The organism is Escherichia sp. WS1152 (assembly GCF_046487665.1).
Lineage (GTDB): Bacteria > Pseudomonadota > Gammaproteobacteria > Enterobacterales > Enterobacteriaceae > Escherichia > Escherichia coli.
Map to the genome: position 1 here is coordinate 57672 of NZ_JBJQJA010000001.1, position 115343 is coordinate 173014.

Annotated in this window: 107 protein-coding genes and 1 riboswitch; of the genes, 53 read left to right on the forward strand and 54 right to left on the reverse strand. The window is 50.8% G+C overall.

The window, feature by feature from the left end:
• The first annotated feature begins 263 nt into the window (after positions 1 to 263).
• Positions 264 to 1307 (forward strand): quinolinate synthase NadA, encoded by a 1044-nt coding sequence (gene nadA, locus ACJHW7_RS00300; protein ID WP_000115280.1) that lies wholly within the window; start codon positions 264 to 266, stop codon positions 1305 to 1307.
• Positions 1308 to 1344: 37 nt separating this feature from the next.
• Positions 1345 to 2064, forward strand: coding sequence for a nicotinamide riboside transporter PnuC (pnuC, locus tag ACJHW7_RS00305; RefSeq protein WP_000345410.1), 720 nt, complete (start codon positions 1345 to 1347; stop codon positions 2062 to 2064).
• Here the strand turns inward: pnuC and zitB are convergent.
• Together zitB and ACJHW7_RS00315 are read right to left on the reverse strand one after the other, a co-directional pair.
• Entirely contained in the window at positions 2061 to 3002 is a 942-nt protein-coding gene (gene zitB, locus ACJHW7_RS00310) for a CDF family zinc transporter ZitB (protein ID WP_000951276.1), read from the reverse strand. The genes pnuC and zitB overlap by 4 nt on opposite strands.
• Positions 3003 to 3115: 113 nt before the next feature.
• Positions 3116 to 3496 (reverse strand): YbgS-like family protein, encoded by a 381-nt coding sequence (locus ACJHW7_RS00315; protein WP_000784348.1) that lies wholly within the window; start codon positions 3494 to 3496, stop codon positions 3116 to 3118.
• A gap of 315 nt (positions 3497 to 3811) precedes the next feature.
• Here ACJHW7_RS00315 and aroG point away from each other — a divergent pair, with 315 nt between their 5' ends.
• Entirely contained in the window at positions 3812 to 4864 is a 1053-nt protein-coding gene (gene aroG / locus ACJHW7_RS00320; protein WP_001109194.1) for a 3-deoxy-7-phosphoheptulonate synthase AroG, read from the forward strand.
• Between the two features lie 158 nt (positions 4865 to 5022).
• On the opposite strand, the gene gpmA is transcribed toward aroG, so the two are convergent.
• The 7 genes from gpmA to modE form a co-directional block, all read right to left on the reverse strand.
• Positions 5023 to 5775, reverse strand: a complete 753-nt coding sequence (gene gpmA / locus ACJHW7_RS00325; protein WP_001295305.1) for a 2,3-diphosphoglycerate-dependent phosphoglycerate mutase — start codon at positions 5773 to 5775, stop codon at positions 5023 to 5025.
• Positions 5776 to 5976: 201 nt separating this feature from the next.
• Positions 5977 to 7017 carry a galactose-1-epimerase gene (gene galM, locus ACJHW7_RS00330; protein WP_021556607.1) on the reverse strand — a complete coding sequence of 347 codons (1041 nt, stop codon included), beginning with the start codon at positions 7015 to 7017 and terminating at the stop codon, positions 5977 to 5979.
• Positions 7011 to 8159: a galactokinase gene (gene galK / locus ACJHW7_RS00335; protein WP_021556608.1), complete on the reverse strand. Its 1149-nt coding sequence runs from the start codon at positions 8157 to 8159 to the stop codon at positions 7011 to 7013. The genes galM and galK overlap by 7 nt, the downstream gene beginning before the upstream one ends.
• Before the next feature lie 3 nt (positions 8160 to 8162).
• The gene (galT, locus tag ACJHW7_RS00340; RefSeq protein ID WP_000191517.1) at positions 8163 to 9209 is read right to left on the reverse strand and encodes a galactose-1-phosphate uridylyltransferase; all 1047 of its coding nucleotides are present in this window, start codon (positions 9207 to 9209) and stop codon (positions 8163 to 8165) included.
• Between the two features lie 9 nt (positions 9210 to 9218).
• Complete coding sequence (galE, locus tag ACJHW7_RS00345; RefSeq protein ID WP_001265443.1) at positions 9219 to 10235, reverse strand: UDP-glucose 4-epimerase GalE; 1017 nt, start codon at positions 10233 to 10235, stop codon at positions 9219 to 9221.
• 261 nt (positions 10236 to 10496) lie between these two features.
• Positions 10497 to 11969, reverse strand: coding sequence for a molybdate ABC transporter ATP-binding protein ModF (modF, locus tag ACJHW7_RS00350; RefSeq protein WP_021556609.1), 1473 nt, complete (start codon positions 11967 to 11969; stop codon positions 10497 to 10499).
• Between the two features lie 67 nt (positions 11970 to 12036).
• The gene (gene modE, locus ACJHW7_RS00355) at positions 12037 to 12825 is read right to left on the reverse strand and encodes a molybdenum-dependent transcriptional regulator (RefSeq protein WP_001147439.1); all 789 of its coding nucleotides are present in this window, start codon (positions 12823 to 12825) and stop codon (positions 12037 to 12039) included.
• Positions 12826 to 12953: 128 nt separating this feature from the next.
• On the opposite strand from modE, the gene acrZ reads away from it, so the two are divergent.
• From acrZ to modC, 4 genes are all read left to right on the forward strand, one after another.
• Positions 12954 to 13103: a multidrug efflux pump accessory protein AcrZ gene (gene acrZ / locus ACJHW7_RS00360; RefSeq protein ID WP_000891515.1), complete on the forward strand. Its 150-nt coding sequence runs from the start codon at positions 12954 to 12956 to the stop codon at positions 13101 to 13103.
• Between the two features lie 166 nt (positions 13104 to 13269).
• The gene (gene modA, locus ACJHW7_RS00365) at positions 13270 to 14043 is read left to right on the forward strand and encodes a molybdate ABC transporter substrate-binding protein (RefSeq protein WP_000101990.1); all 774 of its coding nucleotides are present in this window, start codon (positions 13270 to 13272) and stop codon (positions 14041 to 14043) included.
• Complete coding sequence (gene modB / locus ACJHW7_RS00370) at positions 14043 to 14732, forward strand: molybdate ABC transporter permease subunit (RefSeq protein ID WP_000604034.1); 690 nt, start codon at positions 14043 to 14045, stop codon at positions 14730 to 14732. Before modA ends, modB begins: the two co-directional genes overlap by 1 nt.
• 2 nt (positions 14733 to 14734) lie before the next feature.
• On the forward strand, positions 14735 to 15793 hold the full coding sequence (gene modC / locus ACJHW7_RS00375) for a molybdenum ABC transporter ATP-binding protein ModC (RefSeq protein ID WP_000891683.1): 1059 nt from the start codon (positions 14735 to 14737) through the stop codon (positions 15791 to 15793).
• On the opposite strand, the gene ybhA is transcribed toward modC, so the two are convergent.
• Positions 15794 to 16612 carry a bifunctional pyridoxal phosphate/fructose-1,6-bisphosphate phosphatase gene (ybhA, locus tag ACJHW7_RS00380; protein ID WP_000213425.1) on the reverse strand — a complete coding sequence of 273 codons (819 nt, stop codon included), beginning with the start codon at positions 16610 to 16612 and terminating at the stop codon, positions 15794 to 15796. It lies immediately after the preceding gene.
• Positions 16613 to 16766: 154 nt separating this feature from the next.
• On the opposite strand from ybhA, the gene pgl reads away from it, so the two are divergent.
• Positions 16767 to 17762, forward strand: coding sequence for a 6-phosphogluconolactonase (gene pgl / locus ACJHW7_RS00385; RefSeq protein WP_000815433.1), 996 nt, complete (start codon positions 16767 to 16769; stop codon positions 17760 to 17762).
• A gap of 40 nt (positions 17763 to 17802) precedes the next feature.
• On the opposite strand, the gene ACJHW7_RS00390 is transcribed toward pgl, so the two are convergent.
• Positions 17803 to 18756, reverse strand: a complete 954-nt coding sequence (locus ACJHW7_RS00390; RefSeq protein WP_001312682.1) for a LysR family transcriptional regulator — start codon at positions 18754 to 18756, stop codon at positions 17803 to 17805.
• A gap of 183 nt (positions 18757 to 18939) precedes the next feature.
• On the opposite strand from ACJHW7_RS00390, the gene ACJHW7_RS00395 reads away from it, so the two are divergent.
• The 3 genes from ACJHW7_RS00395 (at position 18940) to ACJHW7_RS00405 (ending at position 23945) form a co-directional block, all read left to right on the forward strand.
• On the forward strand, positions 18940 to 19992 hold the full coding sequence (locus ACJHW7_RS00395) for a 4-oxalomesaconate tautomerase (protein WP_000723649.1): 1053 nt from the start codon (positions 18940 to 18942) through the stop codon (positions 19990 to 19992).
• Between the two features lie 75 nt (positions 19993 to 20067).
• Positions 20068 to 21501, forward strand: coding sequence for an anion permease (locus tag ACJHW7_RS00400; RefSeq protein ID WP_001036475.1), 1434 nt, complete (start codon positions 20068 to 20070; stop codon positions 21499 to 21501).
• 182 nt (positions 21502 to 21683) lie between these two features.
• Positions 21684 to 23945: a hydratase gene (locus ACJHW7_RS00405; RefSeq protein ID WP_040234616.1), complete on the forward strand. Its 2262-nt coding sequence runs from the start codon at positions 21684 to 21686 to the stop codon at positions 23943 to 23945.
• A 140-nt stretch (positions 23946 to 24085) separates the two neighbouring features.
• Here ACJHW7_RS00405 and ACJHW7_RS00410 read toward each other — a convergent pair whose 3' ends face one another.
• The 3 genes from ACJHW7_RS00410 to bioA all read right to left on the reverse strand — a co-directional run bounded on the left by ACJHW7_RS00410 (position 24086) and on the right by bioA (position 27345).
• Positions 24086 to 25369, reverse strand: coding sequence for a putative acyl-CoA thioester hydrolase (locus ACJHW7_RS00410; RefSeq protein WP_001091577.1), 1284 nt, complete (start codon positions 25367 to 25369; stop codon positions 24086 to 24088).
• A gap of 151 nt (positions 25370 to 25520) precedes the next feature.
• Complete coding sequence (locus ACJHW7_RS00415; RefSeq protein WP_000767391.1) at positions 25521 to 25997, reverse strand: kinase inhibitor; 477 nt, start codon at positions 25995 to 25997, stop codon at positions 25521 to 25523.
• A gap of 58 nt (positions 25998 to 26055) precedes the next feature.
• Positions 26056 to 27345, reverse strand: a complete 1290-nt coding sequence (bioA, locus tag ACJHW7_RS00420; protein WP_021556611.1) for an adenosylmethionine--8-amino-7-oxononanoate transaminase — start codon at positions 27343 to 27345, stop codon at positions 26056 to 26058.
• Positions 27346 to 27431: 86 nt separating this feature from the next.
• Here bioA and bioB point away from each other — a divergent pair, with 86 nt between their 5' ends.
• The 5 genes from bioB (at position 27432) to uvrB (ending at position 33635) form a co-directional block, all read left to right on the forward strand.
• Positions 27432 to 28472 (forward strand): biotin synthase BioB, encoded by a 1041-nt coding sequence (gene bioB, locus ACJHW7_RS00425; RefSeq protein ID WP_000951213.1) that lies wholly within the window; start codon positions 27432 to 27434, stop codon positions 28470 to 28472.
• Positions 28469 to 29623 carry an 8-amino-7-oxononanoate synthase gene (bioF, locus tag ACJHW7_RS00430; protein ID WP_000118812.1) on the forward strand — a complete coding sequence of 385 codons (1155 nt, stop codon included), beginning with the start codon at positions 28469 to 28471 and terminating at the stop codon, positions 29621 to 29623. The genes bioB and bioF overlap by 4 nt, the downstream gene beginning before the upstream one ends.
• Positions 29610 to 30365, forward strand: a complete 756-nt coding sequence (bioC, locus tag ACJHW7_RS00435; protein WP_000246794.1) for a malonyl-ACP O-methyltransferase BioC — start codon at positions 29610 to 29612, stop codon at positions 30363 to 30365. The genes bioF and bioC overlap by 14 nt, the downstream gene beginning before the upstream one ends.
• Positions 30358 to 31035, forward strand: a complete 678-nt coding sequence (gene bioD / locus ACJHW7_RS00440; protein ID WP_021556612.1) for a dethiobiotin synthase — start codon at positions 30358 to 30360, stop codon at positions 31033 to 31035. Before bioC ends, bioD begins: the two co-directional genes overlap by 8 nt.
• Before the next feature lie 578 nt (positions 31036 to 31613).
• Positions 31614 to 33635 (forward strand): excinuclease ABC subunit UvrB, encoded by a 2022-nt coding sequence (uvrB, locus tag ACJHW7_RS00445; RefSeq protein ID WP_000042533.1) that lies wholly within the window; start codon positions 31614 to 31616, stop codon positions 33633 to 33635.
• A 190-nt stretch (positions 33636 to 33825) separates the two neighbouring features.
• On the opposite strand, the gene yvcK is transcribed toward uvrB, so the two are convergent.
• Positions 33826 to 34734 carry a uridine diphosphate-N-acetylglucosamine-binding protein YvcK gene (yvcK, locus tag ACJHW7_RS00450; protein WP_001301716.1) on the reverse strand — a complete coding sequence of 303 codons (909 nt, stop codon included), beginning with the start codon at positions 34732 to 34734 and terminating at the stop codon, positions 33826 to 33828.
• A 264-nt stretch (positions 34735 to 34998) separates the two neighbouring features.
• A riboswitch (molybdenum cofactor riboswitch) is annotated at positions 34999 to 35143 on the forward strand.
• Here yvcK and moaA point away from each other — a divergent pair.
• The 7 genes from moaA (at position 35131) to ACJHW7_RS00485 (ending at position 39595) form a co-directional block, all read left to right on the forward strand.
• Positions 35131 to 36120: a GTP 3',8-cyclase MoaA gene (gene moaA, locus ACJHW7_RS00455; RefSeq protein WP_021556613.1), complete on the forward strand. Its 990-nt coding sequence runs from the start codon at positions 35131 to 35133 to the stop codon at positions 36118 to 36120. (Overlaps the previous riboswitch by 13 nt.)
• 21 nt (positions 36121 to 36141) lie before the next feature.
• Entirely contained in the window at positions 36142 to 36654 is a 513-nt protein-coding gene (gene moaB / locus ACJHW7_RS00460; RefSeq protein ID WP_000084639.1) for a molybdenum cofactor biosynthesis protein B, read from the forward strand.
• A gap of 2 nt (positions 36655 to 36656) precedes the next feature.
• Positions 36657 to 37142 (forward strand): cyclic pyranopterin monophosphate synthase MoaC, encoded by a 486-nt coding sequence (gene moaC / locus ACJHW7_RS00465; protein WP_000080885.1) that lies wholly within the window; start codon positions 36657 to 36659, stop codon positions 37140 to 37142.
• Positions 37135 to 37380 (forward strand): molybdopterin synthase sulfur carrier subunit, encoded by a 246-nt coding sequence (gene moaD / locus ACJHW7_RS00470; protein ID WP_000598612.1) that lies wholly within the window; start codon positions 37135 to 37137, stop codon positions 37378 to 37380. The genes moaC and moaD overlap by 8 nt, the downstream gene beginning before the upstream one ends.
• Position 37381: 1 nt before the next feature.
• Positions 37382 to 37834 carry a molybdopterin synthase catalytic subunit MoaE gene (moaE, locus tag ACJHW7_RS00475; protein WP_000852287.1) on the forward strand — a complete coding sequence of 151 codons (453 nt, stop codon included), beginning with the start codon at positions 37382 to 37384 and terminating at the stop codon, positions 37832 to 37834.
• A gap of 135 nt (positions 37835 to 37969) precedes the next feature.
• Positions 37970 to 38674 carry a Bax inhibitor-1/YccA family protein gene (locus ACJHW7_RS00480; RefSeq protein ID WP_021556614.1) on the forward strand — a complete coding sequence of 235 codons (705 nt, stop codon included), beginning with the start codon at positions 37970 to 37972 and terminating at the stop codon, positions 38672 to 38674.
• Positions 38675 to 38881: 207 nt separating this feature from the next.
• Positions 38882 to 39595 (forward strand): Bax inhibitor-1/YccA family protein, encoded by a 714-nt coding sequence (locus ACJHW7_RS00485; protein ID WP_021556615.1) that lies wholly within the window; start codon positions 38882 to 38884, stop codon positions 39593 to 39595.
• 35 nt (positions 39596 to 39630) lie between these two features.
• Here the strand turns inward: ACJHW7_RS00485 and ACJHW7_RS00490 are convergent, their stop codons facing one another.
• From ACJHW7_RS00490 to ACJHW7_RS00500, 3 genes are read right to left on the reverse strand one after another with little or no spacing between them, the layout of a single operon-like run.
• Positions 39631 to 40587 (reverse strand): YbhN family protein, encoded by a 957-nt coding sequence (locus tag ACJHW7_RS00490; protein ID WP_021556616.1) that lies wholly within the window; start codon positions 40585 to 40587, stop codon positions 39631 to 39633.
• Positions 40587 to 41828, reverse strand: coding sequence for a cardiolipin synthase ClsB (clsB, locus tag ACJHW7_RS00495; RefSeq protein WP_000650339.1), 1242 nt, complete (start codon positions 41826 to 41828; stop codon positions 40587 to 40589). The genes ACJHW7_RS00490 and clsB overlap by 1 nt, the downstream gene beginning before the upstream one ends.
• Positions 41825 to 42586: an endonuclease/exonuclease/phosphatase family protein gene (locus tag ACJHW7_RS00500; RefSeq protein WP_001113348.1), complete on the reverse strand. Its 762-nt coding sequence runs from the start codon at positions 42584 to 42586 to the stop codon at positions 41825 to 41827. The genes clsB and ACJHW7_RS00500 overlap by 4 nt, the downstream gene beginning before the upstream one ends.
• 132 nt (positions 42587 to 42718) lie before the next feature.
• On the opposite strand from ACJHW7_RS00500, the gene ACJHW7_RS00505 reads away from it, so the two are divergent.
• Positions 42719 to 43129: a YbhQ family protein gene (locus ACJHW7_RS00505; RefSeq protein ID WP_000871981.1), complete on the forward strand. Its 411-nt coding sequence runs from the start codon at positions 42719 to 42721 to the stop codon at positions 43127 to 43129.
• Here ACJHW7_RS00505 and ACJHW7_RS00510 read toward each other — a convergent pair.
• From ACJHW7_RS00510 to cecR, 5 genes are read right to left on the reverse strand one after another with little or no spacing between them, the layout of a single operon-like run.
• On the reverse strand, positions 43091 to 44197 hold the full coding sequence (locus ACJHW7_RS00510; RefSeq protein ID WP_000469031.1) for an ABC transporter permease: 1107 nt from the start codon (positions 44195 to 44197) through the stop codon (positions 43091 to 43093). The two genes, ACJHW7_RS00505 and ACJHW7_RS00510, sit on opposite strands and share 39 nt — an antisense overlap.
• Before the next feature lie 10 nt (positions 44198 to 44207).
• Positions 44208 to 45341, reverse strand: a complete 1134-nt coding sequence (locus ACJHW7_RS00515) for an ABC transporter permease (protein ID WP_000070131.1) — start codon at positions 45339 to 45341, stop codon at positions 44208 to 44210.
• On the reverse strand, positions 45334 to 47070 hold the full coding sequence (locus ACJHW7_RS00520; protein ID WP_040234621.1) for an ATP-binding cassette domain-containing protein: 1737 nt from the start codon (positions 47068 to 47070) through the stop codon (positions 45334 to 45336). Before ACJHW7_RS00520 ends, ACJHW7_RS00515 begins: the two co-directional genes overlap by 8 nt.
• A complete protein-coding gene (gene hlyD / locus ACJHW7_RS00525; protein WP_000743444.1) occupies positions 47063 to 48058 on the reverse strand; it encodes a secretion protein HlyD in 996 nt (331 codons plus the stop codon). The genes ACJHW7_RS00520 and hlyD overlap by 8 nt, the downstream gene beginning before the upstream one ends.
• A gap of 2 nt (positions 48059 to 48060) precedes the next feature.
• Positions 48061 to 48732, reverse strand: a complete 672-nt coding sequence (gene cecR / locus ACJHW7_RS00530) for a DNA-binding transcriptional regulator CecR (protein WP_001296991.1) — start codon at positions 48730 to 48732, stop codon at positions 48061 to 48063.
• Positions 48733 to 48960: 228 nt separating this feature from the next.
• On the opposite strand from cecR, the gene rhlE reads away from it, so the two are divergent.
• Positions 48961 to 50325 (forward strand): ATP-dependent RNA helicase RhlE, encoded by a 1365-nt coding sequence (gene rhlE, locus ACJHW7_RS00535; protein ID WP_001717923.1) that lies wholly within the window; start codon positions 48961 to 48963, stop codon positions 50323 to 50325.
• 104 nt (positions 50326 to 50429) lie between these two features.
• Here the strand turns inward: rhlE and ACJHW7_RS00540 are convergent, their stop codons facing one another.
• Positions 50430 to 52115: a hypothetical protein gene (locus ACJHW7_RS00540; RefSeq protein ID WP_021556618.1), complete on the reverse strand. Its 1686-nt coding sequence runs from the start codon at positions 52113 to 52115 to the stop codon at positions 50430 to 50432.
• Between the two features lie 304 nt (positions 52116 to 52419).
• On the opposite strand from ACJHW7_RS00540, the gene espX2 reads away from it, so the two are divergent.
• The 5 genes from espX2 to ybiE all read left to right on the forward strand — a co-directional run bounded on the left by espX2 (position 52420) and on the right by ybiE (position 59208).
• Positions 52420 to 54432 carry a type III secretion system effector EspX2 gene (espX2, locus tag ACJHW7_RS00545; RefSeq protein ID WP_021556619.1) on the forward strand — a complete coding sequence of 671 codons (2013 nt, stop codon included), beginning with the start codon at positions 52420 to 52422 and terminating at the stop codon, positions 54430 to 54432.
• Between the two features lie 283 nt (positions 54433 to 54715).
• Entirely contained in the window at positions 54716 to 56866 is a 2151-nt protein-coding gene (gene dinG, locus ACJHW7_RS00550) for an ATP-dependent DNA helicase DinG (RefSeq protein ID WP_021556620.1), read from the forward strand.
• A gap of 27 nt (positions 56867 to 56893) precedes the next feature.
• Entirely contained in the window at positions 56894 to 57856 is a 963-nt protein-coding gene (gene ybiB, locus ACJHW7_RS00555; protein WP_000386551.1) for a DNA-binding protein YbiB, read from the forward strand.
• A 140-nt stretch (positions 57857 to 57996) separates the two neighbouring features.
• Positions 57997 to 59082 carry a hydroxycarboxylate dehydrogenase HcXB gene (hcxB, locus tag ACJHW7_RS00560; protein ID WP_021556621.1) on the forward strand — a complete coding sequence of 362 codons (1086 nt, stop codon included), beginning with the start codon at positions 57997 to 57999 and terminating at the stop codon, positions 59080 to 59082.
• A gap of 66 nt (positions 59083 to 59148) precedes the next feature.
• Positions 59149 to 59208 (forward strand): protein YbiE, encoded by a 60-nt coding sequence (gene ybiE / locus ACJHW7_RS00565; RefSeq protein WP_211180490.1) that lies wholly within the window; start codon positions 59149 to 59151, stop codon positions 59206 to 59208.
• Positions 59209 to 59310: 102 nt separating this feature from the next.
• Here ybiE and ybiJ read toward each other — a convergent pair whose 3' ends face one another.
• The 5 genes from ybiJ to mcbA form a co-directional block, all read right to left on the reverse strand.
• Entirely contained in the window at positions 59311 to 59571 is a 261-nt protein-coding gene (gene ybiJ / locus ACJHW7_RS00570; protein ID WP_000849301.1) for a DUF1471 family protein YbiJ, read from the reverse strand.
• A 265-nt stretch (positions 59572 to 59836) separates the two neighbouring features.
• Entirely contained in the window at positions 59837 to 60103 is a 267-nt protein-coding gene (gene ybiI / locus ACJHW7_RS00575; protein ID WP_000146357.1) for a C4-type zinc finger protein YbiI, read from the reverse strand.
• 73 nt (positions 60104 to 60176) lie between these two features.
• Positions 60177 to 60854, reverse strand: coding sequence for a PKHD-type hydroxylase YbiX (gene ybiX, locus ACJHW7_RS00580; RefSeq protein ID WP_000990177.1), 678 nt, complete (start codon positions 60852 to 60854; stop codon positions 60177 to 60179).
• 41 nt (positions 60855 to 60895) lie between these two features.
• Positions 60896 to 63178, reverse strand: coding sequence for a catecholate siderophore receptor Fiu (locus ACJHW7_RS00585; protein WP_040234623.1), 2283 nt, complete (start codon positions 63176 to 63178; stop codon positions 60896 to 60898).
• 264 nt (positions 63179 to 63442) lie between these two features.
• Positions 63443 to 63703 carry a DUF1471 family periplasmic protein McbA gene (gene mcbA, locus ACJHW7_RS00590; RefSeq protein WP_000710619.1) on the reverse strand — a complete coding sequence of 87 codons (261 nt, stop codon included), beginning with the start codon at positions 63701 to 63703 and terminating at the stop codon, positions 63443 to 63445.
• A gap of 275 nt (positions 63704 to 63978) precedes the next feature.
• Between mcbA and rlmF the strand changes: the two genes are divergently transcribed.
• Positions 63979 to 64905, forward strand: coding sequence for a 23S rRNA (adenine(1618)-N(6))-methyltransferase RlmF (gene rlmF / locus ACJHW7_RS00595; RefSeq protein WP_021556623.1), 927 nt, complete (start codon positions 63979 to 63981; stop codon positions 64903 to 64905).
• Here rlmF and ybiO read toward each other — a convergent pair.
• The 6 genes from ybiO to rhtA all read right to left on the reverse strand — a co-directional run bounded on the left by ybiO (position 64902) and on the right by rhtA (position 71744).
• Positions 64902 to 67127: a mechanosensitive channel protein gene (gene ybiO, locus ACJHW7_RS00600; RefSeq protein WP_001267253.1), complete on the reverse strand. Its 2226-nt coding sequence runs from the start codon at positions 67125 to 67127 to the stop codon at positions 64902 to 64904. The two genes, rlmF and ybiO, sit on opposite strands and share 4 nt — an antisense overlap.
• Before the next feature lie 260 nt (positions 67128 to 67387).
• Entirely contained in the window at positions 67388 to 68110 is a 723-nt protein-coding gene (glnQ, locus tag ACJHW7_RS00605; protein WP_000569080.1) for a glutamine ABC transporter ATP-binding protein GlnQ, read from the reverse strand.
• Positions 68107 to 68766, reverse strand: a complete 660-nt coding sequence (gene glnP / locus ACJHW7_RS00610; RefSeq protein WP_001159065.1) for a glutamine ABC transporter permease GlnP — start codon at positions 68764 to 68766, stop codon at positions 68107 to 68109. Before glnP ends, glnQ begins: the two co-directional genes overlap by 4 nt.
• 138 nt (positions 68767 to 68904) lie before the next feature.
• On the reverse strand, positions 68905 to 69651 hold the full coding sequence (glnH, locus tag ACJHW7_RS00615; protein ID WP_000843866.1) for a glutamine ABC transporter substrate-binding protein GlnH: 747 nt from the start codon (positions 69649 to 69651) through the stop codon (positions 68905 to 68907).
• Between the two features lie 403 nt (positions 69652 to 70054).
• Positions 70055 to 70558, reverse strand: a complete 504-nt coding sequence (gene dps / locus ACJHW7_RS00620; RefSeq protein ID WP_000100800.1) for a DNA starvation/stationary phase protection protein Dps — start codon at positions 70556 to 70558, stop codon at positions 70055 to 70057.
• 298 nt (positions 70559 to 70856) lie between these two features.
• Complete coding sequence (gene rhtA, locus ACJHW7_RS00625) at positions 70857 to 71744, reverse strand: threonine/homoserine exporter RhtA (RefSeq protein WP_072847792.1); 888 nt, start codon at positions 71742 to 71744, stop codon at positions 70857 to 70859.
• Positions 71745 to 71978: 234 nt separating this feature from the next.
• Here rhtA and ACJHW7_RS00630 point away from each other — a divergent pair, with 234 nt between their 5' ends.
• On the forward strand, positions 71979 to 72044 hold the full coding sequence (locus ACJHW7_RS00630; protein ID WP_120795379.1) for a protein YliM: 66 nt from the start codon (positions 71979 to 71981) through the stop codon (positions 72042 to 72044).
• A 52-nt stretch (positions 72045 to 72096) separates the two neighbouring features.
• Positions 72097 to 72612, forward strand: coding sequence for an outer membrane protein OmpX (gene ompX, locus ACJHW7_RS00635; protein ID WP_001295296.1), 516 nt, complete (start codon positions 72097 to 72099; stop codon positions 72610 to 72612).
• Positions 72613 to 72661: 49 nt separating this feature from the next.
• Here ompX and opgE read toward each other — a convergent pair whose 3' ends face one another.
• Together opgE and mntS are read right to left on the reverse strand one after the other, a co-directional pair.
• Entirely contained in the window at positions 72662 to 74245 is a 1584-nt protein-coding gene (gene opgE, locus ACJHW7_RS00640) for a phosphoethanolamine transferase (RefSeq protein WP_021556624.1), read from the reverse strand.
• Positions 74246 to 74516: 271 nt separating this feature from the next.
• The gene (gene mntS / locus ACJHW7_RS00645; RefSeq protein WP_001001761.1) at positions 74517 to 74645 is read right to left on the reverse strand and encodes a manganase accumulation protein MntS; all 129 of its coding nucleotides are present in this window, start codon (positions 74643 to 74645) and stop codon (positions 74517 to 74519) included.
• Between the two features lie 185 nt (positions 74646 to 74830).
• Here mntS and mntR point away from each other — a divergent pair, with 185 nt between their 5' ends.
• On the forward strand, positions 74831 to 75298 hold the full coding sequence (gene mntR, locus ACJHW7_RS00650; RefSeq protein WP_000091016.1) for a manganese-binding transcriptional regulator MntR: 468 nt from the start codon (positions 74831 to 74833) through the stop codon (positions 75296 to 75298).
• Positions 75295 to 76413 (forward strand): anion transporter, encoded by a 1119-nt coding sequence (locus ACJHW7_RS00655; RefSeq protein ID WP_021556625.1) that lies wholly within the window; start codon positions 75295 to 75297, stop codon positions 76411 to 76413. The genes mntR and ACJHW7_RS00655 overlap by 4 nt, the downstream gene beginning before the upstream one ends.
• 57 nt (positions 76414 to 76470) lie before the next feature.
• Here ACJHW7_RS00655 and ldtB read toward each other — a convergent pair whose 3' ends face one another.
• Entirely contained in the window at positions 76471 to 77391 is a 921-nt protein-coding gene (ldtB, locus tag ACJHW7_RS00660; protein WP_001056384.1) for a L,D-transpeptidase, read from the reverse strand.
• A 218-nt stretch (positions 77392 to 77609) separates the two neighbouring features.
• On the opposite strand from ldtB, the gene ACJHW7_RS00665 reads away from it, so the two are divergent.
• Positions 77610 to 79202 (forward strand): ABC-F family ATPase, encoded by a 1593-nt coding sequence (locus ACJHW7_RS00665; protein WP_000961458.1) that lies wholly within the window; start codon positions 77610 to 77612, stop codon positions 79200 to 79202.
• Between the two features lie 240 nt (positions 79203 to 79442).
• On the opposite strand, the gene ACJHW7_RS00670 is transcribed toward ACJHW7_RS00665, so the two are convergent.
• The 4 genes from ACJHW7_RS00670 to ACJHW7_RS00685 all read right to left on the reverse strand — a co-directional run bounded on the left by ACJHW7_RS00670 (position 79443) and on the right by ACJHW7_RS00685 (position 85158).
• Positions 79443 to 80708, reverse strand: coding sequence for a DUF1479 domain-containing protein (locus tag ACJHW7_RS00670; RefSeq protein ID WP_021556626.1), 1266 nt, complete (start codon positions 80706 to 80708; stop codon positions 79443 to 79445).
• Positions 80709 to 80859: 151 nt separating this feature from the next.
• Positions 80860 to 81675, reverse strand: a complete 816-nt coding sequence (gene ybiV / locus ACJHW7_RS00675; protein WP_000114248.1) for a sugar-phosphatase YbiV — start codon at positions 81673 to 81675, stop codon at positions 80860 to 80862.
• A gap of 145 nt (positions 81676 to 81820) precedes the next feature.
• Positions 81821 to 84253, reverse strand: coding sequence for a glycyl radical protein (locus ACJHW7_RS00680; protein ID WP_021556627.1), 2433 nt, complete (start codon positions 84251 to 84253; stop codon positions 81821 to 81823).
• 5 nt (positions 84254 to 84258) lie between these two features.
• Positions 84259 to 85158: a glycyl-radical enzyme activating protein gene (locus ACJHW7_RS00685; protein WP_040234627.1), complete on the reverse strand. Its 900-nt coding sequence runs from the start codon at positions 85156 to 85158 to the stop codon at positions 84259 to 84261.
• 130 nt (positions 85159 to 85288) lie between these two features.
• On the opposite strand from ACJHW7_RS00685, the gene fsa reads away from it, so the two are divergent.
• Positions 85289 to 85951, forward strand: a complete 663-nt coding sequence (gene fsa, locus ACJHW7_RS00690; protein ID WP_001307688.1) for a fructose-6-phosphate aldolase — start codon at positions 85289 to 85291, stop codon at positions 85949 to 85951.
• Between the two features lie 75 nt (positions 85952 to 86026).
• On the opposite strand, the gene moeB is transcribed toward fsa, so the two are convergent.
• Both moeB and moeA read right to left on the reverse strand, forming a co-directional pair.
• Entirely contained in the window at positions 86027 to 86776 is a 750-nt protein-coding gene (gene moeB / locus ACJHW7_RS00695; protein ID WP_021556628.1) for a molybdopterin-synthase adenylyltransferase MoeB, read from the reverse strand.
• On the reverse strand, positions 86776 to 88011 hold the full coding sequence (gene moeA, locus ACJHW7_RS00700; protein WP_000397362.1) for a molybdopterin molybdotransferase MoeA: 1236 nt from the start codon (positions 88009 to 88011) through the stop codon (positions 86776 to 86778). The genes moeB and moeA overlap by 1 nt, the downstream gene beginning before the upstream one ends.
• Positions 88012 to 88214: 203 nt before the next feature.
• Between moeA and iaaA the strand changes: the two genes are divergently transcribed.
• The 7 genes from iaaA (at position 88215) to ACJHW7_RS00735 (ending at position 98309) form a co-directional block, all read left to right on the forward strand.
• On the forward strand, positions 88215 to 89180 hold the full coding sequence (gene iaaA, locus ACJHW7_RS00705; protein ID WP_001624953.1) for a beta-aspartyl-peptidase: 966 nt from the start codon (positions 88215 to 88217) through the stop codon (positions 89178 to 89180).
• Entirely contained in the window at positions 89167 to 91038 is a 1872-nt protein-coding gene (gene gsiA, locus ACJHW7_RS00710; RefSeq protein ID WP_001624956.1) for a glutathione ABC transporter ATP-binding protein GsiA, read from the forward strand. Before iaaA ends, gsiA begins: the two co-directional genes overlap by 14 nt.
• A gap of 19 nt (positions 91039 to 91057) precedes the next feature.
• Complete coding sequence (gene gsiB / locus ACJHW7_RS00715; protein WP_000090132.1) at positions 91058 to 92596, forward strand: glutathione ABC transporter substrate-binding protein GsiB; 1539 nt, start codon at positions 91058 to 91060, stop codon at positions 92594 to 92596.
• 17 nt (positions 92597 to 92613) lie between these two features.
• Entirely contained in the window at positions 92614 to 93534 is a 921-nt protein-coding gene (gene gsiC / locus ACJHW7_RS00720) for a glutathione ABC transporter permease GsiC (RefSeq protein WP_000936043.1), read from the forward strand.
• A gap of 2 nt (positions 93535 to 93536) precedes the next feature.
• Entirely contained in the window at positions 93537 to 94448 is a 912-nt protein-coding gene (gsiD, locus tag ACJHW7_RS00725; protein WP_001236035.1) for a glutathione ABC transporter permease GsiD, read from the forward strand.
• 176 nt (positions 94449 to 94624) lie between these two features.
• On the forward strand, positions 94625 to 96973 hold the full coding sequence (locus ACJHW7_RS00730; RefSeq protein WP_000950335.1) for an EAL domain-containing protein: 2349 nt from the start codon (positions 94625 to 94627) through the stop codon (positions 96971 to 96973).
• A 7-nt stretch (positions 96974 to 96980) separates the two neighbouring features.
• On the forward strand, positions 96981 to 98309 hold the full coding sequence (locus ACJHW7_RS00735) for a GGDEF domain-containing protein (protein WP_000086912.1): 1329 nt from the start codon (positions 96981 to 96983) through the stop codon (positions 98307 to 98309).
• A 46-nt stretch (positions 98310 to 98355) separates the two neighbouring features.
• Here ACJHW7_RS00735 and rimO read toward each other — a convergent pair whose 3' ends face one another.
• Positions 98356 to 99681, reverse strand: a complete 1326-nt coding sequence (rimO, locus tag ACJHW7_RS00740) for a 30S ribosomal protein S12 methylthiotransferase RimO (protein ID WP_021556629.1) — start codon at positions 99679 to 99681, stop codon at positions 98356 to 98358.
• Between the two features lie 212 nt (positions 99682 to 99893).
• On the opposite strand from rimO, the gene bssR reads away from it, so the two are divergent.
• A complete protein-coding gene (gene bssR, locus ACJHW7_RS00745) occupies positions 99894 to 100277 on the forward strand; it encodes a biofilm formation regulator BssR (protein ID WP_000497137.1) in 384 nt (127 codons plus the stop codon).
• A gap of 110 nt (positions 100278 to 100387) precedes the next feature.
• On the forward strand, positions 100388 to 101503 hold the full coding sequence (yliI, locus tag ACJHW7_RS00750) for an aldose sugar dehydrogenase YliI (protein WP_021556630.1): 1116 nt from the start codon (positions 100388 to 100390) through the stop codon (positions 101501 to 101503).
• On the opposite strand, the gene gstB is transcribed toward yliI, so the two are convergent.
• Positions 101500 to 102126, reverse strand: coding sequence for a glutathione S-transferase GstB (gene gstB / locus ACJHW7_RS00755; protein ID WP_001295292.1), 627 nt, complete (start codon positions 102124 to 102126; stop codon positions 101500 to 101502). The genes yliI and gstB overlap by 4 nt on opposite strands.
• 246 nt (positions 102127 to 102372) lie before the next feature.
• Between gstB and dacC the strand changes: the two genes are divergently transcribed.
• Positions 102373 to 103575, forward strand: coding sequence for a serine-type D-Ala-D-Ala carboxypeptidase (dacC, locus tag ACJHW7_RS00760; protein WP_000195961.1), 1203 nt, complete (start codon positions 102373 to 102375; stop codon positions 103573 to 103575).
• Between the two features lie 46 nt (positions 103576 to 103621).
• On the opposite strand, the gene deoR is transcribed toward dacC, so the two are convergent.
• Positions 103622 to 104380 carry a DNA-binding transcriptional repressor DeoR gene (deoR, locus tag ACJHW7_RS00765; RefSeq protein ID WP_000450121.1) on the reverse strand — a complete coding sequence of 253 codons (759 nt, stop codon included), beginning with the start codon at positions 104378 to 104380 and terminating at the stop codon, positions 103622 to 103624.
• A 57-nt stretch (positions 104381 to 104437) separates the two neighbouring features.
• Positions 104438 to 105034: an undecaprenyl-diphosphate phosphatase gene (gene ybjG, locus ACJHW7_RS00770; RefSeq protein WP_001612704.1), complete on the reverse strand. Its 597-nt coding sequence runs from the start codon at positions 105032 to 105034 to the stop codon at positions 104438 to 104440.
• A 284-nt stretch (positions 105035 to 105318) separates the two neighbouring features.
• Between ybjG and mdfA the strand changes: the two genes are divergently transcribed.
• Entirely contained in the window at positions 105319 to 106551 is a 1233-nt protein-coding gene (gene mdfA, locus ACJHW7_RS00775; protein WP_021556631.1) for a multidrug efflux MFS transporter MdfA, read from the forward strand.
• 40 nt (positions 106552 to 106591) lie between these two features.
• Here the strand turns inward: mdfA and ybjH are convergent, their stop codons facing one another.
• The 3 genes from ybjH to ACJHW7_RS00790 all read right to left on the reverse strand — a co-directional run bounded on the left by ybjH (position 106592) and on the right by ACJHW7_RS00790 (position 108984).
• Entirely contained in the window at positions 106592 to 106876 is a 285-nt protein-coding gene (gene ybjH, locus ACJHW7_RS00780; protein ID WP_000480892.1) for a protein YbjH, read from the reverse strand.
• Between the two features lie 87 nt (positions 106877 to 106963).
• Positions 106964 to 107776: a 5-amino-6-(5-phospho-D-ribitylamino)uracil phosphatase gene (ybjI, locus tag ACJHW7_RS00785; RefSeq protein ID WP_021556632.1), complete on the reverse strand. Its 813-nt coding sequence runs from the start codon at positions 107774 to 107776 to the stop codon at positions 106964 to 106966.
• The gene (locus ACJHW7_RS00790; RefSeq protein ID WP_000217879.1) at positions 107776 to 108984 is read right to left on the reverse strand and encodes an MFS transporter; all 1209 of its coding nucleotides are present in this window, start codon (positions 108982 to 108984) and stop codon (positions 107776 to 107778) included. The genes ybjI and ACJHW7_RS00790 overlap by 1 nt, the downstream gene beginning before the upstream one ends.
• Before the next feature lie 83 nt (positions 108985 to 109067).
• Here ACJHW7_RS00790 and rcdA point away from each other — a divergent pair, with 83 nt between their 5' ends.
• The gene (gene rcdA, locus ACJHW7_RS00795) at positions 109068 to 109604 is read left to right on the forward strand and encodes a DNA-binding transcriptional regulator RcdA (protein WP_001297003.1); all 537 of its coding nucleotides are present in this window, start codon (positions 109068 to 109070) and stop codon (positions 109602 to 109604) included.
• A 59-nt stretch (positions 109605 to 109663) separates the two neighbouring features.
• Here rcdA and ACJHW7_RS00800 read toward each other — a convergent pair whose 3' ends face one another.
• Entirely contained in the window at positions 109664 to 110215 is a 552-nt protein-coding gene (locus ACJHW7_RS00800) for a serine acetyltransferase (RefSeq protein ID WP_000353913.1), read from the reverse strand.
• A 332-nt stretch (positions 110216 to 110547) separates the two neighbouring features.
• Positions 110548 to 112233: an aspartate:alanine antiporter gene (locus ACJHW7_RS00805; protein WP_001024876.1), complete on the reverse strand. Its 1686-nt coding sequence runs from the start codon at positions 112231 to 112233 to the stop codon at positions 110548 to 110550.
• 269 nt (positions 112234 to 112502) lie between these two features.
• Here ACJHW7_RS00805 and ACJHW7_RS00810 point away from each other — a divergent pair, with 269 nt between their 5' ends.
• Complete coding sequence (locus tag ACJHW7_RS00810) at positions 112503 to 112880, forward strand: inner membrane protein YbjM (RefSeq protein WP_000681108.1); 378 nt, start codon at positions 112503 to 112505, stop codon at positions 112878 to 112880.
• A 29-nt stretch (positions 112881 to 112909) separates the two neighbouring features.
• On the opposite strand, the gene grxA is transcribed toward ACJHW7_RS00810, so the two are convergent.
• The gene (grxA, locus tag ACJHW7_RS00815; RefSeq protein WP_001195231.1) at positions 112910 to 113167 is read right to left on the reverse strand and encodes a glutaredoxin 1; all 258 of its coding nucleotides are present in this window, start codon (positions 113165 to 113167) and stop codon (positions 112910 to 112912) included.
• Between the two features lie 159 nt (positions 113168 to 113326).
• On the opposite strand from grxA, the gene ACJHW7_RS00820 reads away from it, so the two are divergent.
• Genes ACJHW7_RS00820 through rimK form a run of 3 tightly spaced genes read left to right on the forward strand, consistent with a single transcriptional unit; the run spans position 113327 to position 115265 of the window.
• Positions 113327 to 113596 (forward strand): YbjC family protein, encoded by a 270-nt coding sequence (locus ACJHW7_RS00820; protein ID WP_040234630.1) that lies wholly within the window; start codon positions 113327 to 113329, stop codon positions 113594 to 113596.
• Positions 113580 to 114302, forward strand: coding sequence for a nitroreductase NfsA (nfsA, locus tag ACJHW7_RS00825; RefSeq protein ID WP_000189169.1), 723 nt, complete (start codon positions 113580 to 113582; stop codon positions 114300 to 114302). The genes ACJHW7_RS00820 and nfsA overlap by 17 nt, the downstream gene beginning before the upstream one ends.
• Positions 114303 to 114362: 60 nt before the next feature.
• Positions 114363 to 115265: a 30S ribosomal protein S6--L-glutamate ligase gene (gene rimK / locus ACJHW7_RS00830; RefSeq protein ID WP_000684321.1), complete on the forward strand. Its 903-nt coding sequence runs from the start codon at positions 114363 to 114365 to the stop codon at positions 115263 to 115265.
• Positions 115266 to 115343 lie beyond the last annotated feature (78 nt).

Here is a 115343-nt window from a genome sequence, read left to right on the forward strand (position 1 = left end):
CCTAAAGGCGCTTTTTTGCTATTCAGGCATCTCTCAATTTCAATTCTTGACCCTGATGACATACTCCGCGCTTGCTGCGTAAACAACTTTACGTCGGAGGAATAAGACGCAAAGTGTGGCATTCGGCATCTCATACGTAATTCGAGTGACTTTTCCCTACCATTCGACTATCTTGTTTAGCATATAAAACAAATTACACCGATAACAGCGAATATCACGCTAATGTCGGTTTTAACGTTAAGCCTGTAAAACGAGATGGTAAGATGAGCGTGATGTTTGATCCAGACACGGCGATTTATCCTTTCCCCCCGAAGCCGACGCCGTTAAGCATTGATGAAAAAGCGTATTACCGCGAGAAGATAAAACGTCTGCTAAAAGAACGTAATGCGGTGATGGTTGCCCACTACTATACCGATCCCGAAATTCAACAACTGGCAGAAGAAACCGGTGGCTGTATTTCTGATTCTTTGGAAATGGCGCGCTTCGGTGCAAAGCATCCCGCTTCTACGTTGTTAGTCGCTGGGGTGAGATTTATGGGAGAAACCGCCAAAATTCTCAGTCCGGAAAAAACAATTCTGATGCCGACACTTCAGGCTGAGTGTTCACTGGATCTCGGCTGCCCTGTTGAAGAATTTAACGCATTTTGCGATGCCCATCCCGATCGTACTGTCGTCGTCTACGCCAACACTTCTGCTGCGGTAAAAGCGCGGGCAGATTGGGTGGTAACTTCAAGCATTGCCGTCGAACTTATTGATCATCTTGATAGTTTGGGTGAAAAAATCATCTGGGCACCCGACAAACATCTGGGGCGTTACGTGCAAAAACAGACGGGCGCAGACATTTTATGCTGGCAGGGTGCTTGCATTGTGCATGATGAATTTAAGACTCAGGCGTTAACCCGCTTGCAAGAAGAATACCCGGATGCTGCCATACTGGTGCATCCAGAATCACCACAAGCTATTGTCGATATGGCGGATGCGGTCGGTTCCACCAGTCAACTGATCGCTGCTGCGAAAACATTGCCACATCAGCGGCTTATCGTGGCAACCGATCGGGGTATTTTCTACAAAATGCAGCAGGCGGTGCCAGATAAAGAGTTACTGGAAGCACCAACCGCGGGTGAGGGCGCAACCTGCCGCAGCTGCGCGCATTGTCCGTGGATGGCCATGAATGGCCTCCAGGCCATCGCTGAGGCATTAGAACAGGAAGGAAGCAATCACGAGGTTCATGTTGATGAAAGGCTGCGAGAGAGGGCGCTGGTGCCGCTCAATCGTATGCTGGATTTTGCGGCTACACTACGTGGATAACGAATAATAAGGCGTAACGTTACGCTTTGGGGGAAAGATGGATTTTTTTAGTGTGCAGAATATCCTGGTACATATACCAATAGGAGCAGGCGGTTATGATCTCTCATGGATCGAAGCGGTAGGCACAATCGCCGGGTTGCTGTGTATTGGCCTTGCCAGTCTGGAGAAGATCAGCAACTACTTCTTTGGCCTGATCAACGTCACCTTATTTGGCATTATTTTCTTTCAGATTCAGCTGTATGCCAGCCTGCTATTACAGGTGTTTTTCTTTGCCGCGAATATTTACGGCTGGTATGCGTGGTCGCGACAAACCAGTCAGAACGAGGCGGAGTTGAAAATTCGCTGGTTGCCATTGCCGAAGGCACTCAGCTGGTTGGCGGTTTGCGTTGTTTCGATTGGTCTGATGACGGTATTTATCAATCCGGTGTTTGCATTTTTGACCCGCGTGGCAGTCATGATCATGCAAGCATTAGGATTACAGGTTGTGATGCCTGAACTGCAACCGGACGCTTTCCCGTTTTGGGATTCCTGCATGATGGTGTTATCTATCGTGGCAATGATTCTGATGACGCGTAAGTATGTGGAAAACTGGCTGTTGTGGGTGATTATTAACGTGATTAGCGTCGTTATTTTTGCACTTCAGGGCGTTTACGCCATGTCTCTAGAGTACATCATCCTGACCTTTATTGCGCTCAACGGCAGCCGGATGTGGATCAACAGCGCACGTGAAAGAGGCTCACGCGCGCTGTCCCATTAATGGTGATGATGTGAATGGCCAGACACCCCTTCATTCAGGTGGCAGTCTGGCCCATGACAAGGTTGATATTCCATCTGAATGGTGGCGTGCTCAATCTGATAGTGATCCATCAGGTAGTGTTGGATCTGATCCAACAAGGCATCGTGATCGTGTGGCGGGATCACCTGCACATGCAACGTCATCACCGGCTTCTCGCCTACCATCCATACATGCACATGGTGCACATTGCGGACTTCCGGGATTTCCCGGCACATACGACGCTTCAGTTCAGCGATATCCAGCGATACCGGTGCACCCTCAAGTAATTCATTCACGCTATCTTTCAACAGTCGCCACGCGCTACGCAGAACCAGAAGCGACACCAGTATCGAGAGAATGGGGTCAGCAGGTGTCCAGCCGGTCCAGATAATAATCAACGCGGCAATAATAGCCCCAACCGAACCCAGCAGGTCCCCGAGCACATGCAGTGCCGCTGCTCGTACGTTGAGGTTTTTCTCTTCGCTGCCGTGATGAAGTAACCAGAAAGAAAGTATATTTGCCAGCAACCCAGCCACGGCAATTGCCATCATCATGCCGCCCTCTACCGGACGCGGCGTGCGGAAGCGTTCTATCGCCTCCCAGACAATCAAAATGGTAATTACCACGAGGGCGATGGCATTCACAAACGCCGCGAGCGTGGTCAGTCTTAGCCAACCGAAAGTATGGCGAATGGTGGGAGGACGACGTGAAAATTGCACGGCGAGTAGGGCGAAAAGCAGGGCGGCAGTATCGGTCAACATATGACCCGCATCGGCCAGCAAAGCCAGAGAACCAGAAAGAAAACCACCAATGACTTCTACCAGCATAAACCCGGCAGTCACGCCGAAAGCATACAACAAGCGACGAGCATTATTATCTTCTGGCAGGTGTGAGGACGTGTGTGAGTGTGAGTGCGCCATGACGAGTCATCCCTTAATTATTCTCACTTAACTTTATGACATCATACTGCTTTTAGAAGTGAAAAATTAAAAGGGAGAGACTCCGCTCTCCCATTATTGGCTATTTTGCAGGGTTACTGCGTGGTACCGTCGGTTTTGGTATCGACATCATTATTGATGCCATCACCGGTTTGTACCTTTTTATTGATATCCGGGCAGCGACCATCTTTGCACATGGTGTTCTTGTGCTCTTCATCTTTGGTCATGCCGTCATTGTTCATTGAAGAACCATCCGGATGCAGCATAGTGCCGCCAGAACCGGTATTTACCCCGTTATTGTCGACGTTATTTGGCGCGACATTTTCACGGGCGTCAGGGGCTACCTGGCCCGCATCAGCTGCGGCGTTTGCCTGGCCGTTATTGGTTTGCGCTCCGCTATCGGCAGCCAGTGCGGCACCGCTGGCAAGGCTTAGAGTGGCAGTCAGAAATAGTGTGGCCAGTTTTGTCATTTTCATAGGATGCTCCTGTTATGGTCGTTATGTCGGATAACCTCTTCCAACAGTGCATTTGCAGGTGAATATAAGGCATTGGTTTAAGATTTCAGCCAGGCAAAGAAATCCAGCAGAGAATCTTGAAATAATTAACAAACAAAGGAGTTACAGTTAGAAATTGTAGGAGAGATCTCGTTTTTCGCGACAATCTGGCGTTTTTCTTGCTAATTCCAGGATTAATCCGTTCATAGTGTAAAACCCCGTTTACACATTCTGACGGAAGATATAGATTGGAGGTATTGCATTCACTAAGATAAGTATGGCAACACTGGAACAGACATGAATTATCAGAACGACGATTTACGCATCAAAGAAATCAAAGAGTTACTTCCTCCTGTCGCATTGCTGGAAAAATTCCCCGCTACTGAAAATGCCGCTAATACGGTTGCCCATGCCCGAAAAGCGATCCATAAAATCCTGAAAGGGAATGATGATCGCCTGTTAGTGGTGATTGGTCCGTGCTCAATTCATGATCCTGTAGCGGCTAAAGAGTACGCAACTCGCTTGTTGGCGCTGCGTGAAGAGCTGAAAGATGAGCTGGAAATCGTAATGCGCGTCTATTTTGAAAAGCCGCGCACCACGGTGGGCTGGAAAGGGCTGATTAACGATCCGCATATGGACAATAGCTTCCAGATCAACGACGGTTTGCGTATTGCCCGTAAATTGCTGCTCGATATTAACGACAGCGGTCTGCCAGCTGCGGGTGAATTCCTCGATATGATCACTCCTCAGTATCTCGCTGACCTGATGAGCTGGGGCGCAATTGGTGCACGTACCACGGAATCGCAGGTGCACCGCGAACTGGCGTCTGGTCTTTCTTGTCCGGTAGGTTTTAAAAATGGCACAGACGGTACGATTAAAGTGGCTATCGATGCCATTAATGCCGCCGGTGCGCCGCACTGCTTCCTGTCCGTAACTAAATGGGGGCATTCGGCGATTGTGAATACCAGCGGTAACGGCGATTGCCATATCATTCTGCGCGGCGGTAAAGAGCCTAACTACAGCGCGAAGCACGTTGCTGAAGTGAAAGAAGGGCTGAACAAAGCAGGCCTGCCAGCACAGGTGATGATCGATTTCAGCCATGCTAACTCGTCAAAACAATTCAAAAAGCAGATGGATGTTTGTGCTGACGTTTGCCAGCAGATTGCCGGTGGCGAAAAGGCCATTATTGGCGTGATGGTGGAAAGCCATCTGGTGGAAGGCAATCAGAGCCTCGAGAGCGGGGAGCCGCTGGCCTACGGTAAGAGCATCACCGATGCCTGCATTGGCTGGGATGATACCGATGCTCTGTTACGTCAACTGGCGAATGCAGTAAAAGCGCGTCGCGGGTAAGGTTTAATTGTCGGATGCACCGCAAGAGTGGCGTATCCGATGAATCACCATAGGCCTGATAAGACGCGCAGCGTCGCATCAGGCAATGTGCTCCATTGTTAGCAACAAAAAAGCCGACTCACTTGCAGTCGGCTTTCTCATTTTTAAACGAATGACATTTACTTCGCTTTACCCTGGTTAGCAACCGCCGCTGCTTTCGCTGCGATCTCGTCAGCATTACCCAGATAATAGCGTTTCAGCGGTTTGAAATTCTCGTCGAACTCATACACCAGCGGCACGCCAGTCGGGATATTCAGCTCAAGAATCTCTTCTTCGCTCATGTTATCAAGATATTTCACCAGCGCACGCAGGGAGTTACCGTGTGCGGCGATGATTACGCGCTCACCGCTCTTCATACGCGGTAGAATAGTTTCATTCCAGTAAGGGATCACGCGGTCAATGGTCAGCGCCAGGCTTTCCGTCAGCGGCAGTTCTTTCTCGCTCAGTTTCGCGTAACGCGGATCGTGACCCGGATAACGCTCATCATCTTTAGTCAGTTCCGGCGGAGTCACTGCAAAACCACGACGCCACTGTTTCACCTGCTCGTCGCCATACTTTTCAGCAGTTTCCGCTTTGTTCAGACCCTGCAACGCACCGTAGTGACGTTCGTTCAGTTTCCAGGATTTCTCAACGGGCAGCCATGCCTGATCCAGTTCGTCCAGCACATTCCACAGGGTATGGATAGCGCGTTTCAGCACAGAGGTGTAAGCAAAGTCAAAGCTGTAACCTTCCTCTTTCAGCAGCTTACCTGCTGCTTTTGCTTCGCTTACGCCTTTCTCAGACAGATCCACGTCGTACCAACCGGTGAAACGGTTTTCTTTGTTCCACTGACTTTCGCCATGACGAACCAGAACCAGCTTAGTTACAGCCATATACTTACTCCTCAAATCATCTTTTAATGATAATAATTCTCATTATATTGCCGTGACGAAGCAACAGCAATGCTTACGCATAACCATAGCGAAAATAGTGGCGCAGTGTAAGGTTGTTGTGAATATTGAGTTGCAAATATGTCGGTGTTTGCTGGTGATTTGAACAATATGAGATAAAGCCCTCATGACGAGGGCTTAACATTACTCAGCAATAAACTGATATTCCGTCAGGCTGGAATACTCTTCGCCAGGACGCAGGAAGCAGTCCGGTTGCGGCCATTCAGGGTGGTTCGGGCTGTCCGGCAGAAACTCGCTTTCCAGAGCCAGCCCTTGCCAGTCGGCGTAAGGTTCGGTTCCCCGCGACGGTGTGCCGCCGAGGAAGTTGCCGGAGTAGAATTGCAGAGCCGGAGCGGTGGTGTAGACCTTCAGCTGCAATTTTTCATCTGCTGACCAGACATGCGCCGCCACTTTCTTGCCATCGCCTTTGGCCTGTAACAAGAATGCGTGATCGTAACCTTTCACTTTGCGCTGATCTTCGTCGGCAAGAAACTCACTGGCGATGATTTTGGCGCTGCGGAAATCAAAAGACGTTCCGGCGACAGATTTCAGGCCGTCGAGCGGAATGCCGCCTTCATCAACCGGCAGATATTCGTCCGCCAGAATCTGCAACTTGTGATTGCGCACGTCAGACTGCTCGCCGTCAAGATTGAAATAGACGTGATTAGTCATATTCACCGGGCAAGGTTTATCAACTGTGGCGCGATAAGTAATGGAGATACGGTTATCGTCGGTCAGACGATATTGCACCGTCGCGCCGAGATTACCCGGGAAGCCCTGATCGCCATCATCTGAACTCAGGGCAAACAGCACCTGACGATCGTTCTGGTTCACAATCTGCCAGCGACGTTTGTCGAACCCTTCCGGGCCGCCGTGCAGCTGGTTAACGCCCTGACTTGGCGAAAGCGTCACGGTTTTACCGTCAAAGGTATAACGGCTATTGGCGATGCGGTTGGCATAACGACCAATAGAGGCCCCCAGAAACGCGGCCTGATCCTGATAGCATTCCGGGCTGGCACAGCCGAGCAGCGCCTCGCGGACGCTGCCATCGGAAAGCGGAATACGGGCTGAAAGTAAAGTCGCACCCCAGTCCATCAGCGTGACTACCATCCCTGCGTTGTTACGCAAAGTTAACAGTCGGTACGGCTGACCATCGGGTGCCAGTGCGGGAGTTTCGTTCAGCACTGTCCTGCTCCTTGTGATGGTTTACAAACGTAAAAAGTCTCTTTAATACCTGTTTTTGCTTCATATTGTTCAGCGACAGCTTGCTGTACGGCAGGCACCAGCTCTTCCGGAATAAGCGCGACGATACAGCCGCCAAATCCGCCGCCGGTCATGCGTACGCCACCTTTGTCGCCAATCACAGCTTTGACGATTTCTACCAGAGTGTCAATTTGCGGCACGGTGATTTCGAAATCATCGCGCATAGAGGCATGAGACTCCGCCATCAACTCGCCCATACGTTTCAGGTCGCCTTGCTCCAGCGCGCTGGCAGCTTCAACGGTGCGGGCGTTTTCAGTCAGGATATGACGCACGCGTTTCGCCACGATTGGGTCCAGCTCATGTGCAACAGCGTTGAACGCTTCAATGGTGACATCGCGCAGAGCTGGCTGCTGGAAGAAACGCGCACCGGTTTCGCACTGTTCACGACGGGTGTTGTATTCGCTGCCAACCAGGGTACGTTTGAAGTTACTGTTGATGATGACGACAGCCACACCTTTCGGCATGGAAACTGCTTTGGTCCCCAGTGAGCGACAGTCAATCAGCAAGGCATGATCTTTCTTGCCGAGTGCGGAAATTAGCTGATCCATGATCCCGCAGTTACAGCCAACAAACTGGTTTTCTGCTTCCTGACCGTTAAGCGCGATTTGTGCGCCGTCCAGCGGCAGATGATAAAGCTGCTGCAATACGGTTCCGACCGCGACTTCCAGTGAAGCGGAAGAACTTAACCCGGCACCCTGCGGCACATTGCCGCTGATCACCATGTCCACACCGCCGAAGCTGTTGTTACGCAGTTGCAGATGTTTCACCACGCCACGAACGTAGTTCGCCCATTGATAGTTTTCATGCGCGACAATGGGCGCATCGAGGGAAAACTCGTCGAGCTGATTTTCATAATCGGCTGCCATTACGCGAACTTTACGGTCATCGCGTGGCGCACAACTGATCACGGTTTGATAATCAATCGCGCAGGGCAGAACGAAACCGTCGTTGTAGTCGGTGTGTTCACCAATCAAATTCACGCGGCCAGGCGCCTGAATGGTGTGAGTGGCAGGGTAGCCAAATGCGTTGGCAAACAGAGATTGCGTTTTTTCTTTCAGACTCATTTCTTACACTCCGGATTCGCGAAAATGGATATCGCTGACTGCGCGCAAACGCTCTGCTGCCTGTTCTGCGGTCAGGTCTCGCTGGGTCTCTGCCAGCATTTCATAACCAACCATAAATTTACGTACGGTGGCGGAGCGCAACAGAGGCGGATAAAAGTGCGCGTGCAGCTGCCAGTGTTGATTCTCTTCGCCATTAAATGGCGCGCCGTGCCAGCCCATAGAGTAGGGGAAGGAGCACTGGAAGAGGTTGTCATAACGACTGGTCAGCTTTTTCAACGCCAGCGCCAGATCGCTGCGCTGGGCGTCGGTCAAATCGGTGATCCGTAAAACGTGGGCTTTGGGCAGCAGTAGCGTTTCGAACGGCCAGGCAGCCCAGTAAGGCACTACGGCTAACCAGTGTTCGGTTTCAACAACGGTACGGCTACCGTCTGCCAGCTCGCGCTGAACATAATCCACCAGCATTGGTGATTTCTGCTCGGCAAAATATTCTTTTTGCAGGCGGTCTTCGCGCTCAGCTTCGTTAGGCAGGAAGCTATTTGCCCAAACCTGTCCGTGCGGATGCGGGTTAGAGCAGCCCATCGCCGCGCCTTTGTTTTCAAAGACCTGCACCCATGGGTACGTTTTCCCCAGTTCTGCGGTTTGCTCCTGCCAGGTTTTGACGATTTCCGTCAATGCCGCAACACTGAGCTCTGGCAGCGTTTTACTGTGATCCGGTGAAAAGCAGATCACCCGGCTGGTACCGCGCGCGCTCTGGCAACGCATCAAAGGATCGTTGCTTTCTGGCGCATCTGGCGTGTCAGACATCAAGGCCGCAAAGTCATTAGTGAAAACGTAAGTCCCGGTGTAATCGGGGTTTTTATCGCCTGTCACCCGCACATTACCTGCGCAGAGGAAGCAATCTGGATCGTGCGCAGGTAACACCTGTTTGGCTGGCGTTTCCTGCGCCCCCTGCCAGGGGCGCTTAGCGCGGTGCGGTGAAACCAGAATCCATTGCCCGGTGAGCGGGTTGTAGCGGCGATGTGGATGATCAACGGGATTAAATTGCGTCATGGTCGTTCCTTAATCGGGATATCCCTGTGGATGGCGTGACTGCCAGTGCCAGGTGTCCTGCGCCATTTCATCGAGTGTGCGCGTTACGCGCCAGTTCAGTTCACGGTCGGCTTTGCTGGCGTCCGCCCAGTAGGCCGGAAGGTCGCCCTCGCGACGCGGTGCAAAATGATAGTTAACCGGTTTGCCGCAGGCTTTGCTGAAGGCATTAACCACGTCCAGCACGCTGCTGCCTACGCCAGCACCGAGGTTGTAGATGTGTACGCCTGGCTTGTTCGCCAGTTTTTCCATCGCCACGACGTGACCGTCCGCCAGATCCATTACGTGGATGTAATCGCGTACGCCAGTACCGTCTTCGGTCGGATAATCGTTACCAAAAATCGCCAGCGAGTCGCGACGGCCTACAGCAACCTGGGCGATGTATGGCATCAGGTTATTCGGAATGCCTTGCGGATCTTCGCCCATATCGCCCGACGGATGCGCGCCAACCGGGTTGAAATAGCGCAGCAGGGCAATGCTCCAGTCCGGCTGGGCTTTTTGCAGATCGGTGAGGATCTGTTCCACCATCAGCTTGCTTTTGCCGTAAGGGCTTTGCGGTGTGCCGGTCGGGAAGCTTTCAACGTATGGAATTTTGGGCTGATCGCCATAAACGGTGGCGGAGGAGCTAAAAATAAAGTTTTTGACGTTAGCGGCGCGCATGGCGCTAATCAGGCGCAGAGTACCGTTGACATTGTTGTCGTAATATTCCAGCGGTTTTTGTACCGATTCGCCAACGGCTTTCAGCCCGGCGAAGTGGATCACGGTGTCGATAGCGTGATCGTGCAGGATCTCGGTCATCAACGCTTCGTTACGGATATCGCCTTCAACAAACGTTGGATGTTTGCCGCCTAAACGCTCGATAACAGGCAGTACGCTGCGCTTACTGTTACAGAGGTTATCAAGAATGATGACATCATGACCGTTTTGCAGTAGTTGCACGCAGGTATGACTTCCAATGTAACCGCTACCACCGGTAACCAGAACTCTCATAATTCGCTCCATTAGGCTTATGGTATGAAATAACCATAGCATAACAAAGATGCGAAAAGTGTGACATGGAATAAATTAGTGGAATCGTTTACACAAGAGTTTAGCCATTTTTTATGTGCGATTAAGTGATTATAAAACAGAGGGTTTATGAATGATTGCGCTTTTTATCTGAAAAAAAGACGCGGTTTCATGCCTGCATGCGTCGAACCGTTGGCCGGAGAGGGCGCTTAGGCCGCCTCCGGCAAGGTCAGCACTACCGACTCAATATATTTTTGTCAGCACATAGCGATAGAGTCCACCGTCCGGCACGAACTCAAGACGATGGGTAATACAGGCAGGTGCATCTTCAGCGTGGTGCGAAACAAACAACAATTGCGTTTCACCTTCGCTAATCAGCACATCAACAAAACGGCGGATAAGCTGGCGATTGAGCGGATCAAGCCCCTGTAGTGGTTCATCGAGAATAAGCAACGTCGGATGTTTCACCAGCGCGCGGACGATCAGCGCCAGACGCTGCTGTCCCCAGGAAAGACTATGGAAAGGAGCGTCAGCGGTGCGTTTATCAATGCCGAGAATATCCAGCCACTGCTGCACCAGTTTTTGCTGGCGATCCGAAACGGCCTGATAAATGCCAATCGAATCAAAATACCCCGAAAGAATAACGTTACGCACGGTAGTACTGACACGGTAATCCAGATGCAAACTACTGCTGACGTAACCAATATGTTTTTTGATGTCCCAGATGGTTTCACCGCTGCCCCGACGCCGTCCGAAAAGCGTTAAATCGTTGCTGTATCCCTGCGGATGATCGCCAGTGATAAGGCTCAATAACGTCGATTTTCCCGCGCCATTTGGCCCGACAATTTGCCAGTGCTCGCCAGGATTCACCTGCCAGCTAAGGTTATTAAGAATGGGGCGATCGTTATAAAAAACCACGCCATTATTCAGCACAATGCGCGGTTCGTTGGTGGGTAAGGCGTGACGTGCTGAAGGTTCATCCGGCTCCGGCAGTTGCACACCTTCAAGCTGTTCGCTATGCGCCAGTTGCGCGACGAGTGCTTGTTGGAGCAGTTCCTCTTTAGCGCCAGTTTCCGCTAACGTGCAATCCGCCAGCACGCCAGCAAACTGGACAAATTCCGGGATCTCATCGAAGCGATTGAGCACCAGTACCAGAGTAATACCGGACTGATGTAACGAGGCGAGTCGCTCAGCCAACTGCTGACGTGAGGCAACATCCAGGCCATCGAACGGCTCATCAAGAATCAACAAGTCAGGCTCCGACATCAGCGCCTGACACAGCAGGGTTTTTCGCGTCTCGCCAGTGGAAAGGTATTTAAAGCGTCGGTCGAGGAGGGCGGTAATACCGAACTGCTGTGCCAGTTGCATGCAGCGCGGTGCATCCTTTACTTCATCCTGAATAATCTCAGCCGTAGTGCGTCCGGTGTCATCTTCGCCAGGGCCGAGCATATCGGTGTTATTCCGCTGCCATTCGTCGCTGACGAGCTTTTGCAATTGCTCGAAGGAGAGACGAGTGATGTGGGAAAACTGGCTTTGCCGTTCACCTTTCAAAAGCGGAAGTTCCCCCGCCAGCGCGCGGGCCAGCGCCGATTTCCCGCTTCCATTCGAACCGACAAACGCCCAACTATCACCCGCGTTTAACGTTAGCTGAGGCAATTGCAGCGTTTTTGTGTCGCCAAGACGAAACGTGCCTTGCAAAATTTGCAACGATGACATTTTATATCCCATTTTGTGCAGCGATTACTGACAGGGATACGTGTTTCATAACAAATTGTCAACACGCTTAGCACAGCGTGGCGATAATCACGCTGTCGGCATTAAAGTAGGCCGTGACATTCTGTCCTTGCTGAAGAGAAGTCGCTTCATTTACCGGCACTGTGGCGCACAGTGTTTGCCCGTCCGGTAGCGCCATTAATACTTCGCACTGCTCTGCGCCGCGCTCAATATGACTAATAATACCCGGTAATTGGTTGTCAGCGTTTTGCGCGACCGCTTCGTCCTGAGTAATGCCTACCCACGGCGCTTTTAGCAATATCAACACTTCTTTGCCTTCATCCAGCCCCAGACGCGCGCCGCTTTGTGCGGTAATTGCGACTTTCAGGCGTGTTTTTCCATCAGCCAGTAAGACATCAACATGCTGTTGAACGTCATCATGATCGCGGGCGGTGATGGTACCGAACCACTGGTTACGGGCGCTGGTTTGCAGTGAAAAACGTGAGATCGCGGCCAGCAGGCTGTTCAGCGGCAGGGCGTCATCGTCACTTAACACATCAAAGGCTTTTTGCTGGATTTGCGCCAGTAAGTCATAGAGCTGAATCAGTCGCTGACCATAGCGGGTCAGTACTGCGCCGCCGCCACCTTTACCGCCTGTTGCACGCTCGACCAGAATATGCTCACTTAACTGATTCATCTCGTTAATGGCATCCCAGGCGCTTTTATAGCTGATACCGGCATCTTTCGCTCCCTGGCTAATGGAACCGGAAAGCGCAATGTGTTTTAGTAGCGAAATGCGGCGCGGGTCGGCGAATAATTTTTGTTGGAGCTTAAGGGTGAGAAGGATTTCGGCCTGCATAACAATGTCCTGGCAAAAGTCTTATTGTGACGGAAAACGAACGCCACGCAAAGCTGACCGCACAAAAGGGGAGTGCTTTTCTGTGCTTAGCGGTTAGAATAGTCTCATGACTATATCTGGAGTTGACCATGTTAGAGTTATTAAAAAGTCTGGTATTCGCCGTAATCATGGTACCTGTCGTGATGGCCATCATCCTGGGTCTGATTTACGGTCTTGGTGAAGTATTCAACATCTTTTCTGGTGTTGGTAAAAAAGACCAGCCCGGACAAAATCATTGATTCCCTGAATGCCCGCTTAGTCGGGCATTTTCTTTTTCTCAACTTCCTGCTTTTCCTGCCGATATTTTTTCTTATCTACCTCACAAAGGTTAGCAATAACTGCTGGGAAAATTCCGAGTTAGTCGTTATATTGTCGCCTACATAACGTTACATTAAGGGGTTACCAATGGCTCGTAAATGGTTGAACTTGTTTGCTGGGGCGGCACTCTCTTTCGCTGTTGCTGGCAATGCACTGGCAGATGAAGGGAAAATCACGGTGTTCGCCGCCGCATCACTGACTAACGCAATGCAGGACATTGCTACGCAGTATAAAAAAGAGAAAGGCGTGGATGTGGTTTCTTCTTTCGCTTCGTCATCTACTCTCGCCCGTCAGATTGAAGCGGGTGCGCCTGCGGATCTGTTTATTTCTGCCGATCAGAAATGGATGGATTATGCGGTTGATAAAAAAGCGATCGATACAGCTACGCGTCAGACACTGCTCGGCAATAGCCTGGTCGTTGTAGCACCGAAAGCCAGCGAGCAGAAAGATTTCATCATCGACAGCAAAACCAACTGGACTTCGCTGCTGAATGGCGGTCGCCTGGCGGTTGGCGATCCGGAACATGTTCCCGCTGGCATTTATGCAAAAGAAGCACTGCAAAAACTGGGCGCATGGGATACGCTCTCTCCGAAACTGGCCCCAGCGGAAGATGTTCGTGGGGCGCTGGCGCTGGTCGAACGTAACGAAGCGCCTCTGGGCATTGTCTACGGTTCTGATGCAGTTGCCAGCAAAGGGGTAAAAGTGGTTGCCACCTTCCCGGAAGATTCACATAAAAAAGTGGAATATCCGGTTGCTGTTGTGGAAGGGCATAACAATGCGACAGTGAAAGCATTTTATGATTATCTGAAAGGGCCGCAGGCTGCGGAAATCTTTAAACGTTACGGATTTACAACCAAGTAATGATACTGACCGATCCAGAATGGCAGGCAGTTTTATTAAGCCTGAAAGTTTCTTCCCTGGCTGTGCTGTTTAGCCTGCCGTTTGGGATCTTTTTTGCCTGGTTACTGGTGCGTTGCACGTTTCCGGGCAAAGCTCTGCTCGACAGCGTACTGCATCTACCGCTGGTGTTACCGCCCGTGGTCGTCGGTTACTTATTATTAGTTTCGATGGGACGGCGCGGATTTATCGGTGAACGTCTGTATGACTGGTTTGGCATTACCTTCGCCTTTAGCTGGCGCGGCGCGGTTCTCGCTGCCGCCGTCATGTCGTTTCCGCTGATGGTGCGGGCAATTCGTCTGGCGCTGGAAGGAGTTGATGTCAAACTGGAACAGGCCGCAAGAACACTGGGTGCCGGGCGCTGGCGCGTTTTCTTTACTATCACGTTACCGCTGACCTTACCGGGAATTATTGTTGGTACGGTACTGGCTTTTGCTCGTTCTCTCGGTGAATTTGGCGCAACCATCACCTTTGTGTCGAACATTCCTGGTGAAACGCGAACCATTCCTTCTGCCATGTATACCCTGATTCAGACCCCCGGCGGGGAAAGTGGCGCAGCGAGACTGTGCATTATTTCTATTGCGCTGGCGATGATCTCCCTGTTGATTTCAGAATGGCTGGCCAGAATCAGCCGTGAACGGGCGGGGCGCTAATCATGCTGGAACTGAATTTTTCCCAGACGTTGGGCAACCATTGCCTGACCATTAATGAAACGCTGCCCGCCAATGGCATCACTGCTATCTTTGGCGTCTCCGGTGCCGGAAAAACTTCGCTGATTAACGCCATCAGTGGACTGACGCGCCCGCAAAAAGGGCGGATTGTCCTCAATGGGCGGGTACTAAATGATGCCGAAAAAGGTATCTGCCTGACGCCGGAAAAGCGTCGCGTTGGCTATGTTTTTCAGGATGCGCGGCTGTTTCCGCATTACAAAGTGCGTGGCAATCTGCGCTACGGCATGGCGAAAAGCATGGTCGATCAGTTCGATAAGCTGGTGGCGCTTTTAGGCATTGAACCGTTGCTTGACCGTTTACCAGGCAGCCTGTCCGGAGGCGAAAAACAGCGCGTAGCGATTGGGCGGGCTTTGCTGACGGCACCAGAATTGCTGTTGCTGGATGAACCGCTGGCGTCACTGGATATTCCGCGTAAACGCGAACTGTTGCCTTATCTGCAACGTCTGACGCGGGAAATCAACATCCCGATGTTGTATGTCAGCCATTCGCTGGATGAGATCCTCCATCTGGCAGACAGAGTGATGGTACTGGAAAACGGTCAGGTGAAAGCCTTTGGCGCGCTGGAAGAAGTCTGGGGTAGTAGCGTGATGAATCCGTGGCTGCCGAAAGAGCAACAAAGTAGCATTCTGAAAGTGACGGTACTTGAGCATCATCCGCATTACGCGATGACTGCGCTGGCGCTGGGCGATCAGCATTTGTGGGTCAATAAGCTGGACGAACCGCTGCAAGCTGCGCTACGTATCCGCATTCAGGCTTCCGATGTTTCTCTGGTTTTACAACCGCCGCAGCAAACCAGCATTCGTAACGTATTGCGGGCAAAAGTTGTTAATAGTTATGACGACAACGGCCAGGTGGAAGTGGAACTGGAAGTCGGCGGTAAAACGCTGTGGGCGCGTATCAGCCCGTGGGCCAGGGATGAACTGGCGATCAAACCTGGCCTGTGGCTGTACGCGCAAATTAAAAGTGTGTCGATAACCGCCTGATTAAATCAGGTGGCTATAAATGAACTGGGCAATGCTGTCGGTGGTGTTATCACCAATCACAATGTTGGCGCGCGCTTTTACCGCGTCATCGGCGTTGCCCATCGCCACGCCTGTACCAGCGGCCTCCAGCATACTGATATCATTAAAGTTATCGCCGAACGCCACGACGTTTTCCATCGACCAGCCTTGCGCCTCAACCCATTTCGTCAAACGTTTACCTTTGCTGTTGCCGCCGCGTGCAATATCAACCTGATCGTGCCAGGACCATTCACACTCCAGTCCCAGTTCATGTTCGACATGCTTACCAAAATGCTGCAATTGCGGCAGGTCATCGTGCGTCAGGGCGAACTTCCATACGGCGTTAACTTGTTGCGCCGTTTCAGCCAGAGAAGCGACTTGTGTGAAAGTCGGACGCTGTTCCGGCGGCAGGGTTTGCGCCCAGTTAGACGTGCGAATGACATGCCCGGTCGGGTGCTCATAGACCATTGCATCATCGACATACATCAGACCGTGAATGTGGTGTTCATTCAGCATCTCAATGAGTTGCAGGGCTTTATTAACGGGCATTGGGTCCGCTTCCAGCACGGTTTTTGCATGATAATCATACAAATAGGTGCCATTACAGCAAATAGCAGGTGTATCCAGCGCCAGCGCCTGATAAAAAGGATGAATAGCGACGTGATGGCGACCTGTGACGATGATTAATTGATAGCCTGCTTCGCGAGCGCGGGCCAGGGCTTCTATCGATGATGGAAGCAAGGTCTTTTTCGGGGTCAATAAGGTGCCGTCTAAGTCGAGAGCAATCACGCGTGTGGTCATGGCGTATTCCAGATTAAGGTTAAGAATTTACTTCTGCGCGAATGGTACACCGATACCACTATCGGACAAAATTCTGCGTTTTAATTCAGCATTCACCGCCAAAAGCGACTAATTTTAGCTGTTACAGTCAGTTGCTAAATGCAAAGGAGCATTCATGAAGCAAACAGTTTATATCGCCAGCCCTGAGAGCCAGCAAATTCACGTCTGGAACCTGAATCATGAAGGCGCACTGACGCTGACACAGGTTGTCGATGTGCCGGGGCAGGTGCAACCGATGGTGGTCAGCCCGGACAAACGTTATCTCTATGTTGGTGTTCGCCCTGAGTTTCGCGTCCTGGCGTATCGTATCGCCCCGGACGATGGCGCACTGACCTTTGCCGCAGAGTCTGCGCTGCCGGGTAGTCCGACGCATATTTCCACCGATCACCAGGGGCAGTTTGTCTTTGTAGGTTCTTACAATGCGGGTAACGTGAGCGTAACGCGTCTGGAAGATGGCCTGCCAGTGGGCGTCGTCGATGTGGTCGAGGGGCTGGACGGTTGCCATTCCGCCAATATCTCACCGGACAACCGTACGCTGTGGGTTCCGGCATTAAAGCAGGATCGCATTTGCCTGTTTACGGTCAGCGATGATGGTCATCTGGTGGCGCAGGACCCTGCGGAAGTGACTACCGTTGAAGGGGCCGGCCCGCGTCATATGGTATTCCATCCAAACGAACAATATGCGTATTGCGTCAATGAGTTAAACAGCTCAGTGGATGTCTGGGAACTGAAAGATCCGCACGGCAATATCGAATGTGTCCAGACGCTGGATATGATGCCGGAAAACTTCTCCGACACCCGTTGGGCGGCTGATATTCATATTACCCCGGATGGTCGTCACTTATATGCCTGTGACCGTACCGCCAGCCTGATTACTGTCTTCAGCGTTTCGGAAGATGGCAGCGTGTTGAGTAAAGAGGGCTTCCAGCCAACTGAAACCCAGCCGCGCGGCTTTAATATCGATCACCGTGGTAAGTATCTGATTGCCGCCGGGCAAAAATCTCACCATATCTCGGTATACGAAATTGTTGGTGAGCAGGGGCTACTGCATGAAAAAGGCCGCTATGCGGTCGGGCAGGGACCGATGTGGGTGGTGGTTAACGCACACTAACCGCTGATTTACCCGGCGCAGTCTCTCCTGCGCCGGTGTATTAACCTATCTCCTGTAACGCATGTCTCTGGCGTTCGACGATATTGGTCCACAAATTGTCTTTATCGTCAGTCCACAAATTAATCAGCAAGGCAAAAAAGCGTTCAGCTGCCGGAGAAAGCACGGCATCTTTGCGGCGAATAATCCCCAATGTCCGACGTATAACGGGTTCCACCAGTGGGATACCAATAATCGAAGAATAGGGCGCATGGGGCATTGCCAGACCAGGAAGCGCTGAAATCCCCAGTCCTGCCTCCACCAGTCCTAATGACGTCGAAAGATGACGCACTTCGTAAAACCAGTCCAGCTTCCAGGGCTTGTCGGCTAGCTGTTGTTCTATCAACAGTCGGTTGCCGCTGGAGGAGCGTACGCCAATCATTTTGTAACCCACTAACTCCTGCCATTCTACAAGCTGCTTTTTGGCCAATGGATGGTCACGCCGACAGGCCAGCACGAACGGCTCGTTGACCAGTGGGCTAAAATCAATGGATGAATTTGTGACGTTGTTCATGTTTATGCCAAAGTCTGATTCGTTACATAGCACCGATTCCATGCAATTATTCGTGCCTTGTTCCAGAATCCGCACTTTAATATTGGGATACAGCTCATTAAATTTACCGATTGCCAGCGGTAAAAAATAAAATACTGCGGTCGGAATACACGCTAACGTCACCATACCACGATGATAAGCATTCATATCACGAATATTAAAAAGCGTTTCATCGAATTTCTTTATTAATTCCCGCGCCTCCGGGAGCAACCTTTTTCCTGCTTTTGTTAACGTAACCTTGCGAGTTGTACGCTCAAATAGTTGAATATGTAAATCTTCCTCCATCTTTTTTATTCTTCGCGTTAATGCAGGTTGCGTAATGTTGAGTAATTTAGCGGCATTGTTAAATGAACTGGACTCTGCCAGTATGACAAATGCCTTCATACTTGATAATTCATGCTTCATTATTACTCCGGAAAATGGAAGCGTTGATTTTGGGTGGCTGGCCGTTAAAAATTTTAACTGCATTTAGCCAACTTAAATTAATGAAAAAATGTTATTAATCGTTGAGCTAAAGTCATTAGAGATGCTTTGCCCTTAATGTAACCATATCGCAATAAGTTATGTTTTTAAATTGAGGGCATTATTATGAAAAAAATACCCTGCGTGATGATGCGAGGTGGAACCTCGAGGGGCGCGTTCCTGTTAGCGGAACATTTACCCGAAGATCAAACGCAGCGCGATAAAATATTGATGGCAATTATGGGTTCCGGTAACGATCTGGAAATTGACGGTATTGGCGGCGGTAATCCACTGACCAGTAAAGTCGCCATTATAAGCCGTTCCAGCGATCCGCGTGCTGATGTTGATTATCTGTTTGCTCAAGTTATCGTCCATGAGCAACGTGTCGATACCACGCCTAACTGCGGCAATATGCTGTCTGGCGTTGGGGCATTCGCCATTGAAAATGGTTTGATTGCAGCGACTTCGCCAGTTACCCGCGTACGTATCCGCAACGTCAATACGGGTACGTTCATCGAAGCTGATGTGCAAACGCCAAATGGTGTTGTCGAGTACGAGGGTAGTGCCAGAATTGACGGCGTACCGGGTACTGCCGCACCGGTTGCGCTCACTTTCCTGAATGCCGCTGGAACCAAAACCGGAAAAGTTTTCCCGACTGATAATCAGATTGATTATTTTGACGATGTCCCGGTGACCTGTATCGATATGGCGATGCCAGTCGTCATTATTCCGGCTGAATATCTGGGAAAAACAGGCTATGAATTACCGGCGGAACTGGATGCCGACAAAGCATTATTAGCCCGCATTGAATCTATCCGTCTACAAGCGGGTAAAGCAATGGGCTTAGGTGATGTCAGTAATATGGTTATCCCTAAACCTGTGCTTATTTCTCCAGCGCAGAAAGGCGGGGCAATTAATGTGCGTTATTTTATGCCGCATTCTTGCCATCGCGCGTTGGCGATAACCGGTGCTATTGCTATTTCCAGTAGTTGTGCATTGGAAGGCACCGTCACCCGACAAATCATCCCTTCTGTAGGATATGGCAATATCAATATTGAACACCCCAGTGGTGCGCTCGACGTTCATTTAAGTAATGAAGGTCAGGATGCCACGACGTTACGCGCATCTGTTATTCGGACGACCAGAAAAATATTTTCCGGTGAAGTTTATCTTCCCTGAAAAGATTCGTTGTCAGGATAAGGACAATCAATAAAGGACTTCTGTATGAGTCATACAGAAAGAACAGGATTTTAAATGAATAAGAAATCGTTATGGAAGCTAATTCTGATATTAGCGATCCCATGTATTATTGGCTTTATGCCAGCTCCGGCAGGATTAAGCGAACTGGCGTGGGTGCTTTTTGGTATTTACCTGGCGGCCATTGTGGGGCTGGTTATCAAGCCTTTCCCGGAACCTGTCGTACTGTTAATTGCCGTTGCTGCCTCCATGGTGGTGGTCGGTAACTTATCCGACGGTGCGTTTAAAACCACCGCCGTATTAAGCGGTTACTCTTCAGGTACTACCTGGCTGGTGTTCTCGGCGTTTACCTTAAGCGCCGCATTTGTGACCACCGGTTTAGGTAAACGTATTGCCTATCTGCTGATTGGTAAAATCGGTAACACCACGCTGGGTCTGGGTTACGTTACGGTTTTCCTCGATCTGGTACTGGCTCCGGCAACACCGTCTAACACCGCGCGTGCGGGCGGCATTGTGTTACCGATCATCAACAGCGTGGCGGTGGCTTTGGGGTCCGAACCGGAAAAAAGTCCGCGTCGTGTCGGACATTACCTGATGATGTCCATTTACATGGTCACCAAAACCACCAGCTATATGTTCTTTACCGCAATGGCGGGGAACATTCTGGCGCTGAAAATGATCAACGACATTCTGCACCTGCAAATTAGCTGGGGTGGATGGGCGCTGGCCGCCGGATTGCCGGGCATCATTATGCTGCTGGTCACCCCGCTGGTGATTTACACCATGTATCCACCAGAAATTAAGAAGGTGGATAACAAAACCATCGCTAAAGCGGGCCTTGCCGAACTGGGACCGATGAAAATCCGCGAAAAAATGCTGCTCGGTGTCTTTGTGCTGGCGCTGCTGGGCTGGATTTTCAGTAAGTCTCTGGGGGTTGATGAATCCACCGTGGCAATCGTTGTTATGGCGACTATGCTGCTGCTGGGTATCGTTACCTGGGAAGACGTGGTTAAAAATAAAGGCGGCTGGAATACCTTAATCTGGTACGGCGGTATTATCGGCTTAAGCTCCTTATTATCGAAAGTTAAATTTTTCGAATGGTTAGCTGAAGTCTTTAAAAATAACCTGGCATTTGATGGTCACGGTAACGTTGCTTTCTTCGTTATTATTTTCCTCAGCATCATCGTGCGTTATTTCTTCGCTTCCGGTAGTGCCTATATCGTTGCTATGTTACCGGTATTTGCCATGCTGGCGAACGTCTCCGGCGCACCGTTAATGTTAACCGCGCTGGCACTGTTGTTCTCCAACTCCTATGGCGGCATGGTTACTCACTATGGCGGCGCGGCAGGTCCGGTCATCTTTGGCGTGGGTTACAACGATATTAAATCCTGGTGGTTGGTCGGTGCGGTACTGACGATATTAACCTTCCTGGTGCATATCACCCTCGGAGTGTGGTGGTGGAATATGCTGATCGGCTGGAACATGCTGTAAATATACTCGTCATACTTCAAGTTGCATGTGCTGCGTCTGCGTTCGCTCACCCCAGTCACTTACTTATGTAAGCTCCTGGGGATTCACTCGCTTGTCGCCTTCCTGCAACTCGAATTATTTAGAGTATATCCATTTATTTTCTTGCTGCGCACTTCACGGTGCGCAGATGTCTGGAGCATTTGATGATCAAGTTATCTGAAAAAGGCGTGTTTCTCGCCAGTAATAACGAAATAATTGCCGAAGAACATTTCACCGGCGAAATTAAAAAAGAAGAAGCCAAAAAAGGCACTATTGCCTGGTCTATTCTCTATTCTCATAATACGTCCGGAAATATGGATAAACTTAAAATTAAGTTTGATTCATTAGCCTCTCACGATATTACCTTTGTTGGTATTGTACAGACCGCTAAAGCGTCCGGAATGGAACGTTTCCCGCTGCCGTATGTGCTGACCAACTGCCATAACTCACTCTGCGCCGTCGGCGGCACCATTAACGGTGATGACCATGTTTTTGGTTTATCGGCAGCTCAGCGTTATGGCGGTATTTTTGTGCCTCCGCATATTGCGGTCATCCATCAATATATGCGTGAGATGATGGCAGGCGGGGGCAAAATGATCCTCGGGTCAGACAGCCACACCCGTTACGGTGCATTAGGGACAATGGCAGTCGGTGAGGGCGGCGGTGAGTTGGTAAAACAGCTGCTTAATGACACCTGGGATATCGACTATCCGGGAGTTGTTGCGGTGCATCTGACCGGAAAACCAGCGCCGTATGTGGGGCCGCAGGATGTGGCGCTGGCTATCATCGGTGCCGTGTTCAAAAACGGCTACGTCAAAAACAAAGTGATGGAATTCGTAGGTCCCGGTGTTGCTGCGCTCTCTACCGATTTCCGTAACAGCGTTGACGTTATGACCACTGAAACGACCTGTTTAAGTTCTGTCTGGCAAACCGATGAAGAAGTCCATAACTGGCTGACGCTGCACGGTCGCGGCCAGGATTACTGCCAGCTTAACCCTCAACCGATGGCGTACTACGATGGCTGCATCAGCGTTGATTTAAGTGCCATCAAACCAATGATTGCGCTGCCGTTCCACCCGAGCAACGTGTATGAAATCGACACACTGAACCAGAACCTGACCGACATTCTGCGTGAGATTGAAATTGAGTCCGAACGCGTGGCGCACGGTAAGGCCAAACTCTCGCTGCTGGATAAAGTGGAAAATGGTCGCCTGAAAGTGCAGCAGGGGATTATCGCGGGCTGTTCTGGCGGTAACTACGAAAACGTCATCGCGGCGGCGAATGCACTGCGCGGTCAATCCTGTGGCAATGACACCTTCTCGCTGGCGGTTTACCCGTCATCACAGCCGGTGTTTATGGATTTAGCCAAAAAAGGTGTGGTAGCAGATTTGATTGGCGCAGGCGCAATTATCAGAACCGCGTTCTGTGGCCCATGCTTTGGCGCGGGCGATACGCCAATCAACAACGGTTTGAGTATTCGCCACACCACGCGTAACTTCCCGAACCGCGAAGGCTCTAAGCCAGCTAATGGGCAGATGTCAGCGGTGGCGTTGATGGACGCTCGTTCTATCGCTGCGACTGCGGCAAACGGTGGCTATTTAACCTCTGCCAGCGAACTTGATTGCTGGGACAACGTGCCGGAGTACGCCTTCGATGTAACGCCGTATAAAAACCGTGTTTATCAGGGCATTGTGAAAGGGGCAACTCAGCAACCGCTGATTTACGGACCGAACATTAAAGACTGGCCGGAATTGGGGGCGCTGACTGACAATATCGTCCTCAAAGTGTGCTCGAAGATCCTCGACGAAGTGACCACCACCGACGAACTGATTCCTTCCGGTGAAACCTCTTCTTATCGTTCAAATCCGATTGGTCTGGCGGAGTTTACCCTGTCACGCCGCGATCCAGGTTATGTTGGCAGAAGTAAAGCGACTGCTGAGCTGGAAAATCAGCGTCTGGCGGGGAATGTCAGCGAGCTGACAGAGGTGTTTGCGCGCATTAAGCAGATTGCTGGTCAGGAGCATATTGATCCGCTGCAAACTGAAATTGGCAGCATGGTCTATGCGGTGAAACCAGGCGATGGTTCTGCGCGTGAACAGGCGGCGAGTTGTCAGCGTGTGATTGGCGGTCTGGCGAATATTGCCGAGGAGTACGCGACTAAACGCTACCGTTCTAACGTCATCAACTGGGGGATGTTACCTCTGCAGATGGCGGAAGTGCCAACCTTTGAAGTGGGGGATTACATTTACATCCCTGGCATTAAAGCGGCGCTGGATAATCCGGGTACGACGTTTAAAGGTTATGTGATCCATGAAGATGCGCCGGTAACGGAAATTACGCTCTATATGGAAAGTCTGACTGCTGAAGAGCGCGAGATTATCAAGGCGGGTAGTTTGATTAACTTCAATAAAAACCGTCAGATGTAAAAAGCGCCATGTGAATGTAGGTCGCATTCGGCACTTATTGTCGGATGCGATGCTGGCGCATCTTATCCGACCTACAAATCGCATCGAACCGTAGGCCGGATAAGGCGTTTACGCCGCATCCGGCAAATAGTTAATAGCTCTTACTTCTTCGCCTCTGCAACCACTTTGCTACCCACGCCGCGGTTATTGTATTCCCACATGCGGTTGTAGTTAGTGTCATTCAGATTGCGCTGTATTTCGTCGCTATCGTCAACGCTGCCGGTGTTACCCGCAAACGGACGATTAGAGATCACCGCATCGCCCCACGGTTTAGCCGTATTAAAACCTTCGTTGATGGCGCTATCACGGATCACCACCTGACCGTTGGTATTGGCATCAACATCCAGCGAGCGGCCCAGTTGTGCCACGCCATCACCGGAAGCATTGAAACGGCTGTTTACGGCGAGGAAACCGTAGTAAATGTTGGACAGCGTAGCCGGTGCAAACACATACGCTTCTTGCTGAGTACGTGAGTTCACCACGCGGAATTCGGTGTTATCGAACACCACTGCGCCGCGACCAGAAACGATATCCACATCCCCTTCAATGTAGCTGTTGGTCACCAGCGTACGCGGCTGACGATTCGTTTCCAGACGGTTCTGCACACCGCTGTTGGTGACAAAGAAGGTGTTCTGACGACCGAGAATGTTAACGTTGTTAATCTGTACCTGGTCACCGTCAGTACGCAGTGCCACCGCCGGATGGTTACCCGCATCTACGCTATCACCCAGCGTGTTTTCGATGGTCAGGTTTTGCAGTTGCAGGCCATTGTTTTGTGACCAGAAGACCGCAGAACACAGAACACCGATACTGTCGCTGCGTTTGCTCTGGCAGCTATCGTACATATACCACGCTGGTTTACCTGGCATATATTTGCCGCGCGGGTTGACGTCGTGACGCCAGTCGGCAGGGCTCATGCCCCCATCAAGGGAAAGCCCAATCTTCACATCAATCGGTTTTTCACCTGTACCGTACAGAGTAATTCCACCTGGAGCAGCAGGGACATACACCGTTCCCTGATACTCACCAGGCATCACGGCAATATACTGGCGCTTGTTGGTGCGCTTGATAATTGCCGCATCTACCGCCGCCTGAATCGTGGTATGCGTTACACCTTGAGTACCCGCCGGGCCGACAACAAAGTCAGGTTGCGCAGGCAGGGTTATCGGGGACGGATTCCACGCTGCAGCACCTGGTGTCAGGGATGCAAAATAGTGTTGAGCATCGAAATTCTGCGCTTCTTTTGCCGACAGAATCGGGCGAGAAGAGGTACCAGGCGCAGTTTGATCAGAAGGACGTTGATCGGGTGGTGTTGAGCTACAGGCGGTCAGCGTCACGCCAAAAGCCAATGCCAGCGCCAGACGGGAAACTGAAAATGTGTTCACAGGTTGCTCCGGGCTATGAAATAGAAAAATGAATCCGTTGAAGCCTGCTTTTTTATACTAACTTGAGCGAAACGGGAAGGTAAAAAGACAAAAAGTTGTTTTTAATACCTTTAAGTGATACCAGATAGCATTGCGCCATCTGGCAGAGTGATTAACTAAACATCGCGGTAATCGATGCGCTTGCCAGAGAGTGGAAATGAACGTTAAACCCGACCATCGCGCCGCTGGCTCCTTCATCGACATCAATACGCTCTACATCCAGCGCGTGAACGGTAAAAATGTAGCGATGGGTTTCGCCTTTCGGTGGCGCTGCGCCATCGTATCCGGTTTTACCAAAATCGGTACGCGTCTGCAAAACGCCGTCTGGCATTGCTACCAGACCAGAGCCAAACCCTTGCGGTAATACGCGGGTATCAGCGGGTAAATTAACAACTACCCAGTGCCACCAGCCGGAGCCGGTTGGCGCATCCGGGTCGTAGCATGTGACAACAAAACTTTTCGTTCCCGCAGGAACATCATCCCACGCCAGATGCGGTGAAATATTATCGCCATCGTAACCCATGCCGTTAAAGACATGACGATGCGGCAACTTATCGCCATCGCGCAGATCGTTACTGATGAGTTTCATAAACCCTCCTTTCTAGTTTGCAGAAAGTGTAGCCAGAAACCCTCACGCTGACTTCCCGTTATTGGCAAAAAAATGTTTCATCCTGTACCGCGCGGTTAACCGCTGCGGTCAGACGCTGCAACTGTTGCGGGAGAATAATATAGGGCGGCATCAGGTAAATCAGTTTGCCAAAAGGCCGGATCCAGACACCCTGTTCGACAAAGAATTTTTGCAGCGCCGCCATATTCACCGGACGAGTGGTTTCGACCACACCGATTGCCCCCAGTACGCGCACATCGGCAACCATTTCGGCATCACGGGCTGGTGCCAGTTGCTCGCGCAGCTGTACTTCAATAGCCGCCACCTGCTGCTGCCAGTCGCCAGATTCGAGAATCGCCAGGCTGGCGTTTGCTGCTGCGCAGGCCAGCGGATTGCCCATAAAAGTTGGCCCGTGCATAAAGCAGCCGGCTTCGCCGTTACTGATGGTTTCCGCAACCTCGCGCGTGGTGAGTGTGGCGGAAAGGGTCATTGTGCCGCCGGTTAAGGCTTTACCGAGGCACAAAATGTCCGGCGCGATTTCTGCATGTTCACAGGCAAACAGTTTGCCAGTACGACCAAATCCGGTGGCGATCTCGTCGGCAATCAGCAAGATACCTTCGCGATCGCACATTTTGCGGATTCGTTTTAACCATTCCGGATGGTACATGCGCATCCCGCCTGCGCCCTGGACAATCGGTTCAATGATCACCGCCGCGATTTCATGACGATGCGCCGCCATCAGGCGGGCAAAGCCCACCATATCGCGCTCATCCCATTCACCATCCATGCGGCTTTGCGGGGCGGGAGCAAACAAGTTTTCTGGCAGATAGCCTTTCCACAGGCTGTGCATTGAGTTGTCCGGATCGCACACCGACATCGCGCCAAAGGTATCGCCATGATAACCATTGCGGAAGGTCAGAAAACGCTGGCGCGCTTCGCCTTTGGCCTGCCAGTACTGCAACGCCATTTTCATCGCCACTTCCACCGCTACGGAGCCGGAGTCCGCGAGAAAAACGCACTCCAGCGGTTGCGGCGTCATCGCCACCAGTTTGCGGCACAGCTCAATGGCTGGCGCATGAGTGATACCGCCAAACATCACATGCGACATGGCATCAATTTGCGTCTTCATCGCCGCATTAAGCTGCGGGTGATTGTAGCCGTGGATCGCCGCCCACCAGGACGACATACCGTCAACCAGGCGTCTGCCATCAGACAAAATTAGCTCGCAACCTTCGGCGCTTGCCACCGGATAAACCGGTAACGGGGAGGTCATGGATGTGTATGGGTGCCAGATATGGCGTTGGTCAAAGGCAAGATCGTCCGTTGTCATAATCGACTTGTAAACCAAATTGAAAAGATTTAGGTTTACAAGTCTACACCGAATTAACAACAAAAAACACGTTTTGGAGAAGCCCCATGGCTCACCGCCCACGCTGGACATTGTCGCAAGTCACAGAATTATTTGAAAAACCGTTGCTGGATCTGCTGTTTGAAGCGCAGCAGGTCCATCGCCAGCATTTCGATCCTCGTCAGGTGCAGGTCAGCACGTTGCTGTCGATTAAGACCGGAGCTTGTCCGGAAGATTGCAAATACTGCCCGCAAAGCTCGCGCTACAAAACCGGGCTGGAAGCCGAGAGGTTGATGGAAGTTGAACAGGTGCTGGAGTCGGCGCGCAAAGCGAAAGCGGCAGGATCGACGCGTTTCTGTATGGGCGCGGCGTGGAAGAATCCCCACGAACGCGATATGCCGTACCTGGAACAAATGGTGCAGGGGGTAAAAGCGATGGGGCTGGAGGCGTGTATGACGCTGGGCACGTTGAGTGAATCTCAGGCGCAGCGCCTTGCGAACGCCGGGCTGGATTACTACAACCACAACCTCGACACCTCGCCGGAGTTTTACGGCAATATCATCACCACACGCACTTATCAGGAACGCCTCGATACGCTGGAAAAAGTGCGCGATGCCGGGATCAAAGTCTGCTCAGGTGGGATTGTGGGCTTAGGCGAAACGGTAAAAGATCGCGCCGGATTATTGCTGCAACTGGCAAACCTGCCGACGCCGCCGGAAAGCGTACCAATCAACATGCTGGTGAAGGTGAAAGGCACGCCGCTGGCGGATAACGATGATGTCGATGCCTTTGATTTTATTCGCACCATTGCCGTAGCGCGGATCATGATGCCGACCTCTTACGTACGCCTTTCTGCCGGACGCGAGCAGATGAACGAACAGACTCAGGCAATGTGCTTTATGGCTGGCGCAAACTCGATTTTCTACGGTTGTAAACTGCTAACCACGCCGAATCCGGAAGAAGATAAAGACCTGCAACTGTTCCGCAAACTGGGGCTAAATCCGCAGCAAACTGCCGTGCTGGCGGGCGATAACGAACAACAGCAGCGTCTGGAACAGGCACTGATGACCCCGGACACTGACGAATATTACAACGCGGCAGCACTATGAGCTGGCAGGAGAAAATCAACGCGGCGCTCGATGCGCGGCGTGCTGCCGATGCCCTGCGTCGCCGTTATCCAGTGGCGCAAGGAGCCGGACGCTGGCTGGTGGCGGACGATCGCCAGTATCTGAACTTTTCCAGTAACGATTATTTAGGTTTAAGCCATCATCCGCAAATTATCCGTGCCTGGAAGCAGGGGGCGGAGCAATTTGGCGTCGGTAGCGGCGGCTCCGGTCACGTCAGCGGTTATAGCGTGGCACATCAGGCGCTGGAAGAAGAACTGGCCGAGTGGCTGGGCTATTCGCGGGCACTGCTGTTTATCTCTGGTTTTGCCGCTAATCAGGCGGTCATTGCCGCGATGATGGCAAAAGAGGACCGCATTGTCGCTGACCGGCTAAGCCATGCCTCATTGCTGGAGGCTGCCAGTTTAAGCCCGTCGCAGCTTCGCCGTTTTTTTCATAACGATGTCACTCATCTGGCGCGACTGCTTGCTTCCCCCTGTCCGGGGCAGCAACTGGTGGTGACAGAAGGCGTGTTCAGCATGGACGGCGATAGTGCGCCACTGGCGGAAATCCAGCAGGTAACGCAACAGCACAATGGCTGGTTGATGGTCGATGATGCCCACGGCACGGGCGTTATCGGGGAGCAGGGGCGCGGCACCTGCTGGTTGAAAAAGGTAAAACCAGAATTGCTGGTAGTGACTTTTGGCAAAGGATTTGGCGTCAGCGGGGCTGCGGTGCTTTGCTCCAGTACGGTGGCGGATTATCTGCTGCAATTCGCCCGCCATCTTATCTACAGCACCAGTATGCCGCCCGCTCAGGCGCAGGCATTACGTGCGTCACTGGCGGTAATTCGCAGTGATGAGGGTGATGCACGGCGCGAAAAACTGGCGGCACTCATTACGCGTTTTCGTGCCGGAGTACAGGATTTGCCGTTTACGCTTGCTGATTCATGCAGCGCCATCCAGCCATTGATCGTCGGTGATAACAGCCGTGCGTTACAACTGGCAGAAAAACTGCGCCAGCAAGGCTGCCGGGTCACGGCGATTCGCCCGCCAACCGTACCCTCTGGTACTGCGCGACTGCGCTTAACGCTAACCGCAGCGCATGAAATGCAGGATATCGACCGTCTGCTGGAGGTGCTGCATGGCAACGGTTAATAAACAAGCCATTGCAGCGGCATTTGGTCGGGCAGCCGCGCACTATGAGCAACACGCAGAGTTACAGCGCCAGAGTGCTGATGTCTTACTGGCAATGCTCCCACAGCGTAAATACACCCACGTACTGGACGCGGGGTGTGGGCCTGGCTGGATGAGCCGCCACTGGCGAGAGCGTCACGCGCAGGTGACGGCGTTAGATCTCTCGCCGCCAATGCTTGCGCAAGCCCGCCAGAAAGATGCTGCAGACCATTATCTGGCGGGAGATATCGAATCCCTGCCGTTAGCGACTGCGACGTTCGATCTTGCATGGAGCAATCTCGCGGTGCAGTGGTGCGGTAATTTATCAACGGCACTCCGCGAGCTGTATCGGGTGGTGCGCCCCGGAGGCGTGGTCGCGTTTACCACGCTGGTGCAGGGATCGTTACCCGAACTGCATCAGGCGTGGCAGGCGGTGGACGAGCGCCCGCATGCTAATCGCTTTTTACCGCCAGATGAAATCGAACAGTCACTGAACGGCGTGCATTATCGACATCATATTCAGCCCATCACGCTGTGGTTTGATGATGCGCTCAGTGCCATGCGTTCGCTGAAAGGCATCGGTGCCACGCATCTTCATGAAGGGCGCGACCAGCGAATATTAACGCGTTCACAGTTGCAGCGATTGCAACTGGCCTGGCCGCAACAACAGGGGCGATATCCTCTGACGTATCATCTTTTTTTGGGAGTGATTGTTCGTGAGTAAACGTTATTTTGTCACCGGAACGGATACCGAAGTGGGGAAAACTGTCGCCAGTTGTGCACTTTTACAAGCCGCAAAGGCAGTAGGTTATCGGACGGCAGGTTATAAACCGGTCGCCTCTGGCAGCGAAAAGACCCCGGAGGGTTTACGTAATAGTGACGCGTTGGCGTTACAGCGCAACAGCAGCCTTCTGCTGGATTACGCAACGGTAAATCCTTACACCTTCGCAGAACCCACCTCACCGCACATCATCAGCGCGCAAGAGGGCAGGCCGATAGAATCATCGGTAATGAGCGCCGGATTACGCGCGCTTGAACAACAGGCTGACTGGGTGTTAGTGGAAGGCGCTGGCGGCTGGTTTACGCCCCTTTCCGACACTTTCACTTTTGCGGATTGGGTAACACAGGAACAACTGCCGGTAATACTGGTGGTTGGCGTGAAACTCGGCTGTATTAATCACGCGATGTTGACTGCACAGGCAATACAACACGCCGGACTGACGCTGGCGGGTTGGGTGGCGAATGATGTCACGCCTCCGGGAAAACGTCACGCTGAATATATGACCACGCTCACCCGCATGATTCCCGCGCCGCTGCTGGGAGAGATCCCCTGGCTTGCAGAAAATCCAGAAAATGCGGCAACCGGAAAGTACATAAACCTTGCCTTGTTGTAGCCATCCTGTATTTGGTTAAATTGCGAGCGAGATCGCGTCTTCGATTGACTGCAATTTAACCAATTAAATTCTAAAATAATCATGAAAAAAATTTTACTTCCGCATCATGCGGCGAATGTGGGAATTGCCCAGGCGGCGGGGGATAGGGGCTGCAGACAGTTATCCACTATTCCTGTGGATAACCATGTGTATTAGAGTTAGAAAACACGAGGCAAGCGAGAGAATACGCGGCTTGCACGCGAATTGGCGTTAAAGACGGCTCAAAGAAATATCTTTTATTTTTTAACTGGTTAGATAATTGCAATGGCAGTCACTGAACAGGCATCTCTTGCCATAAAACTGACATCACTCATCTTGACAAATGTTAAAAAAGCCGTTGCTTTGGGGATAACCCGGTAAGGTCCGAGTTTTATCTCGCCACAGAGTAAATTTTGCTCATGATTGACAGCGGAGTTTACGCTGTAACAGAAATATTATGGTGATGAACTGTTTTTTTATCCAGTATAATTTGTTGGCATAATTAAGTACGACGAGTAAAATTACATACCTGCCCGCCCAACTCCTTCAGGTAGCGACTCATGAGTAAACCGTTCAAACTGAATTCCGCTTTTAAACCTTCTGGCGATCAGCCAGAGGCGATTCGACGTCTCGAAGAGGGGCTGGAAGATGGCCTGGCGCACCAGACGTTACTTGGTGTGACTGGTTCCGGGAAAACCTTCACCATTGCCAATGTCATTGCTGACCTTCAGCGCCCTACCATGGTACTTGCGCCCAACAAAACGCTGGCGGCCCAGCTGTATGGCGAAATGAAAGAGTTCTTCCCGGAAAACGCGGTGGAATATTTCGTCTCCTACTACGACTACTATCAGCCAGAAGCCTATGTACCGAGTTCCGACACCTTCATTGAGAAAGATGCCTCGGTAAACGAACATATCGAACAGATGCGTTTGTCCGCCACCAAAGCGATGCTGGAGCGGCGTGATGTGGTTGTGGTCGCGTCTGTTTCCGCGATTTATGGTCTGGGCGATCCTGATTTATATCTCAAGATGATGCTCCATCTCACGGTCGGTATGATTATCGATCAGCGCGCGATTCTGCGCCGACTGGCGGAGCTGCAATACGCTCGTAATGATCAGGCATTCCAGCGCGGTACTTTCCGCGTTCGTGGCGAGGTGATTGATATATTCCCGGCAGAATCGGATGACATTGCACTTCGCGTGGAACTGTTTGACGAGGAAGTGGAACGATTGTCGTTATTTGACCCGCTGACCGGGCAGATTGTTTCCACTATTCCACGTTTTACCATCTACCCGAAAACGCACTACGTCACACCGCGCGAGCGCATCGTACAGGCGATGGAGGAGATCAAAGAAGAGCTGGCCGCCAGACGCAAAGTGCTGTTGGAAAACAACAAACTGCTGGAAGAGCAGCGGCTGACCCAGCGTACCCAGTTTGATCTGGAGATGATGAACGAGCTGGGCTACTGTTCGGGGATTGAAAACTACTCGCGCTTCCTCTCTGGTCGTGGACCGGGTGAGCCACCGCCGACGCTGTTTGATTACCTGCCTGCCGATGGGCTGCTGGTGGTCGATGAATCTCACGTCACCATTCCACAAATTGGCGGCATGTATCGCGGTGACCGGGCGCGTAAAGAGACACTGGTGGAGTACGGCTTCCGCCTGCCATCAGCGCTGGATAACCGTCCGCTGAAATTTGAAGAGTTCGAAGCATTAGCGCCGCAAACCATCTATGTTTCGGCGACGCCAGGTAATTATGAGCTGGAAAAATCCGGCGGCGATGTGGTGGATCAGGTGGTGCGTCCAACCGGATTGCTTGATCCGATTATCGAAGTGCGGCCAGTGGCGACACAGGTTGATGATCTTCTTTCGGAGATTCGTCAGCGAGCGGCAATTAACGAACGCGTACTGGTCACCACACTCACCAAGCGGATGGCGGAAGATCTCACCGAATATCTCGAAGAACATGGCGAGCGCGTGCGTTATCTTCACTCGGATATCGACACCGTCGAACGTATGGAGATTATCCGCGACTTGCGTCTGGGTGAGTTCGACGTGCTGGTGGGGATCAACTTACTGCGCGAAGGTCTGGATATGCCGGAGGTTTCGCTGGTGGCGATCCTCGACGCTGACAAAGAAGGCTTCCTGCGTTCCGAACGTTCGTTGATCCAGACCATTGGTCGTGCGGCACGTAACGTTAACGGTAAAGCGATTCTCTACGGCGATAAGATCACCCCATCAATGGCGAAAGCGATTGGCGAAACCGAACGTCGCCGCGAGAAACAGCAGAAGTACAACGAGGAACACGGCATTACGCCGCAAGGCTTGAACAAGAAAGTGGTCGATATCCTGGCGTTGGGGCAGAACATTGCTAAAACCAAAGCGAAGGGCAGAGGAAAATCGCGACCGATTGTTGAGCCGGATAATGTGCCGATGGATATGTCGCCTAAAGCGTTGCAACAGAAAATCCATGAGCTGGAAGGGTTAATGATGCAACACGCGCAGAATCTGGAGTTCGAAGAAGCGGCACAAATTCGTGACCAGTTGCATCAGCTGCGTGAATTGTTTATCGCGGCTTCGTGACAGGATAACGAAGAAGACAGATGACAAAAGCAAAATTGCCTGATGTGCTACGCTTATCAGGCCTACATGATTCTGCAATACATTGAATTAGCGCGGTTTGTAGGCCGGATAAGGCGTTCACGCCGCATCCGGCATAAACAACGCGCACTTTGTCTTCAACAGGAAGCCGGAGTTTTCCTTCGGATTTCCGTTAACCTAAAGCCTGTAACGCCTTTTCCAGTGCGCTATGTAACAACTGGCGGTCATGACGATACGGAATATCGCTGGCCTCCAGCACCTCCTGAATCACAATCCGCTCTTTCACCGCCGAGACATCCACTTTTGGCCCGACGATGACCGCATCAATGACCTTTTTACCAACATACTGCTCCATAATTGCCAGCTTGCTTTCCAGTTTCAAATTGGCCGCAGGTAAACTCAACTCACGCCCCAGATTGCCGATATAGACCATCGGCGCTGGCGTGCGGCGTAATGCCTGCGCGATTTCCTTCAGCAGCAGAATGGGCATCAGGCTGGTATAAAAACTGCCAGGCCCAATAATGATGAGATCCGCTTCATTGATAGCGTGAACCGCCTCACGCGTTGCGGGTACATTAGGCGTTAACAATAACTCTTGAATCGGCGTAGTTAACTGGTCGATATTGACCTCGCCGTAAACTTCATGCCCCTGATCGTCAATCGCCATCAGATCAACAGGATGCTCCGACATCGGAATCAAATGTGCGTCCACTTTCAGCAGATTTCGAATCAGATTGATCGCTTCAAGAGGTCGCACGCTAAGGTGATCCAGTGCCTTCAACATCAGGTTTCCAAGGTTGTGCCCGGAAAGTTCGCCATTACCGCCGAAACGATATTCAAACATTGCGGAAGCGACGCTGGGTTCAGTTATCAGCTGGTTAAGGCAGTTGCGCATATCGCCCCAGGCAATGCCGCCTTCTGAACGGCGAATACGCCCCGTCGAGCCACCATTATCCGTGGTGGTGACGATACCCGTTAAACGAGAACCCAAAGACGAAAGTGATGAGAGAACGCGTCCCAGTCCATGCCCTCCGCCGAGAGCAACGACACGATCAAGATCAGCCAGCGTACGATTGCGCATATAGTTTCCTGGAGTCAGATTATCCGCGCTACAGTAGCGCAAATTGCGGGGAAACAGCAATTAACCTGCCAATATTGAGGATACAAACTATTTTCTTCTACCTCTAAAGGACGATGCACGCTATGCCTCCCTGATGATGTATATCAAAGTAAAACCGCCATTTTCCCTTATTCTGTAGCGAAATAGCACGATCATGACGCTATATACATGATTACATAGCGAAAGTGTGGATGGTAAAAATCTCATTTACACGCTAGTATCGGCTTAACCACTAAACACTCTAGCCTCTGCACCTGGGTCAACTGATATGGTGCTTTGGCCGTGACAATGCTCGTAAAGATTGCCACCAGGGCGAAGGAAGAAATGACTTCGCCTCCCGTATCTGGAAAGGTGTACATGGCTTCACAACTGACTGATGCATTTGCGCGTAAGTTTTACTACTTGCGCCTGTCGATTACCGATGTGTGTAACTTTCGTTGCACCTACTGCCTGCCGGATGGCTACAAACCGAGCGGCGTCACCAATAAAGGCTTTCTGACCGTCGATGAAATTCGCCGGGTTACGCGCGCCTTCGCCAGTCTGGGCACCGAAAAAGTGCGCCTGACAGGCGGTGAGCCGTCTTTACGCCGCGACTTTACCGATATCATCGCCGCTGTGCGAGAAAACGACGCTATTCGCCAGATAGCGGTCACCACCAATGGTTACCGTCTGGAACGCGATGTGGCGAACTGGCGCGATGCTGGACTTACTGGCATCAACGTCAGCGTTGATAGTCTGGACGCCCGCCAGTTTCACGCTATTACCGGGCAGGATAAATTCAACCAGGTCATGGCAGGGATTGATGCTGCATTTGAGGCCGGTTTTGAGAAGGTCAAAGTCAATACCGTGCTGATGCGTGATGTTAATCATCACCAGCTCGACACCTTTCTGAACTGGATCCAGCATCGCCCTATCCAGCTGCGTTTCATCGAACTGATGGAAACGGGCGAGGGCAGCGAGCTCTTCCGTAAGCATCACATCTCTGGTCAGGTTCTGCGTGACGAGCTACTGCGTCGCGGCTGGATCCACCAATTACGTCAACGCAGCGACGGTCCCGCGCAAGTCTTTTGTCATCCGGATTACGCCGGAGAGATTGGCCTTATCATGCCGTATGAAAAAGACTTCTGCGCCACTTGCAACCGTCTGCGCGTTTCCTCCATTGGTAAACTCCATCTCTGCCTGTTTGGTGAAGGCGGCGTTAACCTGCGCGATCTGCTGGAAGACGATACCCAGCAACAGGTGCTGGAAGCGCGTATTTCAGCGGCGCTGCGGGAGAAGAAACAGACCCATTTCCTGCATCAAAACAACACCGGTATTACGCAAAACTTATCGTACATTGGCGGCTAAAACGTCAAAAGGAGAGATCAGATGAGTCAGGTAAGCACTGAATTTATCCCGACCCGTATTGCTATTCTTACGGTTTCTAATCGTCGCGGTGAAGAAGACGATACCTCCGGTCACTATTTGCGCGATTCGGCGCAAGAAGCGGGCCATCACGTTGTCGATAAAGCCATTGTGAAAGAAAACCGCTACGCTATTCGCGCTCAGGTATCTGCGTGGATCGCCAGCGACGATGTACAAGTGGTGTTGATTACGGGGGGGACTGGCCTGACGGAAGGTGATCAGGCTCCCGAAGCATTGCTGCCGTTGTTCGACCGTGAAGTTGAAGGTTTTGGTGAAGTGTTCCGTATGTTGTCGTTTGAAGAGATTGGCACTTCCACGTTGCAATCTCGTGCGGTAGCGGGCGTCGCTAACAAAACGCTGATTTTCGCCATGCCGGGTTCGACCAAAGCGTGCCGTACCGCATGGGAAAATATCATCGCGCCGCAGCTGGATGCCCGTACGCGTCCGTGTAATTTCCATCCACATTTGAAGAAATAAGTATGTCGCAACTGACCCATATCAACGCCGCTGGCGAAGCGCACATGGTGGATGTCTCCGCCAAAGCGGAAACCGTGCGTGAAGCGCGGGCGGAAGCCTTTGTCACCATGCGCAGCGAGACGCTGGCGATGATTATTGATGGTCGCCACCACAAAGGCGACGTATTTGCCACTGCGCGTATTGCCGGTATTCAGGCGGCAAAACGCACCTGGGATCTGATCCCGCTGTGTCATCCGCTGATGCTCAGCAAAGTTGAAGTCAATTTACAGGCCGAGCCGGAGCACAATCGGGTGCGTATAGAAACCTTATGCCGCCTGACCGGGAAAACCGGTGTCGAAATGGAAGCGTTAACCGCGGCCTCCGTGGCGGCGCTGACCATTTATGACATGTGCAAAGCGGTGCAAAAAGATATGGTGATTGGTCCGGTACGTTTGCTGGCGAAGAGCGGCGGCAAGTCGGGTGACTTTAAGGTGGAAGCGGATGATTAAAGTTCTTTTTTTCGCCCAGGTGCGCGAGTTGGTAGGAACAGATGCAACCGAAGTGGCTGCGGATTTCCCAACCGTTGAAGCGTTACGCCAGCACCTGGCTGCGCAGAGCGATCGCTGGGCGCTGGCGCTGGAAGATGGCAAATTACTGGCTGCCGTCAACCAGACGCTGGTGAGTTTTGACCATCCGCTGACTGACGGCGACGAAGTAGCTTTCTTCCCGCCGGTAACCGGAGGTTAAGATGGCAGAAACCAAAATTGTTGTTGGTCCGCAGCCGTTCAGCGTAGGAGAAGAGTACCCGTGGCTGGCGGAGCGTGACGAAGACGGTGCGGTAGTCACCTTTACCGGTAAGGTGCGCAACCATAACCTGGGCGACAGCGTCAAAGCATTAACCCTCGAACACTATCCGGGGATGACTGAAAAAGCACTGGCAGAAATTGTCGATGAAGCGCGTAACCGCTGGCCGCTGGGGCGCGTCACGGTGATTCACCGCATCGGGGAATTATGGCCGGGCGATGAAATCGTTTTTGTCGGTGTCACCAGTGCGCATCGCAGCAGTGCGTTTGAAGCCGGGCAGTTTATTATGGATTATCTCAAAACCCGCGCACCGTTCTGGAAGCGCGAAGCCACGCCGGAGGGCGACCGCTGGGTCGAAGCTCGGGAGAGCGATCAGCAGGCGGCAAAACGCTGGTAGTTTTTGTTAGCCGGATAAGGCACCGCTGCGTCCGGCAATTTCACCGCTCAGTACATGCGTTTACGCTGCGTCGATGCACAGCCTCATCATTTTGCAGTATCCTTAAGATATTCCTTATATCTTCAGGAGATCGTCATGGACAGATTCCCACGTTCTGATTCAATTGTACAACCCCGGGCTGGCTTGCAGACTTATATGGCGCAAGTCTATGGCTGGATGACCGTTGGCTTGTTGCTGACCGCATTTGTTGCCTGGTATGCGGCTAATTCCGCGGCCGTGATGGAGCTGTTGTTCACTAACCGTGTCTTTTTAATCGGTCTGATCATCGCGCAATTAGCATTGGTTATTGTGTTATCAGCGATGATTCAAAAGCTGAGCGCAGGTGTAACGACGATGCTCTTTATGCTTTATTCGGCGCTGACGGGTCTTACGCTTTCCAGTATTTTCATTGTTTATACCGCTGCTTCTATCGCCAGTACCTTCGTCGTTACTGCCGGGATGTTCGGCGCAATGAGCCTGTACGGTTACACCACGAAGCGCGATTTAAGTGGCTTTGGCAATATGCTGTTTATGGCGTTAATCGGCATTGTGCTGGCATCGCTGGTCAACTTCTGGCTGAAAAGCGAAGCGTTGATGTGGGCAGTCACCTATATCGGCGTGATTGTCTTTGTCGGATTGACGGCGTATGACACCCAGAAACTGAAAAATATGGGTGAGCAGATAGATACCCGCGACGCGTCGAACCTGCGCAAATATTCCATTCTTGGCGCGTTAACCTTGTATCTGGACTTCATCAACCTGTTCCTGATGTTGCTGCGAATTTTTGGCAACCGCCGTTAATTCTTTTTTCACCATCAATATCCCGGCCATGTGTCGGGATTTTTTTTCTTACTAAAAACGACACTTAACAAGTACCAGGTATAAAATATGCCTTATGGCCGAGCGGAAGCGTTTTCCGTATCCATAAATACAAAAGTATTTTGTATGCGTGGGTTTAAATTTATTCATGATGAATATTAATATTTTTCTATAAGGACAACTAAAAGAATGGAATCATACTTGCAAAACAGCAATAAATTAGATTTTCAGCACGAGACCAGGATATTAAACGGTATATGGCTCATTACCGCTTTAGGTTTGGTGGCAACCGCAGGGCTGGCCTGGGGTGCTAAGTATCTCGAAATTACGGCAACCAAATATGATTCACCACCAATGTATGTCGCCATAGGGTTATTATTACTTTGTATGTATGGCTTAAGTAAGGATATCAACAAGATAAATGCCGCCATCGCAGGCGTAATATATCTGTTTTTACTCTCTTTGGTGGCGATTGTCGTTGCTAGTTTAGCTCCTGTACCTGCCATTATCGTCGTGTTCAGCACTGCGGGCGCGATGTTTTTAATCAGTATGCTGGCCGGTTTATTATTTAATATTGATCCTGGTTCTCACCGTTTTATGATTATGATGACGTTGACAGGGTTGGCCCTGGTAATCATCGTGAATGCCGCATTAATGAGTGAACGGCCCATTTGGGTAATAAGTTGCTTAATGATTGTGTTATGGTCAGGCATTATCTCGCATGGACGAAATAAGCTCCTTGAATTGGCGGGGAAATGCCATAGTGAAGAGTTGTGGAGTCCGGTTCGTTGCGCTTTTACAGGTGCATTAACACTCTATTACTATTTTATCGGCTTCTTTGGGATACTTGCCGCGATAGCTATAACGCTTGTCTGGCAAAGGCATACGCGTTTTTTTCATTAGTCGTAAATGCACATACTAAAGAACTTAACTGAACTTCACATCGCCGCTTCATTTTTCGCCCGTAGCTTCTTCGCCTGGCTTTCCAGCAACAGGTAACAGATCAGCGCCAGCAGCAGCGGGATAAAGTAATACAGCACACGGTAAGCGAGCAGGGCGGCGATAATTGTGCCTTTGGATGTATGCTCCCCTGCCAGTAATGCGATAAATACCGCTTCCAGCACACCAATCCCCGCCGGAATATGCACGATGACGCCGGCAATACTACTAACCAGCAACACGCCCAGTACAAAGAAATAGTTCACGCTTTGACCAAGTAACAGCCAGATAATCGCTCCCATGACCATCCAGTTAACGCTGGAAATCAGCATCTGGGCGAGGGCGAATTTCCATGAGGGCAGCACCAACTTTTGCCCTTTGATGGTCATATGGCGGTGCTTCGCGAAAGCGCAAAACCACAAATAAACCGCGATAATCATCAGTAAGCCAATGCCGAGAATGCGCAGCGTGGTTTGATCGACATACCAGTGGTCCGGCAACTCCACCACGCCTGCGGTAAAGATAATCCCTGCCAGTAAAATATAGCCCAGCCAGTTGGTGGTAATACTGAGCGAGAAAATCCGCGTAATAGTGCTGCCCGGTAACCCTAGTCGGGAGTACAAACGATAGCGCATACCAATGCCGCCGACCCAGGTACTGAGCGTCAGGTTGAAGGCGTAGCAGATAAACGACACCAGCATCACCTGGCGCTTCGCCAGTTTGTGACCGCAGTAAAAGCGGGCGAGCAGGTCATAGAAGCCGTAAATCAGATAGCTGACGACCACCAGCCCGACCGCACTAAGCAGCGCAACGCGATTGTAGTCGCGGATGACCTTCCAGACCTCTTCCCAGTCCACTTTTTTGGCGTAGACCACCAGCAACACAATCACCGCGATAAAAAACAGCCAGGTGAGGATCTTCTTTGCTAAGCGCCAGCGCGGGTGTGATTTACTCATCAGGGTTTTACCCCCGTGTTTTCAGTTTCTACCCGATCCTGAGTTTCCATTGTCGGTTGGGCGGGGGGATCAACCTGCGCCAGACGTGGCGTGTGTGCCGGAAGCCAGCCAACCAGCGCCGGGAAGTGGCGTAAAAAGTGGAACGCCAGCACGCTTTTGGTCAGGTTCCACCAGGTACGTTTCGGCAGCATGGTTTCATCCACCTGCTGACAATCTGCGGCGATAATGCCGTTCAGATTATCGCGTAGCGTCTGGTTAAAATTACGATCGTGGATGATGACATTAGCTTCGAGATTCAGTGACAAACTGAGCGGATCGAGATTACTGGACCCTACTGTCGCCCAGTGATCGTCCATCAATGCCACTTTGCCGTGGAGCGGGCGGCGGCGGTACTCAAATACCTGAACGCCGCCTTTAACCAGATAGTTATACAGCAAGCGCGCACCGACTCTGACAATCGGCATATCCGGTTCGCCCTGAATGATCAGTTTGATCCGCACCCCGCGCCGTGCCGCTTTACGCAAGGCGTGTAAAAATCGATAGCCGGGGAAGAAGTAGGCGTTGGCAATAATCACTTCCCGCCGCGCCTGAGTGAGCATTTTCAGATAGTGGCGTTCGATATCATCGCGATGTTCTTCGTTATCACGCCAGACCAGCAATACCTGCGCTTCTCCCGGCTGGCGATTTTCTTCCGCTTTGTGATGACGTCGCCACCAGCGTCGGGCCGCGCTTTGTCCTGGCAGATTTTCCAGTTCAAACTGGAGGATATCTTCAACAATCGGCCCTTCAAGGCGTACCGCGTAATCCTGTTTAGCCTCTGGACCGTAGCTGGACATATGCTCGGCGGAGTAATTCAGCCCGCCAATAAAGGCGATACGCGCGTCGATCACCACAATTTTGCGATGCATCCGGCGAAACACATTGGTGCGCATACCAAAAAGGCGAGGGCGGGGATCGTAGTAGCGGAACACCACGCCAGCTGCCGTCAGTTCATTGACAAACTCATCGCTGAGATCCGGCGAACCGTAGCCATCCAGCAAGACTTCCGCTTTAACCCCGCGTTGCGCTGCTGCCAGTAGTGCCGCATGCAGTTGTTTGCCGACGTCATCCTCAAACCAGATAAACGTTTCAAGAATGATGCGTTCTTGTGCCTCGCCAATCGCCTTAAACACCGCGGGATAATATTGCTCGCCGTTTTCCAGCAACTGGATCTTATTGCCTTCGCGCCAGCTACATTTCATAAATGAATCTCCGCACTTAAAGGGGCATGATCAGAAAGGTGTCGCCATGTCCGCAGCGGCAACGCGGTTGGCGCGCTGGCGCTGGCATTTTTGACGTAGATCCTGTCCAGTCGTAGTAGAGGAAATTGCACCGGAAACGTGCGCGCCGGGCGTCCGTGGGCGCGGGTAAAAATCTCATCCAGTCCGGCCTGCACTTTTAACGGATGATTAGCTTTTTGCCGCCAGTCATTGAAATCACCCGCCACCAATACCGGTTCGCCGTCCGGTAGCTCATTCACCCATTCGGCGAGCATCGCAAGCTGCGCCTGACGGTGCGCCTCACGCAGGCCCAGATGTACGCACATCACATGAATCGCTTTTCCGGTCATCGGCGGCACAATGCGGCAGTAGAGCACGCCGCGCTTTTCCGCACCATCGACCGAAACATCTCGATTCTCATAATGTTCAATGGGATAACGCGACAGTACGGCGTTGCCGTGATGCCCTTCCGGGTATACGGCATTGCGACCGTAGGCAAAATCGCTCCACATAGTGTCGGCGAGAAACTCGTAGTGCGAGGTATCGGGCCAGTTTTCCACATGCAGCGGATGAACTTCGTGCGCGCCCATCACTTCCTGCAGGCAAACAATATCGGCGCTGACGGTACGCACGGCATCGCGAAGTTCCGGCAAAATGAAGCGTCGGTTAAACGCGGTAAAGCCTTTGTGAATATTGATGGTGAGCACCTTGAACGAAAATTGTTGTGTTTGATCGGGCATAATTTTCCTGTCTTTGCCTCTTATCTCATTGAAATAGTGTAGTCGGCGTCACAAAAAGGTGCGGTCTTACGGAATTTTCCGTAAAGTTCGGTACTCTGAGTAAGTAGAGATAAATTCTTCAGGAGAGAAGCCATGAAGTGGCAACAACGTGTTCGTGTCGCAACGGGTCTAAGTTGCTGGCAGATTATGTTGCATTTACTGGTAGTGGCGCTGCTGGTGGTGGGCTGGATGAGTAAGACTCTGGTTCACGTCGGCGTGGGATTATGCGCACTGTATTGTGTCACGGTAGTGATGATGCTGGTGTTTCAGCGCCACCCCGAGCAACGCTGGCGTGAGGTGGCAGACGTGCTGGAAGAGCTGACCACGACCTGGTATTTTGGCGCAGCGCTGATTGTGCTGTGGCTGTTGTCCCGCGTACTGGAAAACAACTTTTTGCTGGCAATTGCAGGGCTGGCAATCCTTGCCGGCCCGGCGGTAGTGTCTTTGCTGGCGAAAGATAAAAAATTACATCACCTTGCGTCTAAACATCGCGTACGCCGCTGACCCTGTCGTGGCCGTTATCACCAGTAGCGGCCACAAACTATTCCACACAATATCCAGACTCGCATCCTTCAAATAAATCTGCTTGGTAATGTCCGTAAAGTGGCGAATAGGGTTAATCCACGTCAGGTTTTGCAGCCATACTGGCATGTTTTCCACCGGAGAAACGTAACCGGAAAGGAGAATGGCGGGCATCATAAAGACAAACACGCCGATAAACGCCTGCTGTTGTGTTGAACAGAGTGATGAAATCAACAGACCGAATCCCACCAGCGATAAACCATAAATCACCATCGTAAAGTAGAACAGCGCCAGCGATCCGGCGAAGGGGATTTGATACGCCCAGATACCAATCGCCAGCACAATGGTGGCCTGGAAGGTGGCGACAATTAATGCCGGTACGGCTTTGCCGATAAATATCTGCCAGGTGGTGAGCGGCGAAACCAGTAGCTGATCGAGTGTACCCTGTTCACGTTCGCGGGCGACGGAAAGTGAAGTGACGATCATTACGCCGATAGTGGTGATCATGGCGATCAGCGACGGCACCACAAACCATTTGTAGTCGAGATTCGGGTTATACCAGTTGCGTACCACCAGCTCGCTGTTGTTGGGTTTCGGTTTTCCTTCCAGCAGCTCCTGCTGATAATTTTTGACGATCTGTTGCAGGTAGTTGGCGGCAATTTGCGCACTGTTGGAGTTACGCCCGTCGAGGATCAACTGCAGCGGCGCGGTCTGGAAGGTATCCAGTTTGCGCGAGAAGTCAGCCGGGAAACGCACCAGTAGTAACGCCTTTTGTGTGTCGATAGTTGGGCGGATCTCCTGTGGGCTTTTCAGTAGCAGCACATGGGTAAAGGCGCTGGCGCGGGCAAAACGTTGGGTCAGCTCCACCGAATGCTCGCCGTTATCTTCATCGTAGATGGCGATGGTGGCGTTGGTCACTTCCAGCGTGGCGGCGAACGGGAACAGGATCACCTGAATTAGTACGGGTAAAATCAGAATCGCGCGGGTTTGCGGTTCGCGCAGCAACGACTGCAACTCTTTGCGAATTAACGTCCATAAGCGATGAAACATGCTCTTCTCCCTAATCCAGCCGACGTTTGGTTTTCAGCCACGTCAGGCCGATAAACATCACCGCCGAAGCGATCAAAAACAGCACGTTCACTACCAGCACCACCGGAATATTCCCGGCGAGGAACAGGCTTTGTAGGGTGCTGACGAAATAACGTGCGGGAATAATGTACGTCACCGCGCGGATCACCGCGGGCATACTGTCGATCTGAAAAATAAAGCCGGAAAGCATAATCGACGGCAGGAACGCGGCGTTCAGGGCGACCTGAGCGGCATTGAACTGGTTGCGGGTAATCGTGGAAATCAGCAGCCCCATCCCCAGGGTACTGAGTAAAAACAGGCTGGAGATAAAAAACAGAATCAGCAGCGAACCGCGATACGGCACGCCGAGAATAAAAACCGACACCAGCATACACAGCAACATCGCCAGCATCCCGAGAAAGTAATAAGGGATCAGCTTACACAGCAGCAGTTCCGTGCGGGTAATCTCCGTAGAGAGCAGAGCCTCCATGGTGCCGCGTTCCCATTCTCGCGCCACCACCAGCGAGGTGAGAATCGCGCCGATGACCGTCATGATGATGGTCACCGCACCGGGGATAATGAAGTGCTGGCTAATCGCCGCCGGGTTAAACCAGTAGCGGGTTTGTACATCAATAAGCGGTTCAAAAGTCTGCCCGTTGTCCTCCGCTCGCTGCATTTGCCAGATCTGCCAGATCCCTTCGACATACCCCTGTACAAAGTTAGCGGTATTCGGCTCACTGCCGTCGGTGATCACCTGAATCGGTGCGGTGGCGTTGGCGCGCTCCATCTGTTCGGCGAAATCCACCGGAATAACCACCAGACCGCGAATTTTTCCCGCCTGCATTTTGGCGATCAGTTCCTGACGGTTATCGCTGATGGTGGCGTCGATGTAGGGCGAACCGGTCATGGTGTGGGTGAAATCCAGCGCCGCTTCGCTACGCTGTTCCAGTAAAATCCCGACCCGCAGCTTGCTGGAGTCGAGGTTAATGCCGTAACCAAAAATAAACAGCAGCAACAGCGGGATCACTACCGCAATCAGCCAGCTACTCGGATCGCGAACGATCTGCCGCGTCTCTTTGACGCACAGCGCCCGCACGCGACGCCAGGAAAGGATCGGGTTACTCATTGCTATGCTCCTTATCCCAGTCGTGGATCAACTGAATAAAGGCTTGCTCCATGGTGGGATCGGGTTGCTCATCGTTAGCCGACTGTGCTTTCAAATCGTCCGGCGTGCCGCTGGCGATTAATTTCCCGCGGTACACCAGGCCGATGCGGTCGCAATATTCCGCTTCATCCATAAAGTGGGTGGTGACCATCACCGTGACGCCTTGCTCTACCATGCTGTTGATGTGCAGCCAAAATTCACGGCGGGTGAGGGGGTCAACGCCGGAAGTCGGTTCGTCGAGAAACAGAATATCCGGTTCATGCATCAGCGAACAGGCCAGCGCCAGCCGCTGTTTAAAACCTAATGGCAGTTCATCGGTGGCGTGGGAGGCGATACTTTTCAGGCCAAATGCCTCGCTCATACGGGAGATTTTTTCGTTCTGCGCCCGACCGCGTAAGCCATACACACCAGAGAAAAAGCGTAAATTCTGTTCGACCGTCAGGTTGCCGTAGAGCGAAAATTTTTGCGCCATATAGCCGAGATGCTGGCGCGCTTTACCGGAACTCTCTTTCAGATCCATCCCCAGCACCAGCGCCTGGCCGGAAGTCGGCACCAGCAAACCGCACATCATCTTAAAGGTGGTCGATTTACCCGCGCCGTTTGGCCCCAGCAAACCAAAAATCTCCCCACGTTTAACGGCAAAGTTGACGTGATCGGTGGCGGCAAAATCACCAAATTTCTTGGTCAGTTCTTTCGCTTCGATCACCGTCTCGCCGGGTGTGCCTTCTACCGTATGCAATATTGCACCCAGCGGCGATTCTGAGGTTCCGGCACCGCCCAGCAAATCAATAAACGCATCTTCAAAACGCGGCGTAGTTTCGTTGATGTTGATTTCCGGCATCCCGTCGGCATGGCGAATATCGTCTGGTGTGGCCTCTTTTTTGAGGATCAGACGTACCGATTTCCCCTGAATCATGCCGTCGCTGACCTGCGGCAGTTTCAAGGCGCGTTGCAACAGTTTGCGGTTGCCCTCGTGTGGACTGGTCATCAGAAAGCTGCGTCCGGCCATGGTTTGTGTCAGGGCTTTTGGTTCTCCCTGATACAGCAACTCGCCTTCGTTCATCAGTAACACGTCACGGCACTGCTCGGCTTCGTCGAGATACGAGGTACTCCAGAGGATTAACATCCCTTCGCCCGCCAGCTCATGCACCATCTGCCACAGTTCGCGCCGTGAGATAGGGTCAACGCCGACGCCGGGTTCATCGAGCAGCAACACTTTCGGTTCGCCCACCAGGGTACAGGCCAGGCCGAGTTTTTGTTTCATCCCACCGGAGAGCTTGCCCGCCAGGCGTCCGGTAAACGGGCCAAGAGACGTAAACTCCAGCAGGCGAGCAAAAGTTTGCTTACGTGCCTCGCCGGTGACGCTGCGCAAATCCGCGTACAGATTGAGGTTCTCCATCACGGTGAGATCTTCATACAGACCGAATTTCTGCGGCATATAGCCGAGCACGGCGTGCAGCGCGCCGTCGTTTTTGATCGGATCAAAGCCAATCACCGTGGCATTGCCGCTGTCGGGTTTCAGTAATCCCGCCAGCATCCGCATTAGCGTGGTTTTACCTGCACCATCCGGCCCCACCAGCCCCGTCACATAACCGGCGTGAATGGTACAGTCGAGCGGCGCGACGGCGGGCTTGTCCATGCCCGGAAAGCGTTTTTCCAGGCCGTTCAGCGTGATAACGGCATCATTCATGTCCTGCCTCGTCACCGAATTGTACCGTCACTGGCATTCCCTGGCGTAACGCATCATCGGCGTCGGTCACCACAATACGCAGGCGATAGACGAGGTCGGTACGCAGATCCGGTGTTTCGACGGTTTTCGGGGTAAATTCAGCAGTCGGCGAAACGAAACCAATCTGCCCGTGATAGGGCTTGTCCGGGCGACCATCGGTATAAAGCAGCACTTTGCGCCCCGGCTGGGCCTGGTCAAGATTCCGTTCATCAACATAAGCACGCACCCACACCGGACGCGTTAGTGAAACGGTAAACACCGTGCCACCTTCATTGAGAACCGTGCCTGGCTCCACCGCGCGCGTTAACAGCGTGCCATCAGACGGTGCTATCAACGTTGAGTCCTGTAAATTCAGCTCCGCCTGCGCCAGTTGCGCCTGCGCCTGTTCGAGGCTGGCTTTCGCCTGAGCGATGTCCTGTTCACGGTTACCGGAACGGTACTGACGCAATTTATCCTGTGCTGATTTCAGCGTTGCCTGTGCCTGGTCGCGCGAGGAGCGGGCATTTTCCAGGTCATTTGCCGAAATGGTGCGGCTTTTCCACAGTCCTTGCTGGCGGTTATAGAAGTTCTGCGCATAGTCATAGGCGGCTTGCGCCTGTTTCACCGCTGCGGCGGCCTGAGCGATTTCTTCATCGCGATACCCGGCAAGCATCAGGTCATACTGCGCCTGTGCCACCGAGACGCCCGCTTTCGCCTGCATCAGGGCAATCTCATACGGCTTGTGATCCAGTTCGCCCAGCACCTGGCCCGCTTTGATAGCATCACCTTCGTCCACCGCCAGCGATTCAACGCGCCCCCCAACACGGAAACTAAGATTCACCGTACGAATATCCACGTTGCCATACAGCGTCAGGCCGTTATCCTGGCGGCTTTGATACCACCAGTAGCCTCCGGCAACCACGGCGGCAAGTACCACTACCGCCAGTCCGATCACGACAGGTTTTTTCATCACTACAAACTCCTTTGCGATAATCCTTGCAAAATCAGGTCGATATGACAGGTCACCGTCTGGTTGATCAGTTCGGTCTTTTCTTCATCGAACGCGGTCCAGCCGGTACGTAACAGAATTGTTTCTTTGCCAAGACGGAACGCCAGAATCTCACCAATCAACGCATGGGTATGAAGGATCATGCGGGTGTCATTGGCGTCGCAGCCGGTCCAGGCGGCAATCAGGCGTGTCAGGTGGCTGTGTAGCGGACTAATCACCTGTTCGTGCACCAGGTGGTAGGCTGCCGTGGGTGAGAGCTGCTCACGGGAGATAAACTTGCTGAGGTTGACGGTGTCATCCTGGGTGAGCAGCTTAATCATGTTCCTGCAGGCGCGAAGGATCAGTTCACGGATGGCAGCCCGATCAGGCTGTGGTTGGGCGAACAAGCGTTCGGCTTCCTCGGCATGCGGACGGAACTGCTCGCCAATAAAATCGGCAATCCACTGGGCGCAGGCGAGGTACAAATCTTCTTTCGAACCGAAGTAGTAGGTGATGGCAGCGATATTCTGCCCGGCCTGGGCGGCTATCTCGCGGGTGGTGGCGTTCATTCCATATTCACCAAACTGCGCCAGTGCGGCAGCAATCAGCTGTTTTTTCGCCTGTTCACCCTTGATTGTCATGGCAGGATTATTCATCGCACAGTCCATTCTTAATCAAATGATTGATTAAGATTATGACTCCATAGGGGAGTTGTCCAGTATGGCTAAGAATTTTAGCTACGCCAGTCACAGGGATAATTTATGCGCTGCGTCACAAAAACTGCTACACTCCGCTCCCTCATGACATTGTGGTTTTTGTCATTTTCCTTTTCAGTATCTCCCTGAAAACTACACCGGTAACGGTCGGGGCGGTTCGGAGTAGTTATGTCTTTCGATTCTTTGGGTTTAAGCCCTGATATCCTGCGCGCCGTTGCCGAGCAGGGTTACCGTGAACCCACCCCTATTCAGCAGCAGGCGATCCCTGCGGTGCTGGAAGGCCGCGACCTGATGGCCAGTGCCCAGACCGGTACCGGCAAAACAGCGGGCTTTACGCTGCCGCTGTTGCAACACCTGATCACTCGCCAGCCGCACGCCAAAGGGCGTCGTCCGGTACGTGCGCTCATTCTTACCCCGACCCGTGAACTGGCGGCGCAGATTGGCGAAAACGTCCGTGATTACAGCAAATACCTGAACATTCGTTCGCTGGTGGTGTTTGGCGGTGTCAGCATTAACCCACAAATGATGAAGTTGCGCGGCGGCGTTGATGTGCTGGTGGCAACGCCGGGACGTTTGCTGGACCTGGAACATCAGAATGCAGTGAAGCTGGATCAGGTTGAAATCCTCGTCCTCGATGAAGCTGACCGCATGCTCGACATGGGCTTTATCCACGATATCCGTCGCGTGTTAACAAAACTACCTGCGAAGCGCCAGAACCTGTTGTTCTCCGCGACCTTCTCTGACGATATTAAAGCCCTGGCGGAAAAACTGTTGCACAACCCGCTGGAAATCGAAGTGGCACGCCGCAATACCGCGTCTGATCAGGTGACCCAGCATGTTCACTTTGTTGATAAGAAGCGCAAACGCGAATTGCTGTCGCACATGATTGGGAAAGGGAACTGGCAGCAGGTGCTGGTGTTTACCCGTACCAAACATGGCGCTAACCATCTCGCTGAACAGCTTAATAAAGATGGCATCCGTAGTGCGGCGATCCACGGTAATAAATCGCAAGGTGCGCGTACCCGTGCGCTGGCCGATTTTAAATCGGGCGATATTCGTGTACTGGTGGCAACTGACATCGCTGCGCGCGGTCTGGATATCGAAGAGTTGCCGCACGTCGTCAACTATGAACTGCCAAACGTACCGGAAGATTATGTCCACCGTATCGGGCGTACCGGTCGTGCCGCAGCCACCGGAGAAGCGTTGTCGTTGGTGTGTGTTGATGAACACAAACTGCTGCGTGATATCGAAAAACTGCTGAAAAAAGAGATCCCGCGCATTGCGATTCCGGGCTATGAGCCGGACCCGTCAATCAAAGCCGAACCGATCCAGAACGGTCGCCAGCAACGTGGCGGCGGTGGTCGTGGGCAGGGCGGTGGTCGCGGTCAACAGCAACTACGCCGTGGAGAAGGTGGTGCAAAATCTGCAAGCGCGAAGCCTGCAGAAAAACCGTCTCGCCGCCTCGGCGATGCCAAACCGGCAGGCGAACAACAACGTCGCCGCCGTCCGCGTAAACCTGCCGCTGCGCAGTAATACCATGTAAGGGCAAAAGAGTATCACAGGCTTTTGCCCTTTATTCAGGTAACACGGTCAGACATGCATGACATGTCTGTTTTTATTGTTTTAATAAATTTGCTTTATGATCTATCTAGTGTATCTAAAATGGCAATGAAATTATTTCTTCTTGCAATTTGAATTATTGTTAATAACATTGGTTGATATTCATAAACAAATTCTGGGAAAGTCTGGAATAAACATGCTATTGCATAAAGTGTTTGTTCATCATCTGGAAAATTATTATGAGATATGTGATTTAGTATTAGCTTGATTCTGTCCCTGATTTTATTATTTTCATTGTCTATAGTGTATCCGACTATCTCCCTAAGCAAAATAAAGTGTGCAGTCGTTTCATTACCGTATATCTTTAGTAGTTCTAATAAACTATCAAATTCTGACGCCTGAATATTTTTGGCACATAACTTTAACACTTTATCGAGTAACTCCAGATGCCCCGGTTCATAAACTGTTTTTTGTAGAATATTAAGTAATGTTGGCAATGATGAATATGCATATGGAATATCTGTATTCAATAACAATTTCAAAGATTGAGCGGCAATTTTAGGTTGATACAAATGCCGGGATTCAATTCTGCTAATTAAAAAAGCAGTTGTATTCTTTTTAGTTACATTGTCAGTAATCTCTATCATCTCAAAAAGTCTGCTAAAATATCCTCTCAGATCGTACTGAGTAACAATAGAAATACAATCCGTGAATAAGTCATTACATTCAGTGATTAAATTTGGATAGCTATCAAAAAGTGTATAACACATCTCCATATAATTATGCAGTTTTAATATTTGCGAAGAGGTTTTAATTGTCGTGTCGTTAATGCTGGTTGTTTTTATCGATTCAATAGCGAAAATAAGTGGGCTGATACATTTCGATAAATCATCATGTTGTAATTTCAACACTAAAACTATATCTTTTATCCATTTTATTTTTAAGTCAATATCTGTTTGTTTTGAGATGATGTTAATCAGTGCGTGCTGGACGCAGCGATGCCTGATTAAACTATGTTGATTTAAATATCCTCTGTGAACGGAGTTATGTGCAATATCCAGTATAGCATCAAAGAGCAAACCATCAGGATTTGAATTTGTGGATGTAAAGATGTTCGTTATAAGATAATTTAATATCAATATTTTATTTCCGTCGTTATTTATATAGCGTAGTGGTGCCAATAACTTGTTATAGAAATCTTTCTTTTCCGCAGTTTTGTATTTGCTATTTGCCTCATTAATATGATTAAGAAATTTAACCAAAAGGATGATTATTTTGTTCTTATAATCGAGTAAATCTGGCTGAACATGATACGTCGAGAGGTATCCCTGGGTATCAAAAATAGAAGATGCATCGGGACTATCAAAAATCATTACATCTTCCGGGGTATTTATATCGAAAAGTTCGATATTTTTTATAAATAATTGTGAAAAAAACAAAATGCTTTCTTTATGAAATACGTCAGAGTTATCATATAAAATATTAATTATTGGTAAGGCTATCTGCTCATTCGAGATTTTTTGCGGTTCTAAATGATAAGGATTGTTTAATACTTTGTTATTATACAAGGTTGATGTTAAATGCTGAATGAACATTTGCTTTTGTTCATGGTTCGTTGTTTTTTTAATAACATCTAACAGTTTTTTGGCATTATTATCGAACCAGAAAACCATATCTGTAATAGATAAGTTGTCAGGGAAATAGTTGGAATTGCCAGGTGTGTTAGGTTTAAATAATGGCCACTGCTCAAACAAATTATGCATATTAACTCCTTTAATACGTCAAATTGAAATTGATAAAAATAATAAGTAATCATTATGTGCAAGCTATAGATAATCAAAGTATTACAATGAAGTAATTTAAATTAACTATCAAAAATCGCTCATTTCTGCTTATTGATAGAAAGATTGATCGCCAGTCTGTTTAGAGCGGTGCAGCAGCAAACTTTCATAACCAGGTTGATCCTGAGTTTGCAGTACGAAAAGTTAAAAATGAGCGATTTCTGTAAGATTCCCCATTTTGCCAGGCTTATGATTCGCAGATCATTCAAGTGCAAAGGAGCGATGTATGGATTGTTCAAAATGCAATGGTTATGCGACGATGTTATTAAATATGGTGCAGGGTTCTGACCCGGTTAATTTACTGGAATTACATGGTTTCCTTGAACATTTCGCATATTATGTTTCATTTGGCAAATTTAATGCTGGCCACCAGCGCTATAATGCATTTAAAAAATTCGTCAGTGAGATTTCGGAGATCAGCGCAAACGATATCAATATGACGATTAAAACCGGGCAATCCAGACATGAAAATGTGATCTCTATAAATATGAATGATGCAATTCCTCGTGATGAGAAAGGGATCACCGTCAGAATAGATAATATTAATGGGAAGAAAAACAACTCTAATTTGTCAGATGTTTTTATTCCCTATGTAAATACATTTTCCGACCTCAAAAATAAAATACTCAGGATGAAAATTGAACTGACTGAAGGTAGTGTTTTTTCTAAAAGTCTTTCTGACAGTCAGATTGAGATGCATATTCTGAGGACTGTTAATTCGCTAAATGTTGGCGAGAAATTGAATGATGATAATCTTGCAGATCATTCTATATTCACTAACGAATTCTCTGTTATTATTCCGCCATCCTATTATGATGCGACTTCTGCAGTAAACGCTAATAATATTGTGAGAGAAAAACTATTTGAAAGTGATAGTAAAGTTAAAGATATCGTCGATGATATGTCTAATCATGACGTGGAGAGCGAAAAAGATATATTTGTAATCGGGGGGATGATAGAAAAACTGAATTCTCTGGCAGACGAATCTTTCAATGATAGTACTGATAACATACAAACAGTAAAAGATCTGTTAACGCAATTAACTGATGGCATGGAGCTCTTCGCGCTGCGGGACATAGTGGCATTCCCATCAACCATAATAGCAAAATTAATAAAATCCCCACTTAATAGCGATCATGAACTTGTTATGCGCGCACTGGATACGTATCTGTGCTACTTCAGAAATAAAAATCTGAATAACGATGCGGAAATAATTAACTTTTTCCATGCCCTCTTTTTAAAGAGACCAGAGTTGATGGTTTCTGAAAATTATAGATTTATTCAATTTATTGATTTGCTTTTTGAAAACGGAAATGTTGAAGAGAAAAACTTAGCATTTGACCTTTATCACAATTATCTTTCATTACCTGAAATAAAACAATTCGTTACTGAAGAAATTAAATTGAATTTCAATCAGCAGCAAGGATTGTTAGATAAAGATAATAAATGTTATATCTTGTTATCATCCGATAACTCTGGGCGAGTAATGCGCTTATCGCAACAGGCATTAATCTCAATGCTTGAGCCAGAGGTTAAGAAAAAGACTATCTGGAATAATTACTCTATTTATCCATCTTTGCAGGATACCCATGAAATTGTCATAGATGATCCAGAAACGATTTGTATGCGTGCATTTCCTTTATTTGCAAAAGGATGGGAATATGCGCAGAAAAATAAGAAACATCAATTGATTCTCAATGCTCTTGGATTCAAAGGTTATATTCGTGACGTATTTATGTCAGCAATAATGCGAAAAACAGACTTTGTGCCCGAATGCAATAATCAACCGACAGAACTTAATTCATCATTTTCCTCTTTGATGACCGATTCAGACCAATGGCAACAGCATTCTCTGAAAGATAAACATTACGCTAATCTATTAACGATGCTGGATCTCAAAGAGGCCAGTGAAAGTGATAAGTCTAAAATATTTTTCTGCCTGTCTGCCGTATTTGCAAATATTTCTCACAGTAATGTCTTTAACGGTATTCCTGATGCGTCAAAAACTTTAAAACGTTATGCATTTGCTTTATTGGCGAAAGCTCATTCTTTAGATGAAAGTATGATAAGCAATCAAACTTTTAATACATACAAAACGGTATTGCTTGATTTCAATAATCTGTCTAATGAAGAGGCCAACCAGTTGCGCATAAGTTCGTTATATCGTGATATGGTCCGCTATGCACAATATCGTTTTTCTAAAGTTTTATCCGAGTGGACGCCAGACGCATGGCTGTAAAGATCGCAGCAGAATAATGGCATTGATGGCCCTGGCTCAGGCCAGGGTCGGCAATACCGGTTCCTGCGAAGCGATGACGGCGGCAAGTGTAACCACGAAATGCGGTATCACTTGCTGTTTTCTGCCCTGAAGACTGGCGCTCACTGTGCCGTCGAATTTTCAATCAAATATATTGCGAGAGGGCGTGTTTGCGAGCCGCTTTCCAGAAACAGAAAAACCATTACCCCTGAAAACCGAAAAATGCCACAATATTGGCTGTTTATACAGTATTTCAGGTTTTCTCATGGCATTAACCGCCGCGCTTAAAGCGCAAATTGCCGCCTGGTATAAGGCGCTTCAGGAACAGATCCCCGACTTTATTTCCCGTGCGCCGCAGCGGCAAATGATTGCGGACGTCGCCAAAACGCTGGCCGGAGAAGAAGGGCGGCATCTGGCGATTGAAGCCCCCACTGGCGTTGGGAAAACGCTCTCCTATTTGATTCCCGGCATCGCCATTGCCCGCGAAGAGCAAAAAACGCTGGTGGTGAGCACCGCCAACGTGGCATTGCAGGATCAGATCTACAGCAAAGATTTGCCACTGCTGAAAAAGATCATTCCCGATCTTAAATTCACTGCCGCTTTTGGTCGTGGGCGCTACGTTTGCCCGCGTAATCTGACGGCGCTTGCCAGCACTGAGCCCACGCAACAGGATCTGCTGGCGTTTCTTGACGACGAACTGACGCCAAATAATCAGGAAGAGCAAAAACGTTGTGCGAAGCTGAAGGGCGATCTCGACACTTATAAATGGGATGGTCTGCGCGATCATACAGATATCGCTATAGATGACGATCTCTGGCGTCGTTTAAGTACCGACAAAGCCAGCTGCCTCAACCGCAACTGTTACTACTATCGCGAATGCCCGTTTTTTGTTGCTCGTCGGGAGATTCAGGAAGCGGAAGTGGTGGTGGCAAACCATGCGCTGGTGATGGCGGCGATGGAAAGCGAAGCGGTATTGCCTGACCCGAAAAATTTACTGCTGGTGCTGGACGAAGGCCATCACCTGCCAGATGTGGCGCGGGATGCGCTGGAGATGAGTGCCGAAATCACCGCGCCATGGTATCGGCTACAGCTGGACTTGTTCACGAAACTGGTCGCTACCTGCATGGAGCAGTTTCGCCCGAAGACCATCCCGCCGCTGGCGATCCCTGAACGTTTGAATGCGCATTGTGAAGAGCTGTATGAGCTTATCGCCTCATTAAACAACATTCTCAATCTCTACATGCCTGCCGGGCAGGAAGCAGAACACCGTTTTGCGATGGGCGAACTGCCTGATGAAGTGCTGGAGATCTGCCAGCGGCTGGCAAAACTCACCGAGATGCTGCGTGGTCTGGCGGAGTTATTTCTTAACGATTTAAGTGAGAAAACCGGCAGCCATGACATTGTACGTCTGCATCGGTTGATTTTGCAGATGAACCGCGCGTTGGGGATGTTTGAGGCGCAAAGCAAACTCTGGCGGCTGGCTTCGCTGGCGCAATCTTCCGGTGCGCCTGTCACTAAATGGGCGACGCGAGAAGAGCGCGAAGGGCAGCTGCATCTCTGGTTTCACTGCGTGGGAATACGTGTCAGCGATCAGCTGGAAAGGCTGCTGTGGCGCAGTATTCCGCACATTATTGTCACTTCCGCGACCTTGCGTTCGCTGAACAGTTTTTCGCGTTTGCAGGAGATGAGCGGGCTGAAAGAGAAAGCGGGCGACCGCTTTGTGGCGCTGGATTCCCCCTTTAACCACTGCGAACAGGGCAAAATTGTTATTCCCCGGATGCGCGTTGAGCCTTCCATCGACAACGAAGAACAGCATATTGCTGAAATGGCGGCGTTCTTTCGTGAGCAGGTGGAGAGTAAAAAACATCTCGGTATGTTAGTGCTGTTTGCCAGCGGACGGGCGATGCAGCGGTTTCTCGACTACGTGACAGATTTACGGTTGATGTTGCTGGTGCAGGGCGATCAGCCGCGCTATCGCTTAGTTGAACTGCATCGCAAACGCGTTGCCAACGGTGAGCGCAGCGTGCTGGTGGGTTTACAGTCTTTTGCCGAAGGGCTGGATCTGAAAGGTGATCTGCTCAGCCAGGTGCATATCCACAAAATCGCTTTTCCGCCTATCGACAGCCCGGTGGTGATCACCGAAGGGGAATGGCTGAAAAGCCTCAACCGCTATCCATTTGAGGTGCAAAGCTTGCCGAGCGCCTCGTTTAACCTGATTCAGCAGGTTGGGCGACTGATTCGAAGTCACGGTTGCTGGGGCGAAGTGGTGATTTACGATAAACGCTTGCTGACCAAAAATTATGGCAAGCGACTACTGGATGCATTACCGGTATTTCCGATAGAGCAACCGGAAGTCCCTGAAGGTATAGTTAAAAAGAAAGAAAAAACGAAATCCCCACGCCGTCGGCGGCGTTAATGATGTGAGTCAGGTAAGGAGTCGTAAATGGACTATCGCAAAATCATTAAAGAGATCGGGCGCGGGAAAAACCACGCGCGCGATTTAGACCGGGATACTGCGCGCGGTCTGTATGCCCATATGCTCAATGGTGAAGTCCCTGACCTTGAGTTGGGCGGCGTATTGATTGCGCTGCGTATCAAAGGGGAAGGGGAAGCAGAGATGCTCGGCTTTTACGAAGCCATGCAAAATCACACCATCAAGCTGACGCCGCCTGCAGGCAAGCCGATGCCGATTGTCATCCCCAGTTACAACGGCGCGCGTAAACAGGCCAACCTGACGCCGTTGTTGGCGATTCTGCTGCACAAACTCGGTTTTCCTGTGGTGGTTCACGGGGTTAGCGAAGATCCAACTCGCGTGCTGACAGAAACCATTTTCGAACTGATGGGTATTACGCCAACGTTGCACGGCGGGCAGGCGCAGGCGAAGCTCGACGAACATCAACCGGTGTTTATGCCAGTCGGTGCGTTTTGCCCGCCGCTGGAAAAACAACTGGCGATGCGCTGGCGGATGGGCGTGCGTAACAGTGCACATACCCTGGCGAAACTGGCGACGCCATTTGCCGAAGGTGAGGCACTGCGTCTTTCCAGCGTTTCGCATCCGGAATACATCGGGCGAGTCGCGAAGTTCTTTAGCGATATCGGCGGGCGGGCGTTACTAATGCATGGTACTGAAGGCGAAGTGTATGCTAATCCGCAGCGCTGCCCGCAGATCAATCTCATTGACCGTGAAGGGATGCGGGTGCTGTATGAAAAACAGGACACTGCTGGTAGCGAGTTACTGCCACAAGCAAAAGATCCGGAAACCACGGCGCAGTGGATTGAGCGTTGCCTGGCTGGCAGCGAACCGATTCCCGAATCGCTGAAAATCCAGATGGCTTGCTGCCTGGTGGCTACGGGTGAAGCGGCAACTATCAGCGATGGCCTGGCGCGCGTTAATCAGGCATTTTAATTTTTATCTCAGCCGGATGAGCCACGTCATCCGGCTTTTACCCCACCGCAATATGAAATTCCTGCATCTTTATTGACCTTCTCGCGCCCGGCGTGCAGCATAAAAAAACAACAAACACATAACATAAACAGGAGTTAACCATGGAAAGTGGTCATCGCTTTGATGCTCAGACGCTGCACAGCTTTATTCAGGCTGTATTTCGTCAGATGGGTAGCGAGGAACAAGAAGCGAAATTAGTTGCCGATCATTTAATCGCGGCAAACCTGGCAGGGCATGATTCACATGGTATTGGCATGATCCCAAGCTATGTACGCTCCTGGAGTCAGGGGCACCTGCAAATTAACCATCATGCCAAAATCGTTAAAGAGGCGGGGGCGGCGGTCACGCTCGATGGCGATCGCGCATTTGGTCAGGTCGCGGCACACGAAGCGATGGCGCTGGGGATTGAGAAAGCGCATCAGCACGGTATTGCTGCCGTGGCGCTACATAACTCGCATCATATCGGCCGTATCGGTTACTGGGCAGAACAGTGCGCAGCGGCGGGGTTTGTCTCTATCCACTTTGTTAGCGTGGTCGGTATTCCAATGGTCGCGCCGTTCCACGGTCGCGACAGCCGCTTTGGCACCAATCCGTTCTGTGTGGTTTTCCCACGTAAAGATGATTTTCCGCTGTTGCTTGATTACGCCACCAGCGCCATTGCATTTGGCAAAACCCGCGTCGCCTGGCATAAAGGCGTCCCCGTGCCGCCAGGTTGCCTGATTGACGTTAACGGCGTGCCGACGACCAATCCGGCGGTAATGCAGGAGTCGCCGTTGGGGTCGCTGTTGACCTTTGCCGAACATAAAGGCTACGCCCTTGCCGCGATGTGTGAAATTCTTGGCGGGGCGCTTTCTGGCGGTAAAACGACGCATCAGGAAACGTTACAAACCAGTCCCGATGCCATTCTTAACTGCATGACCACTATCATCATCAACCCGGAACTGTTCGGCGCGCCGGATTGTAGCGCGCAGACTGAAGCCTTTGCCGAGTGGGTGAAAGCCTCGCCGCATGATGACGATAAGCCGATTTTGCTACCGGGCGAGTGGGAAGTGAACACGCGTCGCGAACGGCAGAAGCAGGGGATTCCATTGGATGGGGGAAGCTGGCAGGCCATTTGTGATGCGGCGCGGCAGATTGGTATGTCGGAAGAGACGTTGCAGGCTTTCTGTCAGCAGTTAGCCAGCTAAAAAAAAGCCCGTCCAGTGGCGGACGGGCAAACAAGGGTAACATAGGATCAATGAGGGTTAGAGCATATGCGTCTGTCGGCAAACAGACAGGGAAATACTTGTGCTGGACGTAGCGTAAACGCCTGATCCGTCCAACGGTTCGGATTTTGTAGGCCTGATAAGACGCGGTAGCGTCGCATCAGGCATCTGTTGCCGGATGCGGCGTAAACGCCTTATCCGTCCTACGAATTACTTATAAATTACCGCAGTACCGCTTAATTTATTGTTGTTGGTGGCGGAAGTGATGCTGTATCCACTCGCCCCAGCTGCCGCCGCTTTCTCAGCCAGTTTCGCTTCCAGGGCATCGAGGGTGGATGCGCCATCGGCAGAAACCACGCCGATTTTATTCATGTTCTGTGCCTGGGATGCCGTTACCGGTTCCGCGGCAAACACGCCAAATGACAGAGTTGAAAGAGCCATAGCAGCAACAACAGTATTGATAGTTTTCATAATTAATCTCTCGCAGGTGATTTTTTGTTTAAGTGACGTTGTTTCGTCGATGTGATGAGTATCACGTTTTTTTACGAGAGATAAAATCGAAGAGAATTGACCGCCTTGTTCAAATAAATTGATTGATATCTAACATACTGATAAACCATTTATTTGTTGTACTTATGGACCCGTTTTATATCGCGTGGCAGTCACGGCAGCGTTAAAGGCACGGAATGCCACGAAAAATACAAATTATACTCGCTATACATCCCGCCAGTTGTAGTTAACGTAACTGGCTGTCTTTCGAACCTCTGCGATTATATCCTGTATAAGCTGGTTTTTGTAAATCTTTCTCCTGCTGACAATGAATACATAAGCGCACGCCAGGAATGGCTTCCCGACGGGCTTGCGGGATGGGGGCACCGCACTCTTCACATTCATACAGGCTTTCGCCACGCGGAATTTCACCCCGAGCGCGGGCAATCGCATCTTCAATTGTACTGTTGATCTGTTCGTTGACGGCGTCATCGTTAGCCCAACCGGATGCCATATCGTCCTCCCCATATCAATGCTTGTACAGTTAAGTGTAGCTAATATAGGGACGAACTCGGGTAGTTCAAGCGTCAGATCTCCGACCATTCCCGCAGCAGATTATGATAAAGATTGAGCAGCGACAGGATCTCTTCACTTTCGCCGTAGCGGCTTTTCAGCGACTGAATATTGTTGTCCAGTTCAAACAGCATGGCGCGCTTTTTATCATCGCGGATCATCGACTGGATCCACATAAATGATGCCACTCGTACGCCGCGGGTTACGGGTGTCACGCAATGCAGGCTGCTGGAGGGATACAACACCAGATCACCTGCCGGGAGTTTTACCCGATGTTGTCCGAAGGTGTCATTAACGACCAGTTCGCCGCCGTCGTAGCTTTGTGGATCGCTTAAAAACAGCGTGGCAGAAAGGTCAGTGCGCATCCAGCCGTTTTGTGGATGGCTGCGTACTGCGCCATCCACATGAAAACCATAGGTTTCATTGTTCTGATAGCGATTAAACAGCGGCGTGGAAAGGGTACGCGGCAAGGCCGCGGCAAAGAACAAAGCATGTTGGTTAACCGCGTTCAGCACCTCATTTTGCAGGGCGGCGTATAACGTGCTGCGGGTGTCTACCTGTTGATTGTTCTTAACTTGCGCACCTTGTGCGCCGGTGGTGACGCGTCCATCCACCCATTCGGCTTGTTCCAGTTGTTCGCGAAAACGGGCGACGTCCTGTGGCGATAACACGCCGGGAATGTGGTACATCATACAAGTTCTCCAAAAAGTGGGGCCTGCGCCCCACATCTGAATCAGAAATGCATATTGGCTGTGAGCAAGAAGGTTCTTGGCTCGCCCGGGTGATAACGGTAGCCGCTCTTGTTGATTGAGGCGACGTAATCGGTATCAAACAGGTTGTAGACGTTTAGCTGGAAGTCGAGATTGCGATTAACCCGATACCCCAGTTTGGCGTCGGCGACCCAGTAACCTTCAGTAAATGCTGGCGTTCCCACCGCGCCGTCTGAACCTTTATGCATACTGCCGATATACCGTGCGCCCGCACCAACGGAAATATCATCGGTTGCCTGATACTGGCTCCATAAGGTAAAGGCGTGCTCCGGGGTATAGGGCAGCGATGAGGAACCATCCTGGGCAACATCTTTGCCGTTTTTGATGGTTGCTTTTTGCTGGGTATAGCCGCCAATCACCTGCCACGCGGGACTGATATTCCCGGCCACGGATATCTCATAGCCTTCGACGCGTTTCTTACCATATTGCGAGTAAGTTCCGTCATCATTTTGCTCAACTTCATTTTCGATATCAGTACGGAACAGCGCGGCGGTGAGCAACAGGCGTTTATCCAGAACCTGCCATTTGGTGCCAATCTCGCTGGTGTTGGCTTTTTGCGGTTTAAAATCGGTGCGGTTGGCACTGTTACCGCTGCCAGACTGCGCAAGGGCGAAGTTGTTGCCGCCCGGAGGCTGCTGGGAAACGGCATAGTTAATATAGACATTGCCATTTTCCGTCAGGTGATACAGCGCCCCGGCTTTCCAGTTCACCAGATTGCCCGACTTGGCGGTGTCGACGGTGGTGACCGGAGAACCTTTTGCCACACCAGCTGGGCAGGTGATGGCACCGCGTCCGCTGCCGCCGCAGGCGGTGGCACTGTCATATTCAGTATGATAATTATCCAGACGGATCCCGCCGTTCAGCTCAAAATCACGGGTGATTTGCAGCGTATCGAAGGCGTAAATTGCGAAGGTATCCGTCTGACCATTGGCGTTTGCGCCGTTGCGCGTCAGGCCGCCGGGATGAATGCTGCTGTCAGGATGATAAATATTTACCGCAGGTAACGTCACCGGATTAACGCCGTAGTTAGTCTGCGTTTCACGGGTAAATTCCACGCCGGTACTGACATCATGACCGATAGAAGCGGTATAGAACGTCGAGGTCAGGTTGGTCTGGTTGGTGAGAATTTTATTACTCACATCTTTAGTATTCGCCGTGCGTGACCAGGTCCAGCTATTCACATCGCTGGTGGGCTGGGTAATATTCGACGCCCCACCCATAATCGCCGTCATCAGGTAATCCTGCTTCACGCGCGACCAATGGGTAGTGTTGCGAATGGTGGTGTTATCGTTGATGTCGTGCTCAAAACGCATGGTAGCGGTGTCGGTGGTCGAATCGTCGTAATCGGAATCCGTGCCGTAAAAGTTATGCGTATCAACTTTTCCGGAATGATTCAGGGTCGCCGTTCCTGCAGATGGGGCAGAATAGCCCGGCAAACCGATGGTTGGAATGCCGCCGTCTGGCGTGTTGTGCTGGGTGACATGCAGATAATTAAGATACAAACGATTCGCTGTACCAAGGCCAAAAGCGACAGAAGGGGCGATGCCGTAACGCTCATTTTTGACTTTGTCGCGTCCGGCATCGTGCGTTTTTTCGCCCATCACATTCAGGCGCACCGCGGTGGTATCACCAATGACCTGATTGACGTCCAGCGTGCCGCGGCGGAACCAGGCGCTGCCAATACTGGCGGAGGCGTCAATGCCGGAATCATTGCGCGGCTGCTTGCTGATCATATTGATCGAGCCCGTCGGCGCGCTGCGCCCGTAGTCGGTGCCGGAAGGCCCTTTAATCACTTCGACCTGCTCGGTATTGAAGGTGTCGCGCGAGACGCTGCCGATATCGCGAATGCCATCAATATAAATACTGTTAGATGTATCAGCACCGCGCATATAAATGGCGTCGCCAGTGGTGGAGTTACCGTTCTCACCCGCAAAAAACGCACCCACGCCGGGGACGTTTTTGAGTGCGTCGGTAAGGTTGGTTGCGCCCTGATCTTTAATCACTTGTTCAGAAATCACCGTCATCGTGCGGGTAGTATCCGCTACCGGACGCGAGAATTTCGGATCTGCAGATTGTTGTGGCGCATAAAGCGAAGGCGTTGATGCTTCGACAACCAGCGTGTCATCCGCGTTAGTTTGCCCTTCGGCGGCGAGTGCCTGAGCCACAGGCGTGATGCCAATACAAAGACCGGCAAAGAACGTGAGCGAATGAAATTGTCTGGCAGGGAAATTGCGATTGTTTTCCATTTTGCAGGTGACTTTTTCTTATATGTTGAAATTTTCACTGCCACGAGAAAGCCTCTCTGCGGATGCGATGCCACTGTTAATCTCGTGATAGTGTTCGTGCAAGTGATAATAATTTTGATAAGCATTATCACTTGGCGCGATTTTCTATCACCCATTGCGCGAAAAAGAAATACATTTATTTACATTGCGTTCATATTTGATGTTTTTTGATTACAAAACAGGCGAAAACTGCATCCAGAGGCGAATGCAGTTACGTTGGTGGGGTTATTTGTAGATGGTTGCAGTACCGAACATCTGGTCATTTCCGCCTGCGGAATTAATGACATAACCTTTCGCGCCTTGTTCGCGCGCTTTTTCTGCCAGTTTATCCTCCAGATCGCTTAGGTTTGATGCGCCAGTTGCCGAAACGGTACCGGCGGGCCGTAGCTGACCGCTGTCCAGGTTACTCATCGGTTGCGCGGCATAAGCCGTGAGAGAGATTCCGCTCAGGACGGTGGCAATCAGTAGTGTGAGGCACTTTTTCATAATGACATCCTCATAAATACAACGGGTAGTGCCTGATAAGTGTAGGTCGCCTGGGCGATGAAAATGACGCAAAAAATTGACAGAGATACGCTTATTTTTTGAACGATATATTTTTACAAAATAAGACAAATCAATGACATGCATGATGCTGATTTTTATGATGAATTGCCATAAACCATAGCCATGTTAAGGTTTTTAGAAATGATAAACGCAGCCAGATATTTACCCTGTCGCGTTATGCGGGTATCTTACGCCGCTGCTTAAAGGAGAATGCTATGTCCGCCCAGAAACCGGGGTTGCATCCGCGCAACCGTCATCACAGCCGCTACGATCTCGCCACGCTTTGTCAGGTCAATCCTGAACTCAGGCAATTCCTCACGCTTACACCCGCCGGGGAGCAAAGCGTAGACTTTGCCAATCCGCTGGCGGTGAAGGCGCTCAATAAGGCGTTGCTGGCCCATTTTTACGCCGTAGCGAACTGGGATATCCCGGACGGTTTTCTCTGTCCGCCAGTACCGGGCCGGGCGGATTATATTCATCACCTTGCCGATTTACTGGCAGAAGCAAGCGGAACAATTCCAGTTAATGCCAGCATTCTGGATATCGGCGTTGGTGCGAACTGTATTTATCCGCTGATTGGCGTACATGAATATGGCTGGCGTTTTACCGGTAGTGAAACCAGCAGCCAGGCGTTAAGCAGCGCGCAGGCGATCATCAGTGCTAATCCGGGGCTTAATCGCGCCATTCGCCTGCGTCGGCAAAAAGAGAGCGGGGCGATTTTTAACGGAATCATCCATAAAAACGAGCAATACGACGCGACCTTGTGTAACCCGCCATTCCACGATTCCGCCGCTGCGGCGCGGGCAGGTAGTGAGTGTAAACGCCGTAACCTGGGGCTGAACAAAGACGATGCACTGAACTTTGGTGGCCAGCAACAGGAGTTGTGGTGTGAAGGCGGTGAAGTCACCTTTATCAAAAAGATGATTGAAGAGAGCAAAGGCTTCGCGAAGCAGGTGATGTGGTTTACTTCACTGGTATCTCGTGGTGAAAACTTACCGCCGTTGTATCGTGCCCTGACGGACGTGGGCGCGGTGAAGGTGGTTAAAAAAGAGATGGCCCAGGGGCAAAAGCAGAGTCGCTTTATTGCCTGGACCTTTATGAACGACGAGCAGCGCCGCCGTTTTGTCAATCGCCAGCGTTAAAGCGTTGGCTCCCCCGGCGGTAACGGTTCAGCCGGGGTCGCGCCCGGAGCAGGCAGCACCTGATAAGTCTGCACTGGCGCGCGAACGCCCGCCAGGTCGAAATGTTTTTTCACCTGGCTGTCGAGGGCAAAGCGTACCGTCCACTGTTTGAGTGGCAGCGTGGTGAACGAAACACGCAGTGTAAACGCGGTATTGCTTAAGCCGACAATCCCGGCAAAGTTCGGTTCACCAATAATCAGCCCGCGAATTTCTTCGTTTTCCATTAATTCCGCTACCGCATCTTTCAGTGCCTGATTGGCTTTATCAGCATCTTCATGGCGATCAACATCGTAGTTTGCCACTACCGAACCAATGCCGCGGACAAAGTTGGCAAAGGTGGTAATCGAAGACCACGGAATGATGTGGTACGCCCCGGTATCCTGGCGTACGCCCACGGAGCGAATCGACATCCGTTCCACAGTGCCGGTCAACGGCCCGATAGTCACCAAATCTCCAGTGTTCATGCCGTTTTCAAACTGAATAAATACCCCGGTGATAATATCTTTCACCAGCGTTTGCGAACCAAACGAGATAGCCAGACCTAATGCCCCGGCACCTGCCAGCAATGGCGCGATATTGACGCCGATTTCCGACAACACAATCATGATGGTGATGGTACTGATAATCACCGCCAGCGCGTTACGAAACAGCGTAAGCAGGGTACGCGTGCGGGCGCTGGGTAGCGGGCGGCCATGAATATCCGAAGCCAGCCGGTTTTCGATCAAACTGGCGAGCACCGTCCAGCCAACCGCCGAGAAGAAAAGAATGAGTGCGATACGGATCAGGATATCTACGGTTTTCTGCCCCGCGCCGTTTTGCAGCCAGTTCCAGAAATCGAACAATCCCCATGCGCTCAACAGCAGCATTACAGCCACGCAGACGGTCAGAATACGCGCCGTTTTCAGCGCCGCCGAAAGCCAGCCATTCAGCCGTTTTTGCAACTCCGGATAGTTACGCTGAGTATGTGGCGAGAGAGTGATGGTTTTTGCCAGCCAGCGGGAAAACATACCGGAAACAAATGCTGCGATACCAATAATCGCCAGGCTGCGCACTGTTGCACCCATCATAAATTTCAGGCTGTTGCCCGGATCGAACAACGAAAAGAAAAACAGCACGATAAAATAGGCGCTTGCCAGCCAGTGCCACACCAGCGCAAAGGCGCGGATAAACAGGCTGAAAAAGGCCAGCGAATGCTCCGCGAAGTTGAGCAAATGCTGGGTAATCTCTTTTTTATTACGAAAGATCAGGTACAACGCCCAGACGGTCATGCACAGCATAATGATGACGTTCGCCAGCGCACCTATCTGTACATTCACCTGATTAGAGATAATCGGCACGGCCACAATCAGGCCATAACCTATCAAACTGCTTAACCAGCTCAGGCGACGACTCCAGTAACGGGCGCTCTCGTCCTGTATCGTGAACGGGCGCAGCTCCGCCACATTTGGGCAAAAAATCAGGCGTAGTACAGCTTTGAAAAATTCAATCAGGGCAAAGGCGTTGAGAAACAAACTTTGTTGGAAAGCGATGGTGCGACTGCCTGCATTCAGGTTGTCGCTTAATACCTGGCCGACAAATAATGTCAGTGCCAGTAACAGCAGGTCGATAATAAACGCCCCGATAATCATCGCCGGAAGCTGCAGCCAGTTACTGCGCTCACGATTTTTTTGCCGCGCCCACTGACCCATTTTGCGATACAGCGGCAGTGCGCACAGGCGAATCAGCCAGTAAAAACCAAACACTAAAACCGCTAACATTGAAAAATGGGTCAGCGCATTGCTGAAGGTTTGTGGATTAAACGGCTTATGCGGGGAGCCGGTGATATTGCGATAAAGCTGCCCGAAGCGGGCGGAAAGGGCTTCACCATAATGGCGGCTGACTTCGGTGACCTTTTGCAGCACGGTTTGCTCTTCAACCAGCGTCGGCGGCACGATCTTCGGGACCGGTTCAGCAGGTGGCGTCGCGGCGACGGTGCGCAACTGGTCGATCAACTCTTTACGCGAGGTGTCATTATCCAGCACATCCGCCAGTGCGCCATAGGCCGCTTTTTTTTGTTCGATATCCGGTTCCGGGGCCGGTTCAGTCGTTGAGTCCGTTGTCGTTGTGGTTGTAACGCCGGGTATGGATACCGCGTGGGCAGGTGCGCCCAGCAGGCAGAAGAGGATGAACAGGATCCACCGCATGACTCCTCCAGTGAGAAAACAGAGCAAAAAGATAAGTATAGATGCTGGGGAAGGGGCGATTTTAAATGAGAGGAATCTGGTGTGCCTCCCTTTCGGGTGAAAGGGAGGAAGGGATATTAAGCAGGTTGCTGACAACGTGCGGGCTTTTTTGCCGGATGCGGCGTGAACGCCTTATCCGTCCTACAAGTTCATGCAATTTTAATAAGTTGCCAGATATCCTGTAGGCCTGATAAGCGTAGCGCATCAGGCAATGTGTCTTATTAAGAGACGTGCTGTAAAAATTCCTGCAAGCGCTGGCTCGGCGGATTTTTGATCAACACTTGTGGATCGCCATCTTCCGCAATCCGGCCTTTGTCGATAAAGATCAGGCGCGAAGCTACTTTCTCGGCAAAACCGATTTCGTGGGTCACGATCACCATCGTCATCCCTTCTTCAGCCAGATCTTGCATAACCTTCAGCACTTCATGGCGCAGTTCCGGGTCAAGAGCGGAAGTCGGTTCATCAAACAGCATCATTTTCGGCTTCACCGCCAGCGCGCGGGCAATCGCCACACGCTGCTGTTGACCACCAGAAAGTTCGGAAGGGTAGTGATGTGCACGTTCTGCCAGACCGACTTTCGCCAGCAGCTCACGCGCCAGTTTTTCCGCCTCTTCTTTGTTCGCGCCACGCACGCGTAGCGGGCCAAACATGACGTTTTCCAGCGCCGTCAGATGCGGGAAGAGGTAAAACTGCTGGAACACCATACCTGCTTCCTGGCGAATCAGGCGCTCGTCAACTTTCGGATCGTTAACCTTCAGGCCATCGACAATCAGATCGCCGGAGGTGATTTCTTCCAGTTTGTTGATGCAGCGCAGCAGGGTCGATTTACCGGAACCGGACGGCCCGATAATCACCACGACTTCGCCCTGGGCAATGTTCAAATCGATATTGTGCAGCACCTGGGTTGGGCCAAAGTGCTTGGAGACGTTTTTAAATTCAATCACAGGATTTTCATCCTTCTTTCCAGACGACGCAGAATAAAGCTCAGCACCAGGGTAATAATCAGATAGAACACCGCCACGGCGCTCCAGATCTCAAGGGCGCGGAAGTTACCGGCAATAATTTCTTGCCCCTGACGGGTCAGTTCCGCCACGCCGATAACAATAAACAGCGAGGTGTCTTTAATGCTGATGATCCACTGGTTACCCAGCGGCGGCAGCATACGACGCAGTGCCAGCGGTAAAATGACGTAGCGAATGGTTTCCCAACGTGAAAGACCGAGCGCCAGTCCTGCTTCACGAAAACCTTTGTGGATAGACAGCACCGCACCACGCGTGATTTCCGCAATGTACGCGCCGGAGTTGATCATGATGGTGACCACCGCCGCAGTAAATGGGTCGATGCGTAAGTCGTTAAACGCCATCGGCAGGGCAAAATAGATAAACATCACCTGGACGACGATAGGTGTGCCGCGGATCACTTCAATAAAGACCAGCGCGACGTGGTTGGCTATCCAACCACCGAAGGTGCGTGCAAAACCTGCCAGCAATCCGATTACCAGACCGCCAGCCAGACCGAGGACCGAAATCCACAGGGTCATTTTGGCACCTTCAATCAGAAGCGGAATGGCAGGCCAGATGGCACTCCAGTCAAACTGCATATGTTGTTCCTGTTACCGTGGTGTAAATAATCAAATTCAGGGTAATTAATGGCCCCGGAGCGGGTTTGCGCCCCTCACCCTAATCCTCTCCCCAGAGGGGAGAGGGAACTGCCAGTGCGCTTTACAGGTGTAGCGTTATTATTTCGGTTCAGTACCGAACCATTTTTTGTAGATTTCGTTGTAAGTTCCGTTCTCGCGCAGGGTTTTCAACGCGCCGTTGACTTTGTCACGCAGCTCGTCGCTACCTTTCGGGAACGCAATACCGTATTGCTGCGCTTCCAGAGAGTCACCTACCGCTTTGAACTGACCGTTACCGGCGGTTTTGATGAAGTACAGAATGTTTGGCGTATCGTGCAGAACGGCGTCTGCGCGGTTGGTGCCCAGTTCCATATAGGCGTTATCGATGTTCGGGAACTGACGCAGATCTTTAGTTTTGATGTTTGCTTTCGCGTAATCAACGGAGCCAGTACCGCTCTTCACAGCAACCACTTTCCCGTCGAGATCTTTCACGCTTTTCACATCGTTATTGTTAGCTTTCACCATCACTAACAGGCCGCTTTTGTAGTAGCCGTCAGAGAAATCGATCGCTTTTTTACGCTCGTCGGTGATGGTAATGCCCGCCAGCGCCAGATCGACGTTTTTGGTTTGCAGTGCCGGAATGATCCCACTGAAATCCATCGGCTTCAGTTCGTAATCCAGCTTCAGCTCTTTAGCGATGGCAGCCCACAGATCAACGTCAAAGCCCACATATTTATCGCCCTGTTTAAATTCAAACGGAACGAAGGCGGTATCCGTCGCGACAACTAATTTTTTATCCGCGGCATGAGAAGAAACCGCAAAAGCCAGGGTCAATGCAGCCAGTGAAACTTTTAATACAGACTTCATAGCATTTCCTTTTTTCTATCCACGGGACGATCCCCTGCGTGACATTCACATATATGAAAAAATCGTGCCAGTTTTGCAACTCATTGATTTTTCGAGATGCGGCAAAAACGTGATGCACGATTTATAGGGCAATACCCTGAAGATGCACCATTCTGGGGCACCAAACTGGTGCGCTAAAATTGTGCACTCAACACAGTGATTATTTAGCGTAAAACCTGATGAAAAAACAATCTTTATGTAACGATTGTGTGATGATGTGGATACAAAAAATTTACTTAATCAGCTGGGGATAGCAGATGGATGCACTAAATAAGTGCGTTGAGGCGGGCTGCAAAACAAAACGGCCTCCTGTCAGGAAGCCGCTTTTACCGTGTACTAAAGTTCTGCACCATCAGCGATGGATTTATTCGATGTTAGACTCGATAAACCACAGGAATTTATCCAGGTCGCGAGACGCGGCGGTCAGGATATCTGCGGTGTCGTCATCTTTCGCTTCGCCAATCGCTTTGCGTACGTCATTAGCGACGATTGCGTAACGGTCAGCCAGTTCTTTCAGGTGATCCTGAACGTTGTGGATGTCCAGCGGGTAACTTTTCAGCGGGGTTTTGCTGTTGATAACTTGAGTGGTCCCCAGAGCTACACCGCCTAGCTGCACGGCACGTTCTGCCATGGTATCCAGATGATCGATCAGTGCAGTGCGGAAGCCATCCAGCATTTCATGTACGGCAATGAAGTTAGCGCCGCGCATGTTCCAGTGCGCTTGTTTGGTAATCAAAGAAAGATCAATAAACTGGATAACCTGGCGATTCAGCAACTCTACTGTTGCTTTTTTCTCGCTGTCAGAGACATCGTTGCGGGTATAAAGCAGATTGGTCGCTTTTGATTTAACTAATTTAGCGGTACTCATAATTTCATATCCTCTTGATGTTATGTCCCAGTAATTAACGAGACTAAGTATAGCACCGGCTATGTGTTCCGCTATTCTGGCTGTTCCTATCACACTAATAGTGGTAACAAGCGTGAAAAACAAAACTAATAAAGATTCAATGAGTTAGATATATTGATAAGAACAATTCTTATTTATTTGCTCGCCAGGAATTTTCGGAATAAATATGCTTTTGCATAATTCGATATATAAAGACGGTGTAGAGGAAAAGTAGCGAGAAATTCTGCATGGTTATGCATAACCATGCAGAAATGTAAATTTAATTAATGTCTAATTCTTTTATTTTGCTCTCTTTGCGTACTGTCAGCGTAGAACCCATTGAAGCGGCGATGATAGCGCCGAGCGCCAGCAGCTGTATGGGTGTCAGTGTTTCTCCGAGGAAAATCATCCCGGAAACGGCAGCCAGCGCCGGTTCCATGCTCATCAGCGTACCAAATGTCCGTGTTGGCAAACGGGTGAGGGCAATCATTTCCAGCGAATAAGGCAGAGCGGTCGAGAGAATAGCGACCGCCAGACCCAATGGAATAACCGACCAGTGCCAGAGTGCTTCACCAGCCTGAAGCGCTCCAATTGGCACGAAAATTAACGCTGCAATCAACGAACCAATTGCCACCGTTGCAGGGCCATGTTCCACTCCTGCGCGTTGCCCACTTAAAATGTAAATAGCCCAACAAGCCCCGGCCTCCAGTGCCAGCGCACAGCCGGTTAAATCGACATGGGAAACGTCTTGCCCCAGAGGTAGCAGGAACCACAGACCAAGAACCGCCAGCACAACCCAGACGAAATCTACCGGGCGACGAGAAGAGAACAGCGCCACCGCCAGTGGTCCGGTGAACTCCAGCGCCACCGCAATACCCAGCGGTACCGTCTGAATAGAAAGATAAAAAAGATAATTCATCCCCCCCAGCGAAACGCCGTAAAACAACAGCGGTAATCGTTGCTCTTTGGCAAAGCGCAGTCGCCATGGCTTAAAGAACGCGATGAGGATCAGCGTTCCTAATGCCAGACGCAGCGCAGTGACACCCGGTGCGCCCACCAGAGGAAAAAGTGACTTAGCTAACGAAGCTCCACCCTGAATAGACGCCATGGCAACGAGCAATATGACTATTGGTAACCAGACCGGCATTTTACGTAATGAACCAGGCATCCTTTCTCCCACAAATATCTAGACTTAAGTAAAGCGTGGAGTGTACTGGATATACCCAATGCTGGTTGAGCATTTGTTGAAAAAATTTTCCCCCGTTTTGACTAAAATGCGCCAGGATTGATGGAATCATTAGTCTGGTGATTAGGAATAATCTGGATGAATGACAGGGAAAACATGCGTAATACTTACGCAGTTCTCTGAAAAAGTGATTTAAATTTAGATGGATAGCGGTGTATGGAAACGTTCTGTTACATGAAATGGCCCGTTAGACATCACAAATCGCGAAGAGTTTCCCATTAATTTTTGATATATTTAAAACTTAGGACTTATTTGAATCACATTTGAGGTGGTTATGAAAAAAATTGCATGTCTTTCAGCACTGGCCGCAGTTCTGGCTTTCACCGCAGGTACTTCCGTAGCTGCGACTTCTACCGTAACTGGCGGTTACGCACAGAGCGACGCTCAGGGCCAAATGAACAAAATGGGCGGTTTCAACCTGAAATACCGCTATGAAGAAGACAACAGCCCGCTGGGTGTGATCGGTTCTTTCACTTACACCGAGAAAAGCCGTACTGCAAGCTCTGGTGACTACAACAAAAACCAGTACTACGGCATCACTGCTGGTCCGGCTTACCGCATTAACGACTGGGCAAGCATCTACGGTGTAGTGGGTGTGGGTTATGGTAAATTCCAGACCACTGAATACCCGACCTACAAACACGACACCAGCGACTACGGTTTCTCCTACGGTGCTGGTCTGCAGTTCAACCCGATGGAAAACGTTGCTCTGGACTTCTCTTACGAGCAGAGCCGTATTCGTAGCGTTGACGTAGGCACCTGGATTGCCGGTGTTGGTTACCGCTTCTAATCACTTTGGTGATATAAAAAAATCCGCCTCTCGGGGCGGATTTTTGTTTTTAAGGTTTCGGGTCGAAAATATCGGTTCCGAGATGGTTGTAATCCACCTTCTGTAACTGGAAGTTGGTGATGTATATCGGCCCGGCTTTCTTCTCAGATATAAACGGGTATTTGATGTTAATTTCCTTCGCTTTAATTCCCGTCCACTGGGAGAAAAAGCCTAAGAAGTCATTGGCTGAGCGGCGGGCTTTAATCACACGATGCGCTTTATCGTCGCTGGAAATGACCATAAAAGGCACCTGGAAATTTTGCTGATATTTATCATCATGGGCAAGGTATTGCACGTCTTTGCCGCGCTCTTTAAAGGCCAGACCGTGGTCAGAAAAGTAAACCAGCGAGAAGCTGCTGCCGCTGTTGCGTAACTGATCGTACAGCTTGCGCAGTAAATCGTCCGTTTGCGTCATAGTATAGAGATAGCACGACGTTTCTTTCGATTGCACAAAAGTTTCATATTTGCCTTGTGTCCGGTCGCAGGCCTGCGGATGCGAGCCCATCAGATGCAGAACAATCAGCTGCGGTTGCGAGTGCTCTTGCGCCAGCACTTGAGCGGTCATATCCAGTAACGCTTCGTCTTTGGTGTTTTTATCTGCTTCAAAATTACCATCTTTAAGGAAGTACACTTCATCTGCTCGTTTGGCGATGCTGGCGATGGCGGTATCGTATTCGCCGATTTGGCCCTGGTTGGAAAACCACCAGGTCTGGAAGCCCGCGCGATTTGCCAGGGTGACAAAGTTATCCTGAAACTGTGGCTTGCCATCGACAACGCGATTGAGCGTTAAGCCAAGCGATTTCTGCGTGGAGCCACTGGCGGCAATGTAGTCAGCAAATATCAAACCGTTAACGCTGCTGGCAAACGGGGTATTGTCCCAGTGACCGCCAAAGGCACCGAGGGCATCGCGACGCGCGCTTTCACCGATCACCACCACATAGGTCTGATACTTCGGCTTAACGGCAGTGACCGTCCAGGTATCTTTCATTCCGGAAAGTTTTGCCATCCGTTCTTGCTCTTCAATCACCTCGTTATTATTGACGATGACATCCTTAGCAAAACGAAATACCGGATAGCCAGTATCTTTCAGTTTAAATACGCCACCCCAGGCCAGGTTTTGCACGGGAGCAACAAAAAATGTCGCCACACTGAATACCAGACACAGGCTGTCGAAGGTATTCCAGCGCGCTTTTTCATTCTCTTTTTTTCGCCTGATTGCTATTACGCCGAGCGCAAAAATAAATAAGCCGACCAGGTAGCTGTACCACGGAAAAATCGTCAGGATTTCGGTCGACTCTTCCATATTGGTGGAGTGCAATGCCAGCAATGTATTGAAATTAGGCGCGCCGTAGGCCTGAGCAAAAGGGAAATAGCAAGCCGCCACCAGCGAACTGACACCGACCAGAACTTTTTGTACGCGAGGCAATGTTCGCCATAGCAAAAGCAAAATAGCCGTAAACGCAGCGGTGTAGAGCAAACTGAAGGGATAACCTAAGCCGAGGTTAATTAATAGCGACTGTAAAAAGTAGAACGCAGTCCACGGGCTAAATACCCGGCTACGGGTAACAAGCGATTCTTTGAGGGTTAAATTCATATGCCACTATCGTAACAAACGCCATGTGCTTACCCTGGCGTCAAGGGTCAATACCTGCAAGAGTGCGTGAAGAGGGGAAAGGGGTCCGCATCCGCGAGCCGCAATATACGCAGGGCTGCAAGAAGATAGAGCGAGCCGCCGTTCAGGTCAACTACTGACGAACAAATCTTTTGCGAAGGGGATTGCAAATCCGACAAAAAGTGGGGTTTTTCAGACCAAAACGCGTTATGCCTGCATGAAAGCAGGAGTGAAGCGGCGTACCGCGACGCCGCTATTTATCGGAAGGTTTATCTTGCTGCGGTTTGTTGTTGACCATATCGCACAACATAGAGAGCAGCATTAACCGTACTTTAAAGGGAGAATGACTAAACACGCGCATACACCTCTTGAACTCATTCATAAGACCTCCTGACTTGCTAATCCCGTCGATCCTTGAGGGATGATTGCATTACATACAGATATAGCACAGGCTATATTATATAGCTATTGCTAAAACGTTAATTTTTTGTACCTTCGCAACTCTGGTTTACAATGTGCGCACGAAATGAGAACGCTATGTATGCGTCACCATAATGAGGAAGCACAATGAGTCGTCGCGCAGGTACGCCAACAGCAAAAAAAGTGACGCAGTTAGTGAACGTGGAAGAGCACGTTGAAGGGTTCCGCCAGGTCAGAGAGGCGCATCGGCGCGAGCTTATTGATGATTACGTTGAGCTGATTTCTGACTTGATCAGGGAAGTGGGGGAAGCTCGTCAGGTAGACATGGCTGCTCGTTTGGGAGTTTCGCAACCGACGGTGGCTAAAATGCTTAAGCGACTGGCAACCATGGGGCTGATTGAAATGATCCCCTGGCGAGGCGTGTTTTTAACGGCAGAAGGAGAGAAGCTGGCGCAGGAAAGCCGCGAGCGACATCAGATAGTCGAAAATTTCTTATTGGTGTTGGGCGTCAGTCCGGAAATCGCCCGTCGCGACGCGGAAGGCATGGAGCACCATGTTAGTGAAGAGACGCTGGATGCCTTTCGTTTGTTTACCCAGAAACACGGTGCCAAATGAGCCTGCCTTTTTTACGCACGCTGCAAGGGGATCGTTTTTTTCAGTTATTAATTCTTGTTGGTATCGGATTAAGCTTTTTCGTGCCCTTTGCACCGAAATCCTGGCCTGCTGCTATCGACTGGCACACCATCATCACATTAAGCGGCCTGATGCTGCTGACCAAAGGTGTGGAGTTAAGCGGTTATTTTGATGTGCTGGGGCGCAAAATGGTGCGCCGCTTTGCTACGGAGCGTCGGCTGGCGATGTTTATGGTGCTGGCGGCGGCGCTGCTTTCTACCTTTCTGACCAACGATGTCGCGCTGTTTATTGTTGTTCCGCTGACTATCACGCTAAAAAGACTGTGTGAGATCCCGGTTAATCGGCTGATTATTTTTGAGGCGCTGGCAGTCAATGCTGGTTCGCTACTGACGCCAATTGGCAACCCGCAAAATATTCTTATCTGGGGACGTTCTGGTCTTTCGTTTGCCGGATTTATTGCCCAAATGGCACCGCTGGCTGGTGCAATGATGCTGACACTCCTGCTGTTGTGCTGGTGTTGTTTCCCTGGAAAGGCGCTGCAATACCATACGGGGGTGCAAACGCCGGAGTGGAAACCGCGGCTGGTGTGGAGTTGTCTGGGACTGTATATCGTCTTTCTGACGGCGCTGGAGTTAAAACAAGAGCTGTGGGGACTGGTGATTGTGGCGGTGGGCTTTGCGCTGCTGGCACGTCGCGTGGTGTTGAGTGTGGACTGGACGCTGCTGCTGGTGTTTATGGCGATGTTTATCGACGTCCATTTACTGATCCAGCTTCCAGCGTTGCAAGGCGTGTTGGGTAACGTGAGTCATTTATCTGAACCCGGGTTATGGTTAACGGCAATCGGTTTATCGCAGGTGATCAGTAACGTGCCGAGTACCATATTGTTGCTGAACTATGTGCCGCCGTCTTTATTACTGGCATGGGCGGTAAACGTAGGTGGCTTTGGGTTATTACCCGGATCGCTGGCAAATTTGATTGCGCTACGTATGGCGAACGATCGCCGCATCTGGTGGCGTTTCCATCTCTATTCAATACCGATGCTGTTGTGGGCGGCGCTGGTGGGATATGTTTTGTTGGTTATGATCCCGGCCTGGTAAGGTCTGGCAAATAAAAAAGGCGGATTATGAGTCCGCCTTTGTTTTACGTTTTGACGATTAATTCAGACGAACCGGCATCCCGGAGCGGTTTTTAATCGCTTCATCAAGAACAACCTGGTCAACATCTGGCTGACCGGTCACTGTCTGCACGCTCTTCGTCAGGGTAATTGGCACAATTTCCTGACCTTCAAACTGGGCTTCGGTGGTAGACAGCGGATTATGGACTTCAATATAACGGCTGCCGTCTGGCTCGGTGGTCGCTTTTACCGGCTCATCAATAAACTGTACGCGGGTACCGACCGGTACTTTCTCGAACAGGAATTTGATGTCTTCGTTACGCAGACGCACACAACCATGACTTACACGCAGGCCGATACCGAAGTTGGCGTTGGTGCCATGGATAGCATACAGGCGACCGATGTAGAGTGCATACAGCCCCATCGGGTTATCCGGACCTGCCGGAACGACAGCCGGAAGCGGTTCGCCCGCAGCGCGGTACTCTGCGTGCATTTTGGCGGTCGGCGTCCAGGTCGGGCCTGCTTTCTTACGCTCAACTTTGGTGGTCCAGTTGATAGGCGTATCTTTGCCTAACTGACCAATGCCGATCGGCAGCACGATAACGGTGTTGGTCCCTTTCGGATAGTAATACAGACGCATCTCTGCACTGTTAATGACGATGCCTTCATGAACGGTATCCGGCAGGATCAGCTGCTGCGGAATGTTCAGTACAGTACCGCCTTTCGGCAGGAAGGTATCCACACCCGGGTTCGCTTCCATCATATTGGAAAGCCCCATCTGGTACTCCGCGGCAAAATACTCCAGCGGCTGAGTGTTACCTTCAGGAATGGTGATCACCTGATTCTGACCAACCAGGCGACTCCCGTCGGTTGGCAGAGGATAAGTTACCGCAGAGGCGGTACTGCAAAAGCCGACAACAGCGAAGGCCGCTGCGAATAATGTTTTCAATTTCATATTCATGTTAAGCGAGATTTTGTGCCTGGCAGGCCATTGGGTTGAGAATATTAGAGTATTGGAAGCGCATTATAAGTTCATTCCAGCTCACAGTGAAATCAGATGTGTACGAAATCACATTTTTTGCCTTTGGCTTGAGTGTAGACCTTAAGCGAGGAGCAGGATCTTCTTTCAGACTTATGGCATAATGCGCGGTTTGTCATATCTCTTTTCAGGATACGCCTGTGTTAGTTTCCAGTAACGTCACCATGCAGTTCGGCAGTAAGCCGTTGTTTGAAAACATTTCCGTCAAATTTGGCGGCGGCAACCGTTACGGCCTGATTGGCGCGAACGGTAGTGGTAAATCCACCTTTATGAAGATCCTCGGCGGCGACTTAGAGCCGACGTTGGGTAACGTTTCCCTCGATCCCAACGAGCGCATTGGTAAGCTGCGTCAGGATCAGTTTGCCTTTGAAGAGTTCACTGTGCTGGATACGGTGATCATGGGGCATAAAGAGTTGTGGGAAGTGAAGCAGGAGCGCGACCGCATCTATGCTTTGCCGGAAATGAGTGAAGAAGACGGCTATAAAGTGGCCGATCTGGAAGTTAAATACGGCGAAATGGACGGTTACTCTGCGGAAGCTCGCGCCGGTGAATTGTTGCTTGGCGTGGGAATTCCAGTGGAACAGCACTACGGCCCGATGAGTGAAGTTGCTCCTGGCTGGAAGCTGCGTGTGCTGCTGGCGCAGGCGCTGTTTGCTGATCCGGATATTCTCCTGCTCGACGAACCGACCAACAACCTCGACATCGACACCATTCGCTGGCTGGAACAGGTGCTGAACGAGCGTGACAGCACCATGATCATCATCTCGCACGACCGTCACTTCCTTAACATGGTTTGTACCCACATGGCGGATCTGGATTACGGCGAGCTGCGCGTTTATCCGGGCAACTACGATGAGTACATGACGGCGGCGACCCAGGCGCGTGAACGTCTGCTGGCTGATAACGCCAAGAAGAAAGCGCAGATTGCTGAGCTGCAATCTTTCGTTAGCCGCTTTAGCGCCAACGCCTCGAAATCTCGCCAGGCAACTTCGCGCGCGCGCCAGATTGATAAAATCAAACTGGAAGAGGTGAAAGCCTCCAGCCGTCAGAACCCGTTCATCCGTTTTGAACAGGATAAGAAACTGTTCCGTAACGCGCTGGAAGTGGAAGGTCTGACCAAAGGGTTTGATAACGGTCCACTGTTTAAAAATCTCAACCTGCTGCTGGAGGTCGGTGAAAAACTTGCGGTACTGGGTACCAACGGCGTCGGTAAATCAACGCTGCTGAAAACGCTGGTGGGTGATCTGCAACCGGACAGCGGCACCGTAAAATGGTCTGAAAACGCGCGCATTGGTTACTATGCTCAGGACCACGAATATGAGTTTGAAAATGATCTGACCGTGTTCGAATGGATGAGCCAGTGGAAGCAGGAAGGCGATGACGAGCAGGCGGTACGCAGCATTCTCGGTCGTTTGCTGTTCAGCCAGGACGACATCAAAAAGCCAGCTAAAGTGCTTTCCGGTGGAGAAAAAGGGCGGATGCTTTTTGGTAAGTTAATGATGCAGAAGCCGAACATTCTGATCATGGACGAACCGACCAACCACCTGGATATGGAATCCATCGAGTCACTGAACATGGCGCTGGAACTGTATCAGGGCACGCTGATCTTTGTTTCACACGACCGTGAGTTCGTAAGCTCCCTGGCGACCCGCATTCTGGAAATCACCCCGGAACGCGTGATCGACTTTAGCGGTAATTACGAAGATTACCTGCGTAGTAAAGGGATCGAGTAAGTTATTATCCGTCACCCCGATACTGTCGGGGTGACGGCGGCTGATGACAAATGCAAAATAGCCTGATGCGCTACGCTTATCAGGCCTACGCAGTACCTGTAATATATTGAATCTGCAGGACTTTGTAGGCCAGATAAGGCGTTAACGCCGCATCAGGCATTAAGAAAGCGCACTTGTCAGCAATCTGAGTAACGTCGAATCGATTTTCTTAATCCCACATCAATTCACTTCCATTAATTCTCAAACATCCATGCCCAGTGCGCGCTTACCGTGAATGTTGAGGTCGGCAAGCGTAAAGCGTCCTTCCCAGTTTGTTTCATAGTCCTCGCGCGGGAAGTCGCCCGGCGATGCGCCTTTTTCCAGCGCCATTTTGACTTTGTGTGCATAAGCCCGATTTTTCTCGCACATTGGCGCAGCAGGGATATACATCACGTTGCCCCAACCCTGTTGATTTTCAACGGGGGCAACGGAATGGATGACGTCGCAGTGCCACCAGACGGAGTCTCCGGCTTCGAGTTTTGGAATGCTGGTTAACGCCTCAATTAACAGTGGATGCCATTGCTCTGATACCGGCAATACTCTTCCGGGCGCTACGCCGCACAGTTCATCCTCCGGCACATCATCAAGCAGCGGACGTAACAGTACGTACGCCATGGCTTCAGGAATGGGCACGACGTGCAGCAGCCCCTGACCAGGCAGCATATCAGAGAGCGCTGTCCAGCCCTGGAATGTCCGAAACACGGAACATTTGGTGGTGTTGTCCACCGTGTACTCTTCAACTTCCGTACGATGTGCCGCATGCCAGGGATCATATTGCGCCAGATTGCCATTAAAGACGTTGGCGAAAACGCGCTGATACGCTGGAAGCAGCCAGCGTTCCAGTGCCCCGGAGTCGGTATGCGCTCCAAGACCTTTGGAGGTCGTTCCGGGCGGACGGCGGCGGATACGGTCAGGGTAGATGACGCTCACATCCGGGTTAAACCATTGCTTTCCATCACTTTCAAATGTCCACAGACGATTGAGAAACGACTGCGCATTCGCCATTTCTTCACTCTGGCGAGCCTGCATTTGCGCCTGCGACCAGTAGATGGGGTAAATCTCGGGACGTGAAGCGCTGAGCGTCCCGAAGAAATTATCGCCGGGGCCTTTGTAGACCTCGTCAAAGCGGTTGCGGTCCAGATAGTCCAGCATCGACTGATCCCAGCCTAGCGCTTGTTCGCGGGGGAAATGGCCTTTTATCACCGCACAACCGCGACGTTTAATCTGTTCGCGCTGCTCTGCAGTAACATGACCTGCTTTGATATCGGCATAAGACAGCACCGGCCAGACGGCATCGCCCTGTGCTTTGAGTGCGTTGATTTCAGCCACTCGCGTGGCAATGTCATCGCTTAGCTGATTAAAGATCTGCTGGACGTCGCCAAGCTGCGCCCGCAGCGCGTGCTTCATCTGACGGATAGCTGCTTTGTGATCGGCAGGCAATGTGTCGCTGGTAAAAGTAGAAGCCATAACCACCTCGCATTAACTTTCATTCGAAACTATGCTGATTTGCATGTGACAATATAAGTTATAAATAAGTTAATGCAAGTTTAATGATTTGATGTGATGTACAGGATGTAAAAAGAAGGGATAACCGGAGCGCATGGCTCCGGTAGAGAGGTCAGCTGTTAAAAGGGGATGTGTTATCCAGTACAGCCTGAATCACATTCAGCGCGCCTTCATGATTATTATCATCGGTAGCGTAACGGGCGATTTGTTTAATGTTTTCCGCAGCATTGCCCATCGCAAAGGAATAACGCGCCATTTTCAGCATCTCCGCATCGTTACCGCTGTCGCCAATCGCTACCACATTTTGCGGTGACAGATCCCAGCGTTTCAGTAACCGCGAAATACCGTTTGCTTTATGTAGACCGGGAATAATCAGGTCGATAAAGCCAAAACCACTGGTGACGGGTTTCATAATGCCATCCAGCGCTATGTGCAGTTTGTCGATCACTAACGGGATTTGTTCATCCGGCAGGTTGAGCGAAAACTTGAACAGTACGTCGTCAATCTCCTGATAATCTTTTACAGGTTTCAGGCGATGGTAGTGTTTTGCCATCAGTGCGACGAATGCTTCGGGGGCGTTTTCGCTGACATATGCACTTTGCAGACCGCAGGCGACAAAATTGAGTTGCTTATCTTTTAGCAACTCGCCAATCACAATCCGCGATTCATGTCGGGTCAGTTCGCCGTGGAACAACTGCTTGCCATGTTCGTAAACCAGTGCGCCGTTTTCCGCGACAAAAGAGATCTCATCCTTTAGCTCAGGAAAGAACGAAATAAGCTGGTAATACTGATTACCGCTGGCGACAACGAACTCAATGCCGCGCTTTTTCAGTTCCTGATATTGCGCCATAAAACGTGGTTGGTTGTACGTTTTGGCGTCGTTAAGAAAAGTACCGTCCATGTCTGTGACGATAACTTTTACGCTCATAGGTGTGCTCCTGGCTCGAAAATGAAACCGTAACAGTGTAATAACAATGTGACGTAGAGCACAAATTATATTTCGAATGAAAGTAAGGATGAAATTGATGATGTGAATGATTTAGCCCGGCGGCGACGCCGCCGGGCTGAGAAGATTACAGCATATGTTCGGTACGGGCGATGATATCGTCCTGAGCTTCCGGTGACAGGGCGGTGAAGAAGGCGGAATAGCCCGCGACACGCACCACCAGATCCCGGTATTGATCCGGATGTTTTTTCGCCTCCAGCAATGTTTCGCGGGAAACGATGTTGTACTGAATATGCCAGCCTTTATGCACTTCAAAGAAGGTGCGCAGCAGGATCATCAGCTTCTGCTTATCAGATTCGTTCTCCAGTGTGGCTGGATTCAGTTTCTGGTTGAGCAACACGCCGCCGAGAATCGCTGCCGTAGGCAGTTTACCCACCGAGCCAATGACCGCAGTAGGGCCAAGATGATCAGTACCGGAAGCCGGGCTTGCGCCTTCTGCCAGCGGGGTATGCGCTTTACGTCCGTCCGGCGTTGCCATAGTCTGCGCGCCAAACGGTACGTTAGCGGAGATAGACGACGTACCCGCGTAATAGTTGCCGCCAACCGGACCACGACCGTAGCGTGGGTTATGGTACTGTTTCAGTTCGTCGATATAGGTCTGATAAGCGCGAGCCAGCAGCGTATCGACAGTATCATCGTCGTTGCCGTACTTCGGCGCACCGTTAATCAGCCGCTGACGCAGCTGCTCGTGAGTCAGGCCGTCGAAGTCATCTGCCAGTGCGGCAGCAAGCTGTTGCTGACCAATCGCGCCCTGTTCAAATACCAGTTTCTTCACGGCCGCCAGGCTGTTGCCGAGGTTGGCAATGCCAACCTGCAGGCCAGAAACCCAGTCATATTTCGCGCCGCCTTGCTTGATGCTTTTCGTTCGCTCAATACAGTCATCCACCAGCGCCGAGCAGAGAATATCGTGCACGTTCTCTTCCAGCATGGTGTCGACGACATATTCGATTTCGATTGATTTACGCGTGTAGTAACGGATTTGCGTATCCCACGCGTCCATCACTTCATCGAAGTTGTTGAAGTTACCTGCCGACAACGCTTTTTCTTGTGGCAGGAACACTTTGCCGCTGGTGGCATCACGCCCGCCTTCCAGCGCCGCCAGCATCACGCGGGCGAAGTTGATAAAGCTCATGCCGGTACAGCGATAGCCCCATTTGCCACCGACGGCGGTTTCGATACAACCAATCGCTGCATAGTCGTAAGCATCCTGCGGTTCAATACCGAGTTTAATAAATTCCGGGATGACTATTTCATCGTTGTTGAACGCCGGCATCCCGAAGCCGCAGCGGATCACCTGCACACAGGCGTCGAGGAAATCGTTACTCATACCCGCATGGTAACGCACGCTGAGGTTAGGCTGAGTCGAACGCAGGCGACCGCAGGATTCGAGGATCGCGTAAGAGAGTGGATTCACCGCATCCATTGGTTGACCATCAACCAGATTTTGCCCGCCAATGGTGACGTTCTGATACAGCGGACTTCCCGCAGAGGCTTTTGAGTGTGAGCCTGAGCGGATTTTGTTCACTTCCAGCAGTTTCAGCCAGCAGCTATGCAGCAATTCGATGGCGTGTTCGCGATCCAGTGTCTGGTTGAGTTCAACGTCGCGGCGATAGTACGGGTAGAGATACTGGTCCATACGACCAAACGATACTGAGTGACCGTTAGATTCGATCTGCAAAATCAACTGGATGAAGTAACACAGTTGCAGCGCCTGCCAGAAAGTCTGCGGCGGCTGGTGGGCGATAAGATCGCAGTTTTCTGCCATCGCCAGCAGTTCATCGCGACGGCTTTCGCGGGTTTCGGTCGCGGCCATTTCACGCGCCAGGGCAGCGAAACGTTCAATATGTTCACTGACTGCCACCAGCACGATATCAATCGCTTTCAGGAATTGCTCACCGTGTAAATCTTCCAGCACCGTCAGGTTGATGCGCGAGCGACGTTCCGCTACTTTCTCGCGCAGACCATCAAGCCCTTTTTCCAGCAGCAGCGGGAAATTGACCGCCAGGTGCGCATCGCCGGAGGTCATATTGCCTTCCGCTTTAATGATGCCGGTCGCCAGCAGACCTTTTTGCTCATCGGTAAACATGCCGTAGCAGCGATCCTGTACGGTCTGACCGCGCCACCACGGGCACACTTCATGCAGAACGCGTTTGTTCTCTTCGCTCACCGCAAAGCCAGCACCGGGACGATCTGCCAGATCATCAATCTCTTTTTCGATCCACGAGACAGTATATTCCGGGAAGATCGGCGCGGCGCGAACTTCGCTTGCCTGGTTGCCGATGATCAACTCATCGTGCTTGATCCAGATAGTGCGATTCGCCAGGTGATGTGCCAGCGCCAGCGCGCGACGTACAGGGATCGGCTTATCGAGATGTTGTTGATACATCTCGGTATAGTGCTGCGCGCGCTCGGTACAAACCGGCGGTTTCACAATATGCACCAGTGCATTTTTGTGCGCTTTAATGCGGTCGCTGAGCGTGTCCAGTTTCAATGTGGTCATGGTTGTTATCCTCGTAAGGTCGCGGTTAACCCTTTCTGGCAGGCATACTGCTGGGCAAAGTCGAGCAGTTCTGGCGCATCAAGCGGTTTTTCCGGGGCGTCATAGGGCAGATTAAGTAAGTGATATTTGTTGATGCCCAGCGTGTGGTAGGGCAGGAAATGGATTTCGCCAACGTGCAGCTCGTCGGCGACAAAATCGGTAATGGCTTTTACAGAGGTTTCGTCGGCATTAAAGCCCTGAATCAGTGGCACGCGGATAATGATTTTTTTGCCCGCTGCGGCGAGTTTTTTCAGATTATCCAGCACCCTGGCGGCGTTACCGTCGGTCCACTGTTTAAACGGCGCGTCGGCAACGTGTTTTAAATCGGCAAGAAACAGATCGATATAGGGCAGAGAAGGGGCGATATATTTCCACGGCACATGCAGACAGGTTTCTACCGCAGTATGAATGCCGGCCTCGTGGCTGGCTTGCAGCAGCGCCGTCGCCATTTCCGGCTGCATAAAGGGTTCACCACCCGAAAGCGTTAAGCCTCCGCCGCTGCGATCGTAAAACGGTTTATCGCGCAAAACGGTCGCCATGATCTCCTCAACGCTTTTCACTTCACCACACACGGTTAATGCCTGTGTCGGGCAGCAGTCGGTTAACGCCGTCAGATGCTCCGGGGTTAACTTTTCCCGATGAATAAGCAAACCATTCAGCGCGCGCTCAATCACTTCCGGCGCTGCCTTAGCGCACAGCTCGCAGCCTTCCAGACACAGTCGTGCGTCATACAGCAGATCCTGCGTGCGGGCGCGGCTTTCCGGGTTCTGACACCAGCGGCAGCCCAGCGAACAGCCTTTAAGAAATACGACCGTGCGGATACCGGGGCCATCATGGGTCGAGTAGCGCTGAATATTGAAAATCATAGTTGCCTCTCTGTTTCGTTCAAACATTAAAATACTTTCGAATGAAAGTTAGATTGATGTGCGTCAACTGTTCAGAGAGTTTTCCCGTGATAGTCTACATTCAGACAAAAAGTACATTTTGAGGATGGTTATGGAACTGTATCTGGATACTTCAGACGTTGTTGCGGTGAAGGCGCTGTCACGTATTTTTCCGCTGGCGGGCGTGACCACTAACCCAAGCATTATCGCCGCGGGTAAAAAACCGCTGGAGGTTGTGCTTCCGGAACTTCATGAAGCGATGGGCGGTCAGGGGCGTCTGTTTGCCCAGGTAATGGCTATCACTGCTGAAGGGATGGTGAATGACGCACGTAAATTGCGTTCTATTATTGCGGATATCGTGGTGAAAGTTCCGGTGACCGCCGAGGGGCTGGCAGCGATTAAGATGTTAAAAGCGGAAGGGATTCCGACGCTGGGAACCGCGGTATATGGCGCGGCACAAGGGTTGCTGTCGGCGCTGGCAGGTGCGGAATATGTTGCGCCTTACGTTAATCGTATTGATGCTCAGGGCGGTAGCGGCATTCAGACTGTGACCGACTTACACCAGTTATTGAAAATGCATGCGCCGCAGGCGAAAGTGCTGGCAGCGAGTTTCAAAACCCCGCGTCAGGCGCTGGACTGCTTACTGGCAGGATGTGAATCAATTACTCTGCCACTGGATGTGGCACAACAGATGATTAGCTATCCGGCGGTAGATGCCGCTGTGGCGAAGTTTGAGCAGGACTGGCAGGGAGCGTTTGGCAGAACGTCGATTTAACCGGACGTTCTGCATCCTCATAAATTGCTGATGACGTGGCGGAGTGCCGCGTCTTATCAGGCCTGAAGGTGGCAATTACTGCCCGCACACCTCACACCCCGGATTACTCATCAGTTTCATTTCGCGAAACTGACAGGTCATCGCATCGTACATGACGATTTTGCCGCTGGCCGGTTTGCCATAACCTGCCAGCAGTTTGATCGCTTCCATTGCCTGCAACGAACCAATCACGCCGATCAACGGTGCCATCACGCCTGCTTCAACGCAGGTTAACGCGTTCTCGCCAAACAAACGGCTAAGGCAGCGATAGCAAGGCTCGCCGTCCTGATAAGTGAAGACCGTGATTTGACCTTCCATACGAATTGCCGCGCCGGAAACCAGCGGCACCTTCGCGGCAAAACAGCCTGCGTTCAGTTGATTACGTACCGCAACGTTATCCGTACAGTCGAGCACCAGATCGTGTTCAGCAATCAATGCTGCAAGTTCTGCGTCATCCAGCAGTGCATTGACTGGCGTAATCGCGATATGTGGGTTGATCCGCGCCAGGGCGTCACGGGCGGATTCCACCTTCGGTTGCCCGACCGTAGCATCACTGTGCAGCGTCTGGCGTTGCAGATTCGAGAGCGAAACCGTGTCGAAGTCGAGCAGCGTCAGGTTGCCGACACCGGCGCTTGCCAGATACTGCGAGGCTGCGCAGCCGAGTCCACCGAGGCCGACTACCAGCACACGAGAATCTTTTAGCGCCTCCTGACCGTCAAAATCAAAACCGCGCAGAATGATTTGCCGGTTGTAGCGCAGCATCTCCTGATCGCTGAGTTCCGCCATTACAGGCCTCCGAACAACGCGTTAAACGGTTCTACTTCCACCCATTCGCCCACTTCCACATTGCCGCGATCGCGTTCCAGTACGATAAAGCAGTTGCCGAGGCTAAAGGAGCTAAATATATGTGAACCCTGATGTCCGGTGGTCGTCACTTCCAGTTCGCCATCGGCGTTGCGTTGCAGCACGCCGCGCTGGAAATCAAGGCGACCTGGCGTTTTTTTCAGGCGGGACGCTGTGCGTACGCGCTGGCGCGCGGGCAGGCCGCTGGCGGTGTTGCCGCTTAGTTTTGCCAGCAAAGGCTGTACCAGTTGATAGAAGGTCAGCGTCGCTGAAACCGGGTTGCCCGGCAGGCCGCAGAACCAGCTATTGCTGAGTTTACCGAACGCGAACGGTTTACCTGGTTTAATCGCCAGCTTCCAGAAGGCGATCTCCCCCAGCTCTTCAAGAATCGTTTTGGTGTAATCCGCTTCACCCACTGAAACACCGCCGGAACTGATCACCACATCCGCCTGGCTGTCGGCTTCAATAAATGCGGCGCGCAGGGCATGGGGATCGTCGCGGATAATCCCTAAGTTGATTACCTCGCATCCCAACTGTTCTAACATCAGGTGTACGGCGAGACGGTTGGTATCGTAGATTTGGCCGTCGCCCAGCGGCTGACCGGGCAACTGGAGTTCATCACCGGTAGAAAAAAGCGCCACTCGCACTTTACGAATCACCGGAACTTCGGCAATCCCCAGTGAAGCAATTACTGGCAGCTCTGCGGTAGTCAGGCGAGTCCCCGCCGGGAAAACAACCGCACCTGCAGAGATATCTTCACCGCGACGGCGAATATTTTGCCCGCTACGCACTTCAGCAGTAAAACGCACGCCATTGTCCGTTTGTTCAGTCTGCTCCTGCATCACCACCGCTTCGCAGCCTTCCGGCACCGGCGCACCGGTCATAATACGAATGCAGGTACCCGCAGGCCATTCACCATGGTACGGCTGACCGGCAAAGGATTTACCGGCAACGGGCAGCGGTTGCCCGGAGGCAATATCGGCTAAACGCACCGCGTAGCCGTCCATTGCGGAGTTATCAAACCCCGGAACATCAAGCGGCGAAACGACATCGCTCGCCAGAATACGACCAAAACACTGTACCAGTGGCAGCGTTTCCTGGGCGGTCAGTGGGGTGACGCGAGAAAGCATCTCATTAAGCGCGGTGTCGAGCGACATCAATCCGGTGGTAAATTCCATGAAAACACTCCTGCGGAGGCAAAATCGAATTTGCCTATTATGTCAGAAAAACGCCACAGACTGTATGCCACCTCGGGCGTAGCGCTGGGTCCTGCCTTTACATGCCATATCCATCTTTCTATATTCAAAAATTGAATGAGTAATTCATAAAAATTCTGATATTTATAGCAAAAGTGGCGAGCCACCCTTAATGGACGAATACTATGGGCAAAGCAGTCATTGCAATTCATGGTGGCGCAGGTGCAATTAGCCGCGCGCAGATGAGTCTGCAACAGGAATTACGCTACATCGAGGCGTTGTCTGCCATTGTTGAAACCGGGCAGAAAATGCTGGAAGCGGGCGAAAGTGCGCTGGATGTGGTGACGGAAGCGGTGCGTCTGCTGGAAGAGTGTCCACTGTTTAACGCCGGAATTGGCGCCGTCTTTACGCGTGATGAAACGCATGAACTGGACGCCTGTGTGATGGATGGTAACACCCTGAAAGCCGGTGCGGTGGCGGGCGTTAGTCATCTGCGTAATCCGGTTCTTGCCGCCCGGCTGGTGATGGAGCAAAGCTCGCATGTGATGATGATTGGCGAAGGGGCAGAAAATTTTGCGTTTGCTCATGGCATGGAGCGCGTCTCACCGGAGATTTTCTCCACGCCTTTGCGTTATGAACAACTAATGGCAGCGCGCGAGGAAGGGGCAACAGTCCTCGACCATAGCGGTGCGCCACTGGATGAAAAACAGAAAATGGGCACCGTGGGGGCCGTGGCGTTGGATTTAGACGGCAATCTGGCGGCAGCCACGTCCACGGGCGGAATGACCAATAAATTACCCGGACGAGTTGGCGATAGCCCCTTAGTGGGTGCCGGATGCTACGCCAATAACGCCAGTGTGGCGGTTTCTTGTACCGGCACGGGCGAAGTCTTCATCCGCGCGCTGGCGGCATATGACATCGCCGCGTTAATGGATTACGGCGGATTAAGTCTCGCGGAAGCCTGCGAGCGGGTAGTAATGGAAAAACTCCCTGCGCTTGGCGGTAGCGGTGGCTTAATCGCTATCGACCATGAAGGGAATGTCGCGCTACCGTTTAACACCGAAGGAATGTATCGCGCCTGGGGCTACGCAGGCGATACGCCAACCACCGGTATCTACCGTGAAAAAGGGGACGCCGTTGCCACACAGTGATGAACTTGATGCCGGTAATGTGCTGGCGGTTGAAAATCTTAATATTGCCTTTATGCAGGACCAGCAGAAAATAGCTGCGGTCCGCAATCTCTCTTTTAGCCTGCAACGCGGTGAGACGCTGGCAATTGTTGGCGAATCCGGCTCCGGTAAGTCAGTGACTGCGCTGGCATTGATGCGTCTGTTGGAACAGGCGGGCGGTTTAGTACAGTGCGATAAAATGCTGTTGCGGCGGCGCAGTCGTGAAGTGATTGAACTTAGCGAGCAGAGCGCTGCACAAATGCGTCATGTGCGCGGTGCGGATATGGCGATGATATTTCAGGAGCCGATGACATCGCTGAACCCGGTATTTACTGTGGGTGAACAGATTGCCGAATCAATTCGTCTGCATCAAAACGCCAGTCGTGAAGAAGCGATGGTCGAGGCGAAGCGGATGCTGGATCAGGTACGCATTCCGGAGGCACAAACCATTCTTTCACGTTATCCGCATCAACTCTCTGGCGGGATGCGCCAGCGAGTGATGATTGCGATGGCGCTGTCATGCCGCCCGGCGGTGCTGATTGCCGATGAGCCAACCACCGCGCTGGATGTCACTATTCAGGCGCAGATCCTGCAATTAATCAAAGTATTGCAAAAAGAGATGTCGATGGGCGTTATCTTTATCACTCACGATATGGGCGTGGTGGCAGAGATTGCCGATCGGGTACTGGTGATGTATCAGGGCGAGGCGGTGGAAACGGGTACCGTCGAACAGATTTTTCATGCACCGCAACATCCTTACACCCGTGCGCTGTTAGCTGCTGTTCCGCAACTTGGTGCGATGAAAGGGTTAGATTATCCCCGACGTTTCCCGTTGATATCGCTTGAACATCCAGCGAAACAGGAACCCCCCATCGAGCAGAAAACGGTGGTGGATGGCGAACCTGTTTTACGGGTGCGTAATCTGGTCACCCGTTTCCCTTTGCGCAGCGGTTTGTTGAATCGCGTAACGCGGGAAGTGCATGCCGTTGAGAAAGTCAGTTTTGATCTCTGGCCTGGCGAAACGCTATCGCTGGTGGGCGAGTCTGGCAGCGGTAAATCCACTACCGGGCGGGCGTTGCTGCGCCTGGTCGAATCGCAGGGCGGCGAAATTATCTTTAACGGTCAGCGAATCGATACCTTGTCACCCGGCAAACTTCAGGTATTGCGCCGCGATATTCAGTTTATTTTTCAGGACCCTTACGCTTCGCTGGACCCACGTCAGACCATCGGTGATTCGATTATCGAACCGTTGCGTGTACACGGTTTATTGCCAGGTAAAGAAGCGGTTGCACGCGTTGCGTGGTTGCTGGAGCGCGTGGGCCTGTTACCTGAACATGCCTGGCGTTACCCGCATGAGTTTTCCGGCGGTCAGCGCCAGCGCATCTGCATTGCTCGCGCGTTGGCATTGAATCCAAAAGTGATCATTGCCGACGAAGCCGTTTCGGCGCTGGATGTTTCTATTCGCGGGCAGATTATCAACTTGTTGCTCGATCTCCAGCGTGATTTCGGCATTGCGTATCTGTTTATCTCCCACGATATGGCTGTGGTAGAGCGGATTAGTCATCGTGTGGCGGTGATGTATCTCGGGCAAATTGTTGAAATTGGTCCACGGCGCGCGGTCTTCGAAAACCCGCAGCATCCTTATACGCGTAAATTACTGGCGGCAGTTCCGGTCGCTGAACCGTCCCGACAACGACCGCAGCGTGTACTGCTGTCGGACGATCTTCCCAGCAATATTCATCTGCGTGGCGAAGAGGTTGCACCCGTCTCGTTGCAATGCGTCGGGCCGGGGCATTACGTCGCACAACCACAATCAGAATACGCATTCATGCGTAGATAACATTCAGGCGGAGAATAAAATGGCAAGAGCTGTACACCGTAGTGGGTTAGTGGCGCTGGGCATTGCGACAGCGTTGATGGCATCTTGTGCATTCGCTGCCAAAGATGTGGTGGTGGCGGTAGGATCGAATTTCACCACGCTCGATCCGTATGACGCGAATGACACGTTATCTCAGGCCGTAGCGAAATCGTTTTACCAGGGGCTGTTCGGTCTGGATAAAGAGATGAAACTGAAAAACGTGCTGGCGGAGAGTTATACCGTTTCCGATGACGGCATTACTTACACCGTGAAATTGCGGGAAGGCATTAAATTCCAGGATGGCACCGATTTCAACGCCGCAGCGGTGAAAGCGAATCTGGACCGGGCCAGCGATCCGGCAAATCATCTTAAACGCTATAACCTGTATAAGAATATTGCTAAAACGGAAGCGATCGATCCGACAACGGTAAAGATTACCCTCAAACAGCCGTTCTCAGCGTTTATTAATATTCTTGCCCATCCGGCGACCGCGATGATTTCACCGGCAGCGCTGGAAAAATATGGCAAGGAGATTGGTTTTCATCCGGTGGGAACCGGACCGTATGAACTGGATACCTGGAATCAGACTGATTTTGTGAAGGTGAAAAAATTCGCGGGTTACTGGCAGCCAGGATTGCCCAAACTGGACAGCATAACCTGGCGTCCGGTGGCGGATAACAACACCCGCGCGGCAATGCTGCAAACCGGTGAAGCGCAGTTTGCTTTCCCCATTCCTTACGAGCAGGCCGCACTGCTGGAGAAAAACAAAAATATCGAGTTGATGGCCAGTCCGTCAATTATGCAGCGTTATATCAGTATGAACGTGACGCAAAAGCCATTCGATAACCCGAAGGTCCGTGAGGCGCTGAATTACGCCATTAACCGTCCGGCGCTGGTGAAAGTGGCCTTCGCGGGCTATGCAACGCCAGCTACTGGTGTGGTACCGCCGAGTATCGCCTACGCGCAAAGTTATAAACCGTGGCCTTACGATCCAGTGAAAGCGCGCGAATTACTGAAAGAGGCGGGATATCCCAATGGTTTCAATACCACGCTGTGGTCGTCACATAACCACAGCACCGCGCAGAAAGTGCTGCAATTTACCCAGCAGCAGTTAGCGCAGGTCGGGATTAAAGCCCAGGTGACTGCGATGGATGCCGGACAGCGGGCGGCAGAAGTTGAAGGTAAAGGGCAAAAAGAGAGCGGCGTGCGGATGTTCTACACTGGCTGGTCGGCTTCAACCGGCGAAGCGGACTGGGCACTATCGCCGCTGTTTGCCTCGCAGAACTGGCCACCGACGCTGTTTAATACCGCGTTTTACAGCAATAAACAGGTGGATGACTTCCTGGCTCAGGCACTGAAAACTAATGATCCGGCGGAAAAGACCCGCTTGTATAAGGCGGCGCAGGATATCATCTGGCAAGAGTCGCCGTGGATCCCGCTGGTGGTAGAAAAACTGGTGTCGGCACACAGTAAAAACCTGACCGGTTTTTGGATCATGCCAGACACCGGCTTCAGCTTTGAAGACGCGGATTTGCAATAAGCAACGCAGGGAGTGGAATGCTTAATTACGTTATCAAACGATTACTGGGGTTGATTCCGACGCTGTTTATCGTCTCGGTGCTGGTGTTTTTATTTGTGCATATGCTGCCCGGCGATCCGGCGCGATTGATTGCCGGGCCCGAAGCTGATGCGCAGGTTATAGAACTGGTGCGTCAGCAGCTGGGGTTGGATCAGCCGCTGTATCACCAGTTCTGGCACTATATCAGCAATGCTGTGCAGGGGGATTTTGGCCTGTCGATGGTGTCGCGTCGTCCGGTTGCCGATGAGATTGCCAGCCGCTTTATGCCAACGCTGTGGCTGACCATAACCAGTATGGTCTGGGCGGTGATATTTGGTATGGCGGCGGGAATTATCGCCGCCGTCTGGCGTAATCGTTGGCCGGATCGATTGAGTATGACCATTGCGGTGTCGGGGATCTCGTTTCCGGCATTTGCTCTGGGGATGCTTTTAATTCAGGTATTCTCCGTTGAACTGGGCTGGCTGCCTACCGTGGGAGCAGACAGTTGGCAGCACTACATTTTACCCTCCCTGACGCTCGGCGCGGCAGTGGCCGCCGTGATGGCGCGCTTTACCCGCGCGTCGTTTGTCGACGTTTTAAGCGAAGATTATATGCGTACCGCGAGGGCGAAAGGGGTGAGCGAAACCTGGGTTGTCCTCAAACACGGGCTACGTAACGCGATGATCCCGGTAGTGACCATGATGGGCTTACAGTTTGGCTTTTTGCTCGGTGGTTCTATCGTGGTGGAGAAAGTTTTCAACTGGCCCGGACTTGGACGCTTACTCGTTGACTCCGTAGAAATGCGCGATTACCCGGTGATTCAGGCGGAAATTCTGCTTTTCTCGCTGGAATTTATTCTTATCAACTTAGTGGTGGATGTGCTTTACGCCGCCATTAACCCGGCTATCAGGTACAAGTAAGGATGCGACTATTTAACTGGCGACGTCAGGCGGTGTTAAACGCCATGCCACTGGTCAAACCTGACCAGGTACGTACACCGTGGCATGAATTCTGGCGACGATTTCGCCGTCAGCATATGGCGATGACCGCCGCATTATTCGTTATTTTATTGATTATGGTGGCCATTTTTGCACGCTGGATCGCTCCCTATGACGCCGAAAATTATTTTGATTATGACAATCTGAATAACGGACCTTCTTTGCAGCACTGGTTTGGCGTCGATTCACTGGGGCGCGACATTTTCAGCCGTGTCCTGGTTGGTGCGCAAATCTCGCTGGCTGCGGGCGTGTTTGCCGTGTTTATCGGTGCGGCGATAGGGACGTTGCTGGGCTTGCTGGCTGGATATTATGAAGGCTGGTGGGATCGGCTGATCATGCGCATTTGCGATGTGCTGTTTGCCTTCCCGGGTATTTTACTGGCGATCGCTGTTGTTGCGGTGTTGGGAAGCGGCATTGCTAACGTGATTATTGCAGTCGCCATTTTTTCCATCCCCGCGTTTGCCCGCCTGGTGCGCGGCAACACGCTGGTGTTGAAACAGCAAACCTTTATTGAGTCAGCACGCAGTATTGGTGCCAGCGATATGACCATTTTATTGCGTCATATCTTGCCTGGGACCGTCTCGTCTATCGTGGTGTTTTTCACCATGCGCATTGGCACTTCGATTATCTCTGCCGCCAGCCTGTCATTTCTCGGCCTCGGTGCGCAGCCGCCGACACCAGAGTGGGGAGCAATGCTCAATGAGGCTCGAGCGGATATGGTTATCGCGCCGCATGTCGCTGTTTTTCCGGCCCTGGCTATTTTTCTGACTGTACTGGCGTTCAATTTGTTGGGCGATGGTTTACGCGATGCGCTGGATCCGAAAATTAAAGGATAGTTACGTTTGAATATTGCTTGAAAGAGTAATCACCTCACAGGAAATTATTGCCCTAAGCAAGTGTTGTAACTTTCTGCTGATTTTGTAGAATCGGGTAATTTGGTTAAAAGCCGCAGCAAGGGACTGTTTTTGCAGCGGCACAGCGTTCAGACAGTTATTTTGTTAAATGTATTAACATGCTGAGTTTATACGAAAAGATAAAGATAAGGCTGATAATTTTATTTTTATTGGCAGCACTGTCATTTATTGGCCTTTTTTTCATCATTAACTATCAACTGGTATCGGAACGCGCGGTAAAACGTGCCGATAGCCGCTTTGAACTTATTCAGAAAAACGTTGGCTATTTCTTTAAAGATATTGAACGTTCGGCCCTGACATTAAAGGACTCACTGTATTTATTAAAAAATACAGAGGAGATTCAACGCGCTGTGATCCTGAAAATGGAAATGATGCCATTTTTAGACTCGGTGGGACTGGTACTTGATGATAATAAATATTATCTCTTTTCGCGGAGGGCGAACGATAAAATCGTTGTTTATCATCAGGAACAAGTAAATGGACCGCTTGTCGACGAGTCAGGGCGGGTTATTTTTGCCGATTTTAACCCATCGAAACGACCGTGGTCGGTGGCTTCAGATGACTCTAACAACAGCTGGAATCCGGCATACAATTGCTTTGATCGTCCGGGTAAAAAATGTATCTCTTTTACGCTACGCATCAACGGCAAAGATCACGATTTGTTAGCGGTGGATAAAATTCATGTCGATTTAAACTGGCGATATCTGAACGAGTATCTTGATCAAATCAGCGCTAATGATGAAGTTCTATTTTTGAAACAAGGCCATGAGATCATTGCCAAGAATCAACTCGCTCGTGAAAAACTGATTATTTATAATAGCGAAGGTAATTATAATATTATTGATTCTGTCGATACTGAATATATCGAAAAAACATCAGCGGTGCCAAATAACGCATTATTCGAAATCTATTTTTATTATCCGGGCGGTAATTTATTGAACGCATCAGATAAACTTTTTTATCTGCCGTTTGCGTTCATTATTATCGTATTGCTGGTGGTTTATTTACTGACCACTCGTGTGTTCCGTCGGCAATTTTCTGAAATGACAGAGCTGGTTAATACGCTGGCGTTTTTGCCTGACTCAACGGATCAGATCGAGGCTCTGAAAATTCGCGAAGGCGATGCGAAAGAGATTATCAGCATCAAAAATTCGATCGCGGAAATGAAAGATGCCGAAATTGAACGGTCAAATAAATTGCTCTCACTGATCTCTTACGATCAGGAAAGTGGGTTTATTAAAAATATGGCGATTATTGAGTCCAACAATAATCAGTATCTGGCTGTGGGGATCATCAAACTGTGTGGTCTGGAAGCCGTGGAAGCGGTGTTTGGTGTTGATGAACGCAATAAAATCGTCAGGAAATTGTGTCAGCGAATTGCCGAGAAATATGCACAATGCTGCGATATCGTGACATTCAATGCCGATCTCTATTTACTTCTGTGTCGGGAAAATGTACAGACATTTACCCGTAAAATAGCGATGGTAAACGATTTTGACAGCAGCTTTGGCTACCGCAATCTGCGCATCCATAAGTCTGCCATTTGTGAACCTTTGCAGGGGGAAAACGCCTGGAGTTACGCAGAAAAACTGAAACTGGCGATTTCCAGTATCCGTGACCATATGTTCTCCGAGTTTATTTTCTGTGATGACGCGAAACTCAACGAAATAGAAGAGAATATCTGGATTGCGCGTAATATTCGCCATGCAATGGAAATTGGCGAACTATTCCTCGTCTATCAACCGATCGTTGATATTAACACCCGCGCCATTCTGGGCGCGGAGGCGTTGTGCCGTTGGGTGTCTGCGGAGCGGGGGATCATTTCACCGCTGAAGTTCATTACCATTGCTGAAGATATCGGGTTTATCAATGAGCTGGGTTATCAGATTATTAAAACGGCAATGGGTGAATTCAGACATTTTAGTCAGCGTGCGTCGCTGAAGGATGATTTCTTACTGCATATTAATGTTTCGCCCTGGCAGTTAAACGAACCACACTTTCATGAGCGTTTTACCACCATTATGAAAGAAAATGGCCTGAAGGCGAACAGCCTCTGTGTTGAGATCACTGAAACCGTAATCGAACGAATTAATGAACATTTTTATCTCAATATTGAACAATTGCGTAAACAAGGGGTACGGATATCGATTGATGACTTTGGCACCGGTTTGTCAAACCTGAAACGTTTTTATGAAATTAATCCAGACAGCATAAAGGTGGACTCGCAATTTACCGGCGATATTTTCGGTACTGCGGGAAAAATTGTGCGCATTATTTTCGACCTGGCACGCTATAACCGGATCCCGGTGATTGCGGAAGGCGTAGAGAGCGAAGACGTTGCGCGCGAATTAATCAAATTAGGATGTGTTCAGGCTCAGGGGTATCTGTACCAGAAACCCATGCCATTCTCCGCCTGGGATAAAAGTGGAAAATTAGTAAAAGAGTAGTTTACGTATGTCCAGAATCAATAAGTTCGTACTTACAGTCAGTCTGCTGATTTTTATCATGATTTCAGCAGTTGCCTGCGGGATCTACACTCAAATGGTAAAGGAACGGGTGTATAGCCTGAAACAGTCCGTTATTGATACTGCTTTTGCGGTGGCAAATATTGCTGAATATCGGCGTAGCGTGGCAATTGATCTTATCAACACGCTAAATCCCACGGAGGAACAGCTGTTGGTTGGCTTACGCACAGCTTACGCCGACTCGGTTTCACCCTCTTATTTGTACGATGTCGGTCCTTATCTGATTTCCAGTGACGAATGTATTCAGGTAAAGGAGTTCGAGAAAAATTATTGTGCAGATATTATGCAGGTTGTGAAGTATCGACATGTCAAAAATACAGGGTTTATCTCTTTTGACGGTAAAACCTTCGTCTATTACCTCTATCCGGTAACTCACAATCGTAGTCTGATATTTTTGCTTGGTCTGGAGCGTTTTTCTTTACTGTCAAAATCTCTGGCGATGGATAGCGAGAACCTGATGTTCTCTCTGTTTAAGAACGGTAAACCGGTGACCGGTGATGAATATAATGCTAAAAACGCCATCTTCACCGTTTCGGAAGCGATGGAGCACTTCGCCTATTTGCCGACCGGATTGTACGTATTTGCGTATAAAAAAGATGTTTATTTGCGGGTTTGTACATTGATTATTTTCTTTGCCGCATTGGTGGCAGTGATATCGGGTACCAGTTGCCTCTATCTGGTACGCAGAGTGATTAATCGTGGTATTGTGGAGAAAGAAGCCATTATTAATAACCATTTTGAACGCGTACTGGATGGCGGGCTTTTCTTTTCGGCTGCCGATGTCAAAAAACTCTACAGTATGTATAACTCGGCGTTCCTGGACGACCTGACCAAAGCAATGGGCAGAAAATCCTTTGACGAAGATTTAAAAGCGCTGCCGGAAAAAGGCGGTTATTTGTGCCTGTTTGACGTCGATAAATTCAAAAACATTAACGACACCTTCGGTCATTTGCTGGGTGATGAAGTGTTGATGAAAGTGGTGAAAATCCTTAAATCACAGATCCCGGTAGATAAAGGTAAAGTCTACCGCTTCGGCGGTGACGAATTTGCGGTGATTTATACGGGTGGAACGCTGGAAGAGTTGCTATCGATTCTAAAAGAAATCGTTCATTTCCAGGTGGGAAGCATTAATTTAAGCACCAGTATCGGTGTAGCGCATTCAAATGAATGTCCTACCGTCGAACGCTTGAAAATGCTGGCGGATGAGCGGCTGTATAAGAGTAAGAAAAACGGCAGGGCACAGATTAGCTGGCAGTAATCATTATTCGCAGGCCGGACAAATGATTTTGCCCGGCCTGAAATAATTAAACCCGGCTACCCCACAAATCGTACTCATCGGCGTGCTCGATTTTCACACGCAGGATATCACCCGGCTTAACGTTGGTTTCACCATTGAGATAAACCGCGCCGTCGATTTCCGGTGCATCTGCCATGCTGCGACCAATCGCGCCTTCTTCGTCCACTTCGTCGATAATCACCAGAATTTCACGGCCCACTTTCTCTTGCAGGCGCTCGGCGGAAATCTGCTGCTGCAACTGCATGAAACGGTTCCAGCGTTCTTCTTTCACTTCTTCCGGAACCTGGTCAGGCAGGGCATTGGCGTCTGCACCTTCAACCGGGCTGTATTTAAAGCAGCCAACGCGATCCAGACGCGCTTCTTTCAGGAAGTCGAGTAGCATCTGGAAATCTTCTTCCGTCTCGCCAGGGAAGCCGACAATAAAGGTTGAGCGTAGGGTCAGTTCCGGGCAGATTTCGCGCCACTGTTTGATGCGCGCCAGTTGGCGATCTACAGAACCCGGACGCTTCATCAGTTTGAGAATGCGCGGGCTGGCGTGCTGCAACGGAATGTCCAGATACGGCAGGATTTTGCCTTCTGCCATCAGTGGGATGACGTCGTCCACATGCGGATAAGGGTAAACGTAGTGCAGACGTGTCCAGATCCCCAGTTTCGATAACTGTTCGCACAGGCTGACCATGCTGGTTTTTACCGGCTCGCCGTTGTGGAAGCCAGTACGATGTTTAACATCAACGCCATAGGCGGAAGTATCCTGCGAGATCACCAGAATCTCTTTAACGCCCGCATCTACCAGACGTTTCGCTTCACTTAACACTTCGCCAATCGGACGGCTCACCAGGTCGCCGCGCATAGACGGAATAATGCAGAAGGTGCAGCGGTGATTACAGCCTTCAGAAATTTTCAGATAGGCATAATGACGCGGCGTCAGTTTGACACCTTGTTCTGGCACCAGGCTCAGGAATGGGTTGTGTTTCGGTTTTGGCACGTAGTGATGAACGTGCTCCAGAACCTGCTCATAGCTATGAGGCCCGGTGATTTCCAGCACTTTCGGGTGGACTTCGCGGATCTGATCTTCTTTTGCCCCCAGACAACCGGTCACAATTACCTTGCCGTTTTCATTCAACGCTTCACCAATGGCTTCCAGTGATTCTTGTACCGCGCTGTCAATAAAGCCGCAGGTGTTGACGATCACCATGTCCGCATCGTCATAGCTCGGTACCACGTCATAACCTTCAGTGCGTAGTTCGGTGAGAATACGCTCTGAATCGACAAGGTTTTTCGGACAGCCAAGGGAAACAAAGCCGATTTTCGGCTGGGGAGTTACTTTGCTCATAGCTTAAAAAATATTCAGTTACAGGAAAGGTCAGGGCAGGGATTCTACAGAGTTCTGGATAAAATTTGTATCGCAATCTCATTCGCTGGCGGAGGCGAAGGAAATGTAAATTTTGTTAATTCGGCGTGAAGAATTGATCCTGGACAGCATTTTGCTCAAAAAATAGCCATACTATTTAATTGCAACAAGGCTGGAAAGAGGAGGATCGAAGTATGTTCGTTGACAGACAGCGAATCGATCTGCTGAACCGGTTGATCGACGCACGCGTTGACCTCGCTGCATACGTGCAACTGAGGAAGGCAAAAGGATACATGTCCGTCAGCGAAAGCAATCATCTACGAGATAACTTTTTTAAACTGAATCGCGAACTGCACGATAAATCGCTGCGGTTGAATCTTCATCTGGATCAGGAAGAGTGGAGTGCTCTTCATCATGCTGAAGAAGCATTAGCGACAGCCGCAGTATGTTTGATGAGTGGGCACCATGATTGCCCGACTGTTATTACCGTCAACGCCGATAAGCTTGAAAATTGTCTGATGAGCTTAACGCTGAGTATCCAGAGCCTGCAGAAGCACGCCATGCTTGAGAAGGCCTGAAAACTAAGGGGGAGAAAGCGTCTCCCCCTTCATGTTTAAGTTTTTGTAAAAATGAATTTGTTATCTCCTCCACTGACTACGCTTTAAGCCAGAGTCAATCCGGAGGCGTTATGCATCGACAATTCTTTTTCCTTGTGCCCCTTATTTGTCTTTCTTCCGCTCTCTGGGCGGCTCCTGCAACGGTAAATGTCGAAGTACTGCAAGACAAACTCGACCATCCCTGGGCACTGGCCTTTTTACCCGATAATCACGGTATGTTAATCACTCTGCGCGGCGGCGAGTTGCGTCACTGGCAAGCAGGAAAAGGATTATCTGCGCCGCTTTCCGGAGTTCCAGACGTTTGGGCGCACGGGCAGGGCGGCCTGCTGGACGTGGTTTTAGCGCCTGATTTTGCTCAGTCTCGCCGCATCTGGTTAAGTTATTCCGAAGTTGGCGATGATGGCAAAGCCGGAACTGCTGTGGGGTATGGCCGCTTAAGTGATGATCTCTCAAAAGTGACCGACTTCCGCACCGTCTTTCGCCAGATGCCAAAACTGTCTACCGGCAACCATTTTGGCGGGCGGCTGGTATTCGACGGTAAAGGTTATCTTTTTGTTGCTCTGGGCGAAAACAATCAGCGCCCGACGGCGCAGGATCTGGATAAATTACAGGGCAAACTGGTGCGTCTGACCGACCAGGGCGAAATCCCGGATGATAATCCTTTTATAAAGGAATCCGGTGCGCGCGCCGAGATCTGGTCTTATGGCATTCGTAATCCGCAAGGAATGGCGATGAATCCGTGGAGTAATGCACTGTGGCTGAATGAACATGGCCCGCGCGGTGGTGATGAAATTAATATCCCGCAAAAAGGCAAAAACTACGGCTGGCCGCTGGCAACCTGGGGAATCAACTATTCAGGCTTTAAGATACCGGAAGCGAAAGGGGAGATCGTCGCCGGGACTGAGCAACCTGTTTTTTACTGGAAAGATTCGCCCGCCGTGAGCGGCATGGCCTTCTATAACAGCGATAAATTCTCCCAGTGGCAGCAAAAATTATTTATTGGCGCGCTGAAAGATAAAGATGTCATTGTGATGAGCGTCAACGGCGACAAAGTGACAGAAGATGGCCGTATTTTAACGGACAGAGGGCAGCGAATTCGTGATGTTCGCACTGGACCCGACGGTTATTTATATGTTCTCACCGACGAGTCCAGTGGGGAATTACTTAAAGTTAGCCCACGCAATTAGCTAACGGGAATCATCACCACTTTGCGCACTGCGGGGCGTTCAGTGAGTTGCTGATACCAGCGTTGCAGATTTGGACGCGGTGTCCAGGTCAGGCCAACGTTAAACAAATTGTAGATGAACGGTGCGATAGCAATATCGCCCACACCAAACTCGTCGCCAGAGAACCATTTTACTTTTGCCAGTTCCGCATCGAGCAGGGCAAACAGGGCGTCGCACTCTTTGCAACTGGCATCAATGGCGGCCTGATCGCGCTCTTCGGGTGGTGTTCTGACTAATCCCATCAGGATCCCGCGATGAGCATTACTGAGTGTCTGGTTTGCCCAGTCCATCCATTTTTCTGCTTCCGCACGACGTGCCGGTGAGTCTATCCACAGGCGTTTTTGCCCGTACTGTGCCGCCAGATAGCGGACAATGGCGTTTGATTCCCAAAGAATGAGATCACTTTCGTCGTCACGCAACAACGGCACCAGCCCGTTAGGGTTCATCGCCAGAAAATCAGCATCGTGATTTATCCCAAACTCACGGCCCGCGAGAATTTGCTCATAAGGTAGTTCCAGTTCTTCGAGCGTCAGCAATACTTTTTTTACGTTGGTTGAATTATTCCGACCCCACAGCGTAATCATACTCACCCCTTTTCCGACAGGCAGCCACAGGCTGAACAGGACTCCGATGGTGAAGTAAAGTTAACTTTTAAGCAACAGCTGGCAAAAAAATGACACCAGAAGCAGCGAAGCGGCAGGATATTGCATAAACTTTAAAAACTTTACCAACTTACGGTTTCTTTAAGTTTGTGTGTGCGTTATTAATCACCGAACTTATCATACGGCGATATAACGTATTTTTTTTGAATGGATACTCGGGTGGCATTTATGACGCAATACTCCTCTCTCCTTCGTGGTCTTGCAGCGGGTTCTGCATTTTTATTCCTTTTTGCCCCAACGGCATTCGCGGCGGAACAAACCGTTGAAGCGCCGAGCGTGGATGCGCGTGCATGGATTTTAATGGATTACGCCAGCGGTAAAGTGCTGGCAGAAGGCAATGCGGATGAGAAACTGGATCCCGCGAGCCTGACTAAAATCATGACCAGCTATGTGGTTGGGCAGGCGCTTAAGGCCGATAAGATTAAACTCACCGATATGGTGACGGTCGGTAAAGATGCCTGGGCGACGGGAAATCCGGCACTGCGTGGTTCATCGGTAATGTTCCTCAAACCGGGCGATCAGGTTTCGGTGGCAGACTTGAACAAAGGTGTGATTATCCAGTCCGGTAATGACGCCTGTATTGCGCTGGCCGATTACGTTGCCGGGAGCCAGGAGTCATTTATTGGTTTGATGAATGGTTATGCCAAAAAACTGGGTCTGACCAACACTACCTTCCAGACGGTGCACGGTCTGGATGCGCCGGGGCAGTTCAGTACCGCGCGCGATATGGCATTGCTGGGTAAAGCATTGATCCACGATGTGCCGGAAGAGTACGCCATTCATAAAGAGAAAGAGTTCACCTTCAACAAAATTCGTCAGCCTAACCGTAACCGTCTGCTGTGGAGCAGCAATCTGAATGTTGATGGCATGAAGACAGGAACCACGGCAGGCGCGGGATATAATCTGGTTGCTTCGGCTACCCAGGGCGATATGCGTTTAATCTCCGTAGTGCTGGGGGCGAAAACCGACCGTATCCGTTTTAATGAGTCTGAGAAATTATTGACCTGGGGTTTCCGCTTCTTTGAAACCGTGACGCCAATTAAACCTGATGCCACCTTTGTGACTCAGCGCGTCTGGTTTGGTGATAAGAGCGAAGTGAATCTCGGGGCAGGCGAAGCGGGCTCAGTGACCATACCGCGTGGGCAGCTGAAAAACCTGAAGGCGAGCTACACGTTAACGGAACCGCAGCTTACCGCACCGCTGAAAAAAGGTCAGGTTGTCGGCACCATTGATTTCCAGCTTAACGGTAAATCCATTGAGCAGCGTCCGCTGATCGTGATGGAAAATGTGGAAGAGGGCGGATTCTTTGGTCGGATGTGGGATTTCGTGATGATGAAATTCCATCAGTGGTTCGGCAGCTGGTTCTCTTAATCTTCTGATAACCGGATGGCGCGAAACGTCATCCGGTTATACGTCATTAATACATCAACTTAATACGCTGCGTCTGCGCGTACTTCACATACTCATCTTCCGGGCAACAATCGCTCACCACAATATCAAAGCGTTTCAGGTCACCCATGCGCGCCGGACGCACCTTGCCAAATTTACTGTGGTCGACAACCAGCACATGCTTTTGCGCCATCGACATGGCCCAGTGTTTTACCGGCAACTCTTCAAGATTAAAACAGGTAGCGCCTTTACTGACATGCACTCCCGCCGCAGAATAAAAAGCGATATCCGGGCAAAAATTATTCAGCGTTTGCTGAAAATCGATGGGTTTGAAAATGGCGTTGCTGGCGTGAAATTCACCACCGCAAAGAAACGCGCGGCAATGGGGTTTCTCTTTCAGCGCCAGAAAGGTATTTAGCGAATAACAAACGGCGGTGAAAGGTATTTCATTATCAATCGCTTCAATAATCCACGGCGTGGTGGTGCCACAGTCAAAAAAGAGGGTCTGATCGGGTTCTACCAGCGTCGCAGCCAGTTTTGCCGCCCGGCGTTTTTCTTCCACAAGGCGGGATTTTTGATCGCTTAACAGGTAATGGCTGGCACTGCGCGGTTCCAGAACAATATAGCCGCCGAGCAAAACGACGGGCGCACTGTGGTTGTTCAGATCGCGACGAATCGTCATCTCCGAAACCCCAAGCAGCGCGGCGGCGTCTTTAAGATGTAACTTATCGCTGCGTTTTAATTCTTGCAGCAGCTGCCCGATACGCTCTTCGCGACGTGTTTCCATAATCCCTCTGAATAGTTATTGAAGCGAGCCGCTCAATACTACACTTTTTAGCAGAGATCAGTCACGCACCCAGCCTTTGCGGATCGGTAATGCAAAACAGACGCGATACCACGATTGCAGACGTTGATAGAGTTTATGCCCCATCGCTTGCCAGATAATCTGGGCACTAAGGCAGCCAATCATACCTGCCAGCAATCCACCGAGCATATCCAGCGGCCAGTGGACGCCAAGATAAACGCGCGACCAGGCAATGACGACGGCCAGCACCATTAAAAGTGAGCCGGACCACAGGCGATGCCAGCATAAAAATGCCAGTGCAAAGGTGAAAATCACCGTACCGTGATCGCTCGGGAATGAGTCATCCGCCGCATGATGCAGGAAGTTATAGCCGATATTTTCGACAAATGGTCGGTCGTGCGGAAAAAGATGTCCCATCGTCCAGGACACAAACAGGCTGACCGCCAGCGCGATAGCGATTTTTATCACCAGTTGCCGTTGTGCTGTAAGCCCCCACAACCAAAGTACCGCGGCCAGCAACGGCACCACGGTAATCAAATCTTTAGCAATAAAAATCGCCAACGAGATCATCCACGGAGCCGAGTCTGGCGTCGCGTTAATAAGAGAGAATAGAGAGAGATTCAAATTTTCCAGCATAACTTCCCGACGCAAAGTGATTAAAAGGGAGCCAATACAGGCAAGTCGTTGAGAATAAAGTGCAGGTTAAACTGGGTAAAGCGGCATCGTCTTATTTCCCTCAAGCGGCCTGTTTACGGTGGGTGATTGTAACGGGCATAGGTTAAATAAAACTTAAAGAAAGCGTAGCTATACTCGCAATAATGTAATAATGTGCTTAACCGCGGTTTCAGCTACAAAATTCGCTTTCTCGTTAGCTGCGCTTTTATTAAACTTTGCGCGATTATTATTGGCGAAGAAATTGCATGCAAAATAAATTAGCTTCCGGTGCCAGGCTTGGACGTCAGGCGTTACTTTTCCCTCTCTGTCTGGTGCTTTACGAATTTTCAACCTATATCGGCAACGATATGATTCAACCCGGTATGTTGGCCGTGGTGGAACAATATCAGGCGGGCATTGATTGGGTTCCTACTTCGATGACCGCATATCTGGCGGGCGGGATGTTTTTACAATGGCTTCTGGGGCCGTTGTCGGATCGTATTGGTCGCCGTCCGGTGATGCTGGCGGGTGTGGTGTGGTTTATTGTCACCTGTCTGGCAATATTACTGGCGCAAAACATTGAACAATTCACCCTGTTGCGCTTCTTGCAGGGCATAAGCCTCTGTTTCATTGGCGCTGTGGGATACGCCGCAATTCAGGAATCCTTCGAAGAGGCGGTTTGTATCAAGATCACCGCGCTGATGGCGAACGTGGCGCTGATTGCTCCGCTACTTGGTCCACTGGTGGGCGCGGCGTGGATCCATGTGCTGCCCTGGGAAGGGATGTTTATCTTGTTTGCCGCATTGGCAGCGATCTCCTTTTTCGGTCTGCAACGAGCCATGCCTGAAACCGCCACGCGTATAGGCGAGAAACTGTCGCTGAAAGAACTCGGTCGTGACTATAAGCTGGTGCTGAAGAACGGTCGCTTTGTGGCGGGGGCGCTGGCGCTGGGATTCGTTAGCCTGCCGTTGCTGGCGTGGATCGCCCAGTCGCCGATTATCATCATTACCGGCGAGCAGTTGAGCAGCTATGAATATGGTTTGCTGCAAGTGCCTATTTTCGGGGCGTTAATTGCGGGTAACTTGCTGTTAGCGCGTCTGACCTCGCGCCGCACCGTACGTTCGCTGATTATTATGGGCGGCTGGCCGATTATGATTGGTCTGTTGGTCGCTGCTGCGGCAACGGTTATCTCATCGCACGCGTATTTATGGATGACTGCCGGGTTAAGTATTTATGCTTTCGGTATTGGTCTGGCGAATGCGGGACTGGTGCGATTAACCCTGTTTGCCAGCGATATGAGTAAAGGTACGGTTTCTGCGGCGATGGGAATGCTGCAAATGCTGATCTTTACTGTCGGTATTGAAATCAGCAAACATGCCTGGCTGAACGGGGGCAACGGACTGTTTAATCTCTTCAACCTTGTCAACGGAATTTTGTGGCTGTCGCTGATGGTTATCTTTTTAAAAGATAAACAGATGGGAAATTCTCACGAAGGGTAAAAAAATGCCTGATTGCTTTGTGCGATCAGGCATTCTCGAATTAATGGTGATGGTCGTCAATCTGGTGTTCGATAACCATCCCTTCACCTACGCTGGCAAGATGGCGAACATAAGGATGCGGGCGGTAAGCCGGAGCTGGCGCAGGAGCCACATAGACGGTTTGCGGCACAGTCGCTACGCTGACCGCTTGTGGAACGCTGACTGAATCAGGAACCACAACCACTTTGTATCCACTCGGCACATCGACGGTGACACTTTGCGCCATCGCCACACCAGTAAAGCCCATTAAAAGCGCGCCCAACAGTAGACAATTTTTCATAAACATTTCGCCTGAAATAATGCAGCGGGTTAATTTCCGCGAATTATGCAGCCTTCATTCAGGTATTGTGTTGCCGGGCGTGCTGCCGTTTTATTAGTTAAATGGCGCTTCGTGTTTAAGCACTTTATCGATCACATCCAGTACGCCTTCACGGTTATTGGAGCCTGCGCGGTATTTTGCCGCTGCGACGACCGCGCTGCCGGCATTTTCCATTGCAAAACTAAAGCCTGCCTGACGCAGCATCTCAATATCGTTACCGCCATCGCCAAAGACCACCACTTCGCTGTCGTCTATTCCCCATAATTTCTGCAGTTGGCGAAGGCCATTGGCTTTATGTACGCCGGGGATAATCAGATCGATACTGCCGTTGCCGGTGTGGACCGGCACCATAATATCGCCGATGGCCTCATGTAATGCTTTTTGTACTTGTGGAATTAGTTCATCGGAAAGATTCAGGCCAAACTTAAAGAAGATATCTTCTAAGTTGTCAAAGTTATCGACGTATTCCAGACGGTGATAATACATTTCCGCCACCGTTTTCATGGCATCGTCATATTTTTTGAGCGTATAGGCGCTATTTATTCCGCAGGCAATAATTTCCACTTCCGGGCGCGTCAGCAAATGTTCCACGACAGTAGTAAACGCATCCTTCGACAGCTCGCCATTAAAAACATCTTTGCCTTCACTCACTACCCAGCCGCCGTTTTCAGCCACAAAGGCAATTTCATTAGCAATTTCAGGGAAGAAAGAGATCAACTGATAATATTGATTCCCGCTGGCGACCACAAAGCGAATGCCTTGTGCTTTCATTTGCTGATACTGAGCCATAAACCGCTCACGGTTATAGGTTTTTTGATCGCTTAAGAAAGTACCATCCATGTCTACCGCAATTAATTTAATGCTCATCAACTATTCTCCATCGCCGTCTGCGTTTTGGTATCGGGTTTGGCGACGGCTTTCGCGACAATAGCCGCGAGAATAACCAGCGCCAGTACAACCAGCATTGCACTACGTAATCCATAATGTTCGCCGAGATAGCCCAGCAGCGGCGGCCCGACGAGGAAAGCCAGATAACCGGTCGTTGCTACCACACTGACGCGGGTTGGTGCATCGGGGCCGGTATCGCTGGCAGCAGAAATGGTCAGCGGGAAGCCCAGCGAGGCACCCAGTCCCCAGAGTACAACAGACACCCCAGCGACCCAGGCGCTATCGACAAAAATAATCAGCCCAATACCCAACGCCCCCATTAGCGCACTGGCCCGAACCACGGCAACGCGACTGTAACGGTCGATGAACCAACCGCCAGTGAAGCGTCCAACGGTCATCCCCAGGGTAAAACCGGCATAAATCAGCGAGCCGGAAGTGGGGCTAAAACCGTGACCGTCAACCATTAATAAGGGTAACCAGTCGTTGGCAGAACCTTCGGCAAAGGCCATCGCCAGCACCACAACACCAATCAGCAGCAACTGGATATCGCGATAAAAAGGTACGCCTTTTTCGCCATGCTGGGTGCCATCGGCAGCATTTTTGCCCGTACCGTCAGGGATTGCCTGAATGGCGATATATATAGGCGCGATGCCCACCAGCGCCGCCAATAAAATGTGCACCGTTGCCGGAACGCCAAAGGCCGTCAGTGCCATCCCGACACCAGCGCCTGCCAGCGTGCCCAGGCTATAAAAACCGTGCATCATCGGCAAAACCGTTTTATTCATTTCTCGCTCAACGGCGGCACCTTCAACGTTTATCGCCACTTCCGCAGAACCAAAACTTGCCCCAAAGACGCCGAGACCAACGGCAAAGAGCAGGGGCGATGTCAGCCAGAGTGCCAGACTTAATATCATCATCCCGACCAATGCGCAGGACATGGTGACCAGGATGACATTACGTGTCCCAAAGCGTTTCACTAACCACGCCGAGCAGAGAATACCGCTCATCGAACCGATCGACAGACCAAAGAGAACACCGCCCATTTCAGCGATCGAGACAGAGAGAATATCGCGGATAGCAGGCGTACGGGTTGCCCAGGACGCCATTAACAGGCCCGGCAAAAAGAAGAACATAAACAGCGCCCAGGTTCGGCGTTTCAATGCATTACGTGAAGAATTTACGGTCATAGATCACGTCAAAATAAGAAGAGGGAAGACAACATTAGCAAGGTTGTGTACATTTGTACACAATTGCAGACAGAGGAAATGACATGCGTCGCGCTAACGATCCGCAACGGCGAGAAAAAATTATCCAGGCCACGCTGGAGGCGGTGAAACTTTACGGAATACATGCTGTTACGCACCGCAAAATTGCTACCCTTGCCGGGGTACCGTTGGGATCGATGACCTACTATTTTTCAGGAATTGATGAGTTGTTGCTGGAGGCGTTCAGCAGTTTTACTGAGATCATGTCCCGGCAATATCAGGCATTTTTTAGCGATGTTAGTGATGCTCAAGGCGCATGCCAGGCTATCACCGATATGATCTACAGCTCACAGGTGGCAACGCCGGATAACATGGAGCTGATGTACCAGCTCTACGCGCTGGCTAGCCGAAAACCGCTATTAAAAACGGTAATGCAAAACTGGATGCAGCGCAGTCAGCAAACGCTCGAACAATGGTTTGAACCCGGAACCGCCCGCGCGCTTGATGCGTTTATTGAGGGGATGACGCTGCATTTTGTCACCGACCGTAAGCCGCTATCGCGCGAGGAGATTTTGAGGATGGTTGAGAGGGTTGCTGGGTAGCTACAGAGGTCGATAAGACGCAACACCTCCCTCGATAGCGCTAATCATCTCACTGGCGATCACATTTCGGCTATAACTTTTTTCGGGATAATCTCGTATTCTATTTTATTGATAAAAATGGAGTTTTCTGGGATATCATGCAAAACCAATGCATGTGCACCTATCGTGACGTTATCTCCAATATAGACTTTGCCGCCCAGAATGGAGGCGTTGCAACCAATGGTGACATTGTTGCCAATCTGTATATCCATTTCGTCAAAATGGCCACGTAGGCCGATGGTTACGCCGGGTTTGATGGAACAATTCTCACCAATTTTTACGTTATGACCGATAACAACTCCCGTTAAGTATGAAATATCCAACCCTTTGCCTATATCAACGACTAATGGGATTTTAACGTCATAACTATCAAGGATTTTTCGCTCAATTTTGCCAGCAATTTTCCGCCAGTAACCACCTTTCTCATGGCCGTATTTAGCGATACGCCACCAGAATAAGTAACGAACGCGCCGATGTTTCATCGCCCTTACAATGACTTTACGCCATGTGAATTTCCTACTTTTACCAATGACTTCCAGATGAAGGCACTCTTTTAGCTCGTTAATATCCATATAAAAAATCTGTGTATTGCAAAGCCAGGAATATTACCGATTTTGTTCAGGTTTTTAAATAAGCTTCTCAATAACTATTTGTTCTTTGTACGAAAAAGAATGATTTTCTGGAAGAGAGGACAGTCAGATAAGGCTTTGGACAGGGGAGAGAATGGAGATTTTGGGGATTTAGATAACAAAAAACCCACCAACCTTGAACCGAAATGGCGGGGTTGATGGGCTCCACAAAATGGGGACATCAAAGAAAAGCAGTGGCACTAATTAAGACTGATGCCCTGCGGAAAAGTTCTGCGGTTGTGCAAAAAAATTTCATTTTCAGGGCAACTTCAGTTTTATCCTAATCCTGGCCATACCATGACGATGATTGTCCCTGCCAGCGTCAGCAGGACGTTGGCGATTGCGTAGGTGCCCGCATAGCCCAGCGCCGGGATGTTACTGCGAGCTGTATCACTGATGATCTCCATTGCCGGCGCGCAGGTGCGTGCGCCCATCATTGCGCCGAACAACAGTGCGCGGTTCATTCGCAATACATAAGCACCGAACAAGAAACAGATAACCACGGGCACAAGACTGACAATCAATCCGGCAATCAACATCTGACCGCCAATCGCGCCCAGACCGTTATTAATACCGCTACCGGCGCTCAGACCAACGCCTGCCATAAACACCATTAAGCCGAACTCTTTCACCATGCTTAATGCACCCTGCGGAATGTAACCGAAGGTCGGGTGGTTAGCACGCATAAAGCCCAGCATAATTCCGGCGAATAACAACCCGGCAGCGTTCCCCATGCCGAAACTGAATGTGCTGAACTGGAATGTGATCATCCCGATCATCAGCCCAATAACAAAGAAGGCGCAGAATGCCAGCAAGTCAGTGACCTGGCTGTGAATCGAGATAAAGCCGATGCGATCGGCGATGGTTTTTACGCGGCGGGCATCGCCGCTGACTTGTAAAACGTCACCTTTGTTAAGCACGACGTTGTCATCTATCGGCATCTCAATCTGGCTACGAATAACGCGGTTAAGGAAGCAACCGTGATCGGTCAACTTCAGTTGTGCGAGACGTTTGCCAACGGCGTTATGGTTTTTAACGACCACTTCTTCAGTGACGATACGCATGTCGAGAAGGTCACGATCGAAAACTTCTTTGCCGTTACGGAAGCTGGGATCGAGTCGGGCATGGGCGTCGGGATAGCCTACCAACGCTATTTCATCGCCCATTTGTAGCACGGCATCACCGTCTGGATTTGCCAGAATCCCGTTACGTCGAATACGTTCAATGTAGCAGCCGGTTTGTCGATAAATACCCAGTTCACGCAGATTTTTGCCGTCGGTCCAGGCCACCAGCTCCGGGCCGACGCGATAGGCGCGGATCACCGGTAAATAAACCTTACGGTTGGCATCAGTGTCCAGGCCACGTTCGCGGGCGATTTGCTGGGCGCTGGTCTGTAAGTCCTGATGCTGCAATTTCGGCAAGTAACGCGCACCAACAATCAAACTCACCAGACCGATTAAATAGGTTAAGGCATATCCGAGGCTCAGATTATCCAGTGCCAGTGAGAGCTGCCTGCTTTCCATGCCGGAATGACGCAGTGTATCGCCAGCACCGACCAGAACCGGTGTCGACGTCATAGAGCCTGCTAACATACCGGCCGTCAGGCCAATATCCCAGCCAAACAGCTTACCTAACCCTAAGGCGATCACCAGCGCACTGCCAACCATCACCAGTGCTAACATTAGGTAATTTTTCCCATCGCGAAAAAAAATGGAAAAAAAGTTCGGTCCGGCTTCGACCCCGACGCAGAAAATAAACAGCATAAAGCCAAGATTAAGCGCATCGGTGTTAATGCTGAAATGTTGTTGGCCTAATAACAGCGATACGACTAAAACGCCAATGGAATTACCCAGTTGGATCGAACCAAGTCGTAACTTTCCGAGACATAGCCCAAGCGCGAGGACCACAAATAATAACAGAATGTAATTCCCATTTAACAATTCGGCGACGTTTATATTCACGGAGGCTAACTTCTTGTTTACTAGTAAGCTGTTGAAAGAAATGGTAATTTACGATAATGTTTTTTACCAGAATTCAGGGCGCAGATTCATTCAGCGCACCTAAACGATAGTAAAGTAACAATATATTTTACTAGTGTAATCACATTAGGTATCAACGGCTATATGAATTGCGTTGGCCTATATTAGCATGGAATGCGAAGCGGCTTTATCTTACTGAACGCCACACTGGCGAAAAATGTGTTCGATAGACGCAGTGTCAGGAGGAACGAGTGAAACATAAACAACGTTGGGCGGGGGCAATCTGCTGTTTTGTCCTCTTCATTGTGGTGTGCCTTTTTCTGGCGACGCACATGAAAGGCGCTTTTCGGGCTGCCGGGCATCCTGAAATCGGCTTGCTGTTTTTCATTCTTCCTGGAGCAGTTGCCAGTTTCTTTTCACAGCGTAGAGAAGTCCTGAAACCTCTATTTGGCGCAATGCTGGCGGCACCCTGTTCAATGCTTATTATGCGGCTGTTTTTTTCACCGACCCGCTCATTCTGGCAAGAGCTGGCATGGTTACTAAGCGCGGTGTTCTGGTGTGCGCTGGGGGCACTGTGTTTCTTATTTATCAGTAGTTTGTTTAAACCACAGCACAGAAAAAATCAGTAAAGCCCTCAACGCGAGGGCTTGTCAGACGATCAGGCGTCCAGATTTTCTTTCACCCATGCAGCAAAATCGGTATAGCCGCCGATATGTTGCTGATCGACAAAAATCTGCGGCACGGTTTCTACGGGTTTACCTGCCTTTTGTTGTAGATCTTCTTTAGTGATCCCTTCCGCACGAATATCTACATACTGATACTGAAAATCATCGCGTTCATTGCTCAATTTCTCAGCCAGATCTTTTGCACGCACACAGTAAGGGCAACCCGGACGACCAAAAATAACGGTTTGCATTATTTCTCTCCTCATAGATTTATGCCTGTAATGATCACGCTAAAATGTATTCGCTGAAAGTAGGTTTAACCTGTTGCATTAATTGCTAAAAGCTATAACTGTTAAACACAATACAGTGAAAAGTTTTAGACTGAAGGCTCACTTTGCAGAGGGAAGCGTATGCGCGCGATCGGTAAATTGCCTAAAAGCGTGTTGATACTGGAATTTATCGGAATGATGTTGCTGGCGGTGGCGCTGCTGTCGCTGCCTGAGCCATTTTCTCGGCCAGAAGTGCAGATTCTGATGATTTTTCTCGGTGTTTTGCTCATGCTTCCCGCTGCGGTGGTGGTTATTCTTCAGGTGGCAAAACGTCTTGCCCCACAGCTGATGAACCGTCCACCGCAATATTCACGTTCAGAAAGAGAAAAAGATAATGACGCCAACCATTGAACTTATTTGTGGCCATCGCTCCATTCGCCATTTCACTGATGAACCCATTTCCGAAGCGCAGCGTGAGGCGATTATTAACAGCGCCCGTGCGACGTCCAGTTCCAGTTTTTTGCAGTGTAGTAGCATTATTCGCATTACCGACAAAGCATTACGTGAAGAACTGGTGACGCTGACCGGCGGGCAAAAACACGTAGCGCAAGCGGCGGAGTTCTGGGTGTTCTGTGCCGACTTTAACCGCCATTTACAGATCTGTCCGGATGCTCAGCTCGGCCTGGCGGAACAGCTGTTGCTCGGTGTCGTTGATACGGCAATGATGGCGCAGAATGCATTAACCGCAGCGGAATCGCTGGGATTGGGCGGCGTATATATCGGCGGCCTGCGCAATAATATTGAAGCGGTGACGAAACTGCTGAAATTACCGCAGCATGTTCTGCCGCTGTTTGGGCTGTGCCTTGGCTGGCCTGCGGATAATCCGGATCTCAAGCCGCGTTTACCGGCCTCCATTTTGGTGCATGAAAACAGCTATCAACCGCTGGATAAAGACGCACTGGCGCAGTATGACGAGCAACTGGCGGAATATTACCTCACCCGTGGCAGCAATAATCGCCGGGATACCTGGAGCGATCATATCCGCCGAACAATCATTAAAGAAAGCCGCCCATTTATTCTGGATTATTTGCACAAACAGGGTTGGGCGACGCGCTAAAACCGCCACGTCGATGTATGATACGCGGGCTTTTGACCAGGTCTGACAGAGAGGTGCAGGGTGAAAATTGCCATATTGTCCCGGGATGGAACGCTCTATTCGTGTAAGCGGCTGCGTGAAGCCGCTATACAGCGCGGTCACCTGGTTGAAATTCTTGATCCGCTTTCTTGCTACATGAACATAAATCCTGCGGCGTCTTCTATTCACTACAAAGGCCGCAAGTTACCCCATTTTGACGCAGTGATCCCGCGTATTGGCACCGCCATTACCTTTTATGGGACGGCGGCACTGCGCCAGTTCGAGATGCTGGGGAGCTATCCGCTCAATGAGTCGGTCGCCATTGCCCGGGCGCGTGACAAATTGCGTTCCATGCAACTGCTGGCGCGTCAGGGCATCGACCTGCCTGTCACGGGCATTGCGCATTCGCCGGATGATACCAGCGATTTAATCGACATGGTCGGTGGTGCGCCGCTGGTGGTCAAGTTGGTTGAAGGCACGCAGGGAATTGGCGTCGTGCTGGCGGAGACGCGTCAGGCGGCGGAAAGCGTGATTGACGCTTTCCGCGGTCTGAACGCGCATATTCTGGTGCAGGAATATATCAAAGAGGCGCAAGGGTGCGATATCCGCTGTCTGGTTGTTGGCGATGAAGTGGTCGCTGCGATTGAACGGCGGGCGAAAGAGGGCGATTTTCGTTCCAATTTGCATCGTGGCGGCGCGGCAAGCGTCGCCAGTATCACACCACAGGAGCGTGAAATCGCGATAAAAGCCGCGCGAACGATGGCGCTGGACGTTGCTGGTGTGGATATTTTGCGTGCTAATCGCGGGCCATTGGTGATGGAGGTGAATGCGTCGCCGGGACTGGAAGGAATAGAAAAAACCACCGGTATCGACATCGCGGGTAAAATGATCCGCTGGATCGAACGCCACGCTACGACGGAATATTGCCTGAAAACGGGTGGTTAGTCGCAATCACATTACTGATCATAGTTTTGCCTGCGCTTTTTGCGTAAGCTGTGTCGGTCTTTTTATCGAAAGAGGTTG

Bases quoted from the DNA above. Each gene is read 5' to 3' on its own strand.
- nadA (WP_000115280.1), top strand. From the start codon at position 264: ATGAGCGTGATGTTTGATCCAGACACGGCGATTTATCCTTTCCCCCCG.
- pnuC (WP_000345410.1), top strand. From the start codon at position 1,345: ATGGATTTTTTTAGTGTGCAGAATATCCTGGTACATATACCAATAGGA.
- zitB (WP_000951276.1), bottom strand. From the start codon at position 3,002: ATGGCGCACTCACACTCACACACGTCCTCACACCTGCCAGAAGATAAT.
- ACJHW7_RS00315 (WP_000784348.1), bottom strand. From the start codon at position 3,496: ATGAAAATGACAAAACTGGCCACACTATTTCTGACTGCCACTCTAAGC.
- aroG (WP_001109194.1), top strand. From the start codon at position 3,812: ATGAATTATCAGAACGACGATTTACGCATCAAAGAAATCAAAGAGTTA.
- gpmA (WP_001295305.1), bottom strand. From the start codon at position 5,775: ATGGCTGTAACTAAGCTGGTTCTGGTTCGTCATGGCGAAAGTCAGTGG.
- galK (WP_021556608.1), bottom strand. From the start codon at position 8,159: ATGAGTCTGAAAGAAAAAACGCAATCTCTGTTTGCCAACGCATTTGGC.
- galT (WP_000191517.1), bottom strand. From the start codon at position 9,209: ATGACGCAATTTAATCCCGTTGATCATCCACATCGCCGCTACAACCCG.
- galE (WP_001265443.1), bottom strand. From the start codon at position 10,235: ATGAGAGTTCTGGTTACCGGTGGTAGCGGTTACATTGGAAGTCATACC.
- modF (WP_021556609.1), bottom strand. From the start codon at position 11,969: ATGTCATCGTTGCAAATTTTGCAAGGCACGTTTCGTCTTGGCGACACA.
- modE (WP_001147439.1), bottom strand. From the start codon at position 12,825: ATGCAGGCCGAAATCCTTCTCACCCTTAAGCTCCAACAAAAATTATTC.
- acrZ (WP_000891515.1), top strand. From the start codon at position 12,954: ATGTTAGAGTTATTAAAAAGTCTGGTATTCGCCGTAATCATGGTACCT.
- modA (WP_000101990.1), top strand. From the start codon at position 13,270: ATGGCTCGTAAATGGTTGAACTTGTTTGCTGGGGCGGCACTCTCTTTC.
- modB (WP_000604034.1), top strand. From the start codon at position 14,043: ATGATACTGACCGATCCAGAATGGCAGGCAGTTTTATTAAGCCTGAAA.
- modC (WP_000891683.1), top strand. From the start codon at position 14,735: ATGCTGGAACTGAATTTTTCCCAGACGTTGGGCAACCATTGCCTGACC.
- ybhA (WP_000213425.1), bottom strand. From the start codon at position 16,612: ATGACCACACGCGTGATTGCTCTCGACTTAGACGGCACCTTATTGACC.
- pgl (WP_000815433.1), top strand. From the start codon at position 16,767: ATGAAGCAAACAGTTTATATCGCCAGCCCTGAGAGCCAGCAAATTCAC.
- ACJHW7_RS00390 (WP_001312682.1), bottom strand. From the start codon at position 18,756: ATGAAGCATGAATTATCAAGTATGAAGGCATTTGTCATACTGGCAGAG.
- ACJHW7_RS00395 (WP_000723649.1), top strand. From the start codon at position 18,940: ATGAAAAAAATACCCTGCGTGATGATGCGAGGTGGAACCTCGAGGGGC.
- ACJHW7_RS00400 (WP_001036475.1), top strand. From the start codon at position 20,068: ATGAATAAGAAATCGTTATGGAAGCTAATTCTGATATTAGCGATCCCA.
- ACJHW7_RS00405 (WP_040234616.1), top strand. From the start codon at position 21,684: ATGATCAAGTTATCTGAAAAAGGCGTGTTTCTCGCCAGTAATAACGAA.
- ACJHW7_RS00415 (WP_000767391.1), bottom strand. From the start codon at position 25,997: ATGAAACTCATCAGTAACGATCTGCGCGATGGCGATAAGTTGCCGCAT.
- bioA (WP_021556611.1), bottom strand. From the start codon at position 27,345: ATGACAACGGACGATCTTGCCTTTGACCAACGCCATATCTGGCACCCA.
- bioB (WP_000951213.1), top strand. From the start codon at position 27,432: ATGGCTCACCGCCCACGCTGGACATTGTCGCAAGTCACAGAATTATTT.
- bioF (WP_000118812.1), top strand. From the start codon at position 28,469: ATGAGCTGGCAGGAGAAAATCAACGCGGCGCTCGATGCGCGGCGTGCT.
- bioC (WP_000246794.1), top strand. From the start codon at position 29,610: ATGGCAACGGTTAATAAACAAGCCATTGCAGCGGCATTTGGTCGGGCA.
- uvrB (WP_000042533.1), top strand. From the start codon at position 31,614: ATGAGTAAACCGTTCAAACTGAATTCCGCTTTTAAACCTTCTGGCGAT.
- yvcK (WP_001301716.1), bottom strand. From the start codon at position 34,734: ATGCGCAATCGTACGCTGGCTGATCTTGATCGTGTCGTTGCTCTCGGC.
- moaA (WP_021556613.1), top strand. From the start codon at position 35,131: ATGGCTTCACAACTGACTGATGCATTTGCGCGTAAGTTTTACTACTTG.
- moaB (WP_000084639.1), top strand. From the start codon at position 36,142: ATGAGTCAGGTAAGCACTGAATTTATCCCGACCCGTATTGCTATTCTT.
- moaC (WP_000080885.1), top strand. From the start codon at position 36,657: ATGTCGCAACTGACCCATATCAACGCCGCTGGCGAAGCGCACATGGTG.
- moaD (WP_000598612.1), top strand. From the start codon at position 37,135: ATGATTAAAGTTCTTTTTTTCGCCCAGGTGCGCGAGTTGGTAGGAACA.
- moaE (WP_000852287.1), top strand. From the start codon at position 37,382: ATGGCAGAAACCAAAATTGTTGTTGGTCCGCAGCCGTTCAGCGTAGGA.
- ACJHW7_RS00480 (WP_021556614.1), top strand. From the start codon at position 37,970: ATGGACAGATTCCCACGTTCTGATTCAATTGTACAACCCCGGGCTGGC.
- ACJHW7_RS00485 (WP_021556615.1), top strand. From the start codon at position 38,882: ATGGAATCATACTTGCAAAACAGCAATAAATTAGATTTTCAGCACGAG.
- ACJHW7_RS00490 (WP_021556616.1), bottom strand. From the start codon at position 40,587: ATGAGTAAATCACACCCGCGCTGGCGCTTAGCAAAGAAGATCCTCACC.
- clsB (WP_000650339.1), bottom strand. From the start codon at position 41,828: ATGAAATGTAGCTGGCGCGAAGGCAATAAGATCCAGTTGCTGGAAAAC.
- ACJHW7_RS00500 (WP_001113348.1), bottom strand. From the start codon at position 42,586: ATGCCCGATCAAACACAACAATTTTCGTTCAAGGTGCTCACCATCAAT.
- ACJHW7_RS00505 (WP_000871981.1), top strand. From the start codon at position 42,719: ATGAAGTGGCAACAACGTGTTCGTGTCGCAACGGGTCTAAGTTGCTGG.
- ACJHW7_RS00510 (WP_000469031.1), bottom strand. From the start codon at position 44,197: ATGTTTCATCGCTTATGGACGTTAATTCGCAAAGAGTTGCAGTCGTTG.
- ACJHW7_RS00515 (WP_000070131.1), bottom strand. From the start codon at position 45,341: ATGAGTAACCCGATCCTTTCCTGGCGTCGCGTGCGGGCGCTGTGCGTC.
- ACJHW7_RS00520 (WP_040234621.1), bottom strand. From the start codon at position 47,070: ATGAATGATGCCGTTATCACGCTGAACGGCCTGGAAAAACGCTTTCCG.
- hlyD (WP_000743444.1), bottom strand. From the start codon at position 48,058: ATGAAAAAACCTGTCGTGATCGGACTGGCGGTAGTGGTACTTGCCGCC.
- cecR (WP_001296991.1), bottom strand. From the start codon at position 48,732: ATGAATAATCCTGCCATGACAATCAAGGGTGAACAGGCGAAAAAACAG.
- rhlE (WP_001717923.1), top strand. From the start codon at position 48,961: ATGTCTTTCGATTCTTTGGGTTTAAGCCCTGATATCCTGCGCGCCGTT.
- ACJHW7_RS00540 (WP_021556618.1), bottom strand. From the start codon at position 52,115: ATGCATAATTTGTTTGAGCAGTGGCCATTATTTAAACCTAACACACCT.
- espX2 (WP_021556619.1), top strand. From the start codon at position 52,420: ATGGATTGTTCAAAATGCAATGGTTATGCGACGATGTTATTAAATATG.
- dinG (WP_021556620.1), top strand. From the start codon at position 54,716: ATGGCATTAACCGCCGCGCTTAAAGCGCAAATTGCCGCCTGGTATAAG.
- ybiB (WP_000386551.1), top strand. From the start codon at position 56,894: ATGGACTATCGCAAAATCATTAAAGAGATCGGGCGCGGGAAAAACCAC.
- hcxB (WP_021556621.1), top strand. From the start codon at position 57,997: ATGGAAAGTGGTCATCGCTTTGATGCTCAGACGCTGCACAGCTTTATT.
- ybiJ (WP_000849301.1), bottom strand. From the start codon at position 59,571: ATGAAAACTATCAATACTGTTGTTGCTGCTATGGCTCTTTCAACTCTG.
- ybiI (WP_000146357.1), bottom strand. From the start codon at position 60,103: ATGGCATCCGGTTGGGCTAACGATGACGCCGTCAACGAACAGATCAAC.
- ybiX (WP_000990177.1), bottom strand. From the start codon at position 60,854: ATGATGTACCACATTCCCGGCGTGTTATCGCCACAGGACGTCGCCCGT.
- ACJHW7_RS00585 (WP_040234623.1), bottom strand. From the start codon at position 63,178: ATGGAAAACAATCGCAATTTCCCTGCCAGACAATTTCATTCGCTCACG.
- mcbA (WP_000710619.1), bottom strand. From the start codon at position 63,703: ATGAAAAAGTGCCTCACACTACTGATTGCCACCGTCCTGAGCGGAATC.
- rlmF (WP_021556623.1), top strand. From the start codon at position 63,979: ATGTCCGCCCAGAAACCGGGGTTGCATCCGCGCAACCGTCATCACAGC.
- ybiO (WP_001267253.1), bottom strand. From the start codon at position 67,127: ATGCGGTGGATCCTGTTCATCCTCTTCTGCCTGCTGGGCGCACCTGCC.
- glnP (WP_001159065.1), bottom strand. From the start codon at position 68,766: ATGCAGTTTGACTGGAGTGCCATCTGGCCTGCCATTCCGCTTCTGATT.
- glnH (WP_000843866.1), bottom strand. From the start codon at position 69,651: ATGAAGTCTGTATTAAAAGTTTCACTGGCTGCATTGACCCTGGCTTTT.
- dps (WP_000100800.1), bottom strand. From the start codon at position 70,558: ATGAGTACCGCTAAATTAGTTAAATCAAAAGCGACCAATCTGCTTTAT.
- rhtA (WP_072847792.1), bottom strand. From the start codon at position 71,744: ATGCCTGGTTCATTACGTAAAATGCCGGTCTGGTTACCAATAGTCATA.
- ompX (WP_001295296.1), top strand. From the start codon at position 72,097: ATGAAAAAAATTGCATGTCTTTCAGCACTGGCCGCAGTTCTGGCTTTC.
- opgE (WP_021556624.1), bottom strand. From the start codon at position 74,245: ATGAATTTAACCCTCAAAGAATCGCTTGTTACCCGTAGCCGGGTATTT.
- mntS (WP_001001761.1), bottom strand. From the start codon at position 74,645: ATGAATGAGTTCAAGAGGTGTATGCGCGTGTTTAGTCATTCTCCCTTT.
- mntR (WP_000091016.1), top strand. From the start codon at position 74,831: ATGAGTCGTCGCGCAGGTACGCCAACAGCAAAAAAAGTGACGCAGTTA.
- ACJHW7_RS00655 (WP_021556625.1), top strand. From the start codon at position 75,295: ATGAGCCTGCCTTTTTTACGCACGCTGCAAGGGGATCGTTTTTTTCAG.
- ldtB (WP_001056384.1), bottom strand. From the start codon at position 77,391: ATGAATATGAAATTGAAAACATTATTCGCAGCGGCCTTCGCTGTTGTC.
- ACJHW7_RS00670 (WP_021556626.1), bottom strand. From the start codon at position 80,708: ATGGCTTCTACTTTTACCAGCGACACATTGCCTGCCGATCACAAAGCA.
- ybiV (WP_000114248.1), bottom strand. From the start codon at position 81,675: ATGAGCGTAAAAGTTATCGTCACAGACATGGACGGTACTTTTCTTAAC.
- ACJHW7_RS00680 (WP_021556627.1), bottom strand. From the start codon at position 84,253: ATGACCACATTGAAACTGGACACGCTCAGCGACCGCATTAAAGCGCAC.
- ACJHW7_RS00685 (WP_040234627.1), bottom strand. From the start codon at position 85,158: ATGATTTTCAATATTCAGCGCTACTCGACCCATGATGGCCCCGGTATC.
- fsa (WP_001307688.1), top strand. From the start codon at position 85,289: ATGGAACTGTATCTGGATACTTCAGACGTTGTTGCGGTGAAGGCGCTG.
- moeB (WP_021556628.1), bottom strand. From the start codon at position 86,776: ATGGCGGAACTCAGCGATCAGGAGATGCTGCGCTACAACCGGCAAATC.
- moeA (WP_000397362.1), bottom strand. From the start codon at position 88,011: ATGGAATTTACCACCGGATTGATGTCGCTCGACACCGCGCTTAATGAG.
- iaaA (WP_001624953.1), top strand. From the start codon at position 88,215: ATGGGCAAAGCAGTCATTGCAATTCATGGTGGCGCAGGTGCAATTAGC.
- gsiB (WP_000090132.1), top strand. From the start codon at position 91,058: ATGGCAAGAGCTGTACACCGTAGTGGGTTAGTGGCGCTGGGCATTGCG.
- gsiC (WP_000936043.1), top strand. From the start codon at position 92,614: ATGCTTAATTACGTTATCAAACGATTACTGGGGTTGATTCCGACGCTG.
- gsiD (WP_001236035.1), top strand. From the start codon at position 93,537: ATGCGACTATTTAACTGGCGACGTCAGGCGGTGTTAAACGCCATGCCA.
- ACJHW7_RS00730 (WP_000950335.1), top strand. From the start codon at position 94,625: ATGCTGAGTTTATACGAAAAGATAAAGATAAGGCTGATAATTTTATTT.
- ACJHW7_RS00735 (WP_000086912.1), top strand. From the start codon at position 96,981: ATGTCCAGAATCAATAAGTTCGTACTTACAGTCAGTCTGCTGATTTTT.
- rimO (WP_021556629.1), bottom strand. From the start codon at position 99,681: ATGAGCAAAGTAACTCCCCAGCCGAAAATCGGCTTTGTTTCCCTTGGC.
- bssR (WP_000497137.1), top strand. From the start codon at position 99,894: ATGTTCGTTGACAGACAGCGAATCGATCTGCTGAACCGGTTGATCGAC.
- yliI (WP_021556630.1), top strand. From the start codon at position 100,388: ATGCATCGACAATTCTTTTTCCTTGTGCCCCTTATTTGTCTTTCTTCC.
- gstB (WP_001295292.1), bottom strand. From the start codon at position 102,126: ATGATTACGCTGTGGGGTCGGAATAATTCAACCAACGTAAAAAAAGTA.
- dacC (WP_000195961.1), top strand. From the start codon at position 102,373: ATGACGCAATACTCCTCTCTCCTTCGTGGTCTTGCAGCGGGTTCTGCA.
- deoR (WP_000450121.1), bottom strand. From the start codon at position 104,380: ATGGAAACACGTCGCGAAGAGCGTATCGGGCAGCTGCTGCAAGAATTA.
- ybjG (WP_001612704.1), bottom strand. From the start codon at position 105,034: ATGCTGGAAAATTTGAATCTCTCTCTATTCTCTCTTATTAACGCGACG.
- mdfA (WP_021556631.1), top strand. From the start codon at position 105,319: ATGCAAAATAAATTAGCTTCCGGTGCCAGGCTTGGACGTCAGGCGTTA.
- ybjH (WP_000480892.1), bottom strand. From the start codon at position 106,876: ATGTTTATGAAAAATTGTCTACTGTTGGGCGCGCTTTTAATGGGCTTT.
- ybjI (WP_021556632.1), bottom strand. From the start codon at position 107,776: ATGAGCATTAAATTAATTGCGGTAGACATGGATGGTACTTTCTTAAGC.
- ACJHW7_RS00790 (WP_000217879.1), bottom strand. From the start codon at position 108,984: ATGACCGTAAATTCTTCACGTAATGCATTGAAACGCCGAACCTGGGCG.
- rcdA (WP_001297003.1), top strand. From the start codon at position 109,068: ATGCGTCGCGCTAACGATCCGCAACGGCGAGAAAAAATTATCCAGGCC.
- ACJHW7_RS00800 (WP_000353913.1), bottom strand. From the start codon at position 110,215: ATGGATATTAACGAGCTAAAAGAGTGCCTTCATCTGGAAGTCATTGGT.
- grxA (WP_001195231.1), bottom strand. From the start codon at position 113,167: ATGCAAACCGTTATTTTTGGTCGTCCGGGTTGCCCTTACTGTGTGCGT.
- ACJHW7_RS00820 (WP_040234630.1), top strand. From the start codon at position 113,327: ATGCGCGCGATCGGTAAATTGCCTAAAAGCGTGTTGATACTGGAATTT.
- nfsA (WP_000189169.1), top strand. From the start codon at position 113,580: ATGACGCCAACCATTGAACTTATTTGTGGCCATCGCTCCATTCGCCAT.